General features: G+C 71.8%; 106 protein-coding genes, 1 tRNA gene, 2 pseudogenes and 1 riboswitch (1 of these 110 only partly in view). Of the genes and pseudogenes, 77 read left to right on the forward strand and 32 right to left on the reverse strand.

From position 1 onward, the window contains the following. Positions 1-849: the 5' portion of an amidohydrolase gene (locus ACZ4SF_RS22770; RefSeq protein ID WP_468387332.1), read on the reverse strand. It extends 393 nt beyond the left edge of the window; the window shows 849 of its 1,242 coding nt (coding positions 1-849); it begins with the start codon at positions 847-849; its stop codon lies beyond the left edge, outside the window. A gap of 96 nt (positions 850-945) precedes the next feature. On the opposite strand from ACZ4SF_RS22770, the gene ACZ4SF_RS22775 reads away from it, so the two are divergent. Together ACZ4SF_RS22775 and ACZ4SF_RS22780 are read left to right on the forward strand one after the other, a co-directional pair. Further along, complete coding sequence (locus tag ACZ4SF_RS22775; protein WP_468387334.1) at positions 946-1,794, forward strand: helix-turn-helix domain-containing protein; 849 nt, start codon at positions 946-948, stop codon at positions 1,792-1,794. Further along, positions 1,754-2,017, forward strand: a complete 264-nt coding sequence (locus ACZ4SF_RS22780; RefSeq protein ID WP_468387337.1) for a DUF397 domain-containing protein — start codon at positions 1,754-1,756, stop codon at positions 2,015-2,017. The genes ACZ4SF_RS22775 and ACZ4SF_RS22780 overlap by 41 nt, the downstream gene beginning before the upstream one ends. A gap of 30 nt (positions 2,018-2,047) precedes the next feature. Here ACZ4SF_RS22780 and ACZ4SF_RS22785 read toward each other — a convergent pair whose 3' ends face one another. After that, on the reverse strand, positions 2,048-2,221 hold the full coding sequence (locus tag ACZ4SF_RS22785; RefSeq protein ID WP_468387340.1) for a hypothetical protein: 174 nt from the start codon (positions 2,219-2,221) through the stop codon (positions 2,048-2,050). Positions 2,222-2,336: 115 nt separating this feature from the next. On the opposite strand from ACZ4SF_RS22785, the gene ACZ4SF_RS22790 reads away from it, so the two are divergent. Then, positions 2,337-3,680 carry a tetratricopeptide repeat protein gene (locus tag ACZ4SF_RS22790; RefSeq protein WP_468387343.1) on the forward strand — a complete coding sequence of 448 codons (1,344 nt, stop codon included), beginning with the start codon at positions 2,337-2,339 and terminating at the stop codon, positions 3,678-3,680. Between the two features lie 3 nt (positions 3,681-3,683). Here the strand turns inward: ACZ4SF_RS22790 and ACZ4SF_RS22795 are convergent, their stop codons facing one another. After that, positions 3,684-4,475, reverse strand: coding sequence for a hypothetical protein (locus ACZ4SF_RS22795; protein ID WP_468387346.1), 792 nt, complete (start codon positions 4,473-4,475; stop codon positions 3,684-3,686). A gap of 270 nt (positions 4,476-4,745) precedes the next feature. Between ACZ4SF_RS22795 and thrS the strand changes: the two genes are divergently transcribed. After that, positions 4,746-6,026: a threonine--tRNA ligase gene (gene thrS / locus ACZ4SF_RS22800; protein ID WP_468387348.1), complete on the forward strand. Its 1,281-nt coding sequence runs from the start codon at positions 4,746-4,748 to the stop codon at positions 6,024-6,026. A gap of 31 nt (positions 6,027-6,057) precedes the next feature. Then, positions 6,058-7,032, forward strand: a complete 975-nt coding sequence (locus ACZ4SF_RS22805; protein WP_468387351.1) for a nucleoside hydrolase — start codon at positions 6,058-6,060, stop codon at positions 7,030-7,032. A gap of 55 nt (positions 7,033-7,087) precedes the next feature. Here ACZ4SF_RS22805 and nicT read toward each other — a convergent pair whose 3' ends face one another. Next, positions 7,088-8,179, reverse strand: coding sequence for a Nickel transporter NicT (nicT, locus tag ACZ4SF_RS22810; protein WP_468387354.1), 1,092 nt, complete (start codon positions 8,177-8,179; stop codon positions 7,088-7,090). Between the two features lie 20 nt (positions 8,180-8,199). Next, positions 8,200-8,383: riboswitch (cobalamin riboswitch) on the reverse strand. 78 nt (positions 8,384-8,461) lie between these two features. Here nicT and ACZ4SF_RS22815 point away from each other — a divergent pair. Both ACZ4SF_RS22815 and ACZ4SF_RS22820 read left to right on the forward strand, forming a co-directional pair. Next, positions 8,462-8,812, forward strand: coding sequence for an ArsR/SmtB family transcription factor (locus ACZ4SF_RS22815; RefSeq protein ID WP_468387356.1), 351 nt, complete (start codon positions 8,462-8,464; stop codon positions 8,810-8,812). A 97-nt stretch (positions 8,813-8,909) separates the two neighbouring features. Beyond that, positions 8,910-10,568, forward strand: a complete 1,659-nt coding sequence (locus tag ACZ4SF_RS22820; protein WP_468387358.1) for a glycoside hydrolase family 13 protein — start codon at positions 8,910-8,912, stop codon at positions 10,566-10,568. On the opposite strand, the gene ACZ4SF_RS22825 is transcribed toward ACZ4SF_RS22820, so the two are convergent. Continuing rightward, on the reverse strand, positions 10,569-11,318 hold the full coding sequence (locus ACZ4SF_RS22825; RefSeq protein WP_468387601.1) for a DUF4142 domain-containing protein: 750 nt from the start codon (positions 11,316-11,318) through the stop codon (positions 10,569-10,571). 223 nt (positions 11,319-11,541) lie between these two features. Between ACZ4SF_RS22825 and ACZ4SF_RS22830 the strand changes: the two genes are divergently transcribed. The 4 genes from ACZ4SF_RS22830 (at position 11,542) to ACZ4SF_RS22845 (ending at position 14,950) form a co-directional block, all read left to right on the forward strand. Then, on the forward strand, positions 11,542-12,228 hold the full coding sequence (locus ACZ4SF_RS22830) for a DUF6445 family protein (RefSeq protein ID WP_468387361.1): 687 nt from the start codon (positions 11,542-11,544) through the stop codon (positions 12,226-12,228). A 130-nt stretch (positions 12,229-12,358) separates the two neighbouring features. Further along, positions 12,359-13,060 carry a DUF4328 domain-containing protein gene (locus tag ACZ4SF_RS22835; RefSeq protein WP_468387363.1) on the forward strand — a complete coding sequence of 234 codons (702 nt, stop codon included), beginning with the start codon at positions 12,359-12,361 and terminating at the stop codon, positions 13,058-13,060. Between the two features lie 127 nt (positions 13,061-13,187). Further along, positions 13,188-13,853, forward strand: a complete 666-nt coding sequence (locus tag ACZ4SF_RS22840) for an SDR family NAD(P)-dependent oxidoreductase (RefSeq protein WP_468387366.1) — start codon at positions 13,188-13,190, stop codon at positions 13,851-13,853. A gap of 149 nt (positions 13,854-14,002) precedes the next feature. Beyond that, complete coding sequence (locus ACZ4SF_RS22845; protein WP_468387368.1) at positions 14,003-14,950, forward strand: MIP/aquaporin family protein; 948 nt, start codon at positions 14,003-14,005, stop codon at positions 14,948-14,950. A 12-nt stretch (positions 14,951-14,962) separates the two neighbouring features. Here ACZ4SF_RS22845 and ACZ4SF_RS22850 read toward each other — a convergent pair whose 3' ends face one another. Further along, complete coding sequence (locus ACZ4SF_RS22850; protein ID WP_468387371.1) at positions 14,963-15,643, reverse strand: L,D-transpeptidase; 681 nt, start codon at positions 15,641-15,643, stop codon at positions 14,963-14,965. Next, on the reverse strand, positions 15,633-16,151 hold the full coding sequence (locus ACZ4SF_RS22855) for a SigE family RNA polymerase sigma factor (RefSeq protein ID WP_468387374.1): 519 nt from the start codon (positions 16,149-16,151) through the stop codon (positions 15,633-15,635). The genes ACZ4SF_RS22850 and ACZ4SF_RS22855 overlap by 11 nt, the downstream gene beginning before the upstream one ends. Before the next feature lie 333 nt (positions 16,152-16,484). Here ACZ4SF_RS22855 and ACZ4SF_RS22860 point away from each other — a divergent pair, with 333 nt between their 5' ends. Beyond that, positions 16,485-17,546, forward strand: a complete 1,062-nt coding sequence (locus ACZ4SF_RS22860; RefSeq protein ID WP_468387377.1) for a L,D-transpeptidase — start codon at positions 16,485-16,487, stop codon at positions 17,544-17,546. Positions 17,547-17,754: 208 nt separating this feature from the next. Further along, entirely contained in the window at positions 17,755-19,086 is a 1,332-nt protein-coding gene (locus ACZ4SF_RS22865; protein WP_468387380.1) for a M64 family metallopeptidase, read from the forward strand. Between the two features lie 232 nt (positions 19,087-19,318). On the opposite strand, the gene ACZ4SF_RS22870 is transcribed toward ACZ4SF_RS22865, so the two are convergent. The 4 genes from ACZ4SF_RS22870 to ACZ4SF_RS22885 form a co-directional block, all read right to left on the reverse strand. Beyond that, positions 19,319-19,621 carry an acyl carrier protein gene (locus ACZ4SF_RS22870; protein ID WP_468387382.1) on the reverse strand — a complete coding sequence of 101 codons (303 nt, stop codon included), beginning with the start codon at positions 19,619-19,621 and terminating at the stop codon, positions 19,319-19,321. After that, on the reverse strand, positions 19,618-20,682 hold the full coding sequence (locus ACZ4SF_RS22875) for an HAD-IIIC family phosphatase (RefSeq protein WP_468387384.1): 1,065 nt from the start codon (positions 20,680-20,682) through the stop codon (positions 19,618-19,620). The genes ACZ4SF_RS22870 and ACZ4SF_RS22875 overlap by 4 nt, the downstream gene beginning before the upstream one ends. Next, positions 20,669-22,534: a GNAT family N-acetyltransferase gene (locus tag ACZ4SF_RS22880; RefSeq protein WP_468387387.1), complete on the reverse strand. Its 1,866-nt coding sequence runs from the start codon at positions 22,532-22,534 to the stop codon at positions 20,669-20,671. The genes ACZ4SF_RS22875 and ACZ4SF_RS22880 overlap by 14 nt, the downstream gene beginning before the upstream one ends. A gap of 166 nt (positions 22,535-22,700) precedes the next feature. After that, positions 22,701-23,696 (reverse strand): BtrH N-terminal domain-containing protein, encoded by a 996-nt coding sequence (locus ACZ4SF_RS22885; RefSeq protein WP_468387389.1) that lies wholly within the window; start codon positions 23,694-23,696, stop codon positions 22,701-22,703. 242 nt (positions 23,697-23,938) lie between these two features. Between ACZ4SF_RS22885 and speD the strand changes: the two genes are divergently transcribed. Together speD and ACZ4SF_RS22895 are read left to right on the forward strand one after the other, a co-directional pair. Continuing rightward, positions 23,939-24,319 (forward strand): S-adenosylmethionine decarboxylase, encoded by a 381-nt coding sequence (gene speD / locus ACZ4SF_RS22890; RefSeq protein ID WP_468387391.1) that lies wholly within the window; start codon positions 23,939-23,941, stop codon positions 24,317-24,319. A gap of 157 nt (positions 24,320-24,476) precedes the next feature. Then, positions 24,477-24,665 (forward strand): DUF3073 domain-containing protein, encoded by a 189-nt coding sequence (locus tag ACZ4SF_RS22895; protein ID WP_468387394.1) that lies wholly within the window; start codon positions 24,477-24,479, stop codon positions 24,663-24,665. A 41-nt stretch (positions 24,666-24,706) separates the two neighbouring features. Here the strand turns inward: ACZ4SF_RS22895 and ACZ4SF_RS22900 are convergent, their stop codons facing one another. Together ACZ4SF_RS22900 and ACZ4SF_RS22905 are read right to left on the reverse strand one after the other, a co-directional pair. Continuing rightward, the gene (locus ACZ4SF_RS22900; protein WP_468387396.1) at positions 24,707-25,402 is read right to left on the reverse strand and encodes an alpha/beta fold hydrolase; all 696 of its coding nucleotides are present in this window, start codon (positions 25,400-25,402) and stop codon (positions 24,707-24,709) included. A 1-nt stretch (position 25,403) separates the two neighbouring features. Then, positions 25,404-26,495 carry a PIG-L deacetylase family protein gene (locus ACZ4SF_RS22905; RefSeq protein WP_468387399.1) on the reverse strand — a complete coding sequence of 364 codons (1,092 nt, stop codon included), beginning with the start codon at positions 26,493-26,495 and terminating at the stop codon, positions 25,404-25,406. A gap of 98 nt (positions 26,496-26,593) precedes the next feature. On the opposite strand from ACZ4SF_RS22905, the gene ACZ4SF_RS22910 reads away from it, so the two are divergent. From ACZ4SF_RS22910 to ACZ4SF_RS22925, 4 genes are all read left to right on the forward strand, one after another. Continuing rightward, positions 26,594-27,232, forward strand: a complete 639-nt coding sequence (locus ACZ4SF_RS22910; protein ID WP_468387402.1) for a hypothetical protein — start codon at positions 26,594-26,596, stop codon at positions 27,230-27,232. Between the two features lie 56 nt (positions 27,233-27,288). Continuing rightward, entirely contained in the window at positions 27,289-27,993 is a 705-nt protein-coding gene (locus ACZ4SF_RS22915) for a 4'-phosphopantetheinyl transferase family protein (protein WP_468387405.1), read from the forward strand. A gap of 168 nt (positions 27,994-28,161) precedes the next feature. Continuing rightward, on the forward strand, positions 28,162-29,844 hold the full coding sequence (locus ACZ4SF_RS22920; protein WP_468387408.1) for a B12-binding domain-containing radical SAM protein: 1,683 nt from the start codon (positions 28,162-28,164) through the stop codon (positions 29,842-29,844). Next, complete coding sequence (locus ACZ4SF_RS22925; protein WP_468387411.1) at positions 29,844-30,788, forward strand: Gfo/Idh/MocA family protein; 945 nt, start codon at positions 29,844-29,846, stop codon at positions 30,786-30,788. The genes ACZ4SF_RS22920 and ACZ4SF_RS22925 overlap by 1 nt, the downstream gene beginning before the upstream one ends. On the opposite strand, the gene ACZ4SF_RS22930 is transcribed toward ACZ4SF_RS22925, so the two are convergent. Further along, complete coding sequence (locus ACZ4SF_RS22930) at positions 30,749-31,900, reverse strand: radical SAM protein (RefSeq protein WP_468387414.1); 1,152 nt, start codon at positions 31,898-31,900, stop codon at positions 30,749-30,751. The genes ACZ4SF_RS22925 and ACZ4SF_RS22930 overlap by 40 nt on opposite strands. Before the next feature lie 331 nt (positions 31,901-32,231). Here ACZ4SF_RS22930 and ACZ4SF_RS22935 point away from each other — a divergent pair, with 331 nt between their 5' ends. The 17 genes from ACZ4SF_RS22935 (at position 32,232) to ACZ4SF_RS23015 (ending at position 50,430) form a co-directional block, all read left to right on the forward strand. Next, positions 32,232-33,332, forward strand: coding sequence for a 3-dehydroquinate synthase family protein (locus ACZ4SF_RS22935; RefSeq protein WP_468387417.1), 1,101 nt, complete (start codon positions 32,232-32,234; stop codon positions 33,330-33,332). Between the two features lie 8 nt (positions 33,333-33,340). Continuing rightward, positions 33,341-34,246, forward strand: coding sequence for a shikimate dehydrogenase family protein (locus ACZ4SF_RS22940; RefSeq protein ID WP_468387420.1), 906 nt, complete (start codon positions 33,341-33,343; stop codon positions 34,244-34,246). Continuing rightward, positions 34,243-35,451, forward strand: a complete 1,209-nt coding sequence (locus ACZ4SF_RS22945; RefSeq protein ID WP_468387422.1) for an aromatic ring-hydroxylating oxygenase subunit alpha — start codon at positions 34,243-34,245, stop codon at positions 35,449-35,451. Before ACZ4SF_RS22940 ends, ACZ4SF_RS22945 begins: the two co-directional genes overlap by 4 nt. A gap of 35 nt (positions 35,452-35,486) precedes the next feature. Next, positions 35,487-35,738, forward strand: a complete 252-nt coding sequence (locus ACZ4SF_RS22950; protein WP_468387426.1) for a phosphopantetheine-binding protein — start codon at positions 35,487-35,489, stop codon at positions 35,736-35,738. A 6-nt stretch (positions 35,739-35,744) separates the two neighbouring features. Next, positions 35,745-36,497, forward strand: coding sequence for an FkbM family methyltransferase (locus tag ACZ4SF_RS22955; protein WP_468387428.1), 753 nt, complete (start codon positions 35,745-35,747; stop codon positions 36,495-36,497). Between the two features lie 40 nt (positions 36,498-36,537). Beyond that, a complete protein-coding gene (locus tag ACZ4SF_RS22960; RefSeq protein ID WP_468387430.1) occupies positions 36,538-38,232 on the forward strand; it encodes a carbamoyltransferase family protein in 1,695 nt (564 codons plus the stop codon). Positions 38,233-38,244: 12 nt separating this feature from the next. Next, positions 38,245-39,444, forward strand: coding sequence for a DegT/DnrJ/EryC1/StrS family aminotransferase (locus ACZ4SF_RS22965; RefSeq protein WP_468387432.1), 1,200 nt, complete (start codon positions 38,245-38,247; stop codon positions 39,442-39,444). After that, positions 39,441-40,490 (forward strand): Gfo/Idh/MocA family protein, encoded by a 1,050-nt coding sequence (locus tag ACZ4SF_RS22970; protein ID WP_468387435.1) that lies wholly within the window; start codon positions 39,441-39,443, stop codon positions 40,488-40,490. Before ACZ4SF_RS22965 ends, ACZ4SF_RS22970 begins: the two co-directional genes overlap by 4 nt. Positions 40,491-40,540: 50 nt before the next feature. After that, entirely contained in the window at positions 40,541-41,758 is a 1,218-nt protein-coding gene (locus ACZ4SF_RS22975; RefSeq protein WP_468387438.1) for a DegT/DnrJ/EryC1/StrS family aminotransferase, read from the forward strand. Beyond that, the gene (locus ACZ4SF_RS22980; protein ID WP_468387441.1) at positions 41,755-42,417 is read left to right on the forward strand and encodes an HAD-IA family hydrolase; all 663 of its coding nucleotides are present in this window, start codon (positions 41,755-41,757) and stop codon (positions 42,415-42,417) included. The genes ACZ4SF_RS22975 and ACZ4SF_RS22980 overlap by 4 nt, the downstream gene beginning before the upstream one ends. Beyond that, the gene (locus ACZ4SF_RS22985; RefSeq protein WP_468387444.1) at positions 42,414-42,890 is read left to right on the forward strand and encodes a type II 3-dehydroquinate dehydratase; all 477 of its coding nucleotides are present in this window, start codon (positions 42,414-42,416) and stop codon (positions 42,888-42,890) included. The genes ACZ4SF_RS22980 and ACZ4SF_RS22985 overlap by 4 nt, the downstream gene beginning before the upstream one ends. After that, positions 42,887-45,424: a class I adenylate-forming enzyme family protein gene (locus tag ACZ4SF_RS22990; RefSeq protein WP_468387447.1), complete on the forward strand. Its 2,538-nt coding sequence runs from the start codon at positions 42,887-42,889 to the stop codon at positions 45,422-45,424. Before ACZ4SF_RS22985 ends, ACZ4SF_RS22990 begins: the two co-directional genes overlap by 4 nt. Beyond that, positions 45,421-46,566, forward strand: coding sequence for an ROK family protein (locus ACZ4SF_RS22995; protein WP_468387449.1), 1,146 nt, complete (start codon positions 45,421-45,423; stop codon positions 46,564-46,566). Before ACZ4SF_RS22990 ends, ACZ4SF_RS22995 begins: the two co-directional genes overlap by 4 nt. Next, positions 46,563-47,474: a glycosyltransferase family 2 protein gene (locus ACZ4SF_RS23000; RefSeq protein WP_468387452.1), complete on the forward strand. Its 912-nt coding sequence runs from the start codon at positions 46,563-46,565 to the stop codon at positions 47,472-47,474. The genes ACZ4SF_RS22995 and ACZ4SF_RS23000 overlap by 4 nt, the downstream gene beginning before the upstream one ends. After that, positions 47,471-48,883 (forward strand): condensation domain-containing protein, encoded by a 1,413-nt coding sequence (locus ACZ4SF_RS23005; protein WP_468387455.1) that lies wholly within the window; start codon positions 47,471-47,473, stop codon positions 48,881-48,883. Before ACZ4SF_RS23000 ends, ACZ4SF_RS23005 begins: the two co-directional genes overlap by 4 nt. Positions 48,884-48,969: 86 nt before the next feature. Further along, on the forward strand, positions 48,970-49,107 hold the full coding sequence (locus ACZ4SF_RS23010) for a hypothetical protein (RefSeq protein WP_468387457.1): 138 nt from the start codon (positions 48,970-48,972) through the stop codon (positions 49,105-49,107). Between the two features lie 75 nt (positions 49,108-49,182). Continuing rightward, positions 49,183-50,430 (forward strand): condensation domain-containing protein, encoded by a 1,248-nt coding sequence (locus tag ACZ4SF_RS23015; RefSeq protein ID WP_468387459.1) that lies wholly within the window; start codon positions 49,183-49,185, stop codon positions 50,428-50,430. A 7-nt stretch (positions 50,431-50,437) separates the two neighbouring features. Here ACZ4SF_RS23015 and ACZ4SF_RS23020 read toward each other — a convergent pair whose 3' ends face one another. After that, on the reverse strand, positions 50,438-50,737 hold the full coding sequence (locus tag ACZ4SF_RS23020) for a phosphopantetheine-binding protein (protein WP_468387461.1): 300 nt from the start codon (positions 50,735-50,737) through the stop codon (positions 50,438-50,440). A gap of 128 nt (positions 50,738-50,865) precedes the next feature. On the opposite strand from ACZ4SF_RS23020, the gene ACZ4SF_RS23025 reads away from it, so the two are divergent. After that, the gene (locus ACZ4SF_RS23025; protein ID WP_468387463.1) at positions 50,866-52,143 is read left to right on the forward strand and encodes an MFS transporter; all 1,278 of its coding nucleotides are present in this window, start codon (positions 50,866-50,868) and stop codon (positions 52,141-52,143) included. A gap of 19 nt (positions 52,144-52,162) precedes the next feature. Here ACZ4SF_RS23025 and ACZ4SF_RS23030 read toward each other — a convergent pair whose 3' ends face one another. Together ACZ4SF_RS23030 and ctaD are read right to left on the reverse strand one after the other, a co-directional pair. Further along, positions 52,163-52,513, reverse strand: a complete 351-nt coding sequence (locus ACZ4SF_RS23030; RefSeq protein ID WP_468387465.1) for a cytochrome C oxidase subunit I — start codon at positions 52,511-52,513, stop codon at positions 52,163-52,165. Next, positions 52,510-54,228, reverse strand: coding sequence for an aa3-type cytochrome oxidase subunit I (ctaD, locus tag ACZ4SF_RS23035; RefSeq protein WP_468387467.1), 1,719 nt, complete (start codon positions 54,226-54,228; stop codon positions 52,510-52,512). The genes ACZ4SF_RS23030 and ctaD overlap by 4 nt, the downstream gene beginning before the upstream one ends. Before the next feature lie 240 nt (positions 54,229-54,468). Between ctaD and ACZ4SF_RS23040 the strand changes: the two genes are divergently transcribed. From ACZ4SF_RS23040 to ACZ4SF_RS23100, 13 genes are all read left to right on the forward strand, one after another. Continuing rightward, entirely contained in the window at positions 54,469-54,879 is a 411-nt protein-coding gene (locus ACZ4SF_RS23040) for a hypothetical protein (protein ID WP_468387469.1), read from the forward strand. Between the two features lie 311 nt (positions 54,880-55,190). Further along, a complete protein-coding gene (locus tag ACZ4SF_RS23045) occupies positions 55,191-55,436 on the forward strand; it encodes a hypothetical protein (protein WP_468387471.1) in 246 nt (81 codons plus the stop codon). Beyond that, positions 55,436-57,757 carry a heavy metal translocating P-type ATPase gene (locus tag ACZ4SF_RS23050; RefSeq protein ID WP_468387473.1) on the forward strand — a complete coding sequence of 774 codons (2,322 nt, stop codon included), beginning with the start codon at positions 55,436-55,438 and terminating at the stop codon, positions 57,755-57,757. The genes ACZ4SF_RS23045 and ACZ4SF_RS23050 overlap by 1 nt, the downstream gene beginning before the upstream one ends. A 198-nt stretch (positions 57,758-57,955) precedes the next feature. Continuing rightward, the gene (locus tag ACZ4SF_RS23055; protein ID WP_468387475.1) at positions 57,956-58,480 is read left to right on the forward strand and encodes a copper chaperone PCu(A)C; all 525 of its coding nucleotides are present in this window, start codon (positions 57,956-57,958) and stop codon (positions 58,478-58,480) included. Positions 58,481-58,597: 117 nt separating this feature from the next. Then, positions 58,598-59,323, forward strand: coding sequence for a hypothetical protein (locus ACZ4SF_RS23060; RefSeq protein WP_468387477.1), 726 nt, complete (start codon positions 58,598-58,600; stop codon positions 59,321-59,323). 168 nt (positions 59,324-59,491) lie between these two features. Continuing rightward, the gene (locus ACZ4SF_RS23065; protein WP_468387479.1) at positions 59,492-60,106 is read left to right on the forward strand and encodes a sigma-70 family RNA polymerase sigma factor; all 615 of its coding nucleotides are present in this window, start codon (positions 59,492-59,494) and stop codon (positions 60,104-60,106) included. 249 nt (positions 60,107-60,355) lie between these two features. After that, entirely contained in the window at positions 60,356-61,429 is a 1,074-nt protein-coding gene (locus ACZ4SF_RS23070; protein WP_468387481.1) for an ABC transporter substrate-binding protein, read from the forward strand. A 2-nt stretch (positions 61,430-61,431) separates the two neighbouring features. Further along, positions 61,432-62,508, forward strand: a complete 1,077-nt coding sequence (locus ACZ4SF_RS23075; protein ID WP_468387483.1) for a FecCD family ABC transporter permease — start codon at positions 61,432-61,434, stop codon at positions 62,506-62,508. Continuing rightward, on the forward strand, positions 62,505-63,311 hold the full coding sequence (locus tag ACZ4SF_RS23080; RefSeq protein WP_468387485.1) for an ABC transporter ATP-binding protein: 807 nt from the start codon (positions 62,505-62,507) through the stop codon (positions 63,309-63,311). Before ACZ4SF_RS23075 ends, ACZ4SF_RS23080 begins: the two co-directional genes overlap by 4 nt. Then, positions 63,308-64,720, forward strand: a complete 1,413-nt coding sequence (locus tag ACZ4SF_RS23085; protein ID WP_468387487.1) for an MFS transporter — start codon at positions 63,308-63,310, stop codon at positions 64,718-64,720. The genes ACZ4SF_RS23080 and ACZ4SF_RS23085 overlap by 4 nt, the downstream gene beginning before the upstream one ends. A gap of 16 nt (positions 64,721-64,736) precedes the next feature. Further along, positions 64,737-66,563 carry an asparagine synthase (glutamine-hydrolyzing) gene (gene asnB, locus ACZ4SF_RS23090; protein WP_468387489.1) on the forward strand — a complete coding sequence of 609 codons (1,827 nt, stop codon included), beginning with the start codon at positions 64,737-64,739 and terminating at the stop codon, positions 66,561-66,563. 9 nt (positions 66,564-66,572) lie between these two features. Further along, on the forward strand, positions 66,573-67,811 hold the full coding sequence (locus ACZ4SF_RS23095) for a cytochrome P450 family protein (RefSeq protein WP_468387491.1): 1,239 nt from the start codon (positions 66,573-66,575) through the stop codon (positions 67,809-67,811). Positions 67,812-67,991: 180 nt separating this feature from the next. Continuing rightward, complete coding sequence (locus tag ACZ4SF_RS23100) at positions 67,992-68,945, forward strand: L-tyrosine/L-tryptophan isonitrile synthase family protein (protein WP_468387493.1); 954 nt, start codon at positions 67,992-67,994, stop codon at positions 68,943-68,945. A gap of 97 nt (positions 68,946-69,042) precedes the next feature. Here ACZ4SF_RS23100 and ACZ4SF_RS23105 read toward each other — a convergent pair whose 3' ends face one another. Then, on the reverse strand, positions 69,043-70,251 hold the full coding sequence (locus tag ACZ4SF_RS23105) for an MFS transporter (protein WP_468387495.1): 1,209 nt from the start codon (positions 70,249-70,251) through the stop codon (positions 69,043-69,045). A 285-nt stretch (positions 70,252-70,536) separates the two neighbouring features. On the opposite strand from ACZ4SF_RS23105, the gene ACZ4SF_RS23110 reads away from it, so the two are divergent. Continuing rightward, positions 70,537-70,800 carry a hypothetical protein gene (locus ACZ4SF_RS23110; protein WP_468387497.1) on the forward strand — a complete coding sequence of 88 codons (264 nt, stop codon included), beginning with the start codon at positions 70,537-70,539 and terminating at the stop codon, positions 70,798-70,800. 349 nt (positions 70,801-71,149) lie between these two features. Here the strand turns inward: ACZ4SF_RS23110 and ACZ4SF_RS23115 are convergent, their stop codons facing one another. Next, a complete protein-coding gene (locus ACZ4SF_RS23115; RefSeq protein ID WP_468387499.1) occupies positions 71,150-71,584 on the reverse strand; it encodes a MarR family winged helix-turn-helix transcriptional regulator in 435 nt (144 codons plus the stop codon). A gap of 199 nt (positions 71,585-71,783) precedes the next feature. On the opposite strand from ACZ4SF_RS23115, the gene ACZ4SF_RS23120 reads away from it, so the two are divergent. The 7 genes from ACZ4SF_RS23120 to ACZ4SF_RS23150 all read left to right on the forward strand — a co-directional run bounded on the left by ACZ4SF_RS23120 (position 71,784) and on the right by ACZ4SF_RS23150 (position 78,923). Then, positions 71,784-72,953, forward strand: a complete 1,170-nt coding sequence (locus ACZ4SF_RS23120; RefSeq protein WP_468387501.1) for a PP2C family protein-serine/threonine phosphatase — start codon at positions 71,784-71,786, stop codon at positions 72,951-72,953. Positions 72,954-73,086: 133 nt separating this feature from the next. Then, positions 73,087-73,983: an STAS domain-containing protein gene (locus ACZ4SF_RS23125; protein ID WP_468387503.1), complete on the forward strand. Its 897-nt coding sequence runs from the start codon at positions 73,087-73,089 to the stop codon at positions 73,981-73,983. After that, entirely contained in the window at positions 73,980-74,399 is a 420-nt protein-coding gene (locus ACZ4SF_RS23130; RefSeq protein WP_468387505.1) for an STAS domain-containing protein, read from the forward strand. The genes ACZ4SF_RS23125 and ACZ4SF_RS23130 overlap by 4 nt, the downstream gene beginning before the upstream one ends. Next, complete coding sequence (locus tag ACZ4SF_RS23135; RefSeq protein WP_468387507.1) at positions 74,399-74,842, forward strand: anti-sigma regulatory factor; 444 nt, start codon at positions 74,399-74,401, stop codon at positions 74,840-74,842. Before ACZ4SF_RS23130 ends, ACZ4SF_RS23135 begins: the two co-directional genes overlap by 1 nt. Continuing rightward, on the forward strand, positions 74,839-75,924 hold the full coding sequence (locus tag ACZ4SF_RS23140) for a SpoIIE family protein phosphatase (protein ID WP_468387509.1): 1,086 nt from the start codon (positions 74,839-74,841) through the stop codon (positions 75,922-75,924). The genes ACZ4SF_RS23135 and ACZ4SF_RS23140 overlap by 4 nt, the downstream gene beginning before the upstream one ends. After that, positions 75,908-77,758 (forward strand): PP2C family protein-serine/threonine phosphatase, encoded by a 1,851-nt coding sequence (locus ACZ4SF_RS23145; protein ID WP_468387511.1) that lies wholly within the window; start codon positions 75,908-75,910, stop codon positions 77,756-77,758. Before ACZ4SF_RS23140 ends, ACZ4SF_RS23145 begins: the two co-directional genes overlap by 17 nt. After that, positions 77,736-78,923: a PP2C family protein-serine/threonine phosphatase gene (locus ACZ4SF_RS23150; protein WP_468387513.1), complete on the forward strand. Its 1,188-nt coding sequence runs from the start codon at positions 77,736-77,738 to the stop codon at positions 78,921-78,923. Before ACZ4SF_RS23145 ends, ACZ4SF_RS23150 begins: the two co-directional genes overlap by 23 nt. 10 nt (positions 78,924-78,933) lie before the next feature. On the opposite strand, the gene ACZ4SF_RS23155 is transcribed toward ACZ4SF_RS23150, so the two are convergent. Beyond that, a complete protein-coding gene (locus ACZ4SF_RS23155) occupies positions 78,934-79,437 on the reverse strand; it encodes a MarR family winged helix-turn-helix transcriptional regulator (RefSeq protein WP_468387515.1) in 504 nt (167 codons plus the stop codon). Positions 79,438-79,730: 293 nt separating this feature from the next. Continuing rightward, on the reverse strand, positions 79,731-79,907 hold the full coding sequence (locus ACZ4SF_RS23160) for a hypothetical protein (protein ID WP_468387517.1): 177 nt from the start codon (positions 79,905-79,907) through the stop codon (positions 79,731-79,733). Positions 79,908-80,250: 343 nt separating this feature from the next. Between ACZ4SF_RS23160 and ACZ4SF_RS23165 the strand changes: the two genes are divergently transcribed. Continuing rightward, entirely contained in the window at positions 80,251-80,700 is a 450-nt protein-coding gene (locus ACZ4SF_RS23165; RefSeq protein WP_468387519.1) for a MarR family winged helix-turn-helix transcriptional regulator, read from the forward strand. Between the two features lie 145 nt (positions 80,701-80,845). On the opposite strand, the gene ACZ4SF_RS23170 is transcribed toward ACZ4SF_RS23165, so the two are convergent. Beyond that, complete coding sequence (locus ACZ4SF_RS23170) at positions 80,846-81,700, reverse strand: RNA polymerase sigma factor SigF (protein ID WP_468387521.1); 855 nt, start codon at positions 81,698-81,700, stop codon at positions 80,846-80,848. Between the two features lie 111 nt (positions 81,701-81,811). Next, a complete protein-coding gene (locus ACZ4SF_RS23175) occupies positions 81,812-82,438 on the reverse strand; it encodes an SUKH-4 family immunity protein (protein ID WP_468387523.1) in 627 nt (208 codons plus the stop codon). A 588-nt stretch (positions 82,439-83,026) separates the two neighbouring features. On the opposite strand from ACZ4SF_RS23175, the gene ACZ4SF_RS23180 reads away from it, so the two are divergent. The 3 genes from ACZ4SF_RS23180 to ACZ4SF_RS23190 all read left to right on the forward strand — a co-directional run bounded on the left by ACZ4SF_RS23180 (position 83,027) and on the right by ACZ4SF_RS23190 (position 85,768). Next, positions 83,027-83,434 carry a PepSY domain-containing protein gene (locus ACZ4SF_RS23180; protein WP_468387525.1) on the forward strand — a complete coding sequence of 136 codons (408 nt, stop codon included), beginning with the start codon at positions 83,027-83,029 and terminating at the stop codon, positions 83,432-83,434. 157 nt (positions 83,435-83,591) lie between these two features. Further along, positions 83,592-84,323 (forward strand): response regulator transcription factor, encoded by a 732-nt coding sequence (locus ACZ4SF_RS23185; protein ID WP_468387527.1) that lies wholly within the window; start codon positions 83,592-83,594, stop codon positions 84,321-84,323. Continuing rightward, positions 84,320-85,768, forward strand: a complete 1,449-nt coding sequence (locus tag ACZ4SF_RS23190) for a sensor histidine kinase (protein WP_468387529.1) — start codon at positions 84,320-84,322, stop codon at positions 85,766-85,768. The genes ACZ4SF_RS23185 and ACZ4SF_RS23190 overlap by 4 nt, the downstream gene beginning before the upstream one ends. A gap of 134 nt (positions 85,769-85,902) precedes the next feature. On the opposite strand, the gene ACZ4SF_RS23195 is transcribed toward ACZ4SF_RS23190, so the two are convergent. Next, complete coding sequence (locus ACZ4SF_RS23195; RefSeq protein ID WP_468387531.1) at positions 85,903-86,367, reverse strand: hypothetical protein; 465 nt, start codon at positions 86,365-86,367, stop codon at positions 85,903-85,905. Between the two features lie 257 nt (positions 86,368-86,624). After that, positions 86,625-87,113 (reverse strand): hypothetical protein, encoded by a 489-nt coding sequence (locus tag ACZ4SF_RS23200; RefSeq protein WP_468387533.1) that lies wholly within the window; start codon positions 87,111-87,113, stop codon positions 86,625-86,627. A 195-nt stretch (positions 87,114-87,308) separates the two neighbouring features. Between ACZ4SF_RS23200 and ACZ4SF_RS23205 the strand changes: the two genes are divergently transcribed. From ACZ4SF_RS23205 to ACZ4SF_RS23215, 3 genes are read left to right on the forward strand one after another with little or no spacing between them, the layout of a single operon-like run. Further along, positions 87,309-87,662 (forward strand): hypothetical protein, encoded by a 354-nt coding sequence (locus ACZ4SF_RS23205; RefSeq protein WP_468387535.1) that lies wholly within the window; start codon positions 87,309-87,311, stop codon positions 87,660-87,662. Continuing rightward, a complete protein-coding gene (locus ACZ4SF_RS23210; protein ID WP_468387537.1) occupies positions 87,659-88,978 on the forward strand; it encodes a WXG100-like domain-containing protein in 1,320 nt (439 codons plus the stop codon). The genes ACZ4SF_RS23205 and ACZ4SF_RS23210 overlap by 4 nt, the downstream gene beginning before the upstream one ends. Then, on the forward strand, positions 88,975-89,853 hold the full coding sequence (locus ACZ4SF_RS23215; RefSeq protein ID WP_468387539.1) for a hypothetical protein: 879 nt from the start codon (positions 88,975-88,977) through the stop codon (positions 89,851-89,853). Before ACZ4SF_RS23210 ends, ACZ4SF_RS23215 begins: the two co-directional genes overlap by 4 nt. A gap of 229 nt (positions 89,854-90,082) precedes the next feature. Here ACZ4SF_RS23215 and ACZ4SF_RS23220 read toward each other — a convergent pair. Beyond that, positions 90,083-90,247: pseudogene (locus ACZ4SF_RS23220) on the reverse strand (type II toxin-antitoxin system VapB family antitoxin); the annotation flags it as partial. 152 nt (positions 90,248-90,399) lie between these two features. Between ACZ4SF_RS23220 and ACZ4SF_RS23225 the strand changes: the two are divergent. Then, the gene (locus tag ACZ4SF_RS23225; protein ID WP_468387541.1) at positions 90,400-92,358 is read left to right on the forward strand and encodes a sensor histidine kinase; all 1,959 of its coding nucleotides are present in this window, start codon (positions 90,400-90,402) and stop codon (positions 92,356-92,358) included. A gap of 229 nt (positions 92,359-92,587) precedes the next feature. Further along, positions 92,588-92,855 (forward strand): annotated as a pseudogene (locus ACZ4SF_RS23230) (tyrosine-type recombinase/integrase); the annotation flags it as partial. Positions 92,856-92,904: 49 nt separating this feature from the next. Here the strand turns inward: ACZ4SF_RS23230 and ACZ4SF_RS23235 are convergent. Next, positions 92,905-92,978: transfer RNA gene (locus ACZ4SF_RS23235), tRNA-Gly, on the reverse strand. A gap of 285 nt (positions 92,979-93,263) precedes the next feature. Here ACZ4SF_RS23235 and ACZ4SF_RS23240 point away from each other — a divergent pair. From ACZ4SF_RS23240 to ACZ4SF_RS23250, 3 genes are all read left to right on the forward strand, one after another. Then, positions 93,264-93,425 carry a hypothetical protein gene (locus ACZ4SF_RS23240; RefSeq protein ID WP_468387543.1) on the forward strand — a complete coding sequence of 54 codons (162 nt, stop codon included), beginning with the start codon at positions 93,264-93,266 and terminating at the stop codon, positions 93,423-93,425. Positions 93,426-93,606: 181 nt separating this feature from the next. Further along, positions 93,607-94,182 (forward strand): dCTP deaminase, encoded by a 576-nt coding sequence (gene dcd / locus ACZ4SF_RS23245; protein ID WP_468387545.1) that lies wholly within the window; start codon positions 93,607-93,609, stop codon positions 94,180-94,182. A 13-nt stretch (positions 94,183-94,195) separates the two neighbouring features. Continuing rightward, the gene (locus tag ACZ4SF_RS23250; protein ID WP_468387547.1) at positions 94,196-94,693 is read left to right on the forward strand and encodes a phosphoribosyltransferase; all 498 of its coding nucleotides are present in this window, start codon (positions 94,196-94,198) and stop codon (positions 94,691-94,693) included. Between the two features lie 82 nt (positions 94,694-94,775). On the opposite strand, the gene ACZ4SF_RS23255 is transcribed toward ACZ4SF_RS23250, so the two are convergent. From ACZ4SF_RS23255 to ACZ4SF_RS23265, 3 genes are all read right to left on the reverse strand, one after another. Further along, the gene (locus tag ACZ4SF_RS23255) at positions 94,776-95,837 is read right to left on the reverse strand and encodes a Yip1 family protein (protein ID WP_468387549.1); all 1,062 of its coding nucleotides are present in this window, start codon (positions 95,835-95,837) and stop codon (positions 94,776-94,778) included. Positions 95,838-95,911: 74 nt separating this feature from the next. Then, positions 95,912-97,360, reverse strand: coding sequence for an FG-GAP-like repeat-containing protein (locus ACZ4SF_RS23260; RefSeq protein ID WP_468387551.1), 1,449 nt, complete (start codon positions 97,358-97,360; stop codon positions 95,912-95,914). Between the two features lie 122 nt (positions 97,361-97,482). Next, positions 97,483-98,964 carry an FG-GAP-like repeat-containing protein gene (locus ACZ4SF_RS23265; protein ID WP_468387553.1) on the reverse strand — a complete coding sequence of 494 codons (1,482 nt, stop codon included), beginning with the start codon at positions 98,962-98,964 and terminating at the stop codon, positions 97,483-97,485. Between the two features lie 272 nt (positions 98,965-99,236). On the opposite strand from ACZ4SF_RS23265, the gene ACZ4SF_RS23270 reads away from it, so the two are divergent. Continuing rightward, the gene (locus ACZ4SF_RS23270) at positions 99,237-99,563 is read left to right on the forward strand and encodes an antibiotic biosynthesis monooxygenase family protein (RefSeq protein WP_468387555.1); all 327 of its coding nucleotides are present in this window, start codon (positions 99,237-99,239) and stop codon (positions 99,561-99,563) included. A gap of 312 nt (positions 99,564-99,875) precedes the next feature. Here ACZ4SF_RS23270 and ACZ4SF_RS23275 read toward each other — a convergent pair whose 3' ends face one another. Continuing rightward, positions 99,876-102,158, reverse strand: coding sequence for a (Fe-S)-binding protein (locus tag ACZ4SF_RS23275; RefSeq protein WP_468387557.1), 2,283 nt, complete (start codon positions 102,156-102,158; stop codon positions 99,876-99,878). 223 nt (positions 102,159-102,381) lie between these two features. On the opposite strand from ACZ4SF_RS23275, the gene ACZ4SF_RS23280 reads away from it, so the two are divergent. From ACZ4SF_RS23280 to ACZ4SF_RS23300, 5 genes are all read left to right on the forward strand, one after another. After that, complete coding sequence (locus ACZ4SF_RS23280; protein ID WP_468387559.1) at positions 102,382-103,407, forward strand: MraY family glycosyltransferase; 1,026 nt, start codon at positions 102,382-102,384, stop codon at positions 103,405-103,407. Positions 103,408-103,501: 94 nt separating this feature from the next. Then, a complete protein-coding gene (gene dnaK, locus ACZ4SF_RS23285; protein ID WP_468387561.1) occupies positions 103,502-105,346 on the forward strand; it encodes a molecular chaperone DnaK in 1,845 nt (614 codons plus the stop codon). Beyond that, entirely contained in the window at positions 105,343-105,996 is a 654-nt protein-coding gene (grpE, locus tag ACZ4SF_RS23290; protein ID WP_468387563.1) for a nucleotide exchange factor GrpE, read from the forward strand. Before dnaK ends, grpE begins: the two co-directional genes overlap by 4 nt. Positions 105,997-106,047: 51 nt before the next feature. Then, positions 106,048-107,214 carry a molecular chaperone DnaJ gene (dnaJ, locus tag ACZ4SF_RS23295; protein WP_468387565.1) on the forward strand — a complete coding sequence of 389 codons (1,167 nt, stop codon included), beginning with the start codon at positions 106,048-106,050 and terminating at the stop codon, positions 107,212-107,214. A 5-nt stretch (positions 107,215-107,219) separates the two neighbouring features. After that, positions 107,220-107,672 carry a heat shock protein transcriptional repressor HspR gene (locus ACZ4SF_RS23300; protein ID WP_468387567.1) on the forward strand — a complete coding sequence of 151 codons (453 nt, stop codon included), beginning with the start codon at positions 107,220-107,222 and terminating at the stop codon, positions 107,670-107,672. 60 nt (positions 107,673-107,732) lie between these two features. Here ACZ4SF_RS23300 and ACZ4SF_RS23305 read toward each other — a convergent pair whose 3' ends face one another. Beyond that, positions 107,733-109,439, reverse strand: a complete 1,707-nt coding sequence (locus tag ACZ4SF_RS23305; protein ID WP_468387569.1) for a fibronectin type III domain-containing protein — start codon at positions 109,437-109,439, stop codon at positions 107,733-107,735. 293 nt (positions 109,440-109,732) lie between these two features. Between ACZ4SF_RS23305 and ACZ4SF_RS23310 the strand changes: the two genes are divergently transcribed. After that, positions 109,733-110,839 carry a sugar ABC transporter substrate-binding protein gene (locus tag ACZ4SF_RS23310; protein ID WP_468387571.1) on the forward strand — a complete coding sequence of 369 codons (1,107 nt, stop codon included), beginning with the start codon at positions 109,733-109,735 and terminating at the stop codon, positions 110,837-110,839. Positions 110,840-110,963 lie beyond the last annotated feature (124 nt).

Genomic DNA, 110,963 nt, shown 5'->3' on the forward strand with positions numbered 1-110,963 from the left:
TGCGATGCGCCGGACCGCGGCCAGCATCCGCTGCCGTACCGCCTCCGACTGCGTGCGCAGGTTCAGCGAGATGCGCGCCTCGGCGGGAATGATGTTGTGCCGGCTGCCGGCCTCGATCCGTCCCACGGTCAGCACCGCGGACTCGCCCGCGGAGATCTCCCGGGAGACCACCGTCTGCAGCCGGGTGACGAGGTAGGCGGCCGTCACCACCGGGTCCACGGTCGCCTCGGGGCGCGAGCCGTGCCCGCCCCGGCCGTGCACGACGATGTCCACGTCCGTCGAGGCGGACATGATCAGCCCGGGTGCGTGCGGGTACAGCCCCGCCGGGCCCGGTACGGCATGCTGCCCGAGGAGTACGTCCGGGCGCCCGAACCGCTCGTACAGCCCGTCGGCGACCATCCGGGCCGCGCCCTGTCCGGTCTCCTCGGCGGGCTGCCCCACCACCAGCAGCGTCCCGCGCCAGGTCTCCCGCCCGGCCGCCAGCGCCGCGGCGGCCCCGGCCAGCCAGGTGACGTGCAGATCGTGCCCGCAGGCGTGCATCACGCCGTCCCGCTCGGAGGCGTACGGCAGCCCGGTCGCCTCCGCGACCGGCAGTGCGTCCATGTCGGCCCGCAGCAGCACGGCAGGCCCGTCCCCGTTGCGCAGCACACCGACGACTCCGGTGCCGCCGACGCCCTCGGCGGTGTCGTACCCCGCCTTCCTGAGCCCCTCGGCCAGCTTCCCGGCGGTCCGGTGCTCGCGCAGGGACAGCTCGGGGTGCCGGTGCAGGTCGCGGTAGAAGTCCTCCAGGCCGGTGACCGGGAGTTCGGAGGTGAGGTCCAGGGCGGTACGGGCGGCGGCTGACGTCACGGTCGCAGGGTAGGCCGGTTTCCCGGTTTCCGGCACCCCGGCGTGTCCGATCGATTACGTTCAGCTACGACTCGATCGCAGGGGGTGCCTCACGCCATGGTCGACACCCGCGCACTCGACCCCAGCGCCTCTCCGCTGGACTACTTCGGCTCGGAACTGCGGAGAAAGAGGGAGGCGGCGGGGCTGACCCAGAAGGAACTGGGCGCGATCATCTTCCGCACGGGCTCCCTGGTCGGCCAGATCGAGACCACACTGAAGGTGCCGACACGGGAGTTCGCCGAGCGGGCCGACGCGGCGCTGGTGACGGACGGCTTCTTCTCGCGGTTGGTGGGGCTGGTTCTGCGGAGCCGGTCGCCGGGCTGGTTCCAGCCGTACGTGGAGATGGAAGCGAAGGCGGCATACATCTCCGCCTATCAGTGCCATCTCGTGTACGGACTCCTCCAGACCCCGCAGTATGCGGCTGAGATGCTGAGTGCGTACAGCCCGGACCACGGTGAGGAGATGGTCGCGGCTCGAGTGGAGCGGCAGCGCATTTTGGAGCGTGAGCATCCGCCCGCGCTGTGGGTGGTCCTGGACGAGTCGGTGCTGTACCGGATGGTCGGCGACCGGGATGTCATGTGCGGGCAACTCGCCCACCTCTTGAAGTTCCGGGACGACCCCTGGACGCATATTCAGGTGCTGCCGTACTCAGCGGGGGCGCATCCCGGGATGCTGGGCTCGTTCAACGTCCTGCGCTTCGACGATCACCCCGACCTCTTCTACTGTGAGAGTTACGACCAGGGGCACATGACCGCCAATCCGCTTGTGATCAGGGAGCGTTCAGTCGGTTACGCTCGCTTGCAGGCCGCCGCCCTCTCGCCGGAGGACTCAGCCGACCTGATCACCCGCGTGATGGAGGAACGCTATGGACACCAGCAGGCAGCTGAAGGCCGCAACGTGGCGTAAGTCCAGCTACAGCGGCCCCAACGGAGGCGATTGCGTCGAGTGCGCCGTACTTGGCTCCGCAACGTGGCGTAAGTCCAGCTACAGCAGCAGCAACGGCGGCGATTGCATCGAGGTCGCCGATCTCCCCGCCCTCGTCGCCGTCCGTGACTCCAAGAACCCCGACGCCGCCCACCTCGCCGTGGCTCCCCGGACCTGGGCCGCCTTCGTCGGCGCCCTGAAGTAGCCGCCTCTTCGCCGGGCCGGGTGCCTCACGTCAGTGGTGAGGGGCCCGGTCCGCCGTCATGACGTGCGCGGCCGGGGTGGGGGCCGCCGCACGGGCCGGGCCGGCGTTCGCGGCGAGGACCAGCGCCGCCGCGGCGATCACGGCGGCCGTTACGGCCCTGCGTGCGGTGGAGCGTGCGTAGGGTGCGGATGTACGTCCGGACACGGCGACCTCGCAACACGACAGCGGCGTATTAAGCAGGCTTAATCCGCCGTTTAACCTAGGGGCTGCCCGAGCCGAACGGCAAGGGGTACCAGGGGAGTTGGGGGCGGTAGGGGTCATGCGGGAACGGGACGACCCGGAGGTCATCGGGCGGCGCGTGCAGCGGCTGCGCACACAACGCGGACTCACACAGCGCCAGCTGGCCGAGCCGGCGTACACACCGGCCTACATCTCCACCCTGGAGGCCGGCCGGGCCCGGGCCTCCGACGAGGCGCTGCGGCACATCGCGGAGCGGCTCGGGGTGGCCTTCGAGGAGCTGGCCGTCGGCCGTCCGGCCCACCTCGCCACCGACCTCCGGCTGCGGCTCACCGAGGCCCAGCGCGTCCTCGCCGACGGACGGGCCGAGGAGGCCGCCGCGCAGTACGCCGTGCTGCGCGCCGAGGCGGAGGCCCACGGGCTCGGCTGCGAACAGGCCGCCGCCCTGCTCGGACTCGGCGAATGCGCCCTGGAGACCGGGCGGCTGAGCGAGGCGCACGGGTTCTTCGAGCGGGCCGAGGAACGGCTGGCCGGGGAGTCCCTGCCGGTGCGTGTGCCCGCCCTGCGCGGCCGGGCCGTCGCCCACTACCTCGCCGGGGAACTCCGGTACGCCGTGTACCTGCTGGAGTCGGCCCTCGACGAGCTGAACCGCGGCGGACTGCACGACCCCGACGCCCTGCTGCTGCTCTACGCCAGCGTCATCGGCCCGTACATGGACATGGGCGCCCACGCCCGTGCCGCCCAGGCCGCCGAGTTCGCCCTCGCGCTCGCCCCGCAGGCCGGCGATCCCGCGCTGATCGCCCGTATGCACCGCTCGGTCGCCCGCACCCTGCTCGCCGAGGGCCGGGTCGCCGACGCCGACGCCTCCCTGGCCAAGGCGGCCGAGCTGTACCGGCAGCTGCAACTGCGCACCGAGCTGGCCAACTGCCACTGGATGCGCGGCTACGTCTGCGCCCAGAACGGCGAGCTGGACCGGGCCGAAGCGGAGTTGCGGCAGGCCCACGCCATGCTCGCGGAGACCCGCGCCGCCCTGTACCGCAGCCAGGCCGCGGTCGAACTGGCCGACGTGCTGCACCGCCGGGGCAAGTCGCAGGAGGCCGCCGGGCTGCTGGAGGGCGTCCTCGGGGACTTCTCCTCCGAGCGCGGAGCCGTCCACGCCGCCGCCGCACACCGCCTCCTCGGCATCATCGCAGAGGACGCCCGGGACACCGAGGCCGCCGAGGAGCACTACGTGCGCGCCCTCAGCATCCTGGAACGCGCGGGCGCCGCCGGTGACCTCGCCGACCTGTGCCGCCTCCTCGGCGACCTGCTGCGCCGCACGGGCCGCACCGAGGCCGCCCTGGACGCCTACCGCACCGGCCTCGGGCACCGCACCGCCCCGGGCACCACCACGCTGGGGCCCGCCCCGGCGCAGCCGCCGCTGTGAACCTCAGACCTGGGCCCGGCCCTGCTTGCGGATGTCCGCCAGACGCAGGGCGCCGATCTGGACGGCGGCCTGGGTGGCGTCGTTGGGCACGTCGCCCAGGCCGGCGTTGGTGAGCGCGAAGGCGTCCTCGCCGACCCGGACGGCGGCCACGTCCATGGTGAGCAGGTAGTTCTGCCCGTCCGGCGTCGTACTGGCGAAGGTGATGCGCAGGCCCTGGCGCGCGTCCCCGACCTCAGGCAGCGGGGCGTCCACCACCTGGACGTCCTCGGCCAGCCCGAGTTCCGTGGTGGCCGTGAATCGCGCGCACTGCACCGGCATCGTGCGCAGCCAGGACAGCACGGAGTCGACCTCGGCCGGGCGGCGCGCGCCGATCTGGTAGCGGAGCTGGGCGTCGGTGTCGCTGTCGTCCAGGCCGACGGCGACGCGGGCCGGGGCGCCGAGGAGTTCGTCGGAGTAGAGGGCGTCCAGCAGCCGCTGGCACTCCCCGGCCTCGGTGGTCGCCTTCAGCAGCCCGTCCCGCCAGGTCGCCGCGCCGTCGGTGACGGTCCAGGGGTCGCCGAGGTCGTTCTCGGTCAGCAGCGCGGCCTCCGCCTGCTCGTCGGAGAGCCCCGATCCACCGGCCCCCGCGGACGCCTTCGGCGTCGGGGCCGGCCGGTCGACGGTGGGCAGGGGGTGCGGCGCGGACGCCGGCCGCTGCAGCCCGAGGGCCGCACAGCCGCCGGCGGCGAGGAGACCGCCGGCGAGCACGGAGAGCAGGACGGCACGGGGGACGTGGGGGCGTATCGCGGGGGTCATCGGGCCTCCTGGGCTGCGTGCGGCCGGCGGGGTGCCTGCTCTCACGGCACCACCGGCCCGACCGGCTCACCAGCGCTCCGGGCCGTACGGGTGAGGGCGGGGGTGCGGGGCGGCGGGAAATCCGTGGAGCGGGTGCGCGGTGGCTGTTACCGTCCAGGTATGCAGCGCGCCCAGCAGTGCCCGTCGAGCACGACGACGCCGGAGACCGTCCCGGCGCGCTGACACCTGACCAGCACCGAAGCCCCGGGGCGAACGCCCCGGGGCTTCGGCATGTCACGGGGTGTCCGCCTCTTCGCCGAACCCACCGAGGAGAACCCCGTGGACGACTCCGCCCAGCTCCCCGACCACCGCCGTCTCGGCCGTGAACTCGGCCTCTTCGACACCGACCCGCTGATGGGCGCCGGGCTGCCGTACTGGCTGCCCGACGGCGCGGTCGTCCGGCACACCCTGGAGGAGTACATCCGGGACGCCGAACGCCGGGCCGGCTACCGGCACGTGTACTCGCCCGCGCTCGGCAAACGGGAGCTGTACGAGATCTCCGGGCACTGGGACCACTACAGCGACGACATGTACCCGCCGATGAAGCTCGGCACCGAGGAGGTGGTGCTGCGGCCCAGCCTCTGCCCCCACCACGCCCTCGTCTACCGCTCCCGCTCCCACAGCTACCGCGAACTGCCCCTGCGCATCGCCGAACTGGGCACCATGTACCGAGCCGAGCTGTCCGGCGTGCTCGGCGGCCTGACCCGGGTCCGCGCCATCCAGCTCAACGACGCGCACATCTTCTGCACCCTCGACCAGGCCGTCGAGGAGGCCCGCGCCGCGCTGGAGCTGATCGCCCGCGCCTACGCCGACCTCGGCATCGAGGCCGTACGCCACCGGCTCTCGCTGCCCGGCGCCGGCGGCAAGTACGTCGCCGACCCGGAGCTGTGGCGCCGGGCCACCGGACTGCTCAGGGAAGTCCTGGACGCGTCCGGTGCGGCGTACGAGGAGGCCGGGGGCGAGGCCGCGTTCTACGGCCCGAAGATCGACGTGCAGATCGCCGATCCGGCGGGCCGGGAGTCCACCCTGTCCACCGTGCAGATCGACTTCCACCAGCCCGCCCGCTTCGACCTGCACTACATCGGCGCCGACGGCGCGAAGCACCGGCCGGTGATGGTGCACCGCAGCATCATCGGCAGCGTCGAGCGGGCCGTCGCCCACCTCGTCGAGGCGCATGCCGGCGCGTTCCCGGCCTGGCTGGCACCCGTGCAGCTGGTCGTGCTGCCGGTGGCCGAGGAGCAGGCCGGGCGGGCGGCGGCGGTGGTCCGGGAGGCGACCGCGCTCGGCCTGCGCGCGGAACTCGCCGGTCCGGGCGAGGGCACCCTGGGCGCCAGGATCCGCGCGGCGCGCCTGGTGCCGTACCAGGCGGTCATCGGGGCGCGGGAGGCGGAGGCCGGACTGGCCGCCGTACGGCTGCGGGACGGCCGGCGCCCCGGTGCGCTGCCGGTGCCCGGCCTGCTGCGGCGGATCACCGAACGGGTGTCGGCGCGCGGCACCGCGCTCTGGGACTGATCTAAGGTCGGCACGACGGAAGGAGTCCGCCGTGAACGGTCAGCCCATCCCCGTGATCATCGACTGCGACACCGGCGTCGACGACGCCCTGGCCCTGCTGCTCGCCGTACGCCATCCGGGACTGGACCTGCGGGCGGTGACCTGCGTGGCCGGGAACACCGACGTCGACGGGGTGGTCCGCAACACCTTGACCGTGCTGGAGCAGGCGGGCGCCCCCGACATCCCGGTGGCGCGGGGAGCGGAGCGCCCGCTGCTGGAGCCGGCCCGCTCGGCCCGGCACGTGCACGGCACGGACGGGATGGGCGACCTGGGCCTGCCGGCGCCCACCCGGGCGCCGGCGGCCGTCGACGCCGTCACTCTCCTGCACCGGGAGATCCTCGCCTCCCCGCGCCCGGTGACCCTGATCCCGACCGCGCCCCTCACCAACATCGCCCTGCTGCTGCGCACCCACCCCGAGGTGACCCGGAACATCGAGCGGATCGTGTTCATGGGCGGGGCGGTGGCCGTCGGCAACGCCACGCCGGTCGCGGAGTTCAACGTGTGGCACGACCCGGAGGCCGCGGCGATCCTGCTCACGGCCGGGGTGCCGATCACGATGTACGGCCTGGACGTCTTCCAGCAGGTCGTCGTCCCGGGCCCGGAGGTGCACCGGCTGCGCGCGAGCGGCGAGCCCGGCACCCGCCTGGCCGGCGAACTCCTCGCCCACCGGCCGACCTCGCAGGGCGGCCCGCCGGAGGCGGAGGAGGCGGGCGGCCTCGGCGACGCGGGCGCGGTCTGCGCGGTCGCCGACCCGCAGGGCATCACCACCCGGCTGCTGCCGGTCGAGGTCTCCCTGGCCCCCGGCCCGTCCCGCGGCCAGACCGTCGTCGACCGCCGCCCCCGCCCCGGCGAGTCCGAGATCCACGAGGGCCGCCGCGAACACGCCCTGGTGGACGTGGCGCTGGAGGTCGACGTGGACCGCTACGTGAAGCTGTACCTGGAGACGGTGGACCGGCCCGCCCGGTGAGCCGGTGCGGCCTGCGCCCCCGGCGAGGGGCGGCACCTGCGGCGGGAGCTGCCGCTCAGCGGGTGTCGGCCGGGCGGGCCGTCCAGCGTTCCTCCACCCTGGCGAAGCGCCAGTACGCCAGTGCCACCGCCCACACCAGCACGAACAGGCCGACGATGAGGTAGCCGACGTTGTCCAGGTCGAGGCCGGCGATCCAGCCGGTGACGTCGTCGTGCAGGCCGAACTTCTCGTGCAGGACGCCGACCAGCTCGATCGTGCCGATGAAGAAGGCCACCGCGATGGACAGGCCGGTGATGGCGAGGTTGTAGAAGACCTTGCGGACCGGGTTGGAGAACGCCCACTGGTAGGCGAAGTTCATGAACGTGCCGTCGAGGGTGTCGAACAGGCTCATCCCGGCGGCGAAGAGGAGCGGCAGGCAGAGGACCGCGTACCAGGGGAGGCCCGCCGCCGCCCCCGAGCCCGCCATCACCATCAGCGTGACCTCGGTGGCCGTGTCGAAACCGAGGCCGAACAGGAAGCCCAGCGGGTACATCTGGCCCGGCCGGGACACGGACTTGGTGAGGCGGCCGAGGACACGGTTCATGAAACCGCGTGAGTCCAGGTGCTGTTCCAGCTCCTTCTCGTCGAACGAGCCCGCGCGCATCGCCCGGAAGACCTTGAGGATGCCCACCAGGGCGACCAGGTTCAGGGCGGCGATGAGATAGAGGAACGTGCCGGAGATCGTCGTACCGAGGAAGCCGAGCACCTGGTGGGTGGCGGAACCCTCGTTCGTGATCTTCCCGGCGAGGGAGGTCCCGCCCGCGATCAGCAGCGCCAGCAGCACCACCACACTGGAGTGGCCGAGCGCGAACCAGAAGCCCACCGACACCGGCCGCTTGCCATCGGCCATCAGCTTCCGGGTCGTGTTGTCGATCGCCGCGATGTGGTCGGCGTCGAAGGCGTGCCGCATGCCGAGCGTGTAGGCGGTGACGCCGAGCCCGACGCCGAAGACCTCGTTGCCGACCCGGTAGCGCTCGGGTGCGACGAGCAGGAAGAGGATCCCGAACGCGACGACGTGCAGGGCGACGATCACCGCCATCAGTCCCACCGTTTTGACGGTGTCCTCGCGTCGCCAGCGGAAAGAAGCAGCGTCGGCCAACGGGTTCACGCTCCAGCACCTCGTGGATCACTTCGTGAGCTGCCGTGGCCGGTCTCCTGGCTTACGGGTGCATACGTCCGCCGTCCCTGCCTTCCCGGTCGTACGACCAGTGGCCCGGCGGTGCCGGACGGGACGGGAACTCCCCGTTCACAGTGGCGAGGGCCGCGTCGACCTTGCATCGACTTCCCGAGCACCACGGCCCGCCCACCGTAGAGGGGTGCGCGCTTTCCTGCATAGCTGCGCACCCACGCAGGTATTCAAGATCACACAGTGGCCTGGGAGGATGTCGGCATGCATCTCGTGCCTGCCGACCGAGCCGACCGCCGCACCATCGACGGTCACCGGGTGTGCGAGGCGATCGCCGCCATCGGCGACGCGGGCCAACTGCGCACCTGGGCCGACCGCTTCTCCCTGCTGGCCGACGCCAACCGGCTCGCGCTGCTGCTCGCCCTCCACCGCACCGGTCCGCTGGCCGTCTCCGACCTCGCGATCGCCACGGGCATGAACGACCCCGCCGTCTCCCAGGCGCTGCGGCTGCTGCGCGCCGCCGGGGTGGTGGCGGGAGAGAAGGAGGGGCGCGTGGTGCGGTACCGGGTGGTGGACGCGCAGATGCGAGGGCTCTTGGAGCACTGCACCGCCTGACCGCCCTCGAAAGGTTACCTATCCGGGCAATGTGGACAGATTCTGTACTGTCGACCCGACGGCACAGCGACCCTCGTACCGCCCGAACGGAGCCCGCATGGCAGACCTCCCGCCGGACCTCTCCTCCAGGAACCCCGACTGGTGGCGGCAGGCCGTCATCTACCAGGTCTATCCCCGCAGCTTCGCCGACGCCGACGGTGACGGACTCGGTGACCTCCGCGGCATCACCCAGCGGCTGAACCACCTCGCCGCGCTCGGCGTGGACGCCGTGTGGCTGAGCCCCTTCTACCCCTCCGAACTCGCCGACGGCGGCTACGACGTCATCGACCCGCGCGGGGTCGACGAGCGCCTCGGCACCCTGGACGACTTCGACGCCCTGGTCGCCGAGGCGCACCGGCTCGGCCTGAAGGTCGTCGTGGACATCGTCCCCAACCACACCTCACATCTGCACCCCTGGTTCCAGGAGGCGCTGAGAGCCGGCCCCGGCTCCCCGGCCCGCAACCGGTACGTCTTCCGCCCGGGCCGGGGCGCGCACGGCGAACTCCCGCCCACCGACTGGCAGTCGGTGTTCGGCGGCAGCGCCTGGCGGCGGGTGCCCGACGGCCAGTGGTACCTGCACCTCTTCGCCCCCGAACAGCCCGACCTCGACTGGGACGACGAGGAGGTCCGCGCCGACTTCCGCACCACCCTGCGCTTCTGGTCCGACCGGGGCGTGGACGGCTTCCGCGTCGACGTCGCCCACGGCCTGGCCAAGGACCTCACCGAGCCGCTGCGGGACGTCGGCGGCATCGGCGCCACCGGCGAGGACGCCCTGCCGAAGGTGGTGCCGGGCAGCCACCCGTACTGGGACCGCGACGAGGTCCACGAGATCTACCGCGACTGGCGCAAGATCTTCGACTCCTACACCCCGCCGCGCACCGCCGTCGCCGAGGCCTGGGTCCCGGCTGCCCGGCGCGCCCTGTACGCCCGCCCCGACGAACTCGGCCAGGCCTTCAACTTCGAGTACCTGGAGGCCCCCTGGGACGCGACGGAGCTGCGCGAGGTCATCACCGGCTCACTGGGCACGGCCCGTGCCGTCGGTGCCTCCGCGACCTGGGTGCTGTCCAACCACGACGTCGTCCGGCACGCCTCCCGGCTCATGCTGCCGCCCGGCACCGACCCCGCCGCCTGGCTGCTGTCCGGCGGCACCGCACCCGCGGTCGACACGGCGGCCGGCCTGCGCCGGGCCCGGGCCGCGACCCTGCTGATGCTGGCGCTCCCCGGCTCGGCCTATCTCTACCAGGGCGAGGAACTCGGCCTGCCCGAGGTCGCCGATCTGCCCTTCGAGGTGCTGCAGGACCCGATCTGGGAGCAGACCGGCCATGTCCGCAAGGGCCGCGACGGCTGCCGGGTGCCGCTGCCGTGGACGGTGACCGGGCCCTCGTACGGCTTCGGGCCGGGCGCCGCCTGGCTGCCGCAGCCGGCGTCCTTCGCCCGGTACGCCGTGGAGGCACAGGCCGGCACCGAGGGTTCCACGCTGGAGCTGTACCGCACGGCACTGCGGCTGCGCCGCAAGCTGCTGGAGGACGAGACGCTGGCCTGGACACCGGACGCGTCCGCCGACGTGCTCGACTTCCGCCGCACCGAGGCCTGGCGGAGCGTCACCAACCTCGGCGCCGGGCCGGTGCCGCTGCCGCCGGGCGAGGTCCTGCTGAGCAGCGCCCCGCTGCCCGACGGGCGCACCCTCCCACCGGACACGACCGTCTGGCTGGCCTAGCTAGCCGCCCGTCGGGTTCGGGCCCGCTCCCGCCCCCGCCCCGGAGTTCCCGCCGCCGGCGATGCCGTTGATGTCCACCGGGGTGGAGGTGGCGGTCGGCGGCGGCGTGAGCACCACTTCCGGCTGGCCCGCCGCCGGGGGCGGCGGGGTCAGGTCGGAGTTGGGGAGCTTCGGCGGGGTCGTCTGCTGGAACAGGGTCTGGTCGAAGTCGACCAGACCCGTCTTCTCCATCACCGTGATGTGGTCCAGCACGGTGTCGTTGGCCTGGTCGGCCAGGGCCCGCACCAGCGAGTTCTTGGTGGTGGAGCGGATCTTCGCCACCGTGTTGAAGATCGAGCCGTGCGTCATCCGCAGGATGTTGGCGAAGTCGGCGTCGAACTGCTTGCCGCTCTCGCCCTTCAGCTGGTTGACGAAGCCCTCCTGCTGCGGGCTCGCCACGTTGGGCAGCGTGATGTTCAGCATCGGGGCGATCTTGCGGCAGGTGGTGTCCAGCGCCGCATGACCGTCGATCAGGTGCTGGCTGGCCGTGATGACCGCCTTCGACTGGCCCTTCTGCACGCCGATCTGCCCCACCGGGTACTCCCACAGCCCGGCCGCCCGCACCTTCACCACGAAGTCCCGGTCCTGCTCGGTGAGCGGCCCCCACTGGGTGTTGGCGATGATGCGGTCCGGCGCGCTGGACACCTTGTCCAGACCGAGCATGCCCGGGTAGGCGAGGGCCGCGAGGGTCAGGGCCATCGCACCGCCCACGAAGAGAGTTCCCGTGGTGTTCCGCGAAAACCGCACCGTGCCTCCTGCTTGGGTTCCCACCCATGGTTCGGACGCACAGCAGTACGGATGCGAAGGCGATTCGTATCAGTGGCCGAGAGTAAAGAATCTTCCAGTGCCGTTGGCCGAAGGATGACCTCCTACCGGCGCAAGGTTGACCTCTTCCCGGGAGAAGGCAGACCGGGCTCCCGCCTAGATTCGCCGCATGCCTCCACAGCCCGCGCCCCGCACGCCCGCCGCGCTGCCCGTCCTGCCCTACCGCAAGCCCACCCGGGGCCGCGACTACTGGGTGCTGGACGACGTCCTGCCCGGCGTCGACGCGGTACGGCAGCGGTGCCTGGCCAAGGACGACTGGGCCGAGGGCTATCCGTACACCTCCGAGACCTGGCCCGGTCTGCGCGCCATGCCCGGCCTCGAACCACCCGAACTGGATCATGTCGAAGGGCTGGTGAAGAAGGCGACCGGGGCGAAGGAACTGTGGGTGCGGCAGGCGCCCGGCGGCGGCACCCTCAACCACAACTGCGTCCAGGTGGTCGGCGAGGGCGAGAGCGAGCCCCGCCCGCACACCGACTCGCGCGCCGTGTGCCGGTACGCGGCCGTCCTGTACCTCAACCCGGACGTGCCCAAGGACTGCGGCACCAGCTTCTACCGCCAGCGCCTGCCCGGCGGCCGGCTCGGCGGCAACGTCGTCCAGGCCCCGCACACCAACCTGGCCGAGGCCCTCGGCACCCGTTTCGTCACCCCGGACGCCTTCGAGGAGGACGTCCGCGTCCCGCACCGGTACAACCGCCTGCTGCTCTACCACGCCAACCTCGTGCACAGCGCGACCGGTTACTTCGGCGCGACGCTGCAGGAGAAGCGCATGACGGCGGTCTTCTTCTGGATGGCCTGAACCGCGGCCTCCGGACGGTCCGGGCCGTGACCGGAGGGGGCTGGAGCGCGGATCCGGTCCACCCGCATGGCGGTGGGGTCACCGTACCGGTCAGGATGTGCGGGTGACCGAAGAGATGAAGGGGGCCACCGTGGACCGTTCGCTTTCCTGCAGGCCCGTGCAGGTGACAGGGCGGCTGGCTGCCGGAGCGCTGCTGCTGGCGGGGCTCGCCTGGACCGTGCGAGGGGTGTGGGAGCTGCGGCTGGCGCTGGCGGGCGAGCCGGCGTCGGGTCCGCCGGACCAGGGGGACGGGGTGCACCGGCCGCTCGACGCGCTGGAGAACTCGTACCACCTCGTCACTTCGCTCGGAGGTGTCGCCGCCGCCCTGTGCGCGGTGCTGTTCCTCTCCTGGCTGCAGCGGCTGCGGGACAACGCGCGTGCACTGTCGGGGGAGGCACCCAAGTACGCCGGGATCTGGATGTTCCTCGGCTGGCTCCTGCCGCTCGTCAATCTCTGGTTCCCGCGCGGGATCGTCGCCGACGCGTTCCGGCGTACGGCGCCGGGCCGGAAGCTGCCCGTCTCCGTCGACGTGTGGTGGGGGCTGTGGCTGATCGGCATGCTCAGCGGGGTGGGGATCGTGTACCGCGACTCCACGGACGAGATCATCGGCCGCGCCTACACGGAGGTGTGGCCGCTGCTCGCCAGTGATGCGGCCGTCGTCGGGGCCGCCGTGGCAGGTGCCTTCGCGGTGCGGGCCGTCACGGCCGTACAGGTGGAGCGGATGCGGCAGCGCGAGCCACGGCAGGGCGAATCGGCGCCGGTCGAGGCGGCCGGGGTGCCGGAGCCGGCATAGCCGGGGTGCGGCCGGGGCCGGCATAGCCGGGGTGCGGCCGGGGCCGGCACAGCCGGGGTGTGGCCGGGGCGTGCCGGGGCCGCGCAGCCGGTGTCAGGTGGCGGCTCGTGCGGTACGCATGCTGGGCATGAGCAGTATCGCCATCGTGGGAGCAGGGCCGGGGCTCGGGGCCGCCGTCGCCCGGCGGTTCGGCCGGGAAGGGTTCGGCGTCGGGCTCGTCGCCCGGGACCGGGCGCGGCTGGGATTGATCACCGACGGGCTCGCCGGTGAGGGGATCACCGCGCGCGGGTTCTCCGCCGACGTGCGCCGGCCGGAGGAGCTCGCCGCGGCGCTGCGGGACCTCGCCGACGCCCTCGGGACCGTCGAGGTGCTGCAGTACAGTCCGGTACCGCACCGGGACTTCATGCGGCCCGTGCTGGACACCGGGCACCATGACCTGGTCGGGCCGGTCGAGTTCTCCGTGTACGGGCCGGTGGCCGCCGTGCAGCAGGTGCTGCCGGGGATGCGGCGGCTCGGGCGCGGGACGATCCTGCTCGTCAACGGCGGGACCGCCGCCGTTCCGCATCCCGAACGGGCCGGCACGTCGATCGCCTTCGCCGCGGAGAGCGCGTACGGGCATCTGCTGCACGACCGGCTCGCGGCGGAGGGCATCCATGTCGCGCAGCTGGTGATCCCGGGGACGATCACCGTGGGGCACGCCCGCAAGGACCCGGACGCGCTCGCGGAGACTCTGTGGAGCCTGCACCGGGAGCGGCACGGGTTCCGGCACTACGCCGACGACCTCGACAGCTGAGGGGCCGGCCGGCTGCCGCGCACGGTCACCCTGCCGGCCCCGGCAGCTGACGGGGCGGCCGGCTGCCGCGTGCAGTCACCCTGCGGGGAGCGGACTTGTGGGCCAATATGGTGATGTTGGCCGTATTGCTCTCTTCAAAGGGGGCCTCCATGGCTGTGGAAATACCTCCGCTCGTCAAGACGTCCCGGCTCAGAAGCCGGGGCGGGCTGCTGGGCGAGTGCCTGGCGGAGTTCCTCGGAACCTTCGTCCTCATCGCCTTCGGCTGCGGCGTGGTCGCGACGGCGGTCGCGGCGCTGCCCGGCTCGGGCCGCGCCGCCACTCCCACGACGATCTTCGTCGCGGCCGGTGACTGGCTGCTGATCACCTTCGGCTGGGCCTTCGCCGTCGTCTTCGGCGTCTACGTCGCCGGCGGCATCAGCGGTGCACACCTGAACCCGGCGGTGACGCTGGCCATGGCCCTGCGCCGCGGGTTCTCCTGGGCCAAGGTCCTGCCGTACATGTTCTCCCAGGTCGTCGGCGCCCTGACCGGCGCGGCCCTGGTCTACCTCGTCTACCACCAGGCGATCAACGCCTTCGACAAGGTCGCGGCCGGGCCGAAGGTGAACGGACACACGAACGCCACGTTCTCGATCTTCGCCACGTTCCCGGCCCCGTACTACCACGGCGGCATCTGGGGCCCGCTGATCGACCAGATCGTCGGCACGGCCTTCCTGCTGATGCTGATCGCCGCCGTCATCGACCTGCGCAACCAGGCCGTGAAGGCCAACCTCGGACCGCTGATCGTCGGCTTCGTCGTCGCCGCCATCGGCATGTCCTACGGCGCCAACGCCGGTTACGCCATCAACCCCGCACGCGACTTCGGGCCGCGGCTTTTCACCTACGCCGCAGGCTGGGACAGCCTGGCCTTCCCCGGGAGCGTGGCCGGCTCGTTCAGTGCCTATTGGTGGATCCCGATCGTCGGACCGCTGATCGGCGGCATGATCGGCATCCTCGTCTACGACCTGTTCATCGGCGACGTGCTGCTCGTCCGCGCCGAGCAGGAGGAACTGCCGGAGCCGGGGCGGTCCACACCCGTGCAGACCAGCGACGAGGAGTAGCACCGGCGTCCGTCACGTTCCGTCGCCGGTGATCGTGATCCTGGCGCCGACGGCCGTGTGCTCGTACAGCCAGCGGGCGTCGGCGGTGCGCAGACCGATCAGGCCCAGCGTGGACGGGCGGCGGCCGGGGACGTCCGCCGTGCCGTCGGCGCCGTAGAGGAAGTGCGGTTCGTCCCGCGGGCCGTTGAAGGACAGCACCCAGTCGTGCTGCTCCACCTCGCCCGTCGGTGACGCGCTGAACCTCGCGTGCCGGTAGCGGTCGGTGACGCGGGCGACCGAGTCGTCGCGGAACGGGTGGTTCATGCCGGGCGCGGAGACCGGGAACGTCCGGCCGCCCGCGCGCAGTTCCAGAGTGGTCAGGTCGATCCTGATGTCGCGGACGGTGGTGTCCTCGTCGTCGGACGGGGGCGGGGCAGGAGCGGTGGTGGAGGCGGTCGCCGCGGGCGGGGGCGCCGGCCGGTCGGCGGAGCCCAGCAGGGTGGTACCGGCGAGAACCGCCGTGGCCGCAACGGCGAGGCCCGCCGAGACCAGCCCGGCCCGGCGGGTACGGCGGCGCAGTACGGCCCGCCGCCGTACGACGGCACCGGGGCCGGGGGCGGAGCGCCGGCCCTGGACGGCCACCTCGCGCAGCGCGTCCGTGAGCCGGTCGGTGCGCTCCTCGGGCGCGGCCGGGCCCGACGGTTCATGAGGCATGCGTGGCCTCCTTCGTCCCGGTCATGGTCTCAGTCTCCTCGGGCGACAGCCGGCGGGCGAGGGCGGCGCGGCCGCGGGCCAGCCGTGCCTTGACCGTCCCGGCGGGCGAGCCGGTCTCCGCGGCGATCTGGTCCACGCTCAGGTCGCACACGTGGTGGAGGACCACGGCCAGCCGTTGTGCCGGGGGCAGTTCGCGCAGCGCGGCGACCAGGGCGACGTGCTCGGGGCCGGGCCCCGGGGTCTGCTCCGGCGGGGTGTCCTTGCGGACCAGTTCCAGCCAGCGCCGGGCACGCCGGAAGCGGCTGACCGCGAGCCGGGTGGCGACGGTGCGGATCCACGCCTCCGGTGCCTCGGCCGCGTCGAACGACGTACGGCGGTCCCAGGCCCGTACGAAGGCCTCCTGCACCACGTCCTGGGCCTCGGCGTGGTCACCGGTGAAGGCGTACAGCTGCCCCACCAGGCGTGGGAAGGCGGCCGTGTAGAAGGCGTCGAACTCCTCCTCGGTCATCGGCCCCCCGTGTCTCGTGCATCACCGGTACGTCTCCCGGCGCGTGTCCCCGCGCGCGATCCCGGCAGCGCGTCCTGGCGCGCCGTCCGTTGCGCATCCCCGTCAGGATCCTGGTCCGGGCTCTCGTCCGGAACCCCTGTCCGCGGCCGTTGCCACGACACCCCGTCCTGAACCCGTCCGGAATCCGTTCCGCCCCCGGAGAGGCGATCCTACGGGCCGGTCCGGGCTGTCCGCCCGCCGGATCCCGTCCCCTGAATTCCTCCGGCCCGGATGCAACCCGGGGCCGGTGCCGTGCGTACAGACGATGTCCGCACGCACCTCAGGGGGAACTCCGTGTCCACGCACGACTCGACCAGCCGCCACGCGCACGACACCACCGGCCCGCGCCCGCACCGCTCGTCCGACGCCCACCCGCACCGCCCGTCCGGCGCCCACCCGCGCCGGCTCCGGCGTGTGGCCGGTGCCCTCGCCGCGGCCTGTGCGCTCGTCCTCGCGGCGACCGGCTGCGCGGCCACCGCCTCGTCGGCCGCCGCCGATCCCTCCGCCCCGGCCGGCACGGTCACGCGCCCGCCCACGCCCACCCGGACCGCACCCGCCGTTCCCGAGCCTGCCGAGCTGGCCGAGGCCAGGGTCAACGTCGGTGAGGGAGCCACCGTCGGGGTCGGCATGCCGATATCCGTGACCTTTCCGCGGCCCGTGCCCGAGTCCCGGCGGGCCGAGGTCGAGCGCCGGCTCACCGTCGGCACCGAGCCCGCCGTCGCCGGCGCCTGGAGCTGGGTGAAGGACCGCAACCTCCTCGACGGGCAGCGCGTCGACTACCGTCCGCCCGCCTACTGGAAGCCCGGCACTCGCGTCACGTTGCGCGTCGGCACCAAGGCCGTACGGCACTTCACCATCGGGCGCTCCCTGACCGCGACCGTCGACGTACGCAGCCACACCATGACCGTCACCGAGGACGGCAAGCCCACCACCCGCATCCCGGTGACCGCCGGCCGCCCGGGCCTCGACACCTGGAACGGGACCATGGTGGTGCTGGACAAGCAGCCCAAGGTCTACATGGACTCCCGGACAGTCAACCTCGGCGACGCCTACCACGACTACTACTACTGGGCCGTGCACGTCACCACGTCCGGCACGTACGTCCACCAGAACCCAAACGCCAACACCTACGCGGGCCGTTCCAACGTCACCCACGGCTGCGTCGGCCTCGCCACCGACGGCACCGCCGAGCGCTTCTACCGGCGGGTGATCCCCGGTGACGTCATCCGGGTCACCGGCTCCAAGGAGACGGTCGCCGCCGGAAACGGCTACGGCGACTGGAACCTCAGCTGGTCCGAATGGCTGGCCGACAGCGCGGTCCGGCACAAGGGCACCGGCCCGTCGGGTCGGTCGTAGCGGCCGGCCCGCGACCGGTCGCCGCTCCCACGGGGCGGAGTGCCGGAGCGTGAACTCCGGCCGCGGGCCGCCGGGGTGAAGCTCCCGGCCGAGCGGTGACCGGTCGGCACGTGCCCAACTCCCGTCGCACCCTTGCCGATTCGGCACGGCGCTCCTAAGTTAAGCGCGGCATTAAGTCCGTTTAACTTGATACTTGAGTGAGGTTGCCGTGTCGCACCGCGCAAGACCGCGTACGCGCTGGACCACCGTCGCCGGGGCTGCCTTCGTCGCCGTGGCGGCGCTGGCCGGCGCGGCGAACGCCGGGCCGGCCGAGGCGGCCTCCCCCGCGCCCCGCACCCAGCACGTCGAGTACTTCCCGGGACCGGACGCCGAGCCCCGCCAGGTGACCGTGCCGGCGGACGCACCCGCACGGCTCACCCGCCCCGGAACGGGGAAGCCGGCGCACACCGACCCCGCGGTACGGGCGCTGCAGCGGACCGGGCCGGTCTCGGGACGGCTCGACCTGGTGGTCATGGGCGACGGCTACACCGCGGACGAACAGGGCGAACTCGCCGCGGACGCCGAGGAGAAACTGGACGCGATCTTCGACGTCGAGCCGTACCGCAGCTACCGCGGCCTGTTCAACGTCTGGCTGGTCGACACCGTGTCCCGCGACTCCGGCGTCTCCGGCGACCCGACGGCCGACGTGGTGAAGGACACCGCGCTGCGCTCCGCGTTCTTCTGCGACGACGTCGAGCGCCTGCTGTGCGTCGACACGGACGCGGTCGCGCGGTACGCCCGCCTCGCGCCGGACGCCGACATCGTCTTCGTCGTCGCCAACTCGGCCAAGTACGGCGGCGCCGGCTACTCCACCCCCGACCTGCCGCCCGGCTCGCCGTTCCACGGAGTGGCGACGATGTCGTCCGACAACGACAGGTCGTACCTCATAGGAGCCCATGAACTGGGCCACTCCATAGGCCGGCTGGCCGACGAGTACCAGTACGCGGGCTACGGCGCCTACCCCGACACCGCGGAACCGGCCGCGGCGAACCTCACCCTCCACCGCGACCCGGGCGCGGCGAAGTGGTCCCGGTGGGCCGGCGCCCAGGACCCGACCGGCTCGGTCGTGGGCGCGTACGAAGGCGGCGGCTACTACGAGACGGGCATCTACCGCCCCACCGACACCTCCCTCATGCGCACCCTGGCCTCGACCGAGTTCAACGTCGTCGGACGCGAGGCGATGATCGCCGGCTTCTACGCCGACGCGGACGCACTGACCTCCCGCGTCCCCACCACCGAGCCGGTCCGCAGGAACCGCCCGGTCACGGTACGGCTCGCGCACGTGACCGGCCTCGCCGACCTCCACCTCACCTGGTACGTCGACGGCCGTGAGGTCCCGTGGGCGGCCGACGTCCTGACGGTGACACCCCGCGCCCTGGGCGTCCACGGCCACGGCCGGGGTCACCGGATCACGGCTACAGTGACCGACCGCACGGCGGCCGTCCGGGATCCCGCGGTACGGGACCAGGCGTCCAACTCCCTGACGTGGAGGGTGCGCTGAGGCCACCGGTCCGCAGGCCGCACGCGCAGACGGACCGTGCAGCGGCCGGAAGCCGTGGTGAGGGCACAGACCCGGCTTCCCGCGTCACCTGCAGGTGGTCATGCGCTCGCCCGCGGTGGCCGTGGCCCCACGGCGCGGTGGCCGTGGCCACCGCGGCGGGCCGCACAGCGCCTGGGGACGAGCCCGCGGGCCGCCGCGCCGTCTCAGGACCCAGCCGCCGCGGCCCTGCGGCTCAGACGCTGCCCTCCGGCGATATCGCCAGGTGCCACACCACGAAGTCGACGAGGGTGGCGATGGACTCCAGGCAGTCCAGGCTCAGGTCCTGAGCGGCCACGTCGACGCCGTAGCGCTCGGTGATCGCGGCCAGCAGCGTGACACCGGCCAGGGACGACAGCGAGATCTCGGAGCCGAACAGCTGGGTCTCCGCGGGCAGTTCCTCGATGCGGGACCGGTCCGCGCGCGTGGCCTCGGCCAGCATCCCGCGGATCTCCCGCTCCACGTGGGCCCGTTGTTCCTGCAGGGGTTCTTCGGTCATGGGGTCGGTCCAATCGGCAGCGGACGCACCTGCAGCCAGCCGGGCCAGGAAGGCAGGTCGCCGTGGAGGGTGCGGGTCAGCGTCACCGTCGACTGCGCCGGGTCGCCGCCTTCGCCGGCGATGCGCAGGCCGGCCTGGCGGAACAGCAGCCGCAGTTCGGTGTTGGCCTCGGTGGGCCGGAGGTCCAGCGTGAACTCGTCGGCTCCGGCCGACCGGGCCTCTTCCATCAGCCAGCGCAGGAACGCGACGGAGGCACCGCGGCCGGCGATGCGGCAGGACAGGGCGAGCAGGGGCACCGACCATGCCGTGGAGCCGGGCCGCACCAGCGCCATGCCGATGATCCCGTAGTCCCCGAACCGGTCGGTCATCCGCGCCGTGAACAGCCGGTGGCCGCCCTGTCCGGTCATGACCCGGACCTGCTCGCGGTCCAGCCCGGACGAGTTCAACCGGTGGGTCCGCTCGGCGAGTTCGAGCGCGCGGGGGAGATCCTCGCTCCCCGCCGCGCCGATCTCCATCCGCATCTCGCACCACCGCAGGAACTCCTCCCTGCTGCCCTCGAAGCGCTCGCCCGCCCGGCGGCGGGCCTCCTCGGTCCGGTACAGGCCGACCCGCGCGCCGGCCTCCGCGGTGACCGGCCGTCCGTCGAATGCTTCCAGCAGCGCGGGCACGTCCCGCGGATCCGCCGTACGCACGCCGGGCAGCAGGGCTTCCACCTCGGCCCGCTCGTACGGCGAGTCGTCGACCAGGAGGAGCGAGTCGACCGCCACCCCCAGCTCGGCGGCGATCTTGCGCAGGGCGGTGCTCTTGTCCTGCCAGGACACCTGCGGGGCCAGGAACCGGGCGGCGAGGCGGGTGTCACGGGTGAGGCGCTCCAGCACCTCGGGGGCGCTGCGGCTGGCGATGCTGCTCAGCACCCCGCGCCCGGCGAGCGCGTCGACCGCCGCCAGCATCTCCGGACGGACCTCGGGCAGCCCGCTGTCGGCGCGCTCCACCGCCACGCCGTCCCACAGGGTGCCGTCGAGGTCCCACACGACGCACTTGATGCCGTCAGTGTCCAGCATGGCTCGGGTCCTGTCGCTCGGACGCCCGGTCGTCGTCGCCCGCCGGGAGCCGCAGCTTCATCACCAGGTTGGTCGGGGTGAAACCGAACTTCCGGTACAGGGTGCGCATCGGGACGTTGCCGACGTGCACCCGGCCCACGACCTCGGTGAGCCCGTGCCGCACGGCGAACTCCAGCCCCGAGGAGATGAGCAGTTCCGCCACCTCGGCCCGGCGCTCCACCGGCGCCACCGCCAGCGAGCGGAAGTTCGCGTACCGGTCACCGGTCATCACGTTCTGGTTGACGCTGACCCAGAGCCAGCCGACCGCAGGGTCGCCGGGCCGGTGGGCGACGATCATCCCGTCCTTGGACTTCTCCATCGCGCGCGCCATCCGCGTCCGGTGCCGCACCGGGTCGTCCACAGCGTCCCCGCCGAAGGAGACCCGGGCGATGTCGACCTCGAAGTCCCCGATCGCCGGCAGGTCCCTCTCATCGGCCTGCCGGATGACGTAGGGCGCCGCCCGCTCCTCCAGGACGTCGCGCTCGTCGGTGGTCGGCGGGTGCCAGGTCCGGCGGGACGGCACGGGGGGAGCCGTCTCCTCGGCACGCTCCGGTGCACCGGTCTGTGCCGCGGCGGGCTCCGGTGCACCGGTCTGTGCCGTGGCGGGCTCCGGTGCGGCGGCCTGTGCCGTGGCGGGCTCCGGTGCGGCGGCCGTCACCTGCGGGCGGCCGCCCGCGTACCGGGCCGCCGAGGCCGGCTGCCGGGTCTGCTGCTCGGGTCCGGCCGGGACCAGCGGGCCGGGCCGGAAGGGCCCCTTGCCGCAGTTCGGGCAGCCTTCCGCGCGCAGCATGCCGACCGAGGTCCACTTGGCGCCGGGGCCGACCCGGACCAGCTCCCCGCAGGCCACGCATTCGTACATGCGCTGCCGCGAGCGTTTGTCACCCGTGTAAAGGGGGCCCTTGTAATCGCCTTCCTGAGAAGGCGCCGTCGCGCTCGTGGTGAGGAGATGCTGAAAGAATCCGACCCCGCCCAGGATTCCGCTGCCCTCGTACTCGTTGAAGTTGCGGACATACCCGTTGGTGACGAGACCGAGTTCCATGATTTCGCGCTGCACCTGGAGCATTTCGTCCGGGCTCTTCCCGCCGAACGACAGGAAAATGCTGTGGGCCGGTCCCGGGCGCAGGCCTTCCACCGCCCGCGACAGGAACAGCCGGGCACCCTCGGGGGTGTACGGCGGGTCGGTCATCGCCACGTCGAACTGGCGGTGCAGCTTTTCCGGCAGCGGATTGCGCAGGTCGTGCTCGACCGTCTCTATCCGCGTCCCGAGGTCCGCCGACACCCGCTCGATGTAGCCGAGGATCTCGGGGGAGATGTCGACCACCGTCACCTGGTCGACGAGCGGGCTGCCCAGCACGTCGCCGACCACGGCGACCGCCAGCGAGATCAGGTCGTCGTCGCCGATCAGCAGCAGCGAGCCGCCGGGCAGCGTGCCGGACGACAGCAGGGCGAGGACGCGCCGCACCTTGGTCTCGGGGGTGCACTTGGACTGGTCGATCGTCATGTCGACGGCCGGACCGTCCTCCATGATCGCGGACAGCCGGGCGACAGCCTCGTCCAGCACCTCCGGGATCACCAGCTCCCGGCCGTCACAGGTACGGCAGGTGGCGTCCAGCGTGAGGTCCATGCCCAGCTCGCTGACGACGGCCCGGCCGGCCGGGGTGAGCTGCGACGGCCGCTCCTTGGTGATCAGCCCGCGCTGGCGCAGTTCGTTGCCCACGGCCGCCACGATCGGCACGGGCAGACCGACGGCGCGGCTGATGTCCTTCGTCGAGGCCGGAGCCAGCCGGCGGATGGCACGCAGGATCGACCGCACCCCCGGAGGCCCTTCCTGGAGCCTGACGGCGTCCGCGACATCATTGAGCACTCGGTCGGCGCTGAGACTGCGGCGTCGTCGACGGGCGTTCGTCACAATGTTGCTCCACGTGGGGTGAGAATGTTCGTGCCAGTATACGGGGCCGCAGAACCACGACGCCAGGCGTCTATGGGCGGTCCAGCAATTCCAGGCAGCTGCTGTTCCACCCTGATTCCTGATCGGCAATTCCGTCGAGCATGTCGGCTATCCGGGCCACGGCGGGAGAGCCTTTTCTCATCCGCAGGAAGAAATAGTTGCGAATGGTCTCCCATTGCCGCGCGAGCGCATCGGCCGTGTCCGCGGCTCCAGCCAGTTCCGGGATTTCGCAGACCGTGGCCGCCAGCCGAAGGAAGCGGGCGTTCAGCGCGCGCTGGCTGGCCAGTTCACCGAACCATGCGCTGATCGAGATCATGCCCACCGGTGTGGGCTCGGCGAAAGCGTCCGGCGTACCGCGCAGCCGGTTCGCGCACTGCCGCAGCAGGCCTTGTTCGCCGGACTCGGCCGCATAGGCGGTGGCGGTGCGCCGCAGGGCCGCCCGGAAGTCGTCCGCCGCGGGGGTGCGGGCGGGCCCGGTGCCGGGCGTGACGACGATGGTGCGGTGACGCCAGTCCGGGTCGCCGCGGTGGCCGTCCGCCAACTCCGGCGCGGACACCGCCGCCAGCAGGGCCCGTCTCTCCAGCGTGCCCTCGAAGAGCGAGCCCCGGTAGCGGTCCACGACCTCGAAGCCGTCGCCCGTGGCGGAGCGCAGCACCACCCGGTGACAGTGGTGCTGCTGCCGGTACTGGGAGGTGTACGGCATGTGGAAGGCGTCGACGAACAGGATGACCGGGGTGCCCTCGGCGAGCCGTTCCCCGAGGTACTTCTCGACCTCGCCGGGGCCGTCGTGCACCAGGTGCTCCGAGGTCAGGCCGTACCACTGCGCCAGTGCGTCCGCGGCCGTGCGCCGGCGGGTGGCGACGTTCTCCAGCGGCCACTCCGATCCGCTGAGCGCCCTGCTGCGGTAGCCCCAGTCGTCCCCGAGGACGGCGGGGTCGCGCCCGAGCCAGGCCGAAACAGTGCCGAACGTGGCCGCAATGCAATCCAGTGCGGTGAAATCCGAGTCGTCGTCCGACGGCCTTACCAAGAAAATGCACCCCTCCGCTGGCCGGTCAACAAGACTTCGGCGGGCGCCGCGGCGGGCAGACCCGCAGGCCCGCGGCGGCGCGCTGCGGTAGGTTACCCTGGGTGCTAGCCTGATGTGGCTAAGTGTCGGCAGTCGGGATGTCAAGGCCCCGATCCGGTCACCGTGATCGTTGTGAATCCACGTTGTGAATCCTTGGAGAGGAGATGCGGGAAGCGGCGTCCGCACCTGCTTCCCGGAGCGCCATGAGTAATCCCGCCGAACTCGCCACCGAAGGTATAGACGTCGACGACCTGTGCTCCTACGCGGTCGACGTCTGGGTGAGCGATCACAGCATCCTGACCGATGAGCAGCGTCTTCTGAAGGTGCTGCGCGATGCGGCGGAGAAGGGCAACGCCAGGGTTCTCGGTGAGGCTTCGCACGTCTTTCCCAACGGCGCCGTGACCGCGATCCTCCTGCTTTCCGCGTCGCACCTGAGCATTCACACCTGGCCGGAATTCTCGCTGGCCAACGTCGATTTGCTGGCCTATGGCCGGCTGAACGGCGAGCGCATGATGCAGAGCGTCGAGCTGGGTCTTTCCCCGACCAAGATCAATGTGACGCGGAACCTCCGCGCCGTTCACTGAGCCTCTTCCGCACCGGATCCGGACCCCGGCCCGGGGCTTCGGCCTGTCTGCTGGTAACAGGCCGACTGAGCTAGCATGGGGTGTGGTCTAGGGAGAGTATCGGTCGCGGGGATGACGAACGGGCCCCCGCGTCCGGGCATCTGTGAGGAGATGGATCATGGGACGCGGTCGCGCACGTGCGAAGCAGGCCAAAATCGCTCGCGAGCTCAAGTATCACGCCCCCAGCACCGACCTCAGGGCCCTCCAGCAGGAACTCGCCACCGGCGAGGACGAGGACCATCCGGCAGACCTCCTGGTCGACGGCGAAGAGAGCGACGACCGGGAACGCCCGCTCGACTCACGGTGATCTCCCCCGTTCCTTCCCTCCGGACGACCGGCCCCTCCTCATCACAGCCAGCCCTCCAGCGAATCCAGGAAAGCCCCGAAATGGTCCCGGTGGGGGGCGTGACTCACGTCCGCGAGCGTGCGCACCTCGAAACCACGGCGCCGCAACTCCCGCCGGTGCAGCGGGCTGACCAGCGCACTGGGGTCCGCGGCCTGGACCAGTGAGGGCACCAGCGGCTCCTGCGGCGTGTGATCGACGGCGCGGTACCCGGAGAGCGTGCGGGCCGTGGATTCGTCCCATGCCTCCAGCGCCGCCAGCTCCGCCGTGACCCGGGCATCGTCCCAGTCCGGCCGGAAGGTGTGGATCAGCAGCCGGGGGACGCGCTTGAACAGCGCGAAGGACGCCGGATCCAACGACCCGTCAGGACCACCGAGCCGCCAGGCGGGTTCCGAGTAGACGGCCCGTCCGGGGCGCAGCCGGTCCACCGCGAGCGCCACGGCCAGGGCACCCAGTGAATGACCCACCATCAGCTCCGGCCGCGGGTCGAGCGTGTCGATCAGATCCTCGGCGAAGTCCGCGGGGGCGTAGGAACCCCGCGGGCTGCGGCCGTGGCCGCGCAGGTCGACGGCGACGACCCGGTAGCCGCGACCGGTCAGCACCGGCACCAGCTGATCCCAGGTGCGATGGTCCGCCATGATCCCGTGGACCAGCACGGCGACCCGGTCGCCGGTGCCCCACCGGCGGGTGTGCAGCCGCATCTCAGTCGGCGGGCCGGCCCGGAGCCGGGTCCGTCAGCCGCACGATCGCGTCCCGGGAGACCGCCGGCGCCCACAGACGTTCCACGGACACCGCCGAACGCGTATCGGGCAGCCCGGCCGCGAGGTTCGTGCCGTAGCGGATGATCCGGCGGGTGGTCGCTTCGAGCACCTGCAGCCGGTACGGCCACAGGGACTCCTGCTTCGCCTCGACCGCCGGCCCGTCCAGGGCCACGGGCACGGGGAACAGCGGCTCGTCCCACGCCGTGGACAGCTCCGCTGCCGCCGATTCGGCGTCGGCGAACAGCGAGTACGGCATGTCCTCGTAGAACGCCACACGCTCCGGGGCGAGTTCGCCCTCCACGACGAGCGCACGCACCGCCTCACGGGTGATGACGTGATCGACGTGCCCGCCCACCGCGAGCGGCGCCAGCACCAGCCGTTCGCCTGTCAGTTCGCGGGCGAGGTCCTCGGTGACCCGGGCCAGCAGCGCGGGCTCCGCCGCCCGTACCCGGGCCGCCGCGTCCTCGCGGACGAAGAAGTCGTCGGTCCAGGCCGGCCGGGCCTCGCCGTCCACATGGCCGAGCAGCGTCAGGGAGGCGTCCAGCACCCGGCAGGCGACACGCTCCTCCGCGATCAGCATCCGCGAGGCCAGCTCGGGGCGCTCCTGGTAGTACGGCCGCCGGGTCCAGGTCTCGTGCGAGAACACGTCCACCACGTGCCCGCCGAACCGGTGCACCAGACCGCCCAGGGCCAGCTGGGCGTCGTCGGGGTGGGGCGAGACGACGACCGGCGCGAGCCCGGCACCGGTGACGCGGGCGGGAGCCGGCGGCGCCACGACCAGCAGGCCGGCGGCGTACCAGCGGGAGATCAGCTCCTGGTCCTCGGCGCCGAAGGAGGCCAGCGGGCGGGTGCCGTCGCACTCGCGCCACAGGCGAGCGCCGGGCGCGGGGAACAGACCGGCGTCGAGAGGTTCACCCAGGAAGTGCGCCGATGCGCCCTCACACTCCAGGTGGGGCAGGCCCGTTGGACGGTCCGCCGGTGCGAGTGCCTTCGTCGACCGCCGTGACGGCGGTGTGGCAGGGCGCTGCGACATGACGAGCAGTGTAAAGCAACGTCCGATCATGGAACTATGGGAGAAGCGCACCCGCGGCAAGGCTCCGGAAGGCCTCGGACACGGTGAAGGGCTGACACATGTACGTACTCGCCTGGGGACTCGAACCGGTCGACCTCTCCGCTCTGGAGGACGCCTGCGAGCGGGTCGGGCTTCCGCTTCAGTCCCCGGACGCGCAGGACGGCAGCCCCGCCGATCACCACCGGGACGACCTGCTGGTGGCCTTCGCCGGCACCCGGGGCCCCGCCGTCCAGCCACGGAAGATCACCCGTGACGGCGCCTATGTCGTCACGGTGCAGAGCGCCCCGGACGCCCGGGACACCCTGCGGGCCGTACGGTCCGGCTCGAGCTTTCTCATGGCCTCGCCCCTGGGCGGCGAGCGGCTGGTGTCGTTCCTGACCTATCTGCGGGACGTCGCCGCGCCCACCGCCACCCAGGTGCTGGACCTGGACGACTCCGGGGTCCTGGCCACTCCGTCCGCCTCCGTCCAGCTGACCGAGGCGGAGGCGAAGGCGCTGCGCGCGCTCGGGGACCGGTCCGCGCGCATCGTCGCCCGTCCCGAGCTGCTGCGCCTCACCGGCGAGGACCCGCGCGACCTGGTGGAGGCCCTGCGCAAGCGCTTCCGCGAGGTCGGCTCGGGCGCTCAGATCCTGAAGGTGCCGCACATGGGCTTCCGGCTGGTCGGCAAACTGCGCACCGGCACCACCGCACCCTCGTGACCGGAACCGGAACCGGAACCGGAACCGGAACTGGAGCCGGAGCCGGGACGCGCCCCGTGCAGGTGTGGTGGGCCCGCCTGTCCGGGGAGTACCCCGGCCTGTCCGGGCTGCTCGACCCGGTGGAGCGGGCCCGGTACGAGGCGACCGTCGATCCGGTCAACCGGCAGCAGTTCCTGGTCGGTTGTGCGCTGAGCCGGCTGGTGCTCGGCCGGCTGCTCGGTCTGCCGGCCGCTCAGGTGCCGCTGCGCCGGGTGTGCCCGCGCTGCGGCGGCCCGCACGGCAAGGCCGCCCTGGACCCGGCGGCGGACCTCGGCTTCTCCGTCAGTCACAGCGGCCCGACCGTGGGCCTGGCCGTGTGCCGGGGCGCGGAGGTCGGGCTGGACGTGGAGCGGATCGAGGAGGCGCCCGACGTGGACCTGGTGGCGCCGCGCGTCCTGTCCGCGGCCGAACTCGCCGTACTGCACGGGTTCGCTCCGGCCGACCGCCCGGGCGCCCTGCTGCGCTACTGGACCCGTAAGGAAGCGGTGCTCAAGGCCCTGGGCATCGGACTCCGGCTGCCGCCGCGCCGCCTGGAGGTGTCGGCGCCCGGCACGCCCGCCCGGGTCGACCGCTGGGCGGACCGTCCGGAAACGGTGGGTGAGTTGAGGCTGGCCGACCTCGAGGTGGAGGGGCGGCACCCCGCTGCCGTCTGCCTGACGGGCGGATGGGACGCGGATGTTGTCCAAAAGGACGCGCACGAGCTGTTGTTGAGTGCGGGTTAGCAGCTGTCGCCCCGCAGTGCAACGGTGTCGGGGGCAGCGGTCGCGTGTGTACGATCCAGCTCTACCCAGGCGGATATGCGGGGGAAGGACAAGACTCGGATGACGGACGTCGTTCTGTTGACTCCGCGGGAGATCAACACAGGCAGCGCCAGCCTGAACAATCAGAATGTGGCCATCACGGACGAAGAGTATGTCCAGCTGGATCCCGCTCTCCGCGCCTTCTACGAAAAGGTGCGGGAAAACCTCGGCCTCGCCTGCATCACAGGTTATCTGCGTCACGCCGGACACACCGTCACCTCACTGAACCTGCACGGCCGTGCGCCCAGCGACGAGACCATCATCGAGCTGATCCGCCGTGAGAAGCCCCGCTTCGTGGGCATCAGCATCATGTACGACCTGCACATCATCGATGCCATCCGGCTCATCAGGTGTGCCCGCGCCGCCGATCCCGAGGTGTTCATCGCCATCGGCGGTGCCTTCTGCACGTACAACGCCAAGCTCATCGCCGAGCGGGTGCCCGAGGCGAACTGCGTCGCGTTCGGTGAGGGCGAGCTGACCGTCGTCGGTCTCCTGGACCGGCTGAAGGCCGGCACCGACTGGCGCGAGACGCCCGGCATCTACTACCGGGACGGGGACCGGATCCGCACCAGCGGCATGCCGGTGCTGCCGGACCTCAGCCGCATGGTCTGGCCGGCCCGCGACGTTCTCGAGACGCACCGGGCGGCCGGCATCGCGACACCGGTGGCCTCCACGTTCACCAGCCGCGGCTGCCATGCGAAGTGCACTTTCTGCTACGCGCCGCGGCAGCCCGGTGTCGTCGACGGATTCTGGCGCCTGCGGCCGCCCGGTGACGTGGTCGACGAGATCGAATATCTGCAGCGGGAGTTCAGCACCCGTTTCATCTGGTTCAACGACGACAATTTCGGCGGCGCATTCAGCAATGGCTTCGCCCATGCCGTGGAATTTGCCGAGGAAGTGCTGCGGCGCGGGCTGAAGTTCCAGTTCCACTGCGAGTTCCGGGTCGACTCCGGACTGATCGACCACGAGGCGCTCGGTCTCCTGCGCCGGGCCGGGCTCGCCTCGGCGCTGCTGGGCATCGAGTCGGGGTCGCCCGGCATGCTGCGGCGCTTCAAGAAGGGCACGACCGTGGCGTACAACCTGGACGCTGCCCGGATGTTCAAGCGCGAGGGACTCGGTCTCGACCCCGGCTGGATCATGATCGAGCCCAAGACGTCCCTGGACGAGCTGTGGGAGAACCTGGGCTTCATCGTGGCCGCGCGGATCCACGAGACGGACAACCCGTTCTTCCTCATCAACCGCGCCATCGCCCTGCGGGGCACGGAGATGTACGACCGGATCGAGGAACCGCTGGCTCCGGCGGACATCGCCGGCCGCGAGGGCGACGCCTTCGAGATCCTGCGCACCGCCCGCCGTGACTACCGGGTGCCCGATGCCCGGGTGGAGGCGCTGTGGGGCGCGTGGAGCGAGATCGGCGAGGAGATCAGCGACTGGAAGGAGAACGTCCTTCCGTTCATCGCCCAGGACCTCGCCGTGGCCGCCCGCCGGCTGCGGGGCACCCCGGCGGCCACCGCCGAGGACGGTCCGCGCGCTCTGCTGAGCCGGCTGCGTGCCTGGCGCAACGGGCTGCCCGAACTGTTCCTCACGTTCATCAACTTCGGTCTGGTGCTGGCGGAGACCGATCCGCCCGACCTGGCCGAGCGCCTCGACGCGGAGCTGCGCGCGGTCGTGGCGGAGTACGACGACGAGCACCTGGGAGTGCCGTTCGCCGAGTTCAGGGCGCGCGTCGACGCCGTGTGCGCGCGTGAGGCCGTCGGAGCGGGAGCCGCGTGATGACCCTGCGTTACGGAGTGATCGGCGGCGGCCGGGTGTTCCAGCGGTACCACCTGCCGGAGGTGAGCCGGCACGAGGACTTCGAGCTGGTGGCCGTGTGCGATGCCGACGAGGACAGTGCCCGCAAGGTGCTCGGCGAGGCCGCGGACGGCGTGCTGGTCACCGGCAGCCTCTCGGAGTTCCTGGGCGAGGGCCGGCCCGACGTGGTCGCCGTGTGCACCCCCAACGACGCGCATGTCGAGCCGGCGCTGGCCGCCCTGGCGGCCGGGGCCCATGTCCTGTGCGAGAAGCCGCTCGCCGCGGACCTCGCCTCGGCCAGGCGGCTGGCCGAGGCGTCCGACGGCCGGCTCGCGGTCAACCTGCCGTACCGCTTCCACGAGCTGGTGCCGGTCTTCCGCGAGGCGCTGCCCGCCGGCCTGCGGGAGATCACGCTGACGTTCACCACCGCGGGCCAGCGTCTGTGGCGTCCGGTCACGAACTGGTACGGCGACGCGCGGCGGGCCGGTGGCGGTGCGCTGCTGGACCTCGGCGCCCACGCGCTGGACCTGCTGGAAGCGGTGTTCGGGCCGGCGGAGGCGATGAGCTGCCGGGTGGACCGGCCGGGCGCGGAGGAGCGCGTGGTGGCCGAGGTGAAGCTTGCCGCCGGGCCGGCGACCGTACGGATCGACCGGGCGAGCCGCACCCTCGGGCTGCAGGTGGAAGCGGTCGGTGCCGACGGGGAGAGCGTGGTGCTCGACCTGAAGCGGGGCGAGGTCCGCAGCGCGGCCGGGGTCGTCGCGGCGCAGGAGCGCCGGCCGGAGCTGGCCGCGATCAGAGGCTTCCTGGACGCGGTCGCGGGCCGTCCCGGCGGCCGGACGGTGCCGGCCGCCGAGGCGCTGGCGGTGCAGGAGCTGATCGCGCAGCTCTACGCGGTCTCGCTGTGCGAGGAGGAGCCGACCGGCTGACCGGCCGCCCCGGTGTCCGTGGCGCCGCCGCTGATGACGGGGCGGAAGGCCTGCTTCATCCGGCGGAGCCTGGCCCGCGTGCGCTCACCCGAGTACAGGTGGGTGCTGCCGATCTCCTCGTCCGTGATGCGGTCCAGGAAGTAGAGGTTCAGCACGTCGGACGGGGTCGCGCAGTCCTTGCAGAAGGAGAAGCGCGGCCGGTCGTGCAGGAACAGGTCGTAGTGCTGGTGTGAGCCGTACTGGTCGAGCAGGAGCGTGCGGTTCTCGGCCAGGTTGCCCATCGGCTTGACCCACGCGTGCGGGCAGGCGGACACGTCGCCCTGGCCGAACAGCTGGGCCATCGTCGCGGGCACGAAGCAGGGCATGGTGCGGATGTTGGTCTTCAGCTGCTCGGCCATGTGCTCCACATAGGCGCGCGGCGGCAGCACGGAGGCGAACTCGTCGTACCGCTCGGCCAGCGGCACCAGGTGGTCGCCGGCCGGCGGTCCCATCCGCTCGGCGGTCTCGCCGCGGACCGGGAAGAAGTACAGGGTGGCCTGCCCGGCGTACCGGTCCCGCAGGAATTCGGCGAATTCCAGCTGCCCCTGGTAATTGGCGTCGGTGAGCACGGACTGGATGTCGATCTTCAGGCCGGCTTTCGCGGCCGAGTCGAGGCCGCGCATGATGACGTCGTGCAGTTTTGCCTGTTTGGGCGGCAGCCGGTGCCGGTTCAGTTCCAGGGTGTGGCCGTCCAGGGAAATGTTCAGCTGTACGTTGCCCAGGGCGGCCAGCGCCTCGATGCGCCGGTCGTTGAGAAAGACGCCGTTGGTGATGACCTGAACCGTCTCGTAACGGCGGCTCGCCTCCTCGACGAATTCGGTCGAACCCTTCAGCCAGAAGAATTCGCCACCGGAAAGCCGGAGAACGGGCGCGTCCACGTGCTCGTGGTAGAGATCGAGTATCTCGTGCCAGTCCTGGCGCCGGTCGGTGGTGAGCCGCAGCCGGGCGTCCGGCACGTTCATGAGGAGGTTGTATTCCTCGGTCAGGCAGTAGGAGCAGCGCATCTGGCACAGCTGCTCCTCGATCACCATGTCATTCACCAGGAACGGCAGGCGTTCGCCGTCTGCCGCCATGGCGGTCATTGCGGCACGGAACTTTTCCTTAAGGCGCATAGATTCCCCGGAGGAGGTGCGGTGGACTTGCTCTCCGGCAGGCGATCGGGTCGTCCGCGGTTCCTGCCTGCAGCGGTGGCCATGGGACGGCGTGCCGCAACCCTAACCGTCACGCAACGGCTGCACCAGTGCGCCGCCGGCCGGTCCGACCGCTCGGCGAGCCCGCCGATAGGCGTTGCACGGACGGAAACTGAGGTCACATCAGTCCCGCCCACAAGGGCGGCGGGGACCGCCGGCCGACCGCTGCGTTAGCATTCTGCGCCGGTACCGGGGGAATACCACAGGGGGCGCGATGAACTCACCGTCCGGCCAGCGGAATACAGGCGAGGCCGTGGACATCCGCCGTATCGACGTGACGTTGCCGGACCACCGGTACACGGTCCACATCGGGCCCGGCGCACGGCAGTTGCTGCCCTCGGTCGTCGAGGAACTCGGCGCCCGGCGCGTGGCGGTGGTGACGGCGCTGCCCGACGCCGGCGTGCCCGACCCCGGGGTCCCCCACTGCGTCGTACCGGCCCGTGACGGGGAGCGCGACAAGACCCTGGCCACGGTGGAGGAGTACTGCCGGGCCTTCGTTCGGTTCGGGCTGGGCCGGGCGGACGCGGTCGTGGCGATCGGCGGCGGCACCGTGACCGACGCGGTCGGCCTGGCGGCGGCCCTGTACCACCGGGGCGTGCCCGTCGTCCATCTGCCGACCACCCTGCTCGCGCAGGTCGACGCGAGTGTCGGTGGCAAGACCGCGGTCAACCTGCCCGAGGGCAAGAACCTGGTCGGTGTGTACTGGCAGCCCGCGGCGGTCCTGTGCGACACGGACTACCTCGCCACGCTGCCCCACCGGGAGATGCTCAGCGGCTACGGCGAGATCGCCCGGTGCGCCTTCATCGGCGCGGGTGACCTGCGGGGCCGTGCGCTGCACGAGCAGATCGCGGCGAGCGTGGCGCTGAAGGCCTCCGTCGTCGCCCGGGACGAACGAGACAGCGGACTGCGCCACGTCCTGAACTACGGCCACACGCTGGGCCATGCGATCGAGCGGGCGACGGACTACGCCTGGCGGCACGGCGAGGCCGTCGCCACCGGCACCGTCTTCGCCGGACGGCTGGCCGGCGCCCTGGGCCGGATCGGCGAGCGCAGGGCCGAGGAGCACCAGGAGACGGTCGCCGGCTTCGGCCTGCCCACCTGGCTGCCGGACGGGGTGCCCGCCGAGACCTTGGTGTCCCTGATGCACCGGGACAAGAAGGGCAGGGACGCGGCCGAGGGGCTGACGTTCGTCCTCGACGGCCCCCGAGGGCCCGAGCTGGTCCACCCCGTACCGGAATCCGTCGTACGTTCCGTACTCGCCGCCATGCCCACCGGTCCCGAGCCCGCCGCCACGGACCGGCGGGTGCCCTCCTGAGGAGTCCCGTGTCCCCTGCCGCACCCGGGCCGGTGCCGATCTCCGGCACCACCCGGCTCTACGCCGTCCTCGGTTCCCCGGTGACCCAGGTCCGGGTGCCCGGGCTGGCCAACGACCTGTTCGCCCGGCGCGGCATCGATGCCGTGCTGGTCCCCGTCGACGTGCGCCCGGAGCAACTGGGCGACGCCGTCGCGGGACTGAAGTCGATCGGTAACCTGGACGGGCTGACCGTCACCGTTCCGCACAAGGTGGAGATCTGCCGGTACGCCGACGAACTGGGCGTGGCGGCCGAGCTGGCGGGCAGCGCCAACGCCCTGCGCCGGCGGGCCGACGGCACCTGGCTCGCGGACAACTTCGACGGCGCCGGCTTCGTGCGCGGGCTGACCGGGCAGGGCCATGACCCCCGGGGCGCCACGGTGACCCTGGTCGGCACCGGCGGCGCCGGACGGGCCGTCGCGGCGGCCCTGCTCATGGCCGGAGCGGGCCGGCTGCGCCTGTGCGACCTGGACGGACAGCGGCTGGCCGAGGTGCACGGCAGGCTCGCGGCACGGTGGCCGGACCGGGTCGAGGCGAGCCTCGAACCCCGGTGCACGGACGCCGGCATCGTCGTGAACGCCACTCCGCTCGGCATGCGTCCCGACGACCCGCTGCCCGTCGACCCGGACGCCCTGCCGGACGGGTGTGTGGTCGCGGACATCGTCATGAAGCCGGCCGAGACCGCTCTGCTGCGGGCGGCTGCGGAACGGGGGCACCCGGTGGTCCCCGGACGTCACATGCTCGACACCCAACTCTCCCTGTACGAGGAGTTCTTCGGCTGGCCCGCCGAAGGGCGCGCGCCGGCGCGCCGGCCGGGAACGGCGGGCTCCGGCGGTCTGCTGACAGGCGAAGGCACGCGTGGGAGCATGGATTCATGATCGAACGTGCACAGGCCGTGGCCCTCGCACAGCGGGCGCTCAAGCACCTGCAGGAGGGCACCACGGACCAGGCCCAGGAGATCCTGCGCGTCCCGGTCTCGGACTACCTGGACGCCGGTCTGTGGCACGAGGAGATCGACCGCGTCTTCAAGCGGGTGCCGCTGATGGCCGCACTGACGGCCGAACTGCCCCGCCCCGGGGACTACAAGGCCCTCGACATGCTGGGCGTCCCCCTCCTGCTGTCCCGGGGCCGGGACGGTCAGGTGCGGGCCTTCCTCAACGTCTGCCGGCACCGGGGCGCCCAGCTCTGCCCGGCCGGCACGGGCACCCGGCACCGCTTCCGCTGCCCCTACCACGCCTGGGTCTACGACGACCACGGCTCGCTCGTCGCCGTCCACCGCCCGGGCACCTTCGGGGAGGTCGCCGGCGAGGAGTTCGGGCTGCGCCCGGTACCCGCCGTGGAGCGGCACGGCTTCGTGTGGGTGCGGCTGACCGGTGACGAGCCGATCGACCTCGACGTCTGGCTCGGCGAGGACTACGGCACCGAACTCGAAGGGCTGGACCTCGGCTCCTGGCACGTGTACGAGCAGCGTGAACTCCCGGGCCCGGGCTGGAAGGTGGCCTACGACGGCTACCTGGAGAACTACCACGTACAGGCCCTGCACCGGACCACGTTCGCGCCCACCAACACCTCCAATTTGATGGTGGTCGACGCGTTCGGCCCGCATCAGCGCATTCTGTACCCGTCCAAGTCGCTCGCCACGCTGGGGGACGTACCGGTCAGCGAATGGGATCCGGCGCCGCATTGCGGCACGGTGTACACCTTCTTCCCCAATGTGTCGATCGCCGGTACCTGGGACGGGCACGCCGTCGTTTCCCAGATACTTCCCGGACCCGTCCCCGAGCAGAGCCGCACCGTTCAGACGGTGTTGACGCGGGAGCCTTGTGAAAGCGAGGCGGAGCGGTGTTACATGGCCGAGTTCAGCGAACTGGTGCGCCGCGGTGTTCTCGACGAGGATTACCGCACGGGCGCACAGATCCAGGCGGCTCTCGGCTCCGGTGCGAATACGCACTTCGTATTCGGCCGCAACGAGCTGGCGCTCCAGCACCATCATCGGTCTCTCAAAGCCCTGTTGAACCACGTCGGCAGCGAACCGGAAGCCGCTGTAAGGGCGTTGGTGGACACTGCTCCGGCCGCCGACTAGATTGTCATCCGACCAGACCGAGGGAAAGGGCACCTGTGAACCGCGACGAAGTGCTCCAGGAGATACACCAGATCGCCAAGGAGTTCGCCGCCTCCAGCGGCCGCACGGTGAACGAGAACAGCCAGAACTTCCTCGACGCCTACGGCTTTACGTCGCTGGACGCGCTGGAGTTCCTGCTGCTTCTGGAAGAGCGTTTCGGTGTCACTTTCGAGGACGAGGATCTGACCGAGGACACGCTCACCTCCGAGGACCGGCTCGCGGACTACGTCGTCGAGCGGCTCGGCTGACGTTTCGTGGGTGCGCAGACGCCACCGAAGCTGACGGAAGTCTCGGACGGCTTCCATGTCCATTCCGCCAGCTCGCTGGACGCCCGGTTCCTGTTCCGGGAGATTTTCGACGGCGGCACCTATGCACAGGTGCAACTGCCCGAGGAGCCGTTCGTCATCGATGTCGGCGCCAATATCGGGCTGTTCACGCTGTTCGTGAAGCAGCGCCGGCCGCGGGCCAGGGTGCTGGCCTTCGAGCCGCTCCCGGACCTCGTCGCGGCGCTGCGCGCGAACATCGACCGGTTCTCGCTGGACCAGGTGTCCGTGCACGACAGGGCACTGGGCGGTGAGGAACAGGATGACGTGGAGTTCACCTACTACCCGCTCCTGCCCAGCAGCTCCACCCTGTTCCCGCAGGATCAGGGGCAGTTGCGCGAACTGCTGAGCCGCAGCTTCCCGCCGAAGGTCGTGGAGCGCATGTTCCAGGGGCGGCGGGTGTCCGTGCGCATCGACCGGCTCACCCCCTACCTCGACGGCGAACAGCCCGTGGATCTGCTGAAGATCGACGCGGTCGGCTCCGAACTCGCCGTGCTGCACGGCATCGAGGAGCGGTTGTGGCCCCTGCTGCGCACGGTCCTCATCGACGTCCAGGACGTGGGCGGCCGCGTGGACGAGGTGTGCCGGCAGCTCGGCGCCATGGGCCTGGACGCCACGGTCCGGCAGCCGCCGGCCTCGGGCGGGGACGGCCTCAACTACGTGATCCACGCCGTACGGCCATGACTTCGGAAATCTCTCAGTCTTCGTGAAGGGACGGACCGGCATGCTGACGCTCGGCCTCGGCGGCTCCAACCACGACTTCGCCGCATGCCTCGTCTCGGACGGCGCCATCGCCGCCGGAATCGAGGAGGAGCGCATACGCCGGGTCAAGTACTCGGTCGGTGTCAACTCGCTGTTCAACCAGTCCTGGCGGTACTGCCTGGAGACGGCCGAGGCCAAGCTCGCCGACGTGGACGTGATCGTCGCCGACGACACCCTGCTCGCCCCGGCCTGGTTCCCCTTCCGCAAGCGGATCCACCACATCCGCCACCACATGGCCCACGCCGCCTCGACGTTCTTCCCGTCCCCGTTCGAGCGGGCCGCGATCCTGGTCGTGGACGGCGCCGGCAGCCTCATCGACGGCGAGGGCGTGGAGACCCTCACCACGGCCATCGGCGAGGACGCCACCATCACCGAGCTGTCGAAGGTGTACGGCACCAACTGGTCCACCGACGGCCTCAGCGCCCTGCGGGTCTACCAGGCCGGCGACAGCGACCACTCGCTCGGCTACATGTACAAGGCCGTCAGCAAGGCCATCGGCTTCGTGCTGTACGAGGACCGGCACTGGTACCTGTCCGAGGACGGCAAGACCATGGGTCTCGCCCCCTACGGCACCCCGCGCTACTGCGCCAAGTTCCGTGAGTACCTGGAACTGCTGCCCGACGGCCGCTACCGGCTGCACCTGAAGAACGGCGGACTGCTCGACTTCATCGAGCACGCCCTCGACGGCTACGAGGACGAGGAGCGCTTCGCACGCGGCGCCGACCTCGCGTACGCCGCCCAGGACACCCTGGAGGAGGTCCTCCTGCACGTCGCCCGCCGGCTGCACGCCGACACCGGTCTCACCGACCTGTGTCTGGCGGGAGGTGTCGCGCTCAACTGTGTGGCGAACGGCCGGCTGCTGCGCGAGACACCGTTCGAGAACGTCTTCGTCCAGCCCGCCGCGGGCGACGGCGGCTGCGCCGTCGGCAACGCCTACTACGGCTACCACGTCATCGCCGGCCGCCCGCGCAAGGAACCGGCCCGCACCGCGCAGCGCCACGCCTACCTCGGGCGCAGCTACAGCGACGGCGAGGTGCGCGCCGCGCTCGACGCCTCGGGGCTGCCCTACCGCAAGGTCGACAACCCGGCCGAGGTGGGCGCGACCCTGCTGGCCCGCGGTGCGCTGCTCAGCTGGTTCACCGGCGGCTCGGAGTTCGGCCCCCGGGCGCTCGGCCACCGCAGCATCCTCGCCGACCCGCGGCGCGCCGAGATGAAGGACATCATCAACGCGCGGGTCAAGCACCGGGAGGCGTTCCGCCCGTTCGCCCCCGCCGTGCTGCGCGAACACGCCCCGGACTACTTCGAACTGGACATCGAGTCGCCCTATATGCTGATCGTCGCGCCGGTGCGGGCCGAGAAGCAGGCCGAGGTACCGGCCATCGTCCACGTCGACGGGACGGCCCGGGTCCAGACGGTCACACGGGCCGACAACGGGGTCTACCGGGAGCTGATCGAGCACTTCCACCGGCTGACGGGTGTGCCGGTCGTCCTCAACACGTCGTTCAACGACCGGGGCATGCCCATCGTGGAGACGCCCGAGCAGGCCCTGGACTTCTACGGCAGCAGCCGGCTGGACCACCTCGTCATCGAGGGCTATCTGGTCGCGCACTCTGCCGAGGACCTGGAAGCGGCGCTGGCGGACGCCCCCAGCGAGTGAGAGGAGATCACCATGGCTTTGGCAATGGACGGAGGAAGTCCGGTCCGCCGACGGGACTTCCCGGCCTGGCCCCAGCACGACGACACCGAGCGTCAGGCCCTCCTCCGTGCCGTCGACCAGGGCCAGTGGTGGCGTGTCGGTGGCTCGGAGGTCACCTCCTTCGAAGCGGAGTTCGGTGCCCTGCACGGCGGCCCGGTGCTGGCCGTGACCAACGGCACCCACGCGCTCGAACTCGCCCTGGAGATGCTGGACCTGGAACCCGGTGACGAGGTCGTCGTCCCGTCGTTCACGTTCATCTCCACCTCCATCGCGGTGCAGCGCATGGGCGGTGTCCCGGTGCCGGTGGACGTCGACCGCGACACCTACTGCATGGACCCGGCACTGCTGGAGGACGCACGCACCCCGCGCACGCGGGTCGTCGTACCGGTGCACATGGCGGGACACGTCGCCGACCTGGACGCCATCAAGGCCTGGGCCGAACCCCATGGCATCGCCGTCCTGCAGGACGCCGCGCACGCGCACGGCGCCGTCTGGCAGGGCCGGCGGATCGGCGACCACGGCACGTACGCCGCGTTCAGCTTCCAGAACGGCAAACTGATGACGGCCGGCGAGGGCGGGGCACTGCTGCTGCCGTCCGAGGACGTCTTCGCGGAGGCCTTCGCCCGGCACAGCTGCGGCCGCCCCATCGGCGACACCAGCTACCAGCACCTCAGCGCCTCCTCCAACTACCGGATGACGGAGTTCGCGGCGGCCGTGCTGCGCGCCCAGCTGGCCCGCCTCACCGGGCAGAACGAGCTGCGCGAGACCCGCTGGAAGACGCTCGCCGCACTGCTCGGCAAGATCCCCGGCGTCGTACCGCAGGGACGTGACCCGCGGTGCGAGATCAACCCGCACTACATGGCGATGTTCACGCTCGACCCGGAGGCGTACCCCGGTCTCGACCGCGACCTCGTGGTGCGGGCACTGGTCGCCGAGGGCCTGCCCGCCTTCATCAACTACCCGCCCGTGTACCGCACGGACGCGTTCCGGACCGTGCCCGGCCCGGACGCCGCGGAACTGGCCGAACGCAACCCGGTCAGCGAACTGCTGGGCCGGCACGGCATCTGGCTGCACCACCGGGTGCTGCTGGGCACCGACGAGGACTGCGCGGACGTCGCCGAGGCGCTCTCGAAGGTGCTGACCGGCCTGACGGCCCAGAGGAACCCGGTGTGATCAGGGCGGCCGTCGTCGGCCTCGGCTGGGTCGCCCGCGAGGTGTGGGTGCCCCGCCTGCTGAAGCACGACGACTTCGAACTCGTCGCCGTGGTGGAGCCCAGCGCCGAGGCGCTGGAGCGGGCCGGTGTCCTGCCGGACGGCGTCCGCGTCCACCACAGCCACGAGGACCTCGACGCGGCCGGCACGGACGTCGTGTTCGTGCTGACCCCGAACCACCTGCACGGCGCCGTCGCCGGGGCATTGCTGCGCCGGGGACTCAACGTCTTCCTGGAGAAGCCCACGGGCACCGAGGACGCCCATCTCGCGCTGCTGCGGGACGCCGCCGAGGCCGGGGGCGGCCGGCTCGTGCTGTCAACGGCCGCCCGCCACCGCACCGACGTGGGCGAACTGGCCCGCCTGGTGGACAGCGGAGCACTGGGCACGCCCCGGCTGGCCGAGCTGAGCTGGGTGCGCTCCCGCGGCATCCCCGGCAGCGACTGGTTCCGCCGGCGCCGCACGGCCGGCGGCGGGGTGCTGGTGGACCTCGGCTGGCACCTCGTCGACGCACTGCACCACCTGTGGGGGCCGTCCCCGGTGCGGGACGCCACCGCCGTCGCCACGTCGGACTTCCTGGGCCGGGCCGGCTTCGGCGCCGCCTGGCACCAGGGCGCCCCCGCGGACGGCGGCGGCGACGTCGAGGACCAGCTGACCGCCCTGGTGGCCACCGAGGACTACGCGCTGCAGCTCCGGCTCGCCTGGGCCTCCCACATCCCCGTGGACACCACCCGCCTCGTGCTGCACGGCACCGCGGGCACCGCCGAACTCACCACCACGTTCGGGTTCAGCACCTGCCGGGTCGGCCGGCCCGCGCTGACGCTGACCCACGGCGGCTCGGTCACGGACGTGCCCCTGCCCCGCACCGGTGTCGGGGACGAGTACGACAGCCATCTGGACGCGCTGCCGGAGGCTTTCGCCCGCCCGGACGCGACCGTGGTCGCCCTGCGCGAGGCCGGGCAGGCGCTCGCGGTCGTGGACGCCTGCTACCGCGCCGCCGGCCTGCGCTGAACACCGTCCCACGCCAGGCACCAACCGAGTTCTCACCGGAGAAGATCGCCGTGACCAACCCCATGAGTCCGACCGTGCCCCCGCGGTACGAGCCGATGCGCGGCCTCGCCCTGTGGGGCGAGGAGGAGAAGGCCGCCGCGCTCGAGGTGCTGGAGAGCCGTTCGCTCTTCCGGTACTACGGGCCCGCACTGCAGCGCCGGGTGGAGGAGTTCGAGGCGAAGTTCGCGGCCCTCCACGAGGCGCCGCACGCCGTCGGCGTCTCCTCCGGCACCGCCGCGCTCACCTGTGCGCTGATCGGCATGGGAATGCCGGCGGGCGCCGAGGTGATCGTGCCCTCCGCCACCTTCATCGGCTGCGTCAGCGCGGTGGTCGCGGCCCGCGGCGTACCGGTCTTCGCGGACATCGACGAGTCGCTCACCCTGGACCCCACCGCCTGGGAGCCGCTCATCACCGAGCGGACCTTCGCCGTGATGCCGGTCCACCTCAACAACGCCGCAGCGGACATGGACCCCATCCTGACCGTGGCCCGCCGGCACGGGATCCGCGTCCTGGAGGACGCCGCCCAGGCCTGCGGCGTCGGCTACCGCGGCCGCCCGGTCGGCTCGCTCGGGGACGCCGGCGCGTTCAGCTTCCAGCTGGAGAAGAACATCACCGCGGGCGAGGGCGGCGCGGTGCTCACCGGCGACCCGCTCGTCCACGACCGCGTGGCCCGCTACCAGGACCAGGGCGGCCAGTTCTTCACGTCCCGCGGCGGCGAGCGCGGCGGCGCCGAGGGCGGTCCCTTCCTGGGCGCCAACCTGCGCATGACCGAGATCGCCGGCGCCCTGCTGTCGGTCCAGCTGGACCGGCTGCCCGGCATGCTGACGCGGCTGCGCGACATCGCCCGTACGGTCCGCAAGGAGCTGTCCGGCCTCGACGTCACCTGGCGCGCGCTGCCCGACGAGGAGGGCAGCGGCGGCGATCTGACGCTGCTGACCGAGAACCGGATGGCGGCCCGCCGCGTGATCACCCGGCTGACCGCGGCCGGTGTTCCGGCCGCCACCCTCTACCAGGGCCGGATGGTGTACCAGAACCCGGCCGTGCACGCCGGCCGCACCGCCTGGGGCACCGAGTGGACCCCGCCCGCCCGGCTGCGCACCAGCGAGGCGCTGCTGGGCCGTTCGGTGACCGTCGGTCTCGGTGCGACGATGACGGAGGACGACGTGGCCCATGTGATCGACAGCCTGCGGGCGGCCGTCGCCTCCGGCGCCGCGGGGAGCGCGCAGTGACCGGCGCCGGGCCGGTCCGGGCCGTCGTACTGGACCTGGACGGTGTCCTCATCGACAGCATCCATGTGATGCGCAAGGCGTTCCAGCGAGCCTACGAACTCGTCGTCGGCGACGGGGAAGCGCCGTTCGAGGAGTATCTGGCGCACCTGGGCCGGCACATGCCGGACACCCTCGCCCTCATGGGCCTGCCCGCGGGCATGTACGAACCGTTCGTGATCGAGAGCCGGAAACTGGTGCACGAGATACCCGCGTGCCCCGGCGCCGCCGACCTGCTCCTCGCGCTGCGTGAGGCCGGGGTGCCGACGGCCGTCGCCACCGGCAAGACCCACGGCCGGGCCGTCGAGGCGCTCGCCGCCACCGGCCTGCTGGAGCTGCTGGACGCGGTGTGCGGCAGCGACGAGGTCGCCCACGGCAAGCCCGCCCCCGACATCGTGCTGCTCGCACTGGACAAGATCGGCGCCGGCACCGAGGGCGCCGTCATGGTGGGCGACTCGGCCCTCGACCTGGAGGCCGGGAGCCGGGCGGGCATACGCACCGCGGCCGGGCTGTGGGGCCAGGGCAGCCGGCGGGAACTCCTGGCACACGCCCCGGACCTGGTGGCCGGGTCCTGTACGGAACTGAAGCAACTGCTCCTCGTGGGCAAGGAAGGTGCAGCGTGACCGCGTCCGACGCCACCCCGGCGGACATCCTGCTGCTCAACGGCCCCAACCTGGGCACGCTCGGCAGGCGGCAGCCGGAGATCTACGGCAGCACCACCCTCGCCGAGGTCGAGGAGGCCGTGGCCCGGCGGCTGCGCCCGCACGGCTTCGGGCTCCGCGCCGAACAGCACGACTGCGAGGGCGAGCTGATCCGAGCCCTGGACCGGCACCGGGACACGGTCGCCGCCATCGTCAACCCGGGCGCCCTGATGATCGCGGGCTGGAGCCTGCGGGACGCACTGGCGGACTATCCGGCGCCCTGGGCCGAGGTCCACATATCCAACGTGTGGGCCAGGGAGCAGTTCCGGCACAACTCGGTCGTCTCACCGCTGGCCGTCGGCGTGATCGCCGGCTTCGGCGTGCACGGCTACGAGCTGGCGGCCGAGGCCCTGGTGCACCGGCTGCGCCAGGACGCCTCCGGAGCGGCCGGATGACCAGCACGGCCCTCGGCGGCCCGGCCGCCCCGGGGGACGGCCCGGCACCCGCCGACCTCGCCGACTGCCTCTTCCGGCTCCCGCACGACCCGCACCGCCCCCTCGTCGGCGACCTCACCGCCGACGCGGTGCGGCGGAGGGTCGCCGAACTGGCCCAGGACCTGCGGGACCGGGGCGTACGGCCCGGGGAGGCCGTCGGGCTGCACGGACCGAACGAACCGGACTGGGTCCTCGCCCTGCTCGCCCTCGTGAAGGCCGGCGCCTGCCCCCTGCTGCTGCCCGCCGAGTCCCCGCCAGGGGAGATCCGCCGACTGCTCGGCCTCGCGGGCGCGTCCCGGTACCTGGACACGGCCCGGCCGGGGGCCCCGCTCGTGACGGAGGACGCACCGGCCCGGTTCCTGGACACGGTCCGGCCCGGGGCCCCGCTCGTGACGGAGGACGCACCGGCCCGGTTCCTGGACACGGTCCGGCCCGGGACCCCACTCGTGGCGGACGACGTACCCGGCCCCGCCGCGCCCCTGCGCCCGGAGCCGGGTGCCGTGCTGCTCACCTCCTCCGGCTCGACCGGCGTGCCCAAGGTCGTGGAACGTACCCAGCGTTCCCTCCTCGACGAGGGCCTCCGCTACCACCGCGCGGGGCTGGTGCGCACGGACGACTCCGTTCTCGCGCCGATCCCGCTGAGCCACGCCTACGCCCTGGGCTGGCTCGCCGGCGCCCTGGTGGCCGGCGCCCGGGTGCTGCCGGTGCCCGCACGAGCCGTCGGTGCCGTCCACGCCCGCCTGCGGGACGGGGCGACCGTGCTGCTGGCGGTGCCGGGGCTGGCCAGGGTCTGGGCCCGGCGCAAGGCCCTGACCGAGGACGCGCCCTACCCGGCGCTGCGCCTGGTGATGGCCGGGGCCGGCTATGTCGACGACGAGCTGGACGCCCTGTGGACGCGTGCCCTCGGCATCGGCGTCTCGCGCAACTACGGGTCCACCGAGACCGGTGCGGTGCTGTGGGGCCGCAGCGGGCTGCCGTCGGGCGCCCTCGACGAGTCGATGCCGGGCGTCCGGGTGGACCTGCTCGGCGCGGACGGGGAGCGGCTGACGGGCGCGGGCCGCGGAGAGCTGGTGGTGGTGCTGGAGGACGGCACCCGCCGGCCCATGCACGACGTGGCGGAACGCGACACCGGCGGCGCCTACCGGATCCTGGGCCGCAAACACCGGGGAGTCGTCCGGCGCGGTGCCCGCTGGGTGTCCACGCTGGAGGTCGAGTCCGTGCTCCGGCAGGCGCCCGGGGTGGCCGACGTGCGGGTGGTGGCCACGGGCGCGGAGACTTCCGACGACCGGGGCCTGGTCGCCGAGTACGTGTCGGCGGACGACGAACTCGCGGACGCCGGGCGCGTATCGGCGTTCGCGCGGTCGAAACTGGCCTCGTACAAGGTGCCCGACCGCTTCGAACACCGCTTCCGGCTCCGCCGCTCGCCCATCGGCAAGGCCCAGGCGGACCCCGTCTACCACCTGCCCGGCCCGCCCACCCCGTCAACCGCCCCTGGGCTGCCCGGTACCGGCGGGGCGGGTGTGGTGTCCGGTCCTGGGCTGCCTGGTACCGGTGGGGCGGGTGTGGTGTCCGGTTCTGGGTCGCCCGGTACCGGTGGGCCGGCCGTGGTGACCGGGCCTGGGCTGTCCGGTACCGGCCCGGCCGCCGTGGTGACCGGTGCCCTGTCCGCGCTGGGGCTGACCGAGCGGCTTGCCTCGGGTGCGACGGCTGCGGACCTGGTGCGCGAGTACGGTCTGCGGGCCGACGTACTGCCACTGCTGCTGGACACGGCGTGTGCACTCGGGGTGCTGAGCACGGAGCCGGTCACGACGGGGAACGCTTCCGTCGGCGGTGCCACGGAGCCGGCCCCGGCGGAGTCCGGCCCGGCGACCGGCGACACGGAGCCGACGGCCGCTGTCCGCGCTCTGGCGGACGTCGTGCGCCGGGGGCCTGAGGCCGTTGCCGGCGAGGTGTCCGCTGCTGGTGGTGATGTGCCTGCCGGTGTCGGCGGCGGCCACGCCGGTGATGCGTGCGCCGGTGTCGGAGTGTCGCCCGCCGGTGTCTCGTGCGCCGGCGATCCCCTCCCCGTGCAGGTGCGCGCTCGGGTGGACGAGCTGCTCGTCGCGGCGGCCGGTGCGGGCGAGGTGCTGGAGATTTCCGATGCGTCCGGGCCGGACGGTGACGGCAGCCCGGAACTTCCCGTGGACGCGGGCCGGCTGACCGCCTGTCTCGTCAGCGGGGTGCACGGACCTTCGGCCCGGCTCGGCCGACTCGCGGCGCTGCTGCGGCCGGGAGGCCTGCTCGTCGTGGCGGACACCTTCGTGGCGGAGCCTCGCACCCTGCCGGACGAGTACAGCCGCGCCACGGTGGTCGACTGGCTCGTGCGCGGCCGGCTGCGCTGGTGGACACCGCAGGAGATGCAGGCGGCCCTGGAGGCGGTGGGGCTGGTCTGGGAGGAGACGGAAAGCGTTCCCGGCACCGGCAGGACGATCGTGACCGCACGGAGGCCCGCATGAGGACGCCCGGGCCGGACACCACCGGTGCCGGGCACCAGGTGCCGGTGCCGCACGGGCCGTCGGACGTCACCGGTACCGGACCCCAGGTGACGGTGCCGCACGGACCGTCGGACGTCACCGGAGCTGGGGTGCGGGTGTCGGTGCCGGGCGGGCCGTCGGATGCCACCGGTGCCGGCCCCCAGCTGCCGGTGCCGCACGGGCCGCCTGCCGTGGCCGTGGACATCGGGGGCAGCAAGGTGGCCGTGCGGGCCATGGCTCAGGGACGCCTCCTGTACGAGGGCCGGGTCGACTGGCCCAGCGGCGGCGGACCCGCGGCCGACTTCGAGGCCCTGAGCGGCTGTCTCGCGCAGGCGGTCTCCGCTCTCGGCGCGCGGCCCGTGCGCGTCGGTGTCGCCGCCGCCCCCACGGTCCGGCCCGACGGCACGGTGGCGGCCTGGCCGAACCGGCCGGACTGGGCCGGCCAGGCACTGGGCGAAGTGATCTCCGCGGCCTGCGACGTCGCCCGGGAGCAGGTGCTGTTCGGCGACGACGCCAGCCTCGCCGGCCTCGCCGAGGCGATGACGTCGGGCTGTGCCGACCTGGTCTACCTGGGCCTCGGCACGGGCGTCGGCGGTGGTCTGGTCTGCGGCGGACGGCTGCTGACCGGCGCCTGGGGGTCGGCCGGCGAACTGGGCCACCTCGTCGTCGACCCGCAGGGCCCGCCCTGCCGCTGCGGCATGCGGGGCTGCCTGCAGGCCGGGGCCGGCGCGCAGGCCCTGGCCGAGCACGCCGGCCGCCTCAGGGGAACGCCCACGACCACCCACGACCTCGTCGCGGGCGTCACCGAGGGTGCCGCCTGGGCCGACGCGACCGTGGACCACGCGGCAGGGCTGCTCGCGCGCGCCGTCGCGATGCTGACGGAGATCGTGCAGCCGGCGCAGGTTCGCATCGGCGGCGGGCTGGGCTCCGCCCTGACCTTCCTGCCGGAACGGGTGGCCGGCCGCCTCGCCGGGGCCGTGCGCCCCGGCCGTCCCGCCCCGCAGGTGCTGCCGGCCCTGCTCGGGCCGCAGGCTTCGCTCGCCGGCGCGATGCTGCTGGCCGTGTACGGCACCGAGCTGCCGGACCACGGCGCGGTACCGGCGGCGAAGGAGCGGGCCGCATGACGCCGCAACGGCTGAGCGTGGTCGTGCCGACCCGAGACAAGGCCGCCAGCCTGACCCTGACCCTGACCTGTCTGGCGGCGCAGGACTGCCCGGTGCCGGTGGAAGTCGTCGTCGTCGACGACGCCCCGCCGGCCGGCGGCGGGCTGCCGGACGGCGGAGCGCTCGACGCCACGGAACAGGCCGTCGCCGAGGCCGCCGGACGGCTGTCCCTCCCCGTGCGCACCGTCCGCGGTCCCGCCCGGGGCAGAGCAGCCGCACGCAACACCGGCGCGGCAACGGCCACGGGCGACCTGCTGCTCTTCCTGGACGACGACATCCTCCTTCCGCCCACCGCGCTGGCCGCGCACGCCGACGCCCACCGCCGGTACGCCGGTGCGTGTGTGCACGGCCCGGTACGGGACCTGCCGGGTGCGCGCCGGCTCCTCGCGAGCACCGACCCCGAGGTCCGGCGGGACCCCCACCGGGCCGTCGCCGAGGGCCGGTTCGGCCGTACGGTGGTGACGGCCCTGGAGCGGTTCGTGGCGGCCATGGCCGAGGGCCGGGTGCCGGACGTGGCGCCCTGGCTGGTCTGCATCGGCGCCAACACCTCGATGCCCCGCGCCCTGTGGCAGCGGTCCGGCGGCTACGACGAGGAGTTCGGCACCACCTGGGGCTGCGAGGACCTGGAACTCGGCCGGCGGCTGTGGTCGCTCGGCACCCGCATGCACCTCGAACCCCGGGCGCCGGGAGTGCACCTGACCCATGAGCGGCCCGACCGCTGGGAGCAGCACGCCCGGACCTTCGCGCGGTTCACCGAGAAGCACCCGGAGCCCGCGGTCCGGGCCCTGGAGGCACTGCTCGGTCCCTCGGGCACCCCGGACCGCTACCTGGAGAGTCTGCGCACCCTGGAAGGAAGCACCACCCCATGACCGCATCCCCGTCGGCGGCCACCCTCCCCGGCAGTTCCGCGGCGCCGGATCCCGGTGTCCTGCCGGCGTCCTCCCGGCAGGACTGGTGCTGGCACTGGACCCGCAGCCACACGGCGGACTCCACACCGCCGGAGTCCCCGGAGGTCCTGCTGCTGCGCGGACGCCTCGACACCGGGGCCCTGCAGGACGCGCTGGACGAGACCGAGATGCGGCACGAGGCGCTGCGGCTGCACCTGGCCGGGGAGGCGGGGCCCGGCGCGGACGCCGCCTGGCCCGGCCAGCGGCTGCGGCCCGGCCCGGGCGGTCTCGATGTCGTACCGGTCCGGCCGGGCCGGGAGCGGGCCGCGGTGACGGACACGCTGGCCCGGCGCCTCGACCTCACGGACCGCATGGTCCGTACGACGCTGCTGCGCTCGTCCGCCGAGGAGCACATCCTGGTGGCCCAGTTCCACCACCTCGTCGTCGACGCGACCAGCCACGACGTGTTCCGCCGGGAGCTGGCCGCCGCCTACGCCGCACGGACCGAGCCCGGGGTACGGCCCCCGGCCGCCCGCCTCGCACCGTTCGGCTACGTGGACATGCTCCGCCGGGAGCAGTCCGCGCAGACCCGCGCGGAGCGCCGCAGCGGGGCCGCAGAGCTGGCGCGGACCCTGCGCGCGCACGGCGCCGAGCAGCCGCTGCCGGCCCGGCCCGGCGCGGAGGTGTCCGACCGGGCGCGGTTCGCCGGCGCTCCGCTGAAGCTGTCGGCCGCGGAGGGCGAGCGGCTGCTGGGGTGGTGCCGAGAGCAGCGGACCACGCCGCACAACGCGCTGCTGGCGCTGCTGGCCCGGTGTGTGGCCGACGAGTACGGCCGGGACCGGCTGGTGGCGTCCGTGTACATGCACGGCCGTACGACCCCGGAGGCACGCCGGGCGGTCGGCCTGTTCTGCAATGTGGTGCCGGTGCCGCTGGAGGCCGGCGGCCGGGACCTGCCCGGTCTGGCGCGGCACGTGGGCGAGGCGGTGCTGGCCGCGTGGGACCGCGTCGACCTTCCGCTCAGTGCCGTGGTGGCCCGCACGGCGGCCCGGGCCGAGGGGACCGAGGCGGTCTACCGCACCGCGCTGTCGCATCTGGAGTTCCGGATGACCGGCGGCGCGGGCCGGCGAGCCGGGACTGCCGGCGCGGGGCCGGCGTTCGGCTCCGCGCTCACGGCCGAGCACATCACGTACGAACCGCCGGACCACGGGCTGCGTTTCGCCGGCCGGCGCCAGGCACTTCAGTGCGCCCGGACCCTCTACGCCGATGTGGACGTGACGGACGGCGGAATCACCGGTTCTCTCTGGTTCGACGAGCAATACCACGACCCGGCACGTCTCGCCCGCGTGGCCGATGCATTCCACGCCGGTGCGCGGGAACCGGCCGGAGGCTGAACGGTTTCGGGCGGCATCTCCGGTTTGAACTGCCTACCGGCCTCAAAAGCCCTTTACCCAGCGGCCGTTGACGCGCTCCCGGGCCGATGCGAAGATTCTGCCGCGGGCCGTCGACCACGGCCGGTTCCACCTACGGATTGGAGATGGAAATGGCGAAGGTCAACTCCGTCAGCACCCTGCTCGCGGACATCGAGAAGCTCAAGAAGCAGGTCGCCTCGAAGTAAGGCGTACCGTACGTCAAGTGCCGCCCGGAGGGAAAGCTCTTTCCGGGCGGCACGTGCTTTGTTCGGGGTGAGGGTATGCATCTGACGTCCCTGACGGGATATCAGCGACGTATGTGGGAAGCGGAGCGCGTGGTGCGGGGATACCCCATCCTGCACACGGGCATCGCCTTGCAGGTGCAGGGTGACATGGACCCGGAGCGGCTCGGCCGCGCCGTGGAATTCGCCTTTGCACGCCATGAACTGCTGTGCACCGGCTTCCGGGCCGAGGGCGAGACGCTGCACACCGGACAGGCCCCTGAGCATCGGATCCGCGTCCAGCACCACCCGGAGCTGTCCTTTGCCGACGCGCATCTGCCCGCCCTGCGGCAGTGTGTCGAGGAACTGTCCGGCGAAATATTCCCGTTCGACGGTGCAGCCTTGGCCCGCGCCGGTCTCCTGGTGATGGATCCCGGCGAGGCGTTGCTCGTACTCGGTTTTCACCGCATGGTGATGGACCTGCATTCGCTGCACCAGGTGGTCACCGACATCGCCGAGGCCTATCGGTCGGAAAGGCCGTTGCCGCCCGCACAGCGCTATTCCGCCCTGATTCGGCGGCGAATGCGCCGGCGCGTGGACGACCTGGAATTCTGGCGCACCGAATTGACCGACTGCCCGACCCCCCGGATCGGCGACCTACGGCCCGAGGGCGACTGGACGCCCGAGGGTGCGGAGGTGCGCCGCACCCTGGACGCCGAGTTCGCCGCCGCGGTGCGGACGCAGGCCCGCGCGGCCCGCTGCACCCCGGTGGTCTGGGTCATCGCCGCGGCGGCCGGGGCGGTCCTGAACCTGTCCGGTGCCGATGATCTGGTGGTCGCCACCATGGCGGCCCAGCGCATGGACTCCGACGCGGTGGGGCCGCTGGCACAGGCGCTGCTCACCCGGGTGGGCGCCGCCGCGCCGGGTGGCGGGGAGGGAGTGCTCGCCCAGGTCCGCCGGGGTCTGCGGGAGGGCATGGCTCATCAGGGAGTGGAGTTCGAGGAGATCGCCGCCATGCTGGCGGACGAGATGGGCGTCGGCCGGGACCGGGTGGCACCCCTGACGGTCGCGGTGAGCCCCCGCCCCTGTGCGGTGTCCGCCGGACCGGTGACCTTCACCGAGTTCGACCCGTACCCGGACGACGCCCAGATCCTCGTCGGCGGTGGTCAGTTGGACGTCGAGGTGCGGCTCGACGACGAGGAGCCGTTCCTGGTCGTCCAGTACGACCGGCAGAGCTGCACCCCCGAATGGTGCGAGGCATTCACCGACGAGCTGCTGAAAAGGCTCCAGCAGATGCCCGCACTCTGACGTCCCATCAGGACGCGGCTCGGGCACGGTCGATGAACTCCTGCCCGAGCCGTACGACGTCGCCGAGCCGTGCCTCGTTGAGCAGCGCGGTCATGAGATGGACGTCGAGGTCCTCGACGTCCGGTATCGCGTTCGCCGTGGTGGTGGCGATCCGGGCGGCGTCGATGGACTCCCCGCCGACGTCGTAGAAGTTGCTGTCGTCGTCCGGCAGTACACCGAACGTCGTTCGCCAGGCCTCCGCGAGATGCGTCGCGAGCGGGTCCGCCGTGTCGCCGGCGTCTTCCTTGGGCGGGTGCACGTCTGCCATGGCCAGCAACATAGCCCACCCCGTGCGGAGCTGGGCCTTTCCCGGCCACGGCCGGAAGCTTATGGTGGACGCCGTGACGCGGGATGCCGATGGGAACTCGCCGTTGGGGGATCGGAGAAGGGCGGAACATGGCGGTCTCGATCACGGAGCGGTTCTCGCTCCTGCGTGAGCGCAATCCCCGGCTGCTGTTCCTGGCGCAGGCCACTTCGGTGCTCGGCAGCAGCATGATGCCGGTCGCCCTGGCGTTCGCGATCCTCGACACCGGCGGCGGCACCGACGAGGTGGGCTGGGTGATGGGCGCGCAGACCGCGCCGCTCATCGTGTTCCTGCTCCTGGGCGGCGCGCTCGCGGACCGGTGGGGCCGCCGCGCCACCATGATCGGCAGCGATCTGGTGCGGGCCGCGCTGGACGCCGCGGTGGTGGTCCTGCTGCTGACCACGCAGGTGCCGCTCGCCGGCTTCGTGGTGTTCGTGGTCCTGCGCTCGGTCGCCTCCTCCTTCTTCGTGCCGGCCCTGTACGGCTTCATCCCCGAAGTCGTCCCCGGTGACCGGCTCCAGGAGGCCAACGCCCTCAACACCACGCTCAACGCGGTCGGTTCGCTGGCCGGGCCCGCCCTCGCCGGCCTGCTGGTCGCGGTCACCGGGGCGCCCTGGGTCATCGTGGCCGACGCCGCCACCTTCGTGGCCAGCGCAGCGCTGCTGCTCGCCGTCCGGGTGCAGCCCGCGCAGGCGGCCGGCGAGGACGAGCAGTCGCCGCCCGTGCACCGACAGCTCCTCGAGGGCTGGCGGGAGTTCAGCTCCCGTACCTGGCTGTGGTCCCTGCTGCTGTACACGTCACTGTCCACGGCGCTGGTGCTGTGCCCGGCCATGGTGCTCGGCGTCTCCCTGGTGGGTGCCGAGCAGGGCTCCTCCCAGTGGGGGCTGGTGCTGGCCGCCGAAGGGGCGGGCGCCGTGCTCGGCGGACTCGTGGCCATGCGCCTGACCTTCGCCCGGCCGCTGCTGGCCTCGGTGTTCTGCACCTTCGGCCTCGGCCTGTTCGCGGCGCTGATGGCCCTGCACGTGCCCGTGACCCTGCTCATGGTCGGCGCGGCTCTGTCCGGGGCGGGCTTCGCGCTGCTGCACGTGCTGTGGACCAGCAGCCTGCAGACCCAGGTGCCGGCGGAGGCCCTGTCCCGGGTCAGCGCCTACGACGGGGTGGCCACGGTCACCTCCATGACGGCCGGGTACTGGTGGGCCGGCCCCGTGGCGGCGCGGACGGGACCCGAGGCGGTGCTCTGGTCCGGCGTGGCGTGGATCGTGCTGAGTGCCGCGGTCATGACGGCGGTGCCCGACCTGCGCCGTGTCAGGCCGCAGGCCGGCACCGGGGACCGGGACCCGCAGGCGGTGGGCGAGCTGTCCGAGCGGTGACCCTGCACGGGGGCCGGTGTCAGAACGCCAGCAGCAGCGTGAGCAGGGCGGTCAGGCCGGCGCCCACGGCGAGTGCCGTACCCAGACAGCGCCGCCGCAGCTCCTGGTACCGCTGCTCGTACTCGGCCCGCAGTGACGCGCACCGGGCCGCGATGCGTTCGAGGTCCGCCCGGGCCCGGCACAGGCTGTCGGCGACGTACCGCTGCTCGATCTCCTCGCGCTGCGCCGTCGTCAGCCACTCCATGGGGCCGGTGAACGCCCGCGCCCGCTGCTCCGCCTCGGCGATCCGGGCCTGCCACAGCAGGTACCCCTCCACCTCGTTGCCGAGGCTGCCGCCGGTGCCGGACCCCTGTTTCGGCAGGCCGCTCACCCGTGTCCTCGGTCGGTCGTGCCCGCGAGTCCCTCGTACTCGGACATCGCGATGTCCGGGTGGTGCAGGTCGAACGCCGGGGACTCGCTGCGGATCCGCGGCAGGGTGACGAAGTTGTGCCGCGGCGGCGGACAGGAGGTCGCCCACTCCAGGGAGCGGCCGTAACCCCACGGGTCGTCCACGCCGACCGGCTTGCCGTACTTGGCGGTCTTCCACACGTTGTAGAGGAACGGCAGCATCGACAGGCCGAGCAGGAACGAGCTGATGGTGGACACCGTGTTCAGGGCGGTGAAGCCGTCGGCCGCCAGGTAGTCGGCGTACCGGCGCGGCATGCCCTCGGCACCCAGCCAGTGCTGGATGAGGAAGGTGCCGTGGAAGCCGGTGAACAGCGTCCAGAAGCAGATCTTGCCCAGGCGCTCGTCGAGCATCTTGCCGGTGAACTTGGGCCACCAGAAGTGGAATCCGGCGAACATCGCGAAGACGACCGTGCCGAAGACCACGTAGTGGAAGTGGGCGACGACGAAGTAGCTGTCCGAGACGTGGAAGTCCATCGGCGGCGAGGCCAGGACGACACCGGTCAGACCGCCGAAGAGGAAGGTCACGAGGAAGCCGGTCGCCCACAGCATGGGTGTCTCGAAGGACAGCGAGCCCTGCCACATCGTGCCGATCCAGTTGAAGAACTTCACCCCGGTCGGTACGGCGATCAGGAACGTCATGAACGAGAAGAACGGCAGCAGCACGGCTCCGGTGACGTACATGTGGTGCGCCCACACCGTCAGGGAGAGACCGGCGATCGCGATCGTGGCGGCCACCAGGCCCATGTAGCCGAAGATCGGCTTGCGGGAGAACACCGGGAGGATCTCGGTGACGATGCCGAAGAACGGCAGGGCGATGATGTACACCTCGGGATGGCCGAAGAACCAGAAGAGGTGCTGCCAGAGGATCGGGCCGCCGTTGGACGCGTCGTACACGTGGGCGCCGAAGATGCGGTCCGCGGCCAGGGCGAACAGCGCGGCGGCCAGCACCGGGAAGGCGAACAGGACCAGGAGAGCGGTCAGCAGGACGTTCCAGGTGAAGATCGGCATGCGGAACATGGTCATGCCCGGGGCGCGCATGCAGATGATCGTGGTGATGAAGTTGACGGCGCCGAGGATGGTGCCGAAACCGGAGAAGGCCAGACCCAGGATCCACAGGTTCGGTCCGGTACCCGGCGACCTGACCGCGTCCGACAGGGGCGTGTACGCGAACCAGCCGAAGTCGGCGGCACCGTCCGGGGTCAGGAAGCCGCCCACCGCGATGAGCGAACCGAACAGGTAGAACCAGTAGGCCAGCATGTTCAGCCGGGGGAACGCGACATCGGGGGCGCCGATCTGCAACGGCATGATCCAGTTGGTGAACCCGGCGAACAACGGCGTCGCGAACATCAGCAGCATGACCGTGCCGTGCATCGTGAACAGCTGGTTGTACTGCTCGCTCGAGATCAGCTGCAGGCCCGGACGGGCCAGCTCGGCACGGATGACCAGCGCCATCACACCGCCGAGCAGGAAGAACAGGAACGACGTCGACAGATAGAGCGTGCCGATGGTCTTGTGGTCGGTGGTCGTCAGCCACTTCACCACCACGCTGCCGGGCTGCTTGCGCCTCAGTGGCAGCTCGCTCTCGTACGAGTCCTCAGGCGCCGCCGCACCACCCTGGGGTTCGTTCAGGATGCTCACAGGTCGTCCGTCTCCCGATGTTCGCCGTCCGCCCACGCCGGACCGGTCCCTGTCATCCTCACCGCGCCGGTGCGGCCCCGGCGCCCTGAGCGGCCGACGCGCGGCCGGACGGCTGACGGATGCACCCGGACGGATCAACGGGCGCGTGTCCGGCACCGCAGTCCACGGCCTGGGTACTCGGGCCCGATCTGAGTACGTGCACTCAGGCCGGCGACGGCGCGCCGCCGCGACCCTGGGGCCATGAGCCAAGGACCACTGACACCCGCGCACCGGCTGCTGCCCGTCCTCGTACCGGCCGTGGCGGCGGCTGCCGCCTGGGCCGCCTGGCTGGGCTGGGACCGGCACTACGACGTGCAGCCCGACGGCACGACGACCGGCCCGTACCAGGCCTGGCAGGTGGCCGGGCTCGTGCTGACCCTGCTGGTACCGGTGTACTGGGCTGCCTCGCGGCACCATGTCGCCGGCGCGGTGCTCGGCACCACGGCCGGCCTGACGGCGGCCGCCTACTACGACTGGTCGGACGACTCCACCGGTCTCTTCGCCGTCGGAGTGGGGATGATCATGGTGGGCAGCCTCGCCGCGACCGCCGTCGTGGCCACCGCGATCGCCGCCGCGACCCGGAGCCGGAACCGGACCCGGAAGGGAAACTGAGCGTGCGCTGCGGCACCGGCGCCGGAGACCGAACGGCGAGCTGTGCGATACCGGTGCCGGAGAACGGACGGGGCTTTGTCCGGGGCCGGGACCGGAGAACGGACGGCGAGTTGTGCGGTAGCCGGTGCTGGAGAGCGGACGGGGCTTTGTCCGGGGCCGGGACCGGAGTGTGAACGACGCACGGCCCGGCGGGTCCGCCAAGTGACCCGGGCCACACGGCTGCTCCGGAACTCGCCCACCGCTCGCCCCGACTCCTGAATCGGTACGGCTCATCCGGCCATGCCGTACGACGTGATCGGGAGACGCGGTTGATGGACGAGTTCCGGCGGTCCGGCTCCGGCACGGGCGCGGTGCCGCGCAGGGCGGCGCCCCCGCCCGCCCTCTGTGGGTTCCTCCTGCTGCTGGCCCTGCTCTTCGCGGTGTCGTACGTCGTCGGTGCCGCCGCGGGACCGGTCGCGCCCGGCATGCACGGGACCGGCACGAGCAGCCGGGACGGCAGCGGCGGCGACGGGGGCGGCGCCGAGGACATGGGGGACATGCACGGGGGAGGGCACTGATGGGCGCGGACCCCGTGACCGCCCCGTTGACGACCGATCTGACCGTCGGCGGGATGACCTGCGCGGCCTGTGTGGCGCGGGTCGAGAAGAAGCTCGGCAGGCTGGAGGGGGTGACCGCCACCGTCAACCTGGCCACCGGCCGGGCCCGGGTGAGTCACCCGGCAGGGATCACTCCCGAGGAACTCGTCGCGACCGTCCAGCAGGCCGGGTACACGGCGGCCCTTCCCGAACCGCCCGGGAATCGGCGGCACGCGGACGCCCGGGGGTCCGCGGAGACCGGGGGGTCCGCGGAGGCCCGGAAGGCCGGGGACGCCGAGGGCGCCGGGGACGACGGGGCAGCCCGGCAGGAGCGTGAGCGGCTCCTGGTCACGGCACTGCTCGCGGTGCCGGTGCTCGTGCTGTCGATGGTGCCCGGCCTGCAGTTCCGGAACTGGCAGTGGCTGTGCTTCGTGCTGGCCGCGCCGGTCGCCGTGTGGAGCGCCTGGCCGTTCCACACCCGGGCCGTACGGGGCCTGCGCTATGCGGCGGCGACCATGGACACCCTGGTGTCGCTGGGCGTGGCGGCCGCCTTCTCCTGGTCCGCGTACGCGCTGTTCCTCGGGGGCGCCGGGGAGCCCGGGATGCGCATGCCGTTCACTCTGGTGCCGTCGGCCGCGGACGGCACCGCCGTCCACCTCTACCTCGAAGCGGCCGTCGGTGTACCGCTGTTCGTGCTGGCGGGCCGGTTCCTGGAGGCGCGGGCCCGGCGCGGCACCGGGGCGGCCCTCCGCTCCCTCGCCCGGCTCGCCGTCAAGGACGTCACGCTGCGCGAGGGTGACGCCGAACGGGTCGTCCCGGTCGAGCAGTTGGCCGTCGGACAGGTCTTCGTCGTACGGCCCGGGGAGCGCGTCGCCACGGACGGCGAAGTGGTGGAGGGCAGCTCCGCGGTGGATCTGTCCCTGATCACCGGGGAGAGCGAACCGGTCGAGGTGCAGCCCGGCTGCGCCGTCGTCGGCGGCGCCCTCAACGCCGGCGGACTGCTGCTGGTGCGCGCGACGGCCGTCGGGGCCGGCACCCGGCTCGCCCGCATCACCCATCTGGTGACCGAGGCGCAGGCCGGCAAGGCACGGGCGCAGCGGCTGGCCGACGCGGTGGCCGGCGTCTTCGTGCCGGCCGTGCTGACGCTGGCCGTGACCGTGCTCGGCTTCTGGCTCGGTGCGGGAGCCGGACCGCAGGCCGCCGTCACCGCGTGCGTCGCCGTCCTGGTGGTGGCCTGCCCCTGCGCGCTGGGCCTGGCGACCCCGACCGCGCTCACGGCCGCGACCGGGCGGGGCGCCCAGCTCGGCGTGCTCGTCGGCGGGCCGCAGGCGTTGGAGGGACTGCGGCACGTCGACGTGGTCGTGCTGGACAAGACGGGCACGCTCACCTCCGGTCACATGACCGTCGTGCGCGTCACGGCCGTGCCGGGCGGCCTGGGCGAGGAGACGGTGCTGCGGCTGGCCGGCGCGGCCGAGCGCGGCTCGGAGCACCCGCTGGGCCGGGCCGTCGTGGCTCGCGCCCAACGGGCCGCGGGCGACGTGCCGTTGCCGGAGACGACCGGGTTCCGCGCCGAGCCCGGGCGGGGCGTACGCGGCCGGGTCGAGGGACGGCTGGTCGAAGTCGTCGCCCCGGACGGCGCGTTGCCCCCGGTACTCACGGACGCCCTGGCCGGGGCCGAGGAAGCGGGCCACACGCCGGTCCTGGTCCGCGTCGACGGCAGGCCAGAGGCGCTGATCGAGGCCGGGGACGTCCTACGCCCCGGAAGCTACCGTGCCGTGGACCGGCTGCGGCGCCTCGGCGTGCGGCCGGTGCTCGCCACGGGTGACCGGGAGGCGCCCGCGCGGGCGGTGGCGTCGGCCCTGGGCATCGACGAGGTGCACGCCCGCCGCACCCCGGAGGACAAGGCAGACCTCGTACGGGACCTGCAGCGGCAGGGGCACCGGGTCGCGGTCGTCGGCGACGGCGTCAACGACGCCGCCGCACTGGCCGGGGCCGACCTCGGCATCGCCATGGGCGGCGGCACCGACGTGGCCGCCGCAGCGGCCGACGTGACGCTGGTGCGCGGCGACATCGAGGCGCTCGCGGACGCGGTCCGGCTCGCCCGGCGCACACTCGCCACCATCCGCACCAACCTCGTCTGGGCGTTCGGCTACAACGCCGTCACCGTCCCGCTCGCCATGGTCGGCCTGCTCTCGCCGATGCCGGCCGCGGCCGCCATGTCGGCCAGCTCCCTGCTGGTGGTGGGCAACAGCCTGCGGCTACGCACATGGCAGCCGTCACCGACGCGGAGACACAGCCGATGACCGGCCGGAGGGGCGCCTGATGAGCGCGGAGACGTATCCGGGTGGTCGTGCGGGGGCCTGTCCGATGAGCGCGGAGACGTGTCCCGACGACGGAGCGGGGACCTGTCCGATGGGCGCGGAGACCTGTCCCGGCGACCGCGCGGAGGCGTACCTGATGAGCGCGAGGACGTACCCCATGACCGCCCGGAGGTGCAGCCGATGACCGGGCAGCACCTGTGGTGGCCTTCGGGTCGCCGGCCGGCCGGTGCGCTGTCGGCCGTGCTCGTGCCCGTGGCCGTGTGCAGTGTCGCCCTGGGCGGCCTCACGACCTGGGTCGGGGCGGGGAAGGCGGGCAGTCCGCCGCGGATCGCCGTGTCCTCGGGGCGGGTCCTCCTGCCGTACGGCGACAGCACGCAGACCGCGGCGTTCTTCGACGTCGCCAACGCGGGCGGAGCGGACGACCGGCTGGTCCGGGTGACGTCCACCGCCACGCGCGGCGGCATCGCCCTCAGCCGGCACCGCACCGTCACCGGCGGCGCAGCCGCGTACCGGGCCGACGTGGACTCGGTCATGGTGCCGGCCGGCGGCACGCTGTCCATGTCCCCGCACGGCGCGGACGTGACCCTGCGCGCCGCGGCCGGCTGGCGGGAGGGCGACCTCGTGCCGTTCACGCTGCACTTCGCGCACAGCGCGCCGGTCAGGACGCTCGCGGTCGTGGTCCGCCCCGGTGACCGAGTCCGGTGACCGGCGGACACCGTGCCGGTCCGTGGCCTGGATCACAGCGCGGAAAGTGAGTGGAACACCCCGTGGATTTCCGTACCCAGGCATGACGACGCACCCCGGATGCGAGGATGAGGCGCCATGACAGCAGGGTGGTGTGCGCGCACGACACGGGCCGCGGTGTTCGCGGCCGTCTGTGTGCTGCTCGCCGCCCTGGGCCACGTCCTGATGTCCGGCAACGACGTGCCGGCGTGGGCGCTGGCCGCCGGCGCGGCCGTGACCGGTGCCGCCGGCTGGTGTCTGGCGGGGCGTGAGCGCGGGCTGCCGCTGATCGTGACGGTCGTGGTCGTCGCCCAGACCGTGCTGCACGAGGCGTTCTCCTACGCCCAGTCGGCATCCGGTGCCCCCGCCTCCTTCCCCATGAGCGGCGGGGACCCCGTGGACATGGGCGGTATGGGTTCCATGGACATGAGCGGCGTGGGGTCCATGGACATGGGCGGCATGGGATCCATGGACATGGGCCATCGGGACGCCCATGGGGGCATGGGGCATATGGGCCACCTGAACCCCCTGCACCACGTCATGGACGGCGGTTCGTCGTCGCTCGGCATGCTCGCCGCCCACCTGCTCGCCGCCCTGCTGTGCGGCCTGTGGCTGGCGTACGGCGAGAAGGCCGCCTTCCGGATCCTGCGGGCCGCGGCCGCGTGGCTGGCGGCGCCGCTGGGCCTGCTGCTCGCGCTGCCCGTCACCCCGGACCGTCCACGCCTGCGCCCGCGCCGGGGCCGCTCGGACCGGGCGCCGCGGCTTCTCCTGCTCGTCCACGCGATCACTTCCCGGGGTCCGCCGGTGGGACCTGCTGTCGTCTGAAGACAGCTGGTTTCCCGAGGCTGCCCGGGTGGCGCCTCGGGCCACGGCCGTACGACCGCACAGGCGCTGACGCGCCATCGCGTCGTAGGGCCGTCTTCCCACTTCACCGGGCCGGGCGCTGTCGTGCGCCACCGGTCCGGGTCACGGTCGACCCGAGAAGGACACCAGGTGATGACCTCAGCCCTGCCCACCTCGCGCGCCGGAAGCGACACGACGGCGGCGCCCGACGAAGCGGTCACCGCATGGGCGCTGGCCGCCCGGGGCGGTGACGCGGACGCCGTCGAGCAGTTCGTGGGCGCCCTGCACCGGGACGTCCAGCGCTATGTCGCCCATCTGTGCGGCGATCCCCAGGCTGTGGACGACCTCGCGCAGGACACGTTCCTGCGGGCGCTCGGCAGCCTGCACCGGTTCGAGGGGCGTTCCTCGGCCCGGGCCTGGCTGCTGTCCATCGCGCGCCGCGCGGTGATCGACAGTTACCGGTACGCCGCCGCCCGGCCACGGCTGTCGGACGTACCGGACTGGCAGGTGGCCGTCGAGCTGGCCCAGCCGTGCGGGCTGCCCGGCTTCGACGACGGCATCGCGCTGCTGGATCTGCTGGCGGCGCTGCCCGCCGACCGCCGGGAGGCGTTCATCCTCACGCAGTTGCTCGGTCTGCCCTACGCGGAGGCGGCCGAGGTCAGCGACTGCCCGATCGGTACGGTCCGCTCCCGCGTGGCCCGGGCCCGCGCGACCCTGGCGGCCCTGCTGGACGAGGCGGAACGACCGGCCGCTCTGGCGGCCTGACGCCCACAGGGGTGCCGGCACCGACAGCCCCGGCACCGGCACCCCCCGGCACCGGCACCCCCCGGCCCCGGCTCCCCCCGGCCCCGGCTCCCCCCGGCCCCGGCTCCCCCCAGCCCAGGCACCCCCCCCGGCCCCGGCTCCCCCGGACCCGCCTTCAACCTCCCGGGAACTCCAGACCAGTTCGGTCCGACTTCTGGACCGGGTGACGGAGGTTCGCCCGCGTACCGAGTGAATTCCGGGAGTTGTTCGATGCGTTCGCGTGTGTGGGGCGGTACGGCGGCCGTCGTGCTCGGCGGTCTGCTGGCGGCCGGCTGCGGCGGCGGGGAGCAGGACACCGGCGGCGGGGGCTCGGGGAAGACCGGAGGTGCGGGTGGCCGCCCGGTCTCCGTCACCGACTGCACGGGCGCCAGAACCACCTTCTCCGCGGTGCCCGGCAGGATCGTCACCAGCAACGCCTCCGGTCTCGAACTGCTGCTGCGCCTCGGCGCCGGCGACAAGGTGATCGGCACCGGCTTCCCGCCCGGCAAGGGCACGTTGCCCGGCCCGCTCGACGCGCGGGCGCAGCAGGTGAAGGTGCTGAGCCGGACCGTCGTCCCCAAGGAGAAGCTGCTCGGCTCCGGCGCCGACCTGTACATCGACACCTTCGCCTCCATGGGCGGCATGGGCGGCGGCGGAATGGGCGACGCACCCACCGCGCAGGAGTTCGCGGCGGCCGGGATCAAGCACGTCTATCTGAAGTCCACCGCCTGCGCGGCGCAGCGCGGAACCCCGGTGACCGACCTGTCCGCGGTGGAGGCCGACATCACCTCCCTCGGCGCGGTCACCGGCACGAGCGCGCAGGCGAAGAAGCTGGTCGCCGGGATGCGGGAGAAGGTGGACGCCGTCCGCAAGGCGGTCGGCGGCACGCCGGAGAACGAGCGGCCGACGTACTTCTTCTTCGACTACGACGCCGGCACCAGCCGGCCCACCGTCGTCTGCAACCGCCAGATCGCCAACGCCGTGATCACCCTGGCGGGCGCCCGCAACGCCTTCGCGGACTGCGCCGCCGACCACCGGCAGGTCGGCTGGGAGGACGTCATCGCCAGGAACCCGGACTGGATCCAGCTCGGGATCCGCGACCGGGGCAGCGAGGCGGCGAACGACAAGGCGTTCGACGAGGCCGAACAGTGGCTGAAGTCCAACGCGGCCACCAAGGGCCTCGATGCGGTGAAGAAGGGCCGGCTCCTGCGCATCGGCTCGGAGCGGACGACCATCGCGGGCGTGCGGAACGCCGACACGGTCCGGGAGATCGCCGCGGCCCTCCACCCGGGCAAGGTCCGCTGACCATGCCCACGACCCTGCTGCGCCGCAGGACCGCGGACGCCGCCGCGCGGACGCGCAGTGTGCCCGCGGGCCCCCTGGCGGTGGCCCTCGCGGTGGCCCTGGCGGCCGCGCTGACGGCCGCGGTGGCCTGGGGCTCGACGTCCGTACCGCCCGCCGAGGTGTGGGCCGTGGTGGGGCGCCGGCTGTCCGGCGAGGCACCCCGGCCCGGCACCGACGACCTGATCGTCTGGCAGCTGCGCGTCCCCCGCGCCCTGCTCGCGGCGCTGGTCGGCGCGGGACTCGGGCTCGTCGGCACGGCGGTACAGGCGCTGGTGCGCAACCCGCTGGCCGACCCCTATCTGCTGGGCGTCTCCAACGGCGCCTCCCTCGGCGCGGTCGCCGCGATCGTGCTCGGGGCCGGCGCGGGCGGCACCCTGGGCCTCGGTCTGTCCGGCGCCGCCTTCGCCGGTGCCCTGGCCACTTTCGCGCTGGTGTGGGCGGTGGCCCGGCGGGGCGGGGGATTCGCGCCGCTGCGGCTGGTGCTGGCCGGCGTCGCGGTCGGCCAGTTCCTGTCCGGCTTCACCAGCTATCTGGTGCTGCAGGCGGGCGACGAGCAGCAGACGCACAGCGTGCTGTTCTGGCTCATGGGCAGTCTCGGCGGAGCGAACTGGGAACTGCTCGCGGTACCGGCCGTCGCCGTACCCGTCGCCCTGCTCTGGCTGCAGGCGCGCGCCCGGGGCCTGAACGCCCTGCTGCTGGGCGACGAGACGGCTGCCGGGCTCGGCATCGACGTCACCCGGCTGCGCCGCGAACTGTTCACGGTCACCAGCGTGCTGACCGGCGTGCTGGTCGCCGTGTCCGGCGCGATCGCCTTCGTCGCGCTGATGGTGCCGCACGTCTGCCGGCTGGTGGTCGGCGGCGACCACCGGCGCCTGTTGCCGGTCTCCGCGCTGTTCGGCGCGGTGCTGCTGGTCGTGGTCGACATCGTCTGCCGTACGGCCATGGACACGCAGGAGCTGCCGGTGGGCGTGGTCACCTCGCTGCTCGGGGCGCCGGCCCTGCTGTATCTGCTGGACCGGCGGCTGGGGAGCGGCAGTTGAGGATCGACGTCGAGGACCTGCACGTCGCCTACGCCGGCCGTACGGTGGTCGCGGGCGCGCACCTCATCGCCGCCGACGGCGAGATCACCGGCCTGGTCGGCCCGAACGGCAGCGGCAAGTCCACGCTGCTGCGCACCGTCTACCGGCATCTGAAGCCCGCCGCGGGGCGCGTCCTGCTGGCCGGCACCGACCTGCGGGAACTGACCGCGGTCCGGTCGGCGCGGCACGTGGCTGCGTTGCCGCAGGAGCGCGGGAGCGACTTCGAGCTGACCGTGCGCGAGGTCGTCGCGATGGGCCGTACGCCCTACAAGCGGGCGTTCGAGGGGGAGGGCGCCGCCGACCGGGACATGGTCGCCCGCGCCCTGGCCGACGTCGGCATGGCGGGACGGGCGGGGCGGCGGTTCACGGACCTGTCCGGCGGCGAGCGCCAACGTGTGCTGCTGGCACGGGCGTTCGCCCAGGACACGGACGTCCTCGTGCTGGACGAGCCGACCAACCATCTCGACGTCCGCCACCAGGTCGAGTTGCTCGCCCTGCTGCGCGCCCGGCACCGTACCGTCCTGGTGTCGCTGCACGACCTCAACGCCGCCGCGTCCGTCTGTGACCGGCTGCACGTCCTGCATGCGGGAGCGGTCGTCGCCTCCGGCCGGCCACGCGAGGTCCTCACCCCGGAGCTGATGGCCGGGGTGTTCGGCGTCCGGGCGGCCGTGGTGGACCACCCCCTCACCGGCGACCCGCTGATCGCCTTCGACCACCGGGAACCGGCCGCGGCCACCACGCTTCCCGGGGCGGCGCACCGATGACCGGCGATCACATACGGCCCGGCGAGGAACGCTGGGCACTGGTTGCCGTGGCGGGCATCCTGTCGTTCGTCGCGATGCTCGACATGAACATCGTCAACGTGGCACTCGCGGACATCGCCGACGGCCTGCACGTGTCCGCCGCGACCGCCCAGTGGGCCGTCCTCGGCTACCAACTGCCCGTGGTCGCCCTCTTGTTGCCCGCCGGACGTCGGCTGGACGGCGTGGACACGCGCCTCGCCGTGCTCGCCGCGACCACCGGCTTCGCCCTGTGCAGCGCGCTCGCGGCCATGGCTCCCTGGGCCGCCTGGCTCATCGCCGCCCGCCTCGCCCAGGGCGCCTGCGGGGCGGTGCTGTTCGTGCTGATGCCGGTGCTCGCGATCCGCTCCGTACGGCCCGAACACCGAGGGCGGGCGATGAGCGTGCCCGCGACCCTTGGCCCGCTGGGCGCGGTCACCGGACCGGCCGTGGGCGGACTGCTGCTGGACCGTCTGGACTGGCACTCCGTCTTCCTCGTCAAGCTCCCGTTCTGTCTGCTCGCCCTGCTGCTGGTGCTGAGGGTGCCGCCTGCTCCGGGTGCCCCGAGAGCACAGACCACCCTCCCGGACGAGCCGCCCCGGCCCGGTCGGCGAGCGGTGTTGGACGCCCTCCTGGTGGCCGGTGGCATGGCGGCCCTGCTGCTGGCGCTGACCCTGACGGCGGACCGTCCGGCCTGGCTGGTGCTCGCCCTCGCCGCCGTCCCGCCGCTCGGGTGGTGGCTGCGCGGTCCGGGCGGGCGTCAGGTGACCGGCGTGCTGCGCGTCCCGGGACTGCTCCGGGCCCACGGCGCGGTGCTGGCGTCGGCGGCCGGCTTCGCCGCCATGCACTACGTCGTCGCCCTGCACCTCCAGCGCGACGGTGCCGGCGCCACGGCCACCGGGCTCACGGTGCTGGCCTTCCCGCTCGGGATGGGCCTGGCCGGCCCGCTGGGCGGGCGCCTCGCCGACAGGTACGGCGCCCGGCCGGTGGCGGTCGCCGGCGCCGCTCTCACCGCGGCCGGCCTGCTCCTGCTCGTACCCCTGGGAGCCGGCTGGACCCCGCCGGACGTCGCCTGGCGGCTGGCGTCGGCCGGCATCGGCATGGGCCTGACCGGCGGCCCGGTGCAGGCCCTGGTCATGGGCGCGGCCCCGCCGGAGCGGACCGCGACCGCCGGCTCCACCGTCCAGCTCGCCCGCAGCCTCGGCTTCACCCTGGGCCCGGCCCTGGCGACCGCCGCCGGGAGCCTGGCGGGACCCGGCGTCGGCGTGCACGCCGGGCTGGCCCTGGCCGCTGCCGCCGCCTGTCTCGCCGTACTCCTGCTCGCCCTGCCCGCCCGCCACCCGGCCACCGGGCCGGACGCGACCACCGGTGCGGCGCCCGCCGCCCGGAACTGACCGAGGAGTCACCCGCATGTGCGGAATCACCGGCTGGGCGTCGTACCACCACGATGCCCGCACCCGGCGGCCGGTCATCGAGGCCATGACCACCGCCCTCACCCGCCGCGGCCCCGACGCCGGAGGCGTCTGGCTCGGCGAACACGCCGCCGTCGGCCACCGGCGGCTGGCCGTCCTCGACCTGCCCGGCGGTGTGCAGCCGATGACGGACCGGCCCGGCCGGCCGGACATCGTGCTCACCTACAGCGGCGAGATCTACAACCACCACCGGCTGCGCACGGAACTGCGCGGCCTGGGGCATGAGTTCCGCACCCGCAGCGACACCGAGGTGGTGCTGCGGGCGTACGCCGAGTGGGGCGAGGAGGCGGCCGGCCGGCTGGAGGGCATGTTCGCCTTCGCCGTATGGGACGAGCGCGCCGAGCGACTGCTGCTGGTGCGCGACCGGCTCGGCGTCAAGCCGCTGTTCTGGTCCGCGGTCGACGGCGGCCTGGCCTTCGCCTCCGAGCCCAAGGCCCTCTTCGCCCACCCGGAGATACGGCCCCGAGTGGACGCCGACGGGCTGCGCGAGGCGTACAGCCTGCTGTTCAACACCGGGCCGACGGTGTGGTCCGGGGTACGGGAGGTCGAGCCCGGCGGACTGCTGGTCCTGGACCGGGACGGCATCCGCGAACGCCGCTGGTGGCAGCTGACGGCCCAGGAGCACACCGACGACCGCGAGGCGACGGTGGAACGGATCCGGGACCTGGTCGGCGCGGCGGCCCGCAGCCGGCTGGAGGCGGACGTACCCCTGTGCAGCCTGCTCTCCGGAGGCATCGACTCCACCGTTGTGACGGCCCTGCTCGCGGAGGAACTACGGCTGCGCGAGGGCCCGGACGCCCGCGTCCGCTCGTACGCCGTCGACTACAGCGACCAGGCGTCCCGCTTCACGGCGGACGTGCTGCGTACGGGCCACGACACCCCGTACGCCGCCGAAGCCGGCGCCTTCATCGGCACCGACCACAGCACCGTCGTCCTCGACCCGCGCGCCCTGCTCGACCCCGAGCACCGCACGGCGGTCGTCGTGGCCCGCGACTCGCCGATCGGCGTCGGTGACATGGACACCTCCCTGTACCTCCTCTTCGGCGAGATACGGCAGCATTCCACCGTCGCCCTGTCCGGCGAGGCGGCCGACGAGGTCTTCGGCGGCTACCCCTGGTTCCACCAGCCGACGGCGCTGGCCGCGCACACGTTCCCGTGGCTGCTGGTGACCGGCGACGAGGCGGCCATGCCCCTGAACCCCGGACTCGATCTGCGCATCGCCGAGTTCCGCGACGACACGTACCGCAGCGCACTGGCCGCCGTACCGCACCTGGACGGTGAGACCCCCGCCGAACACCGGCAGCGCGAGATGCAGCACCTGTCCCTGACCCGGTGGCTGCGCCAGCTGCTGCACCGCAAGGACCGGCTCAGCATGGCCCAGGGCGTGGAAGTGCGCGTCCCGTACTGCGACCACCGGCTCGTCGAGTACGCGTTCGGCACGCCCTGGGCGCTGAAGACCTTCGACGGCCGTGAGAAGAGCCTGCTGCGCGCCGTCGGGACCGGCCTCGCCCCGGACTCGGTGCTGCACCGCCCCAAGAACCACTACCCGGCCACCCACCACCCCGACTACAACCGCGGACTGCAGAACCTGGCCCGTGACGCCCTCGCCGCCGAACAGGTCCGCGCCCTGGCCGACGAGACCCGCATCAAGCCGTGTCTCGACACCCCGCCCGAGCGGCTGGAGTGGGGCCACCGCCTGCGCCTCGAACGCGTGGTCGACCTGGCCCTGTGGCTGGACCACTACCGCCCCGAACTGTCCCTCTGAGGAGCACCCTTGACCCCGCCAGAACCCCTGCCCGACCCGGTCCCCCTGCTGGGCCGCCCCTACAAGACCGACCCCTACCCCCTGTACGAGCGGATGCGAGAGGCGGGCCCGGTCCACCGCGTCCTCTTCCCCAGCGGGGTACGGGCCTGGCTGGTCACCGGTTACGACTCCGCCCATTGCGCCCTGAACGACGAGCGCCTGGGCAAGAACCACGACCGCGGCAACGACCGCTGGCGCGCCCGCGCCTCGATCATGCCCGAACCCCAGCACTCACAGCTCCAGGTTCACCTGCTCCACCAGGACCCGCCGCAGCACACCCGCATGCGGCGCTACGTCACCGACGCGTTCACCCCGCGCCGCATCGAGCGTCTCCTTCCCCGTTTCCGGCAACTCGCGGACGACCTCATCGACGCGCTCCCGGACACGGGCCCCACCGATCTGGTCCCCGCCTTCGCGGCTCCCTTCCCGTTCCAGGTCCTGTCCGAAGTCATCGGCCTGCCACCGGAGCTGGCCACCCGCTTCGACCGCGACTGGGGCAGGGTCGTCCAGCCCGTCGGCCCGACGGACCCCGGTCGCCCGCTGTACGAGGCCCGCCTGCACGGACTGCAGAGTTACATCGCCGAGGTGGTGGCCCACAAGCGCGAGCATGCCGGGGACGACCTGCTGAGCCGCCTCGTCATGGCCCGGGACCAGGGGGAACTCTCCCCGGAGGAGCTGGACTCGATGATCTTCCAGCTGCTGGTGGCGGGCCAGGAGCCGGTCACCAACCAGCTCACCACGTCCCTGATCGCCCTGTTCCGCAATCCGCCCGAACTCGCCCGTCTGCGCGAGGACGAGAGCCTGCTGCCCCGCGCGGTCGAGGAACTCCTGCGCTACGACAGCGCCTTCGAGCTGACCACCTGGCGCTTTTTCGACCGGGACAGCGACCTGCACGGCACCCGCGTCCCGGCCGGCGACTCGGTGATCGTCTCCCTGTGCGCGGCCAACCGCGACCCCCGCCGCTTCCCCGGCCCCGGCACCCTGGACCTCGACCGCTCACCCAACCCCCACCTGGCCTTCGGCCACGGCATCCACTTCTGCCCCGGAGCCGCCCTCGCCCGCGCCGAGCTGCGCATCGCCCTCGGCGCCCTGCTGAGGCGTCTGCCCGGACTGCACCTCGCCATCCGCGACGAGGACATCGAGTGGACCCCGGCGGTCCTCGGCCGCGGCACGCACCAGCTGCCGGTGGGCTACGACCGACGGCTCTGAGCCCGGCGCCCGCACCCCGCTCCCCGACCGGCGGCGCCCCGGCCGAAAGGCCCTGGCGGGACCGGCCCGCCCCGGCCTCCGCTCCGCCTCCCGACGCCGTCGGCTTCCCGCCCCCTGATCGAAGGCGCTCGGCCCAGGGCCCCGGCGCCATGCCCTCATGCCTTCTGGAGACCTGCTGCCATGCCGCTGACGACCGCGTCGGAGACACGCGCCACGAGCCTCATCAGCGCCACGATCCTGACGCTGCTGCTGCCGTACCACCGCACGACGGACCGCACCCCGTCCCAGGCTCCACCGGAAGCCTTTCCCCACCAGCTGCGCCGCATCGACGACTTCGTCCGGGCCGGCGCCCCGGTCGTCTTCACGCTGCCCGGCTTCCCCTGCAAATCCCCCAACCCGGCCAAGGTCCTCGGCCATCTCCCCGACCAGGGCGAACGCCTCTCCCTCAGCTTCCTCCACACCCTGTGCACAGAGATCGAGCGGGTCTACCCGCCCGGCGCCCGCGTGATCATCTGCTCCGACGGCCATGTCTTCGGCGACCTCATCCACGTCCCCGACGACCACATCGACGCCTACGCCGACGAACTCCGCGTCCTCATGGCCCGACAGCGACTGACCCGCCTGTCCCTCTTCGACCTGCGCGACGCCCTGGGCGACCTCCCGTACGACGATGCCCGCGCCCACGTCCACCACCGTCACGCCCCCGCCCTGGACGCCCTGCGTGCCGAGGTCCGCGCCGACGAGCACACCCGCGCCCTCTACCGCGGCATCACCCGCTTCCTCCTCGAGGACACCGCCGACCGGACCGGCACCCGCTCCGCCCTGCAGCGCGCCTGCCGGCACCGCGCCTACGGCGTCATCCAGCGCAGCCGCGCCTGGGGCGACCTGATCGCCGGACACCACCCGGACGCCGTACGCCTCTCCATCCACCCCCAGCCCATCGGCGCCCCCAAGTTCGGCATCCGCCTCCTGGACGCCCCGGACGCCTGGACCACCCCCTGGCACTCGGCGGCCCTGCACCGCGCGGACGACACCTGGACCCTCATGCCCCGCGCCCGCGCGTCCCGGCTCGGCCGCCTGATCCGGCGCCACGGCAGACCGAGCCACTTCGAACAGGGAGTATCAGCCCCGTGAAGGACTGCCGGCACCCGCCCGGCCGGTGACCCCTTCACCGGCCGGCGCGACCGGCCGCGTGCCGGTGTGTCCTGCGTGCCGGAAGCCCGCGGGCCCGTCACGGCCGCCCCTCCTCCCCGTGGGCCGGGACGGGACGGCCCCGGGCGACGGCACAGGCCGGTACCGCCACGGCGGCCCCGATGTACAGCAGCGCCGGGTAGCCCAGGGCGTGCACGATCTGCCCGCCGACGGCGCCGGCCAGGGACAGACCCACGAACAGTGCGCTGTTGTTCCACGACAGCATGGCGGTCGCCCGCTCCGGGAACATGTCGACCAGGTGGCGCTGCTGGGCGGGGAAGAAGGCGTAGGCGGCCAGTGCGAACAGGCCCAGCGCGCAGGCCAGCGCCCGGTCGACCGGGAACACCAGGGCCACGACGGCTTCCAGCACCGCCGTCAGCGCCAGTGCCGGCCGGGTGACCCGTACGGCATCGGCCCGGTCCGCGAACCGGCCTCCCAGCTGCCCGCCGACGACGGCACCGATGCCGTAGACGACCAGCAGCCACGTCACGGCGGTGGCCCTGCCGTCGGCGTGCAGCGCGACGGCCAGGAAGGTGTACAGGCAGTACACGGAGAAGGCCCACAGGGTCGTCACCGCGACGGCGGACACCGCCACGCCCGTCCCCGGCCGCCCGCCCCGCTCCGGCGCCCCCGGCGGGGCGGCGGCCGCCGGAACCGGACCGGCCCGCCACACGAACGCATGCGGGAACGCCAGCAGGAACGTGCCCGCGGCCAGGATGACGAAGGCTGCCTGCCACCCCACGTACCGTCCCAGCAGCGACCCGGCCGGCGCCCCCACCCACAGGGCGGTCAGCAGTCCCGACCCCACCACGGCCAGCACCTGCGCCCGCACCTGCGGCCGTGCCCGCGTGCTGACCAGGGCGTACACGGTGGGGCCGGTCGCTGCGGCCGCCGTACCGGCCACCACCCGTGCGATCAGCAGCACACCGAAGTTCGGCGCCAGAGCGGTCCCGGCGTTGGCCGCGGAGAACAGCACCAGAGCGACCACCAGCACCCTGGCGCGGTCCCACCGGTCGGAGATCCGTCCGGCGAAGGGGGAGGCGACCACGTAGGCGATCGAGAAGGCCGTGACCAGGAGTCCGGTGCGGGCGGCGGAGACACCGAACGACGCGGCGATACGCGGCAGCAGCGGCGCCACCACGAACAGGTCGGTCCCCACCAGGAACTGCGTCAGCCAGGCCAGCGCGACCGTCCCGGCGGACAGCCCGGGCACCGTGCTGCCGGCCGGTTCGCTGGGGGGCGCATCCATGGTCCGACGCTAGGGCCCCGGCCGGGACGCGGCCATCGGGAACGAGCCGGGCTCCGAAGCCCCGTCTCCTGAGCCGCTGCACCTGCCACGTCCCTGCGCCGGCCCGCCGGAAACCGGCCAGGCCTCCGGACGGGTCCACAACGGCGCGTACTTCGTGTCGTGGAACTGCGAGTGCTCCCGCCCCCCGGTCCGGCGGTAACGACACAGCATGTTCACACGAGGCTCCGGTAGCCGAGTCCCGTGTGGGCACCCGTCCAGGGCTGTCTGGCGGGAGGGAGCCCGAGCATGGTCGTCGTCGCATGCCTTCTGCTGCCGGTGGTGGGGCTGTTGCTGTATGGCATGGACCGTGTCGAGGACTGGCTGATGCGTTCGCCACAGCCACCGCGTCATGCCGCTGCCCGTCACCTGCGTCTGATCCACGGCGGCCGGCAGGGGAACGGAGGCCGCTCGCACGGCGGCCGGCAGGGCAACGGCGCCCGGGCGCTCGGTGGTCGGCAGGGGACCGGAACCCGGGCGCGCGGTGGTCGGCGGGCGTCCGACGCCGCGTGAACACCGGACCGCCTGGCTCGGGTCGGGCCGGCCTCGGCGCTTTCGGCGGCCTGGGCGCGCGGCATGCGCTGCGGCTTCCCGCAACGGGCCCGGACATGCGCCGCACCCCTCCTTCGGAGACATGACGCACACCGCCCGGCAGAACACGCCACCACGGGGTATCCGAGTTTCCGGCAAGGACTCCCGGGCGAACTGTTGCCGTTTGACAACAATAGCCATGAGGCAACAAAGTAGCCGTGTCGGACGTGCGCGGGGAAGGACCTGGAATGCTCCGGTGGACGCAGACCACTCCGTGTGCTGGTCGCCGGCCTCGAAAGGCGATGGTGGCGCCGGTGCCGCGAACGGTGGCTCAGGCGGTCTGGCTGCCGGAGTCCGGGGCGTCGTCGAGTATCTGCGTCGCCGCGGTGGCACAGAACGCTTCCAGCCCCTCCAGCAGTGCGATCCGCTTGGCGGCGGGCATATCCGCCAACACCTTCCGCAGCTCCCTCTCCCGGCGGGTGCGCAGGTCGGCGAGGAAGGCGCGGCCCCGGCCGCTGAGGTGCAGGCGCACCTCGCGCCTGTCCTGCGGACTCGCTGCCCGCTCGACGAATCCGGCCGCGTGCAGCCGGTCGCAGAGCCTGCTGGTGGACGGCGGAGTGGACGCAAGTGACTCGGCGAGGGTGCGCAGGTTGATGCCGTCGTGGTGCTCGAGGATGTGCAGCACGCGCAGCTGGGACGCGGAGGTGGGTGCGGTCGAAGCGCGGCCCCACACGACTTCCAGCAGCTCGACGGCCGTGGTGGTCACGCGCGCGACCTCATCGGGCTCTGGGCGGCGGCGGAAGGCAGTCACGGTCACACTCTCGCAGGCACTGGGGTGCCTGTCAGCGTACTAGGCAAGCGCGCTCGCTACGGGTGACGCAGGGCGACCGACGCGGCTCCGGAGAGCTTGGCCTCATGGATGAGGCACGTACGTGATCCGGCGAAAGATTGGTGATTATTCCTCTATGAACAGATTTGTGGCTGCTGAGCGCGCTCTGCGTACAGCGGCTCCCGATGCGTTGCTCGGCGCCATCCGTGCCGTACTCATCGAGCAGTACGGCGCGGAGGACGTCGAGCTGTTCATGGCCGACTACGGGTTGACCGTCCTGCAGCCGGTGTCGGTCCTGCCGCACACCCTGGAGCCGGTGTCGGTGCACAACAGCCCGGCCGGCCGGGCCTTCGGATCGCAGCGGCCGTACTGCGAGGAAGGGCCTGACGGGCGGGCACGCCTGCATCTTCCGGTCAGCGTGCGCGGCGACCGGCTGGGCGTGTTGTCCGTGACCCTGCCCGGCGATGCCGCCCGCCGCTGGGAGCCGGAACTGGCCGACATCGCCGGCGTGCTGGGGCACGAGGTGACGGTGGCCGAGCGCGACACCGACCTGTATCTGCAGGCGCGCCGCAAGGACCGGCTCACCCTGGCCGCCGAGATGCAGTGGCAGCTGCTGCCCGGCCGTTCCTGCTCACGGCCCGAGTACGAGCTGGGGGCCCAGCTGGAGCCGGCGTACGCCATCTTCGGTGACAACTTCGACTGGTCCGCCACCGCCGACCGCCTCATGCTGTACGTCACCAACGGCATGGGGGAGGGCATAGAGGCGTCCCTGCTGACGAACCTGGCCATCAATGCGCTGCGCAACGCCCGGCGCGCCGGCATCTCCATCGCCGACCAGGCGGCCCTGGCCGACCAGGCCGTCTACGCCCATTACCGGGGACGCTGCTATCTGTCCGTCCTGATGTTCGACTTCGACCTGGCCACCGGCCGGGCCCGTGTCGTGGACGCGGGCTCTCCCCAGCTGCTGCGACTGCGGGGCGGCTCCGTGGAGCGCGTCACCTTCGACGCCCAGCTGCCTCTGGGCATGTTCGAGGAGACCGACTACATCGCCCAGGACTTCCGGGCCGAGCCCGGTGACCGTCTCGTCTTCGTCAGCGACGGGGTGCACGCGGTGGCCTCCCCGAAGGGTGAGGCGTACGGGGACACGGCTCTCGCCCGGGCGATCCACTCCACGCGGCTGCTGCCCGCCGCCGAGGTGCCGCGCGCGATCCTGCGGGAGCTGACCGGCCACCGCGGCGCATCCCTTCCCGACGACGACGCCCTGGTCGTATGCCTGGACTGGCACGGCAGGCCGGCCGGTGCGTGAGCGGCGGGGATCGCCCGATTGTGACGATCCCGTGTTGTCTGCTCCACACCCTCGCGCTAATGTTTGTCATACGGCAATAATTGTCTGATGGCTCGCCACCAGGTCGGCCGTAGGCGCTCGCAGCAGGGAGACGATGCAGGTGGCGGAGCACGACACGACACCCGAGGTGGCGCGGGAGCTGGGCGCCTTCCTGGAGCGGCGCCGTGAGCAGATCGCCCAGCGCTGGGCGGACGCCTCGCTGTTCCGCACGGTCTTCACCGTCTCCCGGGACGAGGCGGTCGAGGCGTGCAAGGCCGTGGTGGACGCCCTGGCCGAGGTGGCCCGCACCGGCCGGCTCGAAGACGTTCAGGCTCCGGGCTTCGGAGCCGTCAGGGACCAGCTCGGCCGCATGGCCGCCTCCCGCTCCCAGGCCGGATCCGACCCCTCCCAGATCGCGGGCGAAGTCGCCGGCCTGCGCGAGCCGGCCGCCGCGCTGCTGCGCACCGAGTTCGAGGACGCCGCCGGCGAGCACGTACACGCGTGCAGGCTCGCGCTGACCGTCCTCATGGGCACGCTCCGTCTCGTGGTCATGGAGACCACCGTCACCGCCGGCGAGGAACTGATAGACCGGCAGCGTCAGCAGCTCATGGAGGTGGCCACCCCGGTCATCAAGCTGTGGGAGAGCATCGTCGCCGTACCACTGATCGGCACCCTGGACAGCGCCCGCAGCCAGGTCGTGATGGAGAGCCTGCTCGAAGCGATCGTCGACCAGCGGGCCCGGTACGCCATCCTCGACATCACCGGCGTACCGACCGTCGACTCGCTCGTGGCCCAGCACCTCATGAAGACGGTCGCCGCAGCCCGTCTGATGGGCGCGGAGTGCATAGTCTCCGGTATCCGCCCCGCCATCGCGCAGACCATCGTCCACCTCGGCATCGACCTCGGATCGATCATCACGCGGGCCGGCCTCGCCGACGCGCTGGCGTACGCGCTCACTCAGCAGGGCATCGTCGTCGCCCCACGTCCGGTCGCGGGAGCGAGCCCGCGGTGACCGGCCTCTCCGCCACCCGCCCGGGCCCGGTGCCGGTGTCGGCGCTGGGAGACGTCCTGCTGATCACCCTGCAGGGAGACCTGCACGACGCGGCGGCCGAACAACTCCAGTACGACATCACTCATCGCATCGCGTCCAGTCCCGTTCGGGTCGGCGGTGTCGTCATCGACATCTCCGGCGTGGAGATCGTCGACTCCTTCCTCGGGCGCGTCCTGGCCGAGATCGCCGCGAGCGCCCGCCTGCTGGCCACCCGCACCGTCCTGGCCGGCATGCGTCCCGCCGTGGCCATCACCCTCGTCGAACTGGGCCTCACCCTGCCCGGCCTGTACACGGCCCTGGACGTCGAAAGGGCACTGGCCCTGCTGGGCCGCGGCCCGTCGCCCATTCCATCCGCTCACCCGGAAGAGGGTGCGTGATGCATGCCCCACTCACCTCGACCACGCGCCTGCCCATCGGCTCGGACGCGGACCTGGGCTGGGTGCGCCGGCAAGTGCGCCGGGCCGCCGCCGAGCTGGGATTCAGCCTGGTGCAGCAGACGAAGCTGGTGACCGCCGTCAGCGAACTCGCCCGCAACACCCTCGTGCACGGTGGTGGCGGACACATGGAGATGACACGGCTCGGGCAGGGCGCCCGCCGCGGGCTGCGGCTGTCCTTCGTCGACGCCGGCCCCGGCATCCGTGACGTCGACCTGGCGATGACCGACGGCTACACCTCCGGAGGCGGCCTGGGCCTGGGCCTGAGCGGCGCCAGACGGCTCGTCCAGGAATTCACCCTCGACAGCCGCCCCGGCCAGGGCACCACCGTCACCATCACCGACTGGGTCTCCGGTCTGCCCTCGCCCCGTACGGGTGCGCCATGAGCAGGGTCTGGGACATCCCCGTCCCCGAGAGCACCAGGGTCCGGGACGTCCGCGTCGCCGCGGAAGCGGCCTGCGCCTCCCTGGGCCTGGACGCTCATTCCACGGCGGTCGCCGCCCTGGTGGCCACCGAGCTGGCGACCAACCTCGTCAAGCACACCGACGGCGGACGCATCCTCATCAATCTGACCGGCCCCTCCGACACGCTCGGGGAGGACGCGCCCTGCGTGCAGATCGCCTCGCTCGACCACGGCCCGGGCATCGGCAACGTCCCGGCCGCACGGCGCGACGGCTACACGACCGCCCCCTCCTCCCTCGGCGCGGGTCTGGGCACCTGCCAGCGCATAGCCGGCGAATTCGACCTGCACAGCCGGCCGGAACGGGGCACCGTCGCCGTGGCGCGCATCAGCCCCCCGAGGCCGCCCGCCACCGACCGCGCGCGGCGGGCCCGGTCCCGTATCGGCGTCCGGGCCGGAGGCATCACCACCGCCCTCGCCCGTGCCGAGCACTCCGGAGACGCCTTCGGCTGGGTGCGCTCCGGCCCACTGGTCACCCTGATGCTCGCGGACGGGCTCGGCCACGGGGACAAGGCGGCCGAGGCGTCAGCCGCCGCGCTGGGCGGCCTGCGCCGGGTCGCGGACCGCCCTCCGGCCGAGATACTGCGGCACCTGCACGCCACGCTGCGGGCCACACGAGGCGCGGCCATCGGGATCGCCCAGCTCGACGAGGACACCGGCCGGCTCCTCTTCGCCGGCGTCGGCAACATCGGTGCCAGGCTGCTCACCGACGGCGCGTGGCAGCCCCTGACGTCCCACCCGGGCATCGTCGGAGCCAACTTCCCCGCGACCGTGCCCCTGCACCAGGCGGCCTGGCGGCCGGACAGCCTGCTCATCCTGCACAGTGACGGGCTTCCCGGCCGCTGGGTGCCCCCACACGATCCCCGGCTCCTCGGCCATGACCCGGCCGTGGTGGCCGCAGTCGTCCTGCGGGACGCCGGCAGCGCCGCACGCCCCCTGCGCGACGACACCTGTGTGGCCGTGCTGGCCCCGACCCACCGGACGGATGCCCATGACAGCGCACCCTGAGGTCTGGAAGATCGCGTCGGTCGCCGACGCGGCCCGGGCCCGTGCGGTCGTCGCCGGCGTGCTGGTGGACGGCAGGACGACGGCGCTGGAACGAGCCCGCTTCCTCACATCGCTGACGGCACGGCTGCGCCGCTGCCTGAGCGAGGGCGGCGGGTGGGAACTGCGGCTCGGCATCCGGCAGACCAGCGCCGGGCACGACGCCCGGCTCGAAGTGCGGGTGCGGCCGGCCGGCTCCTCGCCCGCGCCGGACCCGGACGACGAGCCCGCCCTCACCTGCACCCTGCCCCACCGGCCCGCCCGGGACGGCCCGCACCCCGATCCGCCGCTGTCCGAGGCCCTGCTGCGCGCCGACGAGGACACCGCGGCCGTCCTGCGCCTCCTGGACGAACAGGAGCGCCTCGTGCGGCTGCACCGGGAGGAGCTGCACCAGACCAACCAGGGTGTCGTGGCACTGCACTGCGACCTGGAGGCCGCGGCACTGGTCCAGCGTGACCTGCTGGAGGCCGAGCGAACCGCACGAGCCGAGGCCGAGCGGGCCCGGCGCCTGCTGACCTTCCTCGGCGACGCCAGCGCCGCCATCACCGCATCCCTCAGCCCTACGGCCATCCTGCGTCGCCTGTCCGGCCTGCTGGTGCCGGACTACGCCGAGCATCTCGACGTCTGGCTCTTCGGCGAAGAGAACGACGACGAATCCCCGCGCGGCCCACAGGAGCACTGCGCGGCCGCGGTGGTCGCCGCCCGCACGGGCCGCCCCCAGCACGCCGCCGCACACCCCGGGGCGCTGCCCGGCGTGGACGACCTTCCGCCCTCCGCCCTGGCCCCCCGACGGCCACTGCTGGCCATTCCCCTGACGGCACGCCGCTCACTGGGCGTCCTCACCCTCACCTCCCCGGGCCCCCGATTCGACGCGGACACCTCGGTGATGCTGGTCGAACTCGCCCGCCGTGTCGGCATCGCTCTGGACAACGCCCGCCGTTACGAGCAGTACCAGGACACCGCCGAGGCCCTGCAACGCGCCCAGCTGACCGACCTGCCCGCCCCGGCCGGGCTGCTGCTGGCCGCGCGCTACCTTCCCGCCACCCGCGGCCTGAACATCGGCGGCGACTGGTACGACGCCTTCCTCCAGCCCGACGGCAGCCTGCTGGCCGTCATAGGGGACGTCACAGGACACGGCCTGCACGCCGCCGTCGTCATGGGCCGGCTGCGCACCGCCCTGCGCGCCTACGCCGTCGAGAGCGACAGTCCCGCGGCGATCCTCACGCGTCTGCACCGCATGCTCCGGCACCTGCAACCGCAGCTGTACGCCACCGCGATGATCGCCCGCTTCCGGCCGGGCCGACGAGAAGTGGTCTGGGCGTCGGCCGGCCACCCGCCCGCCGTCATGCGAGGCGCCGACGGCACCGTCCGGGTGCTGGACGCCAGACCGGGCGCGATGCTGGGCATCCCGATGCCGTACGTCCACACGGATCACCGGGCCGACCTGCCCGCCGGCTCGTCCCTGGTGCTGTACACCGACGGCCTGGTCGAACGCCGGGCGCAGGGCATCGACCCGGGCATCGAACGCCTCGGCCGGACGCTGGGCACGCTCACCACCCCCGAGCTGGAGCAGGACGTGGAGGCCGCGGCCGACGCCCTGCTCAAGCCACTCCTGCAGGACTGCGAACGCGACGACGACGTCTGCCTGTTGCTGTGCCACGTCCCGTCGCCCGCCGGGCAGGAACAGCACGCGAAGGCGTACCGGTCCCTCCCCCGCGACGGACCTCCAGGAAGAAGCGCCACCAGCGGTAGCGTGGAGCCGACAAGGCGAGAGGGTGGATGCCGTGACAGCCTTTGAACCGTTTCCGTCGGCGGAAGCCCAACTGCGCGCCGCCGCGCCCCACGCGCTCGTCGCCACGGCTCGCCGGCTCCTCGCCGAGCGGGTCGGAGCCCAGGAGGTGACCCTCCTCCTCGCCGACTACGGACTGACCGTCCTCCAACCGGTGTCCCACCTGCCCCACACCAGTACACCCGTCCCCGCCGACGACGGACCCGCGGGCAGCGCCTTCCTCACCCAGAAACCGGTGATCGAGGTCCTCCACGACCCGGTCGGCCACCTGGTGCACCTGCCCATCACGGTGCGCGGCGACCGCCTGGGAGTCCTCTGCGTACGTCTGCCCACGCGGACCGTCGACCCGGACACCGTCCTCCGGCTCGGCGACTTCGCCACGGCACTCGGCCACGAGGTGTCCACCGCCGGCCGCGACACCGACCTGTACCTGCTGGCCCGCCGCACCCGCCGCCTCACCCTCGCCGCCGAGATGCAGTGGCAGCTCCTCCCCGGCCGCGGCTGCGCCCGCGAGGAATTCGTCATCGGGGCCCACCTCGAACCCGCCTACGCCATCGGCGGCGACAACTTCGACTGGTCCACCACCGCCGATCACCTCATCCTCACCGTCACCGACGGCATGGGACAGGGCATCGAGGCCTCCCTGCTCACCAGCCTCGCGGTCGGCGCCCTGCGCAACGCCCGCCGCGCCGGTATCCCCCTCGCCGACCAGGCGTGCCTCGCCGACCAGGCCGTCTACGCCCAGTACGGCGGCAAGGTGTACGCCTCCACACTGCTGCTGGACTTCGACCTGGCCACGGGCACGGTACGCGCGGTCGACGCGGGCTCCCCCCAGCTGTTCCGGCAGCGCGACGGCCGTACCGAGCGGATCGAACTGGACGCGCAGCTGCCGCTCGGCATGTTCGAGGAGACCCTCTACGAGGAGCAGACGTTCCAGGTCGAGCCCGGCGACCGTCTCATCGCCGTCAGCACCGGTGTGCACGGCACCCGCTCCAAGGCAGGCGATCTCTTCGGTGAACGGGTGCTGCGCCAGATCCTCGGCGCCACCCGCCCCGCACAGCCGCACGAGACGGCACGCGCGGTCGTCGCCGGGCTGATCGAGCACTACGGCAGCCATGAACTGATGTCCGACGCCGCCGTGGTCTGCCTCGACTGGAACGGTCGCCGCAACTGACCCGCTACGGTCAGGGCCGCGGCCCGTCGGCTGGCCGGACAGTGCCGTCCTGAGCGGTCAGGAAGGCCCGCATGCCCCGGCGCAGCGCCTCTCGCTCGGCGGGCTTCATGTCGGCGAGGACCACGGTGAGCGCCTGTGATCTGCGCTCGGCCACTTCGCTCAACACCTGCCGGCCGCGCCCTGTGAGAACCAACTGCACCTCACGTCGCTTGCGCGGATGCAGCAGACGCTCCAGGAGGCCCGCCGCCTCCAGCCGGTCGCACAGCCGGCTGGCGGTCGGGGCCCCTATCTCCATGCCCTCCGCCAGCGCGGTGAGATTGAGGCCCGGCTCGGCCTCCAGGATCCGCAGGGCTCGCAACTGGTGCGGCGACAGCCGCAGACTCGCGCCCTGGGCGGCCACCGACCACAGGTGCGCGAGACCGTCCACGGCGTCGGCGATCTCCCGCGCGACGGACAGGAGATCGTCACCCGGCCCGTTCGGCTGGTCGTCCCCGGAGCCGCTGAGACGAGTCACGAACACATCGCTTTCAGTAATGGCCTGCCCATACGGATACCACCTTCATTCAAACGCGGTACCCGACGAGCCGCCGGGCAAGCACCGCCGGCCGGGCCATCGTAGGGACTCGGGCGGACGAGGACGGCAACAAGGCAGGACACCTGCACCTGGACCCGCCGGGCCCGTACCACCGGTCCCGTCCCTACGCCACGAACACCGGCCGCCGCCCCTGCCGCCCGGGCTCCCTGACCCCTGCCCCTCTTGCGCTACCCGAACCCCAGCGGCCCACAGGGGTGTGCTGCCGTGCAGGGTCAGCGTCTGCGGCCGCGTGCCGCCCAGCCGCTTCCCACACCACCGAGGTGCAGGGCCAGCAGGGTGAGGCCGAGGAGCATGATGTTGGTGGACGTGAACACGTCGTTGGTGGAGACGTCGGCGGCGTCGATCAGAAAGGCGATGAAGAACAGGGCCGCCGAAACGATGGCCAGCATGCTGTTTCCCTCCCGTCGGGTTCAGTCGTGCGCTGCGCTGCACTCCGGATTCCCCCTGGCCGCCCACCCATACAGGGATGCCGTTCGCATGGTGCCGGGACATCGCGAGGAGGCGCCCGTCCGCGGAAGCGCGCTCGGCGGTCAGCGCGCTCGGCGGTTCGACGCCGTCCTGCCCGTGAGCGACGAACATCCGTCGCTGGGCCTGTCGCCCACATGGCCGATCGCGGCCCGGGATTCCTTCTGCCGAGGCGCAGCTCAGAGCACTTTCGAACAAAGCGACGGGGTCGAAGAGCCGCCTGCTGGGTAAGTGCGCTGTCCAACGGCATCTTGGAAGGGGAAAGCCATGTCAGTGGATTCCGAACCTGCCGAAGTGTCGCCGGTGGTGGAACACATCGCGGAATCGATGATCGAGTTGTGGCGGCGGGCGCACGAGGACGTCGCACCGACGATGTCCGGCGAGCAGATGCGCGCCCTGCTCGCTCTGGACAGCGAGCCAGGAGACCCGGTCAGGATCGCCGAACGTCTCGGTGTCGACTCCGCCCTGATGGCGAGGCTGCTCGAGCGACTGGAGCAGCGCAGGCTGGTGCGCCGCGTCCTGTCCGGGGAGTTCACGCTCACCGGCGCCGGCACGTGCGTGCTCGAAGTGACGCGGCAGCGCCGCAGGCAGCTGCTGGAACAGGCCGCCGCGACGGTCGCTCCGCCGGATCGGCCGGTGTTGCGCGACATGCTCAATCAACTCTACGGCCGGGTGAGCCCCTTGGCCCGGGTCCCGCGCAGCCGTACGCCGCGCTGACCGGCCGGCACGAGCCACCGTCCGAACGACAGCCACAGTCAGGACGACAGCCACCGTCAGGCCGGCGCGTTCCTCCTGCCTCCTGACGGTCGTACCGACGGTCGTACGCCCGCCCCGCCCAGACCCGATGCGGAGCCGAGACGGGTCAACCGGTGGCGAGCATGCCCGAGCGCAGACGCGCCAGGATGCGGGAGATGAGGCGCGAGACGTGCATCTGCGAAACCCCCAGCTCCTCACCGATCTCCGCCTGGGTCCTCTCCTCGACGAACCTCAGGTGCAGGATCCGCCGCTCCCGCTCGTCCAGCTGGGCGACGAGCGGGGCGAGGGCGTGGAAGTCCTCCACGAGTTCCAGGGCGGTGTCCTCCGCCCCGATGAACTCGGAGAGGGCCGCCTCGCCCTCCTCGGTGTCACCGGTGATCGCCGCGTCGAGAGAAGCGGAGTTGTAGCCGTTCGCCGCGATCTGGACCTCGACGACCTGCTCCTCCGTCAGGTTCATCAGGGTGGCCAGCTCGGAGACCCGAGGGGCGCGCCCCAGCCGGCTGCGCAGCTCCTCGCTCGCCTTGGCGAGTTCGGTACGTGCCTCCTGCAGCCGCCGCGGCACGTGGACGGACCAGGAGGTGTCCCGGAAGAACCGTTTGATCTCACCGACGATGTACGGCACCGCGAAGCTGGTGAACTGCACCTCACGGGAGACCTCGAACCGGTCGATCGCCTTGATCAGGCCGATCGTGCCGACCTGGACGACGTCCTCCATGTCCTGACCGCTGTTGCGGAACCGGCGGGCGGCGAAGCGCACCAGCGACATGTTCATCTCGATGAGCGTGTTGCGCGCGTACTGGTACTCGTGCGTGCCCTCCTCGAGCACGGCGAGCCGGTCCAGGAACTTCCCGGTCAGCTCACGGGCGTCCTGGGGCGCGATCCGCTGCGGATCCGCGATCTCCGGCAGCTCCGTACCGCAGTCGGTCGTCGCACCGACAAGTGCCGTCGTTGCCGTCGTCATCCCCAGGCCCTCCCTGCCGTCCGTACCCGCTCCCGTCGGTGAGCCGGCGAGTCGTCAAGGGCACGCCTACCCGGTCCGGGAGGCATCATGTCCGGCCGTCGTCGCCGGAGATCACCCGTAGAGCGAGCGGGCCCCCGGGCTGTCGCCCCTGAAGCGCCGGCCCGCGGCGATCTCCTCGCCGACCACCGACCAGACGGTCTCGTCGTCCTGGAAGGGGAGCGGGTCGATGCTGCTCGTCTCCTGCCGGATTCGCTCGACCTCGCGCTCCAGACGCTCGAAGCCGGCTTCCTCGCCGTCGCCGTCGCCGTCGTCGTCGCTGAAGGTGAACTCCTCGAGCAGGCGCTGGAACCGGAGGGCGACCTGGACGAGGGAGGAAACGTCCGTGTGGAGTTCCCGCACGGTCTCCTCGTCGGCGTCGAAGGCGTGCACCTTGCCGGATACGGGGTCGAGGGCGAGGTGGGCGCTGAGCAGCCAGCCGATGACGGGCCATTCGCCCGCGTCCTCCGAGGCGTCCTCGAAGTCCTCGGTGTCGACGACGTCCTGGACGAGGGGCAGCCGGCCGGTGTCCTCGTCGGGCTCACGCAGCCGGAGCGTCCCGGTGGGGACGCCGGCGGTCTGCAGAAGGCGGGCACCCTGGGTGTCCGCGACGGCGGGCGGGAAGGCGGTGGCGGGCAGGGCCGCGAGCCGGTCCTCGCCGAAGATGTCGGCGAGTTCGCTGCGGGTGACATCGAAAAGCACTGCCGGAACTCCGAAACGCTCTCAGCTCGGGAAGCCTGGGTCTTCTGACGGCGATCATTGTGTCGACTGCAGCAAGTGGTGCCCGGACACGATGGTCCGCGCCGAGCGTGTGAAGCACCACAAGGGCACCCCCGCGCAGCACAAGGACGAGGCCACCGGCATGGCGCCCGCACGGGACCGAGGCTTTGAGGTCTGTGCTCATCCTCATCAGGTCGATCACGCGAGGTCAGCGGCCTCGGTCAACCAGTCGTGGTGCTTGGCCGCTCGTCCGCCGAGGTTCGGCGCCGACCACCGCTGTTCGTGGCTGTCGGTGTCAGCCGTTGGTGTCATCCGTTGATGTCATCCGTTGGTGTCAGCCGCCACAGCCGGACTCGACAAGCGCGCCACCCACCCCCTCACTCCCCGCTCCATGGGGCACGGCCGGCGCACGAAGTGCGGCGAAACATTGGTGGTCCGCTGGTCTGCTGCTCTCTGTTTGCTGGGCTGTCTCTGGATGTGGTCTTCCTAGGGTCGTTGGTGTCCCCCGGGAGGTCCGGTCACCGGCCTTCCGACCTCTCCAGCGATTCCCCAGTGTTTGGAGACACCCTCATGCGTGCTCTGCCCCGTCGCGCCCTGCTTGCCGCCCCCGTCACCGTGCTGATGCTCGCGCTGGCTGCCTGCGGCGGCTCCGACTCCGGCTCCGACAGCTCCGGTGCAGCGGGCGCCGCCCAGCAGCAGGCACAGAGCGCGGGCGGTGCCGATGCGGCCGGCGACTCCGACGACAAGAAGGAGCCCCCGCTGACGGGGGAGATCAAGAAGAAGGCGGAAGCCGCCGCGCTCGCGGCGTACCCGGGCACGGTCGTGAAGTCCGAGGAGGACGTGGAGAAGCCCGGCATGTACGCGGTGGAGGTGAAGCAGGCCGACGGCACGTCGATCGAGGTCTACCTCGACACGTCCTTCAAGGTGACCGACACCAAGAAGGAGGGCACCGAGGAGACCGAGGACTCCGACGGCTGACATCCCCGCCACCGTCCGGCCAGCCGGTGACCTCTCCCCACACCGTCCGGCCGGGCGGTACCGGCCCGGCCACCGTCGTCCCGTACGTCTCCCCGACCCCAGGCGGCTTCCCGTGAACCCTCCAGCTGCCCTGGCACAGCTGTGCGAGCCTTGCGCCATGCGCCTGCTGCTCATCGAAGACGACGACCGGATCGCCGGCCCCCTCACCGAGGGGCTCGGGCGCTACGGGTTCACGGTGGACCACGTCCGCACCGGCGCTGCCGGACTCGCCGACACTCTGGTCGCGCCGGACCTGGTCCTCCTCGACCTCGGCCTCCCGGACATGGACGGCCTCGACGTCTGCCGCAGCCTGCGCGCCCGATCCGCCGTCCCCATCATCATGATCACCGCACGGGGCGAGGAAGCCGACCGCATCGTCGGCCTGGAACTCGGCGCCGACGACTACCTCGCCAAGCCTTTCGGCGTACGGGAGCTGATCGCCCGCATCCGTGCCGTCACCCGGCGCGCGGCAGCTCCCGCCTACGCCCCGGCCGGGTCTGCCGACACCCCTGGCATGCAGCCGTCGGCCTCAGGGGCCCAGGCGCTAGGGCCCCTGGCCGTCAACCGACGCACCCGCGAAGTCCACCTCGACGGCCGGCACATCGCACTGACCCCCAGAGAGTTCGACCTGCTCGCCCATCTCGCCGAAGATCCCGGCACGGTCTACTCGCGCCAGCAGATCATGGACACGGTGTGGGACCCGCACTTCTTCGGCCCCACCAAGACCCTGGACGCCCACGTCGCCGCCCTGCGCCGCAAGCTCGGCGACCCCGGCTGGATCACCACCGCCCGGGGAGTCGGCTTCCGCCTGACCGTCCCCGACGACCACACCGGTGAGGCAGGCGGATGACCCGGCGTCTGCTGCTCAGCTACCTCGCCCTGGCCGCGCTCGTCCTGGCCGGCCTGGAGATCCCCCTCGGGATCATCTACGCCGGTGGCGAGACCTCCCGCGCCTCCCAGAGCGTGGAACGCGACGCGTCCATGCTCGCCGAGATCACCGAGGAGGACATCGAGAAGGGCCAACTCGCCGCGCTGCCCGAGGTGATCGGCGAGTACGCCGAGCGCAACGGCGGCCGTGTCGTCGTCACCGACAGACACGGCATCGTCCTCGCCGACTCCGCCCCGGCCGCGCCCACCGGAATCAGCATCGCGGCACAGCCGGACATCGCCCGCGCCCTGGCCAACAAGCCCACCGTCACCACCACGAGCGACAGCGACGGCAACGACGTCCTGTCCGCCACCATGCCCGGCGCCTCGGGCACCACCATCCGCGGCACCCTGCGCCTGACCCGCCCCCTGTCCGAGGTCGACGCCCGGGTCCATCGCATCTGGGGCGTCCTCGCCCTGGCCGGGGCCTGCATCCTCGCCCTCGTCGCCCTGGTCGCCTTCAGCCTGGCCCGCTGGATCACACGCCCCCTGCGCACCCTGGAAGCAGCTACGGCCCAGCTCGCCGACGGGCAGCTCACCGAACCGCCCGATGCCACCACCGGACCGCCCGAACTGCGCAGTCTCGCCGCCTCCTTCACCCACACCGCCACCCGCCTACAGCACCTGCTCAAGGCACAACAGGCGTTCGCCTCCGAAGCCTCCCACCAGCTGAAAACCCCCCTCACCTCGCTGCGGCTGCGGCTGGAGAACTTCGAGCCCTACCTCGACCCCCGCGCCCACGGAAGCCTGGAGGAAGCCGTCGGAGAGGTCGAACGCCTCGGCCGCATGGTTCAGGGCCTGCTCGCCCTCGCCCGCCTGGAGAACACCGCCACCACCCCCGAACCCGTCGGCCTCGACACCGTCCTCGCCGACCGCGTCGCGATGTGGGAACCCCTCGCCGCCGAGCAGTACGTCACCCTCGACGTCACCGGCCCACCCGTCGGCCAGGTATGGGCCATCCCCGGCGCCCTGGAACAGATCATCGACAACCTCCTCGCCAACGCCCTGCGCGTCTCCCCGCCCAGTACCACCATCACCCTCCACCGCACCCCCGGCACCCAGCTCGACATCATCGACCAGGGGCCCGGCATGAACGACGCCGACCGCGAACGAGCCTTCGACCGCTTCTGGCGTGCGTCCGACACCCATCACGACGGCACCGGCCTCGGCCTGCCCATCGTCCGCCACCTCGTCGACGCCTCCGGCGGCACCATCACCCTCCACCCTGCCCCCAGCACCGGCCTCGACGCCCGCGTACGACTGCGGCCCGTCACCATCCCGCCGCCACGCGGCCCCCGCCCAGCCGGCGGCGACGTACGCCCCCCCCGGGGCCTCAACCGCCGAGGCCACACAACCGGACTGCGCTGAGGCCGCAAGCAGCAGAGCGCGAGCCGACCGCCCCAGCCCCTGCTTTCACTGTGATTCCCCGCTTGATCTGGTGCGCTTGTGGTGCGGGCGCTGTCGGCGTGAGGCGTCTGCGAACCGGCGCGTCTGCAAGTGCCTCAGAGGTGCTGCTTGGCTGCTCCGACCAGTCGGCTGATGTCGTCACGGGTCCGTACCCTGGCTTCGACGAGTTCCGTTCTGCTGTCTGTCTTGGACAGAGCCGTAACGTCTGCGAGTACGTCCTCCGCGGACCGACTCAGCGTCTCGTCATCGGTGAGCATCTGCACTCGGAACAGCGCTTCCTGGGCGTTGGAGCGTAGGTCATAGGCACGGATCCGCACCGTGTCAGGGTCCTCCGGTGGTGGCTGTTCGTGCTCGCAGAACCAGAGGTGCACAAGGCATCGGCGGTAGTTGACCAACGCGCCGGCGTAGGCAGAGTAGGCATCGAGTCGCTCCTGCCGCAGCTTCTCGCGACGGGTGAACTGGTGGCTCCTGTCGGCGGTGCGCTGCTGGAACGCCAGAGTGATCCCCGAACCGAGCAGCGTCCCCAGGACGGCTATGCCGCTGGCGATGATGGTCTCCACATCCCAAGCTGATCACGCATCGCCGTCCTCCGCGGGCCGTGACCCAACTCCGATGCCAGCGCGCTTTCCAACTGTGCTGGCGAGCGTGACAGCTACGGTCAGGGCTGTTCACCTGGGTTCACGGTGGTCGGCGGCCCGTGTAGAGCCTGGTTCGGAACGCGTCCGAACGCTCGTGGACGTCGATGAACGAGACGAAAAAGGAGACGGGCCGCTGCCTGTATGGCCAGCCGCGTCGGCGATGGCTCACCACTGCTCAGTCAGTCGGACCACGCACCTGGCACACCGATGGTGGGGCCGAGGTCGGTGGCGGCGGCCAACGAGTGGGCCGCGGTTCTCAGCTCCTTCTCCCATCCCGGAAGCTCGTCGGGTCCGAGCCATTCGCTGTAGTCCGCTGCGACGGACAGGAACCGTGTCTCCTCCCGGGTACGGGCTGCGACCGTCATCGACAGTCCATTGCCCACGTCCTTGGGGCTCAGCTCGCCTTCAGCGAGGCTGAACGCGAGTCTCACCAGGAGACATCGGCCGGCCGTCTCCTCGTCGGGAAGGGGTATGCCGAGTTCGCGCAGGGCCAGAACGTACAGTTCGCGGACTTCGGCCGAGTCGCTCCGGCGTGACAGACCGGCCAGCTCGCGCAGGGCAGGGGAATCACGCCCGTCGACAAGCGCATGCGCAGCGAGCATCGGGAGTTCCTCGGGAGGGAGTACCTCCGCCACGTACTGCCAAGCGCTGTACTGCAGCCGGTCCATGCGCCCATCGTGGGGGGCGGCGAGACGTCCTGGCCAGCGGATTGTTGTCGGGGTCTCGGCTTCTTGACCAGTGACAAAGCTCACGGCCCCCCAACAGGCCTTTGCTCGGCCTTTGCGCAGCTCGCGGACGTGAACGGGCGCCGGCTAACTAAGGTCGAAGACCCGGGTGGTCAACGGAGGGGGAGACGTCAAGTCATGGGTGACAGCGGCGAGGTACTCGACATCAAGATCGCCGACCTCAAGGCGACAGCACCTCATTTTCACCATCAGAGCGTTGCCCTCGAGCGAGCGCTCACGAAGCTGAAGCACGGGCTGGCTGCGGCCGGCTCTCCATGGGGCGACGACGAGCAGGGCGAGAAGTTCCACAAGGCGTACGGCCCGCACGTGAAGCAGATCGAGCAGTCGACCCAGATCCTGGCTGACGGCCTGGCCAGCATTCGCGAAGCCATGGTCGACATGGCTGACGGGCACGTCGACAACGAAGAGCTGATCCGAGGCATGTTCAGCCGGATCCACGTTGATCGCGACACCAAGGGCGATGGCAAGTGAGTGTCGCGGACAAGGCCCGCAAGGTCGTCCAGGACCTGACGGGCATGTGGTGGCCCGACGCCGATGAAGACGGGTTGCGGGCCGCCGCGAAGGCGTGGAGGAACTTCGCCGACGACGTCGACGATGTCACCTCCGGCGCCGACAAAGCAGCTCGCTCCATCATCGAGCACAACAAGGGCGAGGCCATCTCCGCCTTCGACGACCCGTACTGGCGTCGCTACTACCACGACGGGCACGGCTGGCTGAAGGACCTGGCCGACGCCGCCCGCGACATGGCCAAGGCCCTGGACGCCTACGCGGACGCCGTACACAGCGCGAAGAAGAAGCTGGAACACGAGCTGGAGATCGTCGGCGCCACACTCGTCGCCGGCACAGCCCTGGCCATCTTCACCGCAGGCATCTCGGAAGGTGCGGCAGCAGCGGCTGCGGTCACTGTCGCGGACCTGGCCGCCGGCCTGGGCATCGCAGTGACCGAGGAGATCGCCACCATCGCGGGCACCACCCTGGCCACGGCAGCCTTCGCCGGCGTCGAATCCATCACGGTGGATCTCGCCGTAACCCAGCCCGTGTCCATCGCCCTGGGCGAGCAGAAGGGTGGGCTCAGCCTTGACGAGGCCCGCCAGGCCGGCGTGTACGGCGCGCTCCTGGGCGGTGGCTTCGGCGGTGCGGGTGCAACCTACCGGGCTGCCCGTGCCGGAGGCTTGACGAGCTTCTTCGACAGCATCGACATCAATCTCACCGGGCCTCGCATGGCCGTCGCCGGAGTTCCGGGCGAGCTTGGCGGAGCCACTGGTGACCTCGCGGCGGGCAACGGCTACGCGATGCGGATCAGCGGCTCCGACGCAGGGGGTACCGGGGCGGGGAAGGGGCCATGGCCTGCGGTGAGCGGCGTTGAAGGACCCGCAGCCGGCAAGTCCCTCAGACCCCCGAACGCCCGGCACACCGTCTCGGGGGCCGCCCATAGTGGCCGCAATGTCCGAGAGGCCAACAGTGTCGTTCTTCGCGGTTACGAGCAGGACATCCACCAGGACATCGCCGACATCGCGGCCGGCAGGGCCGCCTGGGACGACGCCACCAGCCGTTACGAGGTAAACGGGCGCACGTACGGCGTCGAAGACACGGGCACGGTGTACCCCGACAGTGGCGCGGGCATCGTCAAGCTCGACCGGAACGAATACGCCGCCCTCCAGCAGATCGCCAAGGCCAAGGGCGACCTCGGCGCAGCACCGCAGCTGACCCGGAATCCGCGCTTCACAAACAACCCAGAGGCCGTACAGAAGGCCCTGGACATTTACAACGGGACCTACTCACCATGACGTACAACCTCCTCACCGTGGAGCCCCTGACCCTCGACGCCGTCACGGCCGCACTCGCGAAGTGCCTGCATGTGGGCGTCCAGGAGGTGGACGTCGCCGACGAGGACACAGACCAGGACCTGCGCAACTGGGACGCCCCGGTGCTGTGCGAGATGGTGACCGTCCTGGGTGACGTGTCCACGTCTCTGGACATCCATGTCCATGAGTCGGTGCAGCCGCGCCCCAGCGAGCGAGAACTGGCATCCGCCTTCGCCCGGGCGGCAGGTGCCCTGGTCCTCTTCCCCGCCGAGGAGGCGCCGCCGAGCGCGTACTGGCTGGCAACGGAGAGCGGACTCGTCACACGGGCACGTCTGTACGAGACCGACGACGACGAACCCCGCTACACGATCGACAGGGTGGAGGCACCCATCGACCGGCTCCCGCACGTCACGGTGGCGCGCATCCCCGAAGTGGTCCGCGAACTCAAGATCGTCACCCCGCTCGGCGACGTCTTCGCCGCGCACCTGCACCGCATGCACCCGGAGGAGACCGACACCCCGGGAACCCCGTTCTGGACGGCCAGGAGTTCCTTGATCGCCTGGGAGAAACTCGTCCGCCAGATGGAAGCTGCCTGGGCGCCCTCCGGCTGGTATCCGTCCGACCTCTACGCCGAGCGCCTCTCAGCGCGCGACAAGCTGGAGCAGCTGCGCAACCAGCTCCCCCCAAACGTAACTGTCCTCCTGCAAAACGCTCTTGAGCCGCTGGACGCCCTCTTCGCAGACCTGACGGTCGACGACACGGATGGCCTGCTCGGCAAAGAGCTGCTTCCCGGGAAGGACGCAGCCTCGGCACACGGATGGTGGTGGAACCGCCGCCCGGAGCCCCTGCCCTGGTAAGCCGGTCCGGGGTGGGACGAGCCGCTGTTGACCGTTGTTGCCCGCTCGTACGGGCACGCTGTGGGCACGGGCTTCAAAGAACGGCGGTCAGGGCCCGAGAGCTCAACCACGAGGTCGACGGGCCCGGCGCTGCGGTGTTGTCCGCATCGGGTGAGGATCTCCTGGACTGCCAGGCGCGGTCGTGGGCGCGGTCGTCCACCGGCACCCGGCCGAAGAGCAGGCCCAGGTCCTCGATCGCCGCCGCCCGCAGGCGGGTGAGCGCCAGAGCGCGCCGCCGGTTTCCCAGCACTTCGCGCAGCGCGGTGTTCACCGTGTCCTTCTTGGTGCTGGTCCCGAGGACCTCGGCCACGTCAGCGACCAGCTGATCGTCGAGATCGATCACGGTTCGACTCATCGACTACAAGACGCGGCCGAGCCCGCAGCACCACCGATCCATCGCCGTGACGCCTCTCACAGCTGCTGCGTACGTCGGGTGAGCACCTGTGAATCGATGTCTTACGAAAGGGAAACGAGGCACCTGCCGGGCCGCCTCTAGCCTCGCGGGGCATGAGGGGGAACCGAATCCGCCGACCCGACCAGTCCGTCCGCATGCCCGGCTGGGGCTCCATCCGTGGCCGCATGGCAATCGTCCTTGCCGTACCCACCTGTCTGCTCCTCGCTCTGACCGGGCTGGGCGTAGCCGACCGCGCCCACGACTGGTCCGCCGCGCGGGCCACGGAGTCCCAGGTCGGCATCCTGCTGCGGGAACAGGACCTCGTCCGTGAGCTCCAGCGTGAACGCGGTCTCACCAACGGCCTGTTGAGCGGCGCCGAGCAGTACCGGGATGATGTCCGCAGGCAGCGGGCGCGCACCGACACCGCGCGTACGTCCTTGAGGGCGGCGCTCTCGAAGGAGAGCGGCGATCTGCCCGAGGCCGCAGCCTTCGCCTTACGCCAGGCCCAGCTCCCGCTCGTCGACCTCACCGCAACCCGTACCGCCGTCGACACCGGCACGGCCGACCGCACTGCCACACTTCGCTTCTACACCGGGGCCGTCACCGCTCTGATCGACGCCGAAGGGGCCGGCGCGCCTGACGGCGACCGCCGTATCGCGCGAGGCGTGCAGGCGCTGCAGGCCCTGGCGCGTGCCACGGAGGCCGTAGCCCTGGAACGCGGCTTCCTGAACGGCGTGTTCGTGGCACAGCGGTTCCGCTCCGGCGAGTACCTCGACTTCACCGATGTCCGCGCCACGCGGGTCGCCGCCCTCGGCCAGTTCCGCCAACTTGCCGACAGCACCGAGAACTCTTCCCTCGACCAAGCCTTCGGGACGGCTGCCGCCCGCCGTGTCACCGGATACGAAGCCAAGGCCGAGGCGGGCGCCGGCGGCTCGTCCCTCGGCGTCGACCCCAGCCGCTGGTGGGCCGACATGACGACGCTCGTCGACGATCTGCACGGCGTGCAGAAACAGGTCGGTGACGACGTACGGGCGCGAGCGGACCAGGTCGGCGACGCGGCTACGCGAGAACTCGTCGGCTTCCTGGCACTGGGCGCGCTGATCCTCGCCGTAGCATCCGCGCTCGCGCTGTTCTCGGCCCGCTCCATCACTCGCCCCCTGGGCGCCCTGGCCGACGAGGCCGACGCAGTCGCGGGCACCAGGCTGCCGGACATGGTCAAGTACATCCAGGAGGCCGACCCCGACACCCCCTTGCCCTCGGAGCCCGAGGCGGCCGAAGTTCCCAACGGTGCACGGGAGGTCACCCGGCTGGCCGCCGCACTGCGCAATGTCGAGCGCGCCGCCGTGGGCCTCGCCGTCGAGCAGGCCGTCCTGCGCCGCAACAGCACCGAGTCCCTGGCCAGTCTCGGCCGCCGCAACCAGGCGCTCCTCAGCCGCCAGCTCGGGCTGATCACCACCCTGGAGAGCCAGGAGCTCGACCCGGACGCCCTCGCCGAGCTCTTCGAGCTCGACCATCTGGCGACGCGCATGCGCCGCAACGCCGAGTCCCTGCTCGTCCTCGCCGGCAAGGAGCCCCCGGCTCGCCGCTGGCCCGGCACGGTCACCGTCACCGAGGTGGTGCAGTCGGCCGTCTCCGAGGTCGAGCAGTACCAGCGGGTCGCCGTCACCGACATCGAGCAATGCCGCGTCCGTGGCCACTGTGTCGCCGAACTCTCGCACTTGCTCGCCGAGTTGGTGGAGAACGCACTCATGTTCAGCCCGCCCCAGCAGCCCGTCGCGCTGTACGGCTGGCGGGACGGCGGCGAGTACTGCCTCGCCGTGGTCGACCGGGGAATCGGGATGACCGCGCAGCGGATGGCCCAGGCCAACGCCCTGCTGTCCGGCAAGGGCGGCTCCCTGCTCGCTGCGCCCACCCGGTTCCTCGGCCACCATGTTGTCGGCGCGCTCGCGACCCGCCTCGGCGCCCATGTCGAGCTGCGCCCCACAGAGGGGTCGGGCATCACGGCGTACGTCGCCCTGCCCACCACGCTCGTCCAACAGCCGGACGTCTCGACCACCGCAGCAGCCACGTGAGTGCACACCGGCGGCCCCGGGACGGCGAGGGCAACCACGGAGCCGGTGACGAGAATCGAAGTCGCGCTCTCAGCTGCCGTGCGATACCCCGGTGTTCCCCGAGGCTCCCCGCGCAACCTGGCACGCATCTGGCACGACCGCTGCGTCCCGGACTGCCGGCTGCGGGCACCGCGGTGTCCCTGCGCCTGGCCCAGGCCCGGGAAACCGACCTGCGCACTCGGCAGCCGATCGACGGCACTACCTCCGCCACACCGGGCACACCTTGCCCACCGGATCGGGGGCTGCCCTCAAGGACACGAGGGTCCGCGCCGGCCAGTCCTCGGAGAAGACAGCGTTGATCTACCAGCACTCCGACGACGACCGTCAGCAGGAAAGTCGCAGCCGGACTGGAAGCCATCGTCCGCAAGGCAAGCCAGGAAGCTGCGGCCGTGCCAGAAGCGGAGCCCGCCGAACCCGGTGATCGAACATCTGGCATGAATCTGGCAAGCGGCGAGTGATCACCGCGGACAGCCAAAAGGCCCGGGTCTCTGACCTGGGCCTTCGTTGTGGAGCGGGTGACGAGAATCGAACTCGCGCTCTCAGCTTGGGAAGCTGATGTTCTACCATTAAACTACACCCGCGTAACTACGGACGTGTGGTCCCGAGGGATCCGATGTCCGGACGCTCGCTCACTTTACATCATCGCAGGCTCCTGGTGCTCGTACCCCGGGAGCCTGAGTCTGTTTCAGGGGTGGGATCCGGCTGCGGGTGACCGGAGTTGGGGCGTACCGTGGAGGGGTGGGGGAGGTGTCCGGCGAGGCCGGAGTGCCGCCTGGAGAGTCGTCCCTTTGATCCCGTAATGTGGCTTTTGCCGTCCGGGCAGCAACGCCGGACGGGGCTCTTGGGGAAGGGACTTGAGGGACTTGATGGAACGCACCGTCGTCCGATGCACGGATGGTCACGTCTTCAGCACCGCCACGTTCCCGATGCAGCAGGCCGGCCGGCTCGGCCCCGGCCGGCTCGTGCGGTGCCCGCGCTGTGCCCGGCTGCGCAGCGCCGTGCCGGTGACCTTGCAGAAGCAGCGTTAGCAGGGGCAGCAGTAGGAGTAGCAGCAGCAGTAGGAGCGGTAGCAGGAACGATGCGGTCACGGACGGCGACGGAACCCGCTGTAGTCGGGAAGTGACAGCAGGCGTAGTCGAGAAGTGACAGTAGGCGCGCGGAGCCGGTTGCGATTGCCCAGGCTCCGCGCGCCTTGCGTATCCTCGCTACGTGCTTCTCTCAGACAAGGACATCCGGGCCGAGATCGACGCCGGGCGGGTGCGGATCGATCCCTACGACGAATCCATGGTGCAGCCGTCGAGCATCGACGTACGGCTGGACCGGTACTTCCGGGTGTTCGAGAACCACCGGTACCCGCACATCGACCCGTCCGTCGAGCAGGTCGATCTCACGCGGCTGGTGGAGCCGGAGGGCGACGAGCCGTTCATCCTGCATCCCGGGGAGTTCGTGCTCGCCTCCACGTACGAAGTGATCACGCTTCCCGATGATCTCGCCTCGCGCCTGGAGGGGAAGTCCTCCCTCGGCCGGCTCGGGCTCGTCACGCACTCCACCGCCGGGTTCATCGACCCCGGCTTCAGCGGACACGTCACCCTGGAGCTGTCCAACCTCGCCACGCTCCCCATCAAGCTGTGGCCGGGGATGAAGATCGGACAGCTGTGCATGTTCCGCCTGTCCTCGCCCGCCGAGTTCCCCTACGGCAGTGAGCGCTACGGCTCCCGGTACCAGGGGCAGCGCGGGCCGACCGCCTCGCGGTCCTACGTCAATTTCCATCGGACCCAGGTGTGAGGGCAGCAGCGGTATGAGTGACGTGCGGGAGAACCTGACGTACGAGCGGTTCGGGACCGCCATCCGTGAGCTGGCGCAGACCATCGCCGACGACGGGTACGCACCCGACATCGTGCTCAGCATCGCGCGCGGTGGCGTCTTCGTCGCCGGCGGACTCGCCTACGCGCTGGACTGCAAGAACATCCACCTGGTGAACGTCGAGTTCTACACCGGTGTGGGCACCACCCTGGAAATGCCGGTCATGCTCGCGCCCGTGCCGAACGTGATCGACTTCTCCGACAAGAAGGTACTGATCACCGACGACGTCGCCGACACCGGCAAGACGCTGAAGCTGGTGCGCGACTTCTGCCTCGACACCGTCGCCGAGGTGCGCTCCGCGGTGATCTACGAGAAGTCCCACTCCCTCGTGAAGTGCGAGTACGTCTGGAAGCGCACCGACGACTGGATCAACTTCCCGTGGAGTGTCGAGCCGCCCGTCGTGCAGCGGGCCGGACAGGTGCTGGACGCCTAGGTCCGCGGCAGCTGCGCCCGGGACTGGTCCAGATACGCCGAAGGGCCCCGGCTGTCGCGCCAGGGGCCCTTTCGTTCGGGTGCTAGAACGTGCCCAGTTTCACGATCGACAGCAGGGCGATCAGCTGGATCGCCGACGCGCCCAGTGCCTTCGGCCAGGGCAGGTCGTGGGAGCGGGAGACCATCAGGGTCAGCAGGGCGCCCGCGCCGATCCAGGTGGCCCAGCCGAGGATCTGGACGAAGCCGGCGTCGCCGCCGAAGAACATGGCGACGACCAGACGGGGGGCGTCGGTGAGGGCCGTGATCAGCATGGACAGGCCCACCGTGGGCTGCCACGCGCCGTCGCCGCCGAGCTGGCGGGCCAGGGTGTGGGTGACCACGCCCAGGATGAACAGACCGATCACCATGACGACCGCCGTCACCAGCACGATCGGCACCGCGTTGGAGAGCGTCGCGGTGATCACGTCCTGGCGTGCGCCGTCGAAGCCGAAGACGGCGAGCAGGCCGTAGAGGAAGGTCACGACGAGGGCGGGGGTCCACATCGTGTAGTCCCGCATGCGCAGGAAGGTCCGGTCGGGGGAGAGGATGATCCCCTTCAGCAGTTCCTTCCAGTGCAGGGGCGGGCCGAGCGGAGCGGCCGGCGCGGCGGCAGCTCCGGCGTGGTAGGTCGCGCCCTGGGTGTAGCCGGCGGCCTCGTCGACCGAGAAGGCCTGCGTGTGGCCCGGGTTGTTGGCCGCATAGGGGTCGTGTCCGCCGTGTCCGGGTCCGCCGGGGCCCGGGTAGCCGCCGTCGCCGAAGTACTCCGGTCCGTCGTCGGCCGGGCCCGGGTATCCGTACGACTGTCCCTGCTGCGGGTACGGCGGCTGTGGCGCCGACGGGTAGCCGTGCGCGGGCCCCGACGGGCGGCCCGACGGGCCCGGTCGTCCGTACGGCGGCTGGCCGTACGACGGCCCTCCGGGCCGACCGGGTCCCTGTCCGTGCCCGTACGACGGTCCCTGCGGCGCCTGCTGTCCTTGGGGGGTGCGGTTGTCCCGGCCCCCGCGTCCGATCCTGAATCCAGCCACGACATCGAACGTACCTGGTCCGGCAGGCTCATGTGCCGGGCCCGGTGCTCCGGGCCCGGCTTTGCGGCTGACCTGTGACATCCCCTAAGGGACCGTCAGGCGCGGCACCCGGAGTTTCTCGGGGTTCCGCATGGTCCTCAGGGTGCCCCGCAGGCTCAGCCCGACAGGACGTCGCCGAAGTAGGAGTCGCCCGCCGGACCGCCCAGGGCCGTGCCGCCGAAGGACTTGGCGCCGGTGGCCGTGATGCCGGACGTGGTGGACTTGAGCAGCCACACGGCGCCGTCGCCGGTGTTCTCGTTGGTGGCGCTCGCCACGAGTTCCGCGCGGCCGTCGCCGTTCAGGTCCGTGAGCCGGACCGCCGAGCCGAAGAAGTCGAGGGACTCCGCCGTGCCCGGGACACCCGCGGTGTCCTGGGAGAAGGACTTGGCGCCGGAGCCGGTCAGGCCGGAGGCCGAGCCGCGCAGCACGGTGACGGTGCCCGCCTTGCGCGCACCGCCGACGGACTTGTTCTCGGCGCCGACGGCGATGTCCGGGTAGCCGTCGCCGTCGGTGTCACCGGCCGACAGGCTCCAGCCGAAGCCGTCGCCCTTCACCGCGGTGCCGGGCACGCCGGCCGTGTCCTGCGTGATGCGGACCGGGGTACGGCTGCTCAGGCCGCCGGACGCACCGTAGGTCACGGTGATCGCGCCGCCGGGGCCGCCGTTCGGCTCGGTCGCGGATTTCTCCATGAAGTTGCCGGTGACGATGTCGCCGTAGCCGTCCTTGTTCACGTCCGCGATGACCGCCTCGTAGCCGCCGGCGAGCTTCTTGCCCGCCTTCGGGCCGGTGGCCGAGCCGGTGTAGAGGACGCTGCGGGTGCGGTAGTCGCCGCCGCTGGTCTCCTCCTGGCCCATGACCAGCAGGTCGGTCTTCCCGTCGCCGTTGACCTCGCCCGCGATCAGCTTGTCCGGGTAGATCGTGGTCTGCGCGACGGTGTCGACGCCGGTGAGGGCGGCGGCCTTGCCGGTGCGGGAGAAGGGGCCGCGGAAGATGTTCAGGGACGGCGAGGCGTTGTTGCCGGCGGCCAGGTCGGTGTGGCCGTCGCCGTCGAAGTCGCCGGCGGCGAGGGCCCAGCCCAGCTCGTTGCGGTACTTCGGCAGCGGCGAGGAGATGTCGGTGGCCGTCTTCAGCCCGCTCGGGCCGCCCCAGACGACGGTCAGGGTGCCGAAGGAGTCGGTGGAGCCGATCCGCTCGCCGTGCACGCCGACGACCAGGTCGGTGTAGCCGTCGCCGTCCAGGTCGCCGGTGGTGACGCGGTCGCCGAAGTAGTCCGAGGACTCGGGGGTGCCGGGGATGCCGTCCGTGGCCTGGCTGATGATCTGGCGGTGGGCGGTGTCCAGGCCGCTCTTCGAGCCGTAGACGACGGCCACGTAACCGGCGCCGCTCTTTCCGGAGACCTTGGCGATCGGGGCGGAGATCGCTAGGTCGCGGTAGCCGTCGCCGTTGAAGTCGCCGGCCAGGCCGGAGGGGGCGGCGGCGGCCGTGGTGGCGGGCAGGGCGGCGAGCACGCCCGCGGTGAGGGACGTGGTCAGGGTCGCTGCGAGCAGCAGGGTGCGCTTGCGCATTGCGGTCCGTTCGGGAGGGAGGTGTGGGGCCGGGCCCACCGGGGTGGGGGCCCGGCCGGAGACGCTGCCAGTGCGGTTCACGCCGGTTCGCGCCGGTTCGCGCCGGTCGGTGTCGGTCGGTGTCAGTCGGCGATGACGGCGCTGAACTGCGGGGTGCCGGTGGTGGAGACGCCCACGGCGGAGGCGCCGACTGCGCGCGCACCGGTGGTGGTGATCTGTGTGCCGTTGGACGGCAGGTAGGTGACGGCGCCGTCGCCGCTGTTCTCGTACGAGCCGATCACCAGGTCGGCCCTGCCGTCGCCGGTGACGTCGTCGAGCTTGACGTCGGTGCCGAACAGGTCGGACTTCTCGTCGCTGCCGGGGACGCCCGCGGTGTTCTGGGAGAAGGCCTGGGCGCCGGAGGCGGTGTTCACGCCGGAGGCGGAGCCGTACAGGACGGTCACGCTGCCGGCGTCGGACACGGTGCCGATGTTCTCCTGCGGGCTGCTGACGACGAGGTCCTGGTAGCCGTCGCCGTTGACGTCGCCGAGGTCCAGCTCGTAGCCGAAGGCATCGCCCTTCTCCGAGGTGCCGGGCACGTTGCCGGTGTTCTGGGTGATCCCGGTGGTGGTGGCCGGGCCGGAGGCGGAGCCGTAGGTGACGCTCACCTTGCCGCCGTCGGCCGCGCCCGGGTTGACGGTGCCGTCGGGGTCCTTGGCGTCCCAGTCGGCGCCGCTGACGATGTCACCGAAGCCGTCGCCGTCGATGTCGCCGATGGCCGTGATGATGCCGGGCGCGAGTGCCTCGGCGGTGGAGCCGCTGAGGCCGCTCGTGGTGCCGGGCAGCCAGTAGTTGGTGTTCCAGCCGTACTGCGTCTGGGTCTCGTAGCCGTCGACGACGAGGTCGGTGCGGCCGTCGCCGTTGACGTCACCGGCGGTGAGGTTCAGCGGGCCGTACGGGTAGTCGTTGGTGCCCGACTGGATCGGCGGCTTGACGGTGGTCCGGCTGCCGTAGCCGCCGGCGGTGGTGAAACCGCCCTTGTACAGGTACAGGGTGGCGGCGGAGGTGCCGACGGCCAGGTCGGCCTTGCCGTCGCCGTCGAAGTCGCCGGCGGCCAGGGTCTTGCCCCAGAAGTCGTGGGAGGAGGCGGCCGGGTCGGGCACGTCGATGCCCTTGCCGGTCAGGCCGCTCGGGGAGCCCCAGAGGATGGCGATGCCGCCGCCGTTGGTGTCGGTGCCGACCTTCTCGCTCGGGGCGCCGACGGCGAGGTCGTCGTAGCCGTCACCGTTGAAGTCGGCGTACGCCAGGTCGCCGCCGAACACGTCGCCGGCCTCGGCGGTGCCGGGGACGCCGGAGGTGTTCTGGCTGATGGTGGTGCGTGCGGCGGAGGAGACGCCGGTGGCCGTGCCGTACAGGACGACGACCTGGCCGGCGCTCTTGTGGCCGCTCACGTAGGCGGTCGCGGCGGAGGTGGCGATGTCGCCGATGCCGTCGCCGTTGAAGTCGGCCCCGGTCACCTTGGAGGAGTCGGCGGCGGTGGCGGGGGATGCGGCGAACGTGAGCAGACCGCCCGTCAGCGCGGCGGCAACGGCCGTCGCGAGGGCGAGTCGCGGGTGGGTGTGCATGCGGTCTCCTGCGGCATGCGGGGGATGCCTGGCGGGGCATCCACAGACGGTGGGGTGCGGGACCGCCCGTGTTCGTCGTGGGTTCCCCCGCGGTTCACGGAGCGGCCGGCGATCAGGAGACCCGCTGTGGGGCGCGAGGGTTGTACGTGAGTTCGGAAACGGCAGGGGATCGCTGTGACTGCCGGGAGCACGGTTCCGAACGAGACGGCCGTGCCGGAGGGGAAGGCATGGCGTCCGTGCCCGTGCGCGCCCGGGTGGGCCAGGATGGTGCCATGAGCGTAGTGAAGATCAACGTGCTGACCGTTCCCGCCGAGCAGCGGGAGACGCTGGAGAAGCGGTTCGCCTCGCGAGCCCACGCCGTGGAGAACTCCGACGGTTTCGAATGGTTCGAGCTGCTGCGGCCCGTCGAGGGCACCGACCAGTACCTCGTGTACACGCGCTGGCGGGACGAGGAGTCCTTCCAGGCGTGGATGGAGGGCCCGATGAAGACCGCGCACCAGGGCGGCGGCGAGGGCGCCGAGCGGCCCCGGCCGGCCGCCTCCGGTTCCACGCTGTGGTCCTTCGACGTGGTGCAGCAGGCGGGGCCCAAGGGCGCCTAGCCGTACTGCGCAGGCAGGGCCCGCCGGCGCCCGGCCGTGGTGCAGCAGGCGGAGCCCACGGGCGCCCGGCCGAGGAGCGGACCGACGGCGCCTGGCTTCCGAGCGGTCCCGCGCGGGCTGAAGCGGTCCCGCGCGGGCCGCTCGGCGGCGTTCCGGCGCAGTACCCCGGCCAGACCCGGCCGGCTTACAGAACCGTGGTGTCCCCCCGACCCACCACGCCACACGCGTACCGTCCGGTGTGGACTGAGCACATACGACGGCGCCCCCTGCCTGTGCGGGTCAGGGGGCGCCGTCGGTCCTGGGAGGGGGCCGTTACTTCACCGGCTCCGGCTCCGGCTCGTTCTCCGGTTCCGGCTCGCCCGCCGGGTCGACCGGCGTCCTGACGGAGTCGAGGAGCAGCTGGGCGACGTCCACGACCTGGATGGACTCCTTGGCCTTGCCGTCGTTCTTCTTGCCGTTCACGGAGTCCGTGAGCATGACCAGGCAGAACGGGCAGGCGGTGGAGACGATGTCCGGGTTCAGGGACAGGGCCTCGTCGACGCGCTCGTTGTTGATGCGCTTGCCGATGCGCTCTTCCATCCACATCCGGGCGCCGCCGGCGCCGCAGCAGAAGCCGCGCTCCTTGTGGCGGTGCATCTCCTCGTTGCGCAGGCCCGGGACCTTGCCGATGATCTCGCGCGGTGGCGTGTAGATCTTGTTGTGGCGGCCCAGGTAGCACGGGTCGTGGTAGGTGATGATGCCCTCGACCGGCGTGACCGGGATCAGCTTGCCCTCGTCCACCAGGTGCTGCAGCAGCTGGGTGTGGTGGATGACCTCGTAGTCGCCGCCGAGCTGCGGGTACTCGTTGCCGAGGGTGTTGAGGCAGTGCGGGCAGGTGGCGACGATCTTCTTCGCCGACTTCGGCTTCCTCGACTCCGCCGTGACCTTGCCGTCGTCGTCCAGCTCCTCGCCGAACGCCGTGTTCAGGGCCATGACGTTCTCCATGCCGAGCTCCTGGAACAGGGGCTCGTTGCCGAGGCGGCGGGCGGAGTCACCGGTGCACTTCTCGTCGCCGCCCATGATCGCGAACTTCACGCCCGCGATGTGCAGCAGCTCGGCGAAGGCCTTGGTGGTCTTCTTGGCGCGGTCCTCGAGGGCGCCGGCGCAGCCGACCCAGTACAGGTACTCGACCTCGGTGAGGTCCTCGATGTCCTTGCCGACGACCGGGACCTCGAAGTCGACCTCCTTGGTCCACTCCAGGCGCTGCTTCTTCGCCAGGCCCCAGGGGTTGCCCTTCTTCTCCAGGTTCTTGAGCATCGTGCCCGCCTCGGACGGGAACGCGGACTCGATCATGACCTGGTAGCGGCGCATGTCGACGATGTGGTCGACGTGCTCGATGTCCACCGGGCACTGCTCGACGCAGGCGCCGCAGGTGGTGCAGGACCACAGGACGTCCGGGTCGATGACGCCGTTCTCCTCGGCGGTGCCGATCAGCGGGCGCTCGGCCTCGGCCAGGGCGGCGGCGGGGACGTCCTTGAGCTGCTCCTCGGAAGCCTTCTCCTCGCCCTCCACGGTCTTGCCGCCGCCGACCAGCAGGTAGGGCGCCTTGGCGTGCGCGTTGTCCCGCAGGGACATGATCAGCAGCTTCGGGGAGAGCGGCTTGCCGGTGTTCCAGGCGGGGCACTGCGACTGGCAGCGGCCGCACTCGGTGCAGGTGGAGAAGTCCAGCAGGCCCTTCCAGGAGAACTGCTCGACCTGGGAGACGCCGAAGACGTCGTCCTCGCCCGGGTCCTCGAAGTTGATCGGCTTGCCGCCGGAGGTCATCGGGAGCAGGGCGCCCAGGGAGGTCTCGCCGTCGGCGTTGCGCTTGAACCAGATGTTCGGGAACGCCAGGAAGCGGTGCCACGCCACACCCATGTCGGTCTTCAGGGCGACCGTGATCATCCAGATGAAGGAGGTCGCGATCTTCAGGCCGGCGAAGAAGTAGGTGAGGTTCTGGAGCGTGGAGACGTCCATGTCCCGCAGCCAGGCGACGACCGGGTACGAGATGAAGAACGAGGCCTCGTAGCCGTCCACGTGGTGCTGGGCGCCTTCGAGGGCGTGCAGCATGAAGATGCAGACGCCGACGATGAGGATGACGGCCTCGACGAAGTACGCCTGGCCGAAGTTGGAGCCGGCGAAGCGGGACTTGCGGCCCGGCTTGTTCGGCTTGCTCAGCTGGCGGATGACGATCAGGACGAGGATGCCGAGCGCGGTCATCGTGCCGAGGAACTCGACGAACACGTTGTACGGCGCCCACTCGCCGATGACCGGCAGGAGCCAGTCCGCCTGGAACAGCTGGCCGATGGCGTTGACGATCGTCAGGAGCAGCGAGAAGAAGCCCACCGCCACGAACCAGTGCGCCACGCCGACGACGCCCCAGCGGTTCATCCGGGTGTGGCCGAGGAACTCCTTGGCCACGGTGATGGTGCGCTGTGTGGGATCGTTGGTCCGCGTGCCGGCCGGCACCGGCTGGCCCAGCCGCATGAAGTTGTAGATCTGCAGGAGGGCGCGGCCGAACAGTGCCACGCCGACCACGATCAGGACCAGCGACACGATGATCGCGGCGAGTTGCATTGGGGCTCCTGAGGCGGCCTCGGTCTGAACGAGCTGTCTGAGCTGATCGACATTACTAAGCGGTAACTTATGTAGTCCGTCTGAGAGTACCCCCATCTTCCGTCCGGATGCAGCCGGGCGCGGGGTGATCTGGGTCGCTGAGGGGACCCTGCGTCATCCGCCTACAGGCAATCAGATCGTGTTATTCGTACCGAATTGATACTTTCGCCCCTACCTTAGAGCCGTGCTCTACGGGATCGCAGCCGCCACCGCCGCCCTGCTCTTCACCGCCGTGCTCGCGGCGGCGCTCCGGCTGCCCGCTCTGAGGGCCGGGATCCTCGACCCCCGCCGGCAGCGGCCGCTCCCGCTGCTCGGCGGCCTCGCCGTCGTGATCGTCACCTGTCTCGTCGCCTGGGCGGGGGAGTGGACCCGGGTCGCCCCGCTCGGGGACGGGGTCGGGCGGCTGCTGGCGGTCGCCGCCGGGGTCGCCGCGCTGGGCCTGGTGGCCGACGTGTGGCGGCTTCGCGCGCGCGTGCTCGTCGCGGGCGCGGCCGTGGCGGCGGCCTGGGTGGTGCCGTACGACGAGACGGGCGTGCCGGGCGGGCTGCTGGCCGTGGGCTGGATCGTCCTGGCCACCCTCGCCTTCAAGGGCCTGGACCACGCCGACGGGCTCGCCGGGACCGTCGGGGTGATCACCGCGTTCGGGGCGGGCGTCTGTGCCGCCGCCGAGGTCATGGACGGCCTCGCCGTGCTGCTGAGCGTGGTCGCCGCCGCCCTCACCGGCTTCCTGATGCACAACTGGCACCCCGCGCGGATCGGGCTCGGCGCCTGCGGCTCGCTCTTCACGGGCTTCCTGCTGTCCTCCGCCGTCGTCTTCACGCGCGCGGGGTACGACCTGGGGCCGAGCGCGGCCGTGGTGTTCTGCCTCGCCGCGGTCGCCGTGGCCGACGCCCTCCTCGTGGTCCTCGCCCGTTCGGTGGCCCGGCGCCCGCTGCTCAGGCGGGGCCCCGACCATCTCGCGCACCGGTTGCGCCGGCTGGGGCTGACCCCGCAGGGGTCGGTCGTCCTGCTCGGGGCCGGCGCCTTTTCCTCGGTGCTCGTGGGGGTACTGGTGCACTCCGGCTGGACCGGGGAGGGGGCCGCGCTGTGGGTGGCCGGCGGTGTGGCTGTCGCCGTGGCCGTACTCGTACTCCTTCGAATGCCCGTCCAGCAATCACGGCGCCCGCCGTCTACGCAGGTCAGCGGCCGGTTGCGTGTAAGGAACGGATAAGAGTTGAGCCGGTCTGACTCAGGTCTGTTGACCCGAAGGATCCGCTCATGCACACTTGAGCCTGTTCCACTCAAGTCAGCTGGAGGAATCAACCATGGCACGTGCGGTCGGCATCGACCTGGGCACGACTAACTCCGTCGTCAGCGTTCTGGAGGGCGGCGAGCCCACCGTCATCACCAACGCCGAGGGCGCCAGGACCACGCCGTCCGTCGTCGCCTTCGCCAAGAACGGCGAGGTGCTCGTCGGCGAGGTCGCCAAGCGCCAGGCGGTCACGAACGTGGACCGGACCATCCGCTCGGTGAAGCGCCACATGGGCACCGACTGGAAGATCCAGCTCGACGGCAAGGACTTCAACCCGCAGCAGATCTCCGCGTTCATCCTGCAGAAGCTCAAGCGGGACGCCGAGTCCTACCTGGGCGAGAAGGTCACGGACGCGGTCATCACCGTCCCGGCCTACTTCAACGACTCCGAGCGTCAGGCCACGAAGGAGGCCGGCGAGATCGCCGGTCTGAACGTCCTGCGCATCGTCAACGAGCCGACCGCGGCGGCGCTCGCCTACGGCCTCGACAAGGACGACCAGACGATCCTCGTCTTCGACCTCGGTGGCGGCACCTTCGACGTGTCCCTCCTGGAGATCGGCGACGGTGTCGTCGAGGTGAAGGCCACCAACGGTGACAACCACCTCGGTGGTGACGACTGGGACCAGCGCGTCGTCGACTACCTGGTCAAGCAGTTCCAGTCCGGTCACGGCGTGGACCTGTCCAAGGACAAGATGGCCCTGCAGCGTCTGCGCGAGGCCGCCGAGAAGGCCAAGATCGAGCTGTCCTCGTCCACCGAGACCTCGATCAACCTGCCGTACATCACCGCGTCCGCCGAGGGCCCGCTGCACCTGGACGAGAAGCTGACCCGCGCTCAGTTCCAGCAGCTGACCGCGGACCTGCTGGAGCGCTGCAAGACGCCGTTCCACAACGTCATCAAGGACGCCGGCATCCAGCTCGGCGAGATCGACCACGTCGTCCTGGTCGGCGGTTCCACGCGTATGCCCGCCGTCGCCGAGCTCGTCAAGGAGCTGACCGGCGGCAAGGAGGCCAACAAGGGCGTGAACCCGGACGAGGTCGTCGCCATCGGCGCCTCGCTCCAGGCCGGTGTCCTCAAGGGCGAGGTCAAGGACGTCCTGCTGCTCGACGTCACCCCGCTGTCCCTCGGTATCGAGACCAAGGGCGGCATCATGACCAAGCTGATCGAGCGCAACACCACGATCCCGACCAAGCGCTCCGAGATCTTCACGACGGCCGAGGACAACCAGCCGTCCGTGCAGATCCAGGTCTACCAGGGCGAGCGCGAGATCGCCGCGTACAACAAGAAGCTCGGCATGTTCGAGCTGACCGGTCTGCCGCCGGCGCCGCGTGGCGTCCCGCAGATCGAGGTCTCCTTCGACATCGACGCCAACGGCATCATGCACGTCACGGCGAAGGACCTCGGCACCGGCAAGGAGCAGAAGATGACCGTCACCGGCGGTTCCTCGCTCCCGAAGGACGAGGTCGACCGCATGCGCGAGGAGGCCGAGCGCTACGCGGAGGAGGACCACAAGCGCCGCGAGGCCGCCGAGACCCGCAACCAGGGCGAGCAGCTCGTCTACCAGACCGAGAAGTTCCTCAAGGACAACGAGGACAAGGTCCCCGGCGAGATCAAGACCGAGGTCGAGGGCGCCGTCGCCGAGCTGAAGGAAGCCCTCAAGGGCGAGGACACCGGCGAGATCCGATCCGCCACCGAGAAGGTCGCGGCCGTCTCGCAGAAGCTGGGCCAGGCCATGTACGCCGACGCCCAGGGCGCGCAGGCCGCGGACGGCGCGTCCGCCGGTGCCGGTGAGGCCAAGGCCGAGGACGATGTCGTCGACGCCGAGATCGTGGACGACGAGCGCAAGGACGGTGCCGCGTGACGGAGGAGACCCCGGGCTTCGAGGAGAAGCCCGACGTCCCCTCCGGCGTGACCCCCGAAGACGCCGAGTCGAAGGCCGCCCCCGAGGAGGGGGCGGCCCCGGCCGGGGACGGAAGTGCAGACGCGGGCCTGGTGGCCCAGCTGGACCAGGTGCGCACCGCGCTCGGCGAGCGCACGGCGGACCTCCAGCGCCTCCAGGCCGAGTACCAGAACTACCGCCGCCGCGTCGAGCGTGACCGGGTCGCGGTCCGGGAGATCGCCATCGCGAACCTCCTGACCGAGCTCCTGCCCGTGCTCGACGACATCGGCCGCGCGCGGGAACACGGCGAACTGGTCGGCGGCTTCAAGTCGGTGGCCGAGTCGCTGGAGACCGTCGCGGCCAAGATGGGCCTGCAGCAGTTCGGCAAGGAGGGCGAGCCCTTCGACCCGACGATCCACGAGGCCCTGATGCACTCCTACGCGCCGGACGTCACCGAGACGACCTGCGTGGCGATCCTGCAGCCCGGGTATCGCATCGGCGAGCGCACCATCCGCCCCGCGCGGGTGGCCGTCGCCGAGCCGCAGCCCGGCGCGCAGACGGTCAAGGCGGAAGGCGCCGAAGAGGCTCCCGCGGCCGACGACAAGGAGAGCGGTGGCCCGGAAGAGGGCTGACGTGAACACTGAGGGAGAACCGGGAAGGCCGGGAAAGGGGGTACGTCGAGGATGAGCACCAAGGACTTCATCGAGAAGGACTACTACAAGGTCCTCGGCGTCCCCAAGGACGCCACCGAGGCCGAGATCAAGAAGGCGTACCGGAAGCTCGCCCGCGAGTTCCACCCGGACGCCAACAAGGGCAACGTCAAGGCCGAGGAGCGCTTCAAGGAGATCTCCGAGGCCAACGACATCCTCGGCGACCCCAAGAAGCGCAAGGAGTACGACGAGGCTCGCGCCCTGTTCGGCAACGGCGGCTTCCGCCCCGGGCCGGGCGCGGCCGGCGGCTCCTTCAACTTCGACCTGGGCGACCTCTTCGGGGGCAACGCCCAGGGCGGAGGCTTCGGCGGCGGGATCGGCGACGTCTTCGGCGGCCTGTTCAACCGCGGCGGCGCGGGGACGAGCCGCACCCAGCCGCGGCGCGGCCAGGACATCGACACCGAGGTCACGCTGAGCTTCACGGAGGCCATCGAGGGCGCCACGGTGCCCCTCAGGATGTCCTCCCAGGCGCCCTGCAAGGCCTGTTCGGGCACCGGCGACAAGAACGGCACACCGCGCGTGTGCCCGACCTGCGTCGGCACCGGACAGGTCGCGCGGGGCTCCGGCGGCGGCTTCTCGCTCACCGACCCCTGCCCCGACTGCAAGGGCCGTGGTCTGATCGCCGAGCATCCCTGCCTGGAGTGCAAGGGCAGCGGCCGCGCGAAGTCCTCGCGCACGATGCAGGTCCGCATCCCGGCCGGGGTGACCGACGGGCAGCGGATCCGGCTGCGCGGCAAGGGCGCGCCCGGCGAACGGGGCGGCCCGGCAGGCGACCTGTACGTGGTCGTCCACGTCGGCGAGCACCCGGTGTTCGGCCGCAAGGGCGACAACCTCACCGTCACCGTCCCGGTGACGTTCGCCGAGGCGGCCCTCGGCGGAGAGGTGCGCGTGCCCACCCTGGGCGGCCCCACCGTCACCCTGAAACTGCCGCCCGGCACTCCGAACGGCCGCACCATGCGGGCGCGGGGCAAGGGCGCGGTCCGCAAGGACGGCACCCGCGGCGACCTGCTGGTCACCGTCGAGGTGAGTGTCCCGCAGGACCTGTCGGGGAAGGCTCGTGACGCACTGGAGGCGTATCGCGAGGCAACCGCGGGCGAGGACCCGCGGGCGGAGCTGTTCGAGGCTGCGAAGGGAGCTTGAGAGTGATGGACGGCCGTCGGCGCAACCCGTATGAACTGACCGAGGAGACCCCGGTCTACGTCATCTCGGTGGCGGCCCAGCTCTCCGGACTCCACCCGCAGACGCTGCGCCAGTACGACCGCCTGGGCCTGGTCTCCCCGGACCGCACCGCGGGCCGGGGCCGCCGCTACTCGGCCCGTGACATCGAACTGCTCCGCCAGGTGCAGCAGTTGTCACAGGACGAGGGCATCAACCTGGCCGGCATCAAGCGGATCATCGAACTGGAGAACCAGGTCGCCGCGCTCCAGTCCCGGGTCGTGGAGCTGGAGGCGGCCCTGGACGGCGCGGCGGCGGCGATGCAGCAGCGCGAGGCCGCCGTGCACGCCTCCTACCGGCGCGACCTGGTGCCGTACCAGGAGGTCCAGCAGACCAGTGCGCTGGTGGTGTGGCGTCCGAAGCGGCAGCCGTCCTCGGACTGACACCCCATGACGAGGAAGGGGCCGGCAGGAGCGATCCTGCCGGCCCCTTTCCTCGTGCGGTCAGGGCGCCAGGATGGCCCAGTCGCCGCCCGCCGCGGACTCCGTGCCGTCCGCCTGCAGGGCGGTCACCCAGTAGAAGTGAGTGGTGCCCTTCGGGGCGCCGGTGTCCTCGTAGGAGGTCCCGGTCGTGTCCGTCAGCTTCTCGTAGGCCTTGGTGCCAGGGTTCCAGCGGTAGACCCGGTAGCCGGTGGCGCCGGGCACCGCGTTCCAGCCCAGCGTGACCGGTCCCGCGCCGTCCTCCCCGGCGGACGCGTTCAGCTGGACCGGTGAATCCTCGGGCGTGGTCACGCTCGGGGTCATGTCCAGCTCGGTCGCGATCACGGCCGGGGCCGGGCCGTTCCACCGGATCGCCGAGTTGCCCTCGTCGTCGACGGCGTCCACGAAGAAGCAGACCTCCTCGCCCTCCGGGCGCGCGAGGTAGGTGTAGGAGGTCTCCGTGGGCGAGACGTACTGCGTCGAGACGCCGTAGCAGACCTGCTCGTCGTCGTCGCCGACCAGTTCGCCCCGGTGGACCGTGTAGTACTTCAGGTCCGTGGCCGGGTTCTTGTCCCATTCCAGGTGGAAGCCGTACTCGGCCGGGGTGGCCGTCAGGCCGGTGACGAGCGCGGGCGGGTCGTTGTCCCAGATCTTCCCCCGCTGCGGCGCGGAGCGGACGGACTCGTTGCCGGCCGCGTCGACGGCCGAGACCCGGTAGTGGTACACGACGCTCTCGGCGGCCGAGGTGTCCAGGTAGGAGAGTTTGTCCGTGCTGCCCAGCAGGGTGTACGTGCCGTTCTCGGTGGGGGCGCGGAAGACGCGGTAGGACACCGCGCCCGCGACCCCGTCCCAGGCGACCTCGAGCCCGCCGGTGCCGCCCTCGGCGGTCACTTCGCCGGTCGCCTTGGTGATGACGGGCACGGCGGGCGCGGTCCGGTCGACGGTGGTGACCGGCTGGTCCGCCGTACCGGCCGACTCGTTGCCGGACCGGTCGAAGGCACGGACCTCGTAGTAGTACGTCTCGCCGGTCTGCGGCAGGGCGGTGTCGGTGTACGAGGTGACCGTGCGGGTCGCGAGCGGCTCGGCGCCGAACGGCTTGCCCTTCAGGCGCCGGTAGACGCGGTAGCCGGCGAGGTCCATCTCCTTGTTCTTCGTCCAGCCCAGCCTGGCCTGACCGGTCGCCTTGTCGTACGTCACCGACACCCCGGCCGGCACCAGGGGCTTGACCTTGTCGACGTCGGCGCCCGTGCGCGGGGCGTAGCCGAAGGAGACGTCGGCGCCGCCGGTCCAGTTGACGTAGTCGACGCGCAGGGTGTGCCTGCCGGACGGGACGGTGACGTCGACCGTCTTCGACTGCGTGCGGGAGACGTTCTTCCACAGGTCGACCTTGCGGGTGCCGTCGAGGTACACCCGGATGCCGTCCTGGGCACTCGCCGCGAGGGCGAAGGGCCCGCCGGAGCCGAAGTCGCGGGTGACGGTCCAGCGGACGCCGAAGTTGTCCTTCGGCAGGCCGGAGGCCGGCGCGCCGGTGCCCCACTGCTCGTGGATGCCGCTGTCGCAGTCCGTCTTCTTCGGTGTGCCCGAGAATGTGGTGTTCGCGAAGAACTGCCGGGTGTAGACCGGCGAGGCGCAACTCGTGGCGGCGGACGCGGGCGTCGCGACCACGCTCGGCAGGGCGGCGGAGGCGGCGAGTACGACAGCGGTGGCGGTCGTACGTCTGGCTGGGTTCATTCGTTCCTCTGATCGAGTGGGGGCGGCTCGGGGCAGCCGTGGGTCCGACTCGGGACGGACCGAGTTGGTTGTACGGATCTTTGCCGGCCCCATGAAGTCCCTTGGGATGTACGGTCCGTAAAGGGCATTTGAAGGTGGTTTCGCGTGACCTTCACAGATGCAGCTGAGCGTGGTGTTGCGGACTCGTTAAGTGATTCTTCTTGACGCCGGGTGGGGCGTCCGCGTTGTCTTTTCAGACACCTGGGTCGTATAGCAGCGCCCACGTCCGGAACGCACCTGAAGTGAGCCCCCGAATGCGTCGTATCGCCATATCCGTGGCCGCGTCCACGATGACCCTCTCGCTCGCCGGCTGTGGCGTGCTGAACGCGACGGGGGACGGCGCAAGCGCAAGCCCGACGAAGGGCAACGACGTCACGGTGGGCCTTCTGCTGCCCGAGAAGGCGAACTCCCGCTACGACAAGTTCGACTTCCCCATCATCCGGGACAAGGTGGCCGAACTCACCAAGAAGCAGGGCAAGGTCGAATACGCCAACGCCGACGCGAGCGCCGCCCGGCAGTCCGAGCAGATGCAGAACCTGATCGACAACAAGGTCGACGTCATCCTGCTCGACGCGGTCGACGCGCACGGCATCGCCGACGAGGTGAAGAAGGCCAAGGACGCGGGCATCCCGGTCATCGCCTACGACCGGCTGGCCGAGGGTCCGATCGACGCGTACATCTCCTTCGACAACGAGCTGGTCGGGGAGGTGCAGGGCCGCACCCTGCTGGAGGCCATGGGGCCGGACGTCGACACCTCCGACAAGATCGTCATGATGAACGGCTCGCTCACCGACCCGAACGCCAAGCAGTTCAAGGAGGGCGCGCTCTCCGAGCTGAACGGCAAGGTGACGATCGCGGACGCCTTCGACACCACCGACTGGAAGCCGGAGAACGCCGAGGCCAACATGGCCAAGGCGATCGCGAAGATCGGCAAGAACAACATCGCAGGTGTCTACGCCGCCAACGACGGCATGGCCGGCGGCGTCATCAAGGCCTTCAAGGCGGCGGGCGTCACCGCCCTGCCCCCGATCACCGGCCAGGACGCCGAACTCGACGCGGTCCAGCGGGTCCTCGCCGGCGAGCAGTACATGAGTGTCTACAAGTCCTACCCGGACGAGGCCGAGGCCGCCGCGCAGATGGCCGTCACCAAGATCCAGGGCAAGGACATCCAGTTCGACGCCCTCACCCAGGACAAGGTCGACAGCCCCACCGCCAAGGACATCCCGTCCCGGCTGGTCCAGGTGACCGCGCTGACCAAGGGCACCGTCAAGGACACGGTCGTCGCCGACGGTATCTACACCGCCGAGGACATCTGCACCGCCAAGTACAAGGCGGCCTGCGCGGCGGCCGGCCTGAAGTAGGCCCGCCGCGTCGCTCCCACGGCGTGCAGACGCGGCCCCGGGAAGGTGGGGGGAACCCCGGCCGGGGCCGCTCCCGGTGCCGGGGGCGCCGGGGGGAGGCGGCCTCCGCGATGCCGGAGTGACG

This window comes from Streptomyces sp. NPDC027663, assembly GCF_055566415.1.

Excerpts from the sequence above, each read along its gene's own strand:
- ACZ4SF_RS22965 (WP_468387432.1), top strand. The coding sequence starts at position 38,245 with ATGGCTTTGGCAATGGACGGAGGAAGTCCGGTCCGCCGACGGGACTTC.
- ACZ4SF_RS23140 (WP_468387509.1), top strand. The coding sequence starts at position 74,839 with ATGAGCAGGGTCTGGGACATCCCCGTCCCCGAGAGCACCAGGGTCCGG.
- ACZ4SF_RS22790 (WP_468387343.1), top strand. The coding sequence starts at position 2,337 with ATGCGGGAACGGGACGACCCGGAGGTCATCGGGCGGCGCGTGCAGCGG.
- ACZ4SF_RS23275 (WP_468387557.1), bottom strand. The coding sequence starts at position 102,158 with ATGCAACTCGCCGCGATCATCGTGTCGCTGGTCCTGATCGTGGTCGGC.
- ACZ4SF_RS22935 (WP_468387417.1), top strand. The coding sequence starts at position 32,232 with ATGAACTCACCGTCCGGCCAGCGGAATACAGGCGAGGCCGTGGACATC.
- ACZ4SF_RS23050 (WP_468387473.1), top strand. The coding sequence starts at position 55,436 with ATGGGCGCGGACCCCGTGACCGCCCCGTTGACGACCGATCTGACCGTC.
- ACZ4SF_RS23160 (WP_468387517.1), bottom strand. The coding sequence starts at position 79,907 with ATGCTGGCCATCGTTTCGGCGGCCCTGTTCTTCATCGCCTTTCTGATC.
- ACZ4SF_RS23055 (WP_468387475.1), top strand. The coding sequence starts at position 57,956 with ATGACCGGGCAGCACCTGTGGTGGCCTTCGGGTCGCCGGCCGGCCGGT.
- ACZ4SF_RS23255 (WP_468387549.1), bottom strand. The coding sequence starts at position 95,837 with ATGTCACAGGTCAGCCGCAAAGCCGGGCCCGGAGCACCGGGCCCGGCA.
- ACZ4SF_RS23265 (WP_468387553.1), bottom strand. The coding sequence starts at position 98,964 with ATGCACACCCACCCGCGACTCGCCCTCGCGACGGCCGTTGCCGCCGCG.
- ACZ4SF_RS22845 (WP_468387368.1), top strand. The coding sequence starts at position 14,003 with ATGGCTGTGGAAATACCTCCGCTCGTCAAGACGTCCCGGCTCAGAAGC.
- ACZ4SF_RS23000 (WP_468387452.1), top strand. The coding sequence starts at position 46,563 with ATGACGCCGCAACGGCTGAGCGTGGTCGTGCCGACCCGAGACAAGGCC.
- ACZ4SF_RS22780 (WP_468387337.1), top strand. The coding sequence starts at position 1,754 with ATGGACACCAGCAGGCAGCTGAAGGCCGCAACGTGGCGTAAGTCCAGC.
- ACZ4SF_RS22910 (WP_468387402.1), top strand. The coding sequence starts at position 26,594 with ATGTACGTACTCGCCTGGGGACTCGAACCGGTCGACCTCTCCGCTCTG.
- ACZ4SF_RS22830 (WP_468387361.1), top strand. The coding sequence starts at position 11,542 with ATGCCTCCACAGCCCGCGCCCCGCACGCCCGCCGCGCTGCCCGTCCTG.
- dnaK (WP_468387561.1), top strand. The coding sequence starts at position 103,502 with ATGGCACGTGCGGTCGGCATCGACCTGGGCACGACTAACTCCGTCGTC.
- ACZ4SF_RS22775 (WP_468387334.1), top strand. The coding sequence starts at position 946 with ATGGTCGACACCCGCGCACTCGACCCCAGCGCCTCTCCGCTGGACTAC.
- speD (WP_468387391.1), top strand. The coding sequence starts at position 23,939 with ATGAGTAATCCCGCCGAACTCGCCACCGAAGGTATAGACGTCGACGAC.
- ACZ4SF_RS23240 (WP_468387543.1), top strand. The coding sequence starts at position 93,264 with ATGGAACGCACCGTCGTCCGATGCACGGATGGTCACGTCTTCAGCACC.
- ACZ4SF_RS23120 (WP_468387501.1), top strand. The coding sequence starts at position 71,784 with ATGAACAGATTTGTGGCTGCTGAGCGCGCTCTGCGTACAGCGGCTCCC.
- ACZ4SF_RS23305 (WP_468387569.1), bottom strand. The coding sequence starts at position 109,439 with ATGAACCCAGCCAGACGTACGACCGCCACCGCTGTCGTACTCGCCGCC.
- ACZ4SF_RS23100 (WP_468387493.1), top strand. The coding sequence starts at position 67,992 with ATGCCGCTGACGACCGCGTCGGAGACACGCGCCACGAGCCTCATCAGC.
- ACZ4SF_RS23250 (WP_468387547.1), top strand. The coding sequence starts at position 94,196 with ATGAGTGACGTGCGGGAGAACCTGACGTACGAGCGGTTCGGGACCGCC.
- ACZ4SF_RS23085 (WP_468387487.1), top strand. The coding sequence starts at position 63,308 with ATGACCGGCGATCACATACGGCCCGGCGAGGAACGCTGGGCACTGGTT.
- ACZ4SF_RS23185 (WP_468387527.1), top strand. The coding sequence starts at position 83,592 with ATGCGCCTGCTGCTCATCGAAGACGACGACCGGATCGCCGGCCCCCTC.
- ACZ4SF_RS23190 (WP_468387529.1), top strand. The coding sequence starts at position 84,320 with ATGACCCGGCGTCTGCTGCTCAGCTACCTCGCCCTGGCCGCGCTCGTC.
- ACZ4SF_RS23070 (WP_468387481.1), top strand. The coding sequence starts at position 60,356 with ATGCGTTCGCGTGTGTGGGGCGGTACGGCGGCCGTCGTGCTCGGCGGT.
- ACZ4SF_RS22855 (WP_468387374.1), bottom strand. The coding sequence starts at position 16,151 with ATGACCGAGGAGGAGTTCGACGCCTTCTACACGGCCGCCTTCCCACGC.
- ACZ4SF_RS22815 (WP_468387356.1), top strand. The coding sequence starts at position 8,462 with ATGCATCTCGTGCCTGCCGACCGAGCCGACCGCCGCACCATCGACGGT.
- ACZ4SF_RS23310 (WP_468387571.1), top strand. The coding sequence starts at position 109,733 with ATGCGTCGTATCGCCATATCCGTGGCCGCGTCCACGATGACCCTCTCG.
- ACZ4SF_RS23260 (WP_468387551.1), bottom strand. The coding sequence starts at position 97,360 with ATGCGCAAGCGCACCCTGCTGCTCGCAGCGACCCTGACCACGTCCCTC.
- ACZ4SF_RS23225 (WP_468387541.1), top strand. The coding sequence starts at position 90,400 with ATGAGGGGGAACCGAATCCGCCGACCCGACCAGTCCGTCCGCATGCCC.
- ACZ4SF_RS23105 (WP_468387495.1), bottom strand. The coding sequence starts at position 70,251 with ATGGATGCGCCCCCCAGCGAACCGGCCGGCAGCACGGTGCCCGGGCTG.
- ACZ4SF_RS23045 (WP_468387471.1), top strand. The coding sequence starts at position 55,191 with ATGGACGAGTTCCGGCGGTCCGGCTCCGGCACGGGCGCGGTGCCGCGC.
- ACZ4SF_RS22900 (WP_468387396.1), bottom strand. The coding sequence starts at position 25,402 with ATGCGGCTGCACACCCGCCGGTGGGGCACCGGCGACCGGGTCGCCGTG.
- ACZ4SF_RS23040 (WP_468387469.1), top strand. The coding sequence starts at position 54,469 with ATGAGCCAAGGACCACTGACACCCGCGCACCGGCTGCTGCCCGTCCTC.
- ACZ4SF_RS23125 (WP_468387503.1), top strand. The coding sequence starts at position 73,087 with ATGCAGGTGGCGGAGCACGACACGACACCCGAGGTGGCGCGGGAGCTG.
- ACZ4SF_RS23110 (WP_468387497.1), top strand. The coding sequence starts at position 70,537 with ATGGTCGTCGTCGCATGCCTTCTGCTGCCGGTGGTGGGGCTGTTGCTG.
- ACZ4SF_RS22820 (WP_468387358.1), top strand. The coding sequence starts at position 8,910 with ATGGCAGACCTCCCGCCGGACCTCTCCTCCAGGAACCCCGACTGGTGG.
- ACZ4SF_RS22840 (WP_468387366.1), top strand. The coding sequence starts at position 13,188 with ATGAGCAGTATCGCCATCGTGGGAGCAGGGCCGGGGCTCGGGGCCGCC.
- ACZ4SF_RS23005 (WP_468387455.1), top strand. The coding sequence starts at position 47,471 with ATGACCGCATCCCCGTCGGCGGCCACCCTCCCCGGCAGTTCCGCGGCG.
- ACZ4SF_RS23020 (WP_468387461.1), bottom strand. The coding sequence starts at position 50,737 with ATGGCAGACGTGCACCCGCCCAAGGAAGACGCCGGCGACACGGCGGAC.
- ACZ4SF_RS23135 (WP_468387507.1), top strand. The coding sequence starts at position 74,399 with ATGCATGCCCCACTCACCTCGACCACGCGCCTGCCCATCGGCTCGGAC.
- ACZ4SF_RS22850 (WP_468387371.1), bottom strand. The coding sequence starts at position 15,643 with ATGCCTCATGAACCGTCGGGCCCGGCCGCGCCCGAGGAGCGCACCGAC.
- asnB (WP_468387489.1), top strand. The coding sequence starts at position 64,737 with ATGTGCGGAATCACCGGCTGGGCGTCGTACCACCACGATGCCCGCACC.
- ACZ4SF_RS23205 (WP_468387535.1), top strand. The coding sequence starts at position 87,309 with ATGGGTGACAGCGGCGAGGTACTCGACATCAAGATCGCCGACCTCAAG.
- ACZ4SF_RS22895 (WP_468387394.1), top strand. The coding sequence starts at position 24,477 with ATGGGACGCGGTCGCGCACGTGCGAAGCAGGCCAAAATCGCTCGCGAG.
- ACZ4SF_RS23165 (WP_468387519.1), top strand. The coding sequence starts at position 80,251 with ATGTCAGTGGATTCCGAACCTGCCGAAGTGTCGCCGGTGGTGGAACAC.
- ACZ4SF_RS23270 (WP_468387555.1), top strand. The coding sequence starts at position 99,237 with ATGAGCGTAGTGAAGATCAACGTGCTGACCGTTCCCGCCGAGCAGCGG.
- ACZ4SF_RS22990 (WP_468387447.1), top strand. The coding sequence starts at position 42,887 with ATGACCAGCACGGCCCTCGGCGGCCCGGCCGCCCCGGGGGACGGCCCG.
- ACZ4SF_RS23180 (WP_468387525.1), top strand. The coding sequence starts at position 83,027 with ATGCGTGCTCTGCCCCGTCGCGCCCTGCTTGCCGCCCCCGTCACCGTG.
- ACZ4SF_RS23075 (WP_468387483.1), top strand. The coding sequence starts at position 61,432 with ATGCCCACGACCCTGCTGCGCCGCAGGACCGCGGACGCCGCCGCGCGG.
- ACZ4SF_RS23215 (WP_468387539.1), top strand. The coding sequence starts at position 88,975 with ATGACGTACAACCTCCTCACCGTGGAGCCCCTGACCCTCGACGCCGTC.
- ACZ4SF_RS22795 (WP_468387346.1), bottom strand. The coding sequence starts at position 4,475 with ATGACCCCCGCGATACGCCCCCACGTCCCCCGTGCCGTCCTGCTCTCC.
- ACZ4SF_RS23300 (WP_468387567.1), top strand. The coding sequence starts at position 107,220 with ATGGACGGCCGTCGGCGCAACCCGTATGAACTGACCGAGGAGACCCCG.
- ACZ4SF_RS22930 (WP_468387414.1), bottom strand. The coding sequence starts at position 31,900 with ATGGCGGCAGACGGCGAACGCCTGCCGTTCCTGGTGAATGACATGGTG.
- ACZ4SF_RS23145 (WP_468387511.1), top strand. The coding sequence starts at position 75,908 with ATGACAGCGCACCCTGAGGTCTGGAAGATCGCGTCGGTCGCCGACGCG.
- ACZ4SF_RS22905 (WP_468387399.1), bottom strand. The coding sequence starts at position 26,495 with ATGTCGCAGCGCCCTGCCACACCGCCGTCACGGCGGTCGACGAAGGCA.
- ACZ4SF_RS23170 (WP_468387521.1), bottom strand. The coding sequence starts at position 81,700 with ATGACGACGGCAACGACGGCACTTGTCGGTGCGACGACCGACTGCGGT.
- ACZ4SF_RS22945 (WP_468387422.1), top strand. The coding sequence starts at position 34,243 with ATGATCGAACGTGCACAGGCCGTGGCCCTCGCACAGCGGGCGCTCAAG.
- ACZ4SF_RS23015 (WP_468387459.1), top strand. The coding sequence starts at position 49,183 with ATGCATCTGACGTCCCTGACGGGATATCAGCGACGTATGTGGGAAGCG.
- ACZ4SF_RS23010 (WP_468387457.1), top strand. The coding sequence starts at position 48,970 with ATGCGAAGATTCTGCCGCGGGCCGTCGACCACGGCCGGTTCCACCTAC.
- ACZ4SF_RS23200 (WP_468387533.1), bottom strand. The coding sequence starts at position 87,113 with ATGGACCGGCTGCAGTACAGCGCTTGGCAGTACGTGGCGGAGGTACTC.
- dnaJ (WP_468387565.1), top strand. The coding sequence starts at position 106,048 with ATGAGCACCAAGGACTTCATCGAGAAGGACTACTACAAGGTCCTCGGC.
- thrS (WP_468387348.1), top strand. The coding sequence starts at position 4,746 with ATGTCACGGGGTGTCCGCCTCTTCGCCGAACCCACCGAGGAGAACCCC.
- ACZ4SF_RS23025 (WP_468387463.1), top strand. The coding sequence starts at position 50,866 with ATGGCGGTCTCGATCACGGAGCGGTTCTCGCTCCTGCGTGAGCGCAAT.
- ACZ4SF_RS23060 (WP_468387477.1), top strand. The coding sequence starts at position 58,598 with ATGACAGCAGGGTGGTGTGCGCGCACGACACGGGCCGCGGTGTTCGCG.
- ACZ4SF_RS22870 (WP_468387382.1), bottom strand. The coding sequence starts at position 19,621 with ATGACCGAAGAACCCCTGCAGGAACAACGGGCCCACGTGGAGCGGGAG.
- ACZ4SF_RS22960 (WP_468387430.1), top strand. The coding sequence starts at position 36,538 with ATGCTGACGCTCGGCCTCGGCGGCTCCAACCACGACTTCGCCGCATGC.
- ACZ4SF_RS22925 (WP_468387411.1), top strand. The coding sequence starts at position 29,844 with ATGACCCTGCGTTACGGAGTGATCGGCGGCGGCCGGGTGTTCCAGCGG.
- ACZ4SF_RS22875 (WP_468387384.1), bottom strand. The coding sequence starts at position 20,682 with ATGCTGGACACTGACGGCATCAAGTGCGTCGTGTGGGACCTCGACGGC.
- ACZ4SF_RS22995 (WP_468387449.1), top strand. The coding sequence starts at position 45,421 with ATGAGGACGCCCGGGCCGGACACCACCGGTGCCGGGCACCAGGTGCCG.